We start from the raw sequence: 115,343 nt of genomic DNA, 5'->3' as shown, positions 1-115,343 counted from the left end.
GCGAAGACCTCGTTGATAAAATTCCCGGTGCCAAATTGGCGACAGAAGCAGACTGGTCAACCGAATATCTTGACGCCATTGTATCAATCAAAACAGTAGAGGGTGTTGAGGGTGCTATAGAGCACATCAACCGTTATTCATCCCACCATACGGAATCGATTATTGCGGAGGATAAAAAGACGGTTGAACTGTTTTTCAAGAGTCTTGATTCAGCTATACTTATGCACAATGCATCGACACAGTTTGCCGATGGTGGCGAGTTTGGTTTCGGTGGAGAAATCGGTATTGCAACGGGCAAAATGCATGCACGTGGTCCGATCGGTGTCGAACAATTGACGACATTCCAATATCATGTCAACGGTAACGGACAGATACGCCCTTGAATGACGTTTTCCGATATGAAAACAAAATGCCGCATTGTGAAAGCGGCAACCGGATAGGCCTGTTTGGCGGGTCATTCAATCCGCCACATGAAGGGCATTTGCTGGTTGCCAAAATTGCGCTTCGCCGGTTGAAACTTGATGAATTATGGTGGATGGTGACGCCCGGAAACCTTCTGAAAGACAGAAGCGGGCTTTTGCCACTTCATGAAAGAATGCGGTTAAGTGCCGAACTTGTCGACAACCCGCGGATAAAAATTACCGGCTTTGAACAGTCGATCAAATCCTACACTTCTGTTACAACGCTTTCCTATATACTTGCCCGCCATCGCAATATCCGCTTTGTCTGGGTCATGGGCGCCGACAGTCTTGCGACATTTCACCAATGGCAGGAATGGAAGAAAATCGTCAATACCATTCCGATCGCTATTATCGACCGCCCTTCAGCTTCGATGTCGGCGCTTTTTTCACCTATGGCGGAAACATTCCGGAAATTCCGTGTTAAAGAATATGATGTAGCCGCATTGCCGTATAAAAAACCTCCCGCATGGGGATATATCCATGGTCGACGCTCTTTTGCGTCTTCAACCGACCTGCGGCAAAAACAGTCATCCAAGGGCTGAGAGACAACGTCGAAACGCTTCGGAAAATGCCGATTTTCCTTGAAAAAAAACATTAAGTCTGTAACCATTATAAACGAAAAACAAGAATTCATATTCGGGTTCAAAAGGTGAATAATCTGAAAAAATCTCTAAAAACTTCAAAGATACAACAATCAGGAAAAGGCATTGGGGCGCAAGACAATGCAGGCAATGCCGATTCGGATTTGATTGTCGAGAATAATTTAAAGCGGGTCTTGACCAGTCTTGATGATACAAAGGCCGAAAATATTGTTACGATTGATCTGCGTGGCCGTTCTCCATTAGCCGATTACATGGTGATTGCTTCGGGCGGCTCACAACGTCACGTTTCGGCATTGGCCGACCATCTCCTTTATGCGGTCAAAGATTTCAATAATGGTCCAACCAAAGTAGAAGGCCTTAGCGAGTGTGATTGGGTGCTGATTGATCTTGGTGACATTATCGTTCACCTGTTTCGCCCCGAAACACGGGAATTCTACAATCTCGAAAAGATGTGGGGACAACCGGAAAATGATGACGCTGTCGCTTTGAGAATTGGAGAAAATTGACGTGCAAATTTCGGTATTTGCCGTTGGTCGTATGAAAAAAGGACCGGAAAGCGAACTCGCCAGCCGTTATTTCGACAGGTTTTCCAAATTGGCTCCATCTTTGGGGTTAAATTTTCACACTGTCCATGAAATTGTCGAAAGCCGATTACAAAATGCAAGCCAGAGAATGGAAGAAGAGGGTGAGAAACTCCTCGGCTCCTTGCAGGAAGGGGGACGGCTTATCGTTCTTGACGAACGCGGAAAATCGATGACATCGGTTCATTTTGCGAAAATGCTGGAAGATTTTCGTGACAGCGGAAGCAAACATTTGACCATTGCTTTAGGCGGTCCCGACGGACATTGCGAAAAAGTGCGACAGCGCGCGGATTTGCTATTATCCTTTGGTGCCATGACATGGCCGCATCAGATTGCCCGCATTTTGCTTAGCGAACAACTTTACCGCGCCGCAACAATTTTGAGCGGTCATCCTTATCATCGTATCTGAATATATAAAGCAGAATCAAAATCCGGTTCGTGTTAACATGATCTTAGGGTAAACAGTCTAGTTTTGTTGTTTTGGATTTGAGTGAACTTCTATAGGAAAAATGTCACGTTTTGTCATCGGAGATGGTGCGAAAATTATCCCGCGTCTATTGGCGGGGGCCATGGTTTTTTGTGCCTTGTTTTATCCGGCTTTCAAAGCTTTTGCAGATCAGGATGCAAATAAGGAAGCCGCCGGTAAAGCTTTGGATGACATACGTCAGACAATGACGATTTCGCGACAAAAAATGGCGGAACTCGCAAGTCAGGTTGACAATCTGAAAAAAGATCAACGAACCTTGACGGGCGAAATTGTCAAAGCGGCGAAGAACGAACGGGAGAGTTCACAAAAAATAGCCGATAGCGAAGTCAAGCTGAAAGAATTGCTTGATGAAAAGTCGAAGGTCAACCAGAACCTTGAAAGTCGACGGGCTGAATTTTCCGAAGTTCTGGCAGCCCTCGAACGGATGGGGCTTAATCCGCCTCCGGCTATTCTGGTCGAGCCTGATGACGCACTCAAGTCGGTGCGCAGTGCCTCACTTTTGGGAACACTCGTGCCGGAAATGCGAGAGAAAACGCTGGCACTTTCGGCAAGCCTGAAAGATTTGACCAAAGTGCAAAACGCCATACAGGCTGAACATGAGAAGATGAAGAGTGAGGTGCAATTGCAGGTCGAACAACAAAGGCGATTGGCCTTGTTGCTTGAAGAAAAAGCAAAATTGCAAAAGACTTCCGAAAGCGAGTTGACGACACAAAGAAAAACTGTTCAGGAACTTTCAGAAAAAGCGAAATCTCTTGAAGATTTGATAGCCGAACTTGACCGGCAATCGCGCCAGGCGACAACGGGTGGCGATACGACAGTTGAAAATGCCGGTTTGTTGCAAAATCTGGATTTCGAGGCAAAAAAGGGGAGCCTTATGTTGCCGGCTGCCGGTAAGCTCGTCCAGAAGTTCGGTGCAAATAACGGGGCAGCTCTCGGTGATACAGTTGAAACCCAACCCGGAGCAATCGTAACTGCACCGGCCGACGGAGTGGTTGCCTATGCAGGGCCTTTCCGTTCATATGGCGAGTTGGTTATTCTTGATACCGGACAAAATTATCATATATTGCTAGCTGGAATGGACAAGATTTATGTTGCCCAAGGGCAATTTTTGTTGTCAGGTGAGCCGGTAGGCACAATGGGGAGTCAACAAATTGCTAGTGCGGCTTCTTTGGATATAGGCAAAAGCACTCCGATGCTTTACATTGAATTCAGAAAACAAGGTAAACCTGTAAGTCCGGCACCGTGGTGGGTAGCTGGTAAGTCGGGAAGGAACCAGAATGATTCGTAAATTGACCGTTTTAGCCGCCGGTGCACTGCTTGGCGCAAGTTCAATGATTATGATGCAATCTTTTGCAGCTAATAGTGATGGCGACACCTACAAGCAGCTTGCTATTTTTGGCGATGTGTTCGAGCGTGTGCGGGCACAATATGTAACAGTGCCGGACGATAAAAAGCTCATTGAAAATGCAATCAACGGTATGTTGACCTCGCTTGATCCCCATTCATCCTATATGAATGCCGAAGAGGCAAAGGATATGCGGGTTTCCACCAAAGGTGAATTTGGTGGCTTGGGCATTGAAGTCACAATGGAAAATGATCTTATAAAGGTTGTTTCCCCAATGGATGATACGCCTGCCTCGAAAGCCGGGGTTTTGGCCGGAGACCTGATTTCAAAGATTGATGATGAACAGGTGCGCGGGCAGACTTTGAACGATGCCGTCAGCAAAATGCGCGGCGAAGTTGGCAAGCCGATCAAGTTGACAATCATTCGCAATGGCGTGGACAAACCTTTGGAAATCACTGTTATTCGCGATATTATCAAGGTCAAGGCCGTCAAATATCGTGTCGAGGGTGACATCGGTTATTTGCGTCTTATCCAGTTTACCGAACAAACTTACGATGACCTTCAAGCAGCCATTAAAGACATCCAGTCAAAAATTCCTGCCGACAAGCTCAAAGGCTATGTTCTGGATCTGCGTTTGAATCCGGGGGGCTTGCTCGATCAGGCTGTGAGTGTGTCGGATGCGTTCCTTGACAAAGGGGAAATTGTTTCAACGCGCGGGCGCGATCAGGCGGAAGTTATGCGCTTTGACGCCAAGCCCGGCGATATTTCCAACGGCAAACCTTTGATTGTGCTCATTAATGGTGGTTCGGCCAGTGCTTCCGAAATTGTTGCCGGTGCTTTGCAGGATCATCGCCGTGCGACAATTCTTGGCACACAATCTTTTGGCAAAGGTTCGGTGCAAACAATTATTCCGCTTGGCGATAACGGCGCTCTACGTTTGACAACAGCTCTTTACTATACGCCTTCAGGTTCCTCGATTCAGGGGAAGGGGATCACACCGGATATCAAGGTGGATCAACCATTGCCCGATGAATATAAAGGCTATGACGTAAACTTGGGTGAGTCCGAGTTGAAAGGACATATCAAGGGCAATCAGGAGGATGATAAGGGATCAGGCTCTGCCGCCTTTGTTCCGAAGGATCCGAAAGACGATATCCAGCTCAATGAAGCCTATAAATTGCTTCGTGGCGAGATGGCAAATGCCGCCTTTCCTCCGAACCCGCAAAAAGGCGTTCCCAATTGAACGGAATAAAAGCGCGTCCAACGCGCTTTTTATTTGCGCAAATGTGCCGTTAATATTACGCTTTGAATATTATCAATATTAGACGGGCAGAGGTAATTTCAAAAATATAAATTGATGTTGTTGGTTTTTTCGAAACCGTTATAGAGTTTATATAGAATCTCGGACGAACAATGCGGTTGGTAGGATATTGGTAGGATATTGGTAAGATAATGACAAAAAGTGATAGTGAGAAACAAAAAAAACCGATGGATTTGCCTTATCGTAAATGCGTCGGTATAGCCTTGTTCAACAAAAACGGCCAAGTCTGGGCGGGACGGCGTATTACAAACAGGTTAAGCGAGCTTAAAGGTGCTTCCAAAATCTGGCAAATGCCACAAGGAGGTATCGACAAGGGCGAAGAGCCGATTGATGCGGCCAAACGCGAACTTTACGAGGAAACCGGTGTTCACTCTATAGAGTTGATCGAGGAAACAGAGGGCTGGGTCACTTATGATTTGCCTGAAGAGCTTGTCGGTATTGCTTTAAAAGGGAAATATCGTGGCCAGACGCAAAAATGGTTTGCTTTCCGCTTTTTGGGTGATGACACGGAAATAGCAATCAATCCGCCGCCGGAAAACAATGCAGCAGAATTCGATCAATGGAAGTGGGTGGATCTCGAAGCTCTTCCGATGATGGTCGTGCCTTTTAAACAAGCTGTATATGAAAAAGTTGTTGCCCAGTTCAGGCATATTGTTTGTTAATATAGTAAGCTGGAAGAAAAATTGTCTGGTTTGAAAGACTGACATCCTTTATACGGGTAAACAGAATTTTAAATATTGGGTATAAATAATTCGGAAGAGAATATTCAAATGAAGGGTTTACTCTACTCCTTTTTTGCTGTCGGTCTGCTATTTTCCAGTTTTTCGGCTCAGGCCGCCAATGATAAGGAGGTCAAACCGGGTTCTGCTACATTGCCGAATGGTGCGTCGTCGCTTACTGAAACCTATGGTTTGTGGACTGTCAATTGCGCTGTGCAAAATGGTGAAAAAGCGTGTGCTCTTCTTCGTCAGGAAGTCAATAATCAGAACCAGCCGGTTATCAGCATGAATGTGTCGACCAATAATAACGGCGATGTATCCGGCGTTCTGGTTGTGCCTTTCGGTATTCTGGTTTCCAAACCGGTGAAGCTTCAGGTTGACGACACCAAGGTTGTGATTGAAACAAATGTTCGCACATGTATGCCGGTTGGCTGTATTGTGCCTGTTGCTTTTGACAAGACATCAATAGCCGGCTTGCGCAGTGGCAAACAACTGAACGTCAAAGCAACATCTGCCGGTAATGGAGAACAGGTTCTGGACAATCTCTTTGTTCAGCTTGACGGTTTCGGATCGGCACTTGATCGTTTGGGAGCACTTAAGAAATAAGCAGCAGACATTTGCCTGTTTAATCATTAACGCTTGAAAACGTATGAAAAATGGCTCTTGCGAGCCATTTTATTTTTTTGAATTACAACTTATTTTTTGAATAACAAAAGCCGTAATGCGTTGAGTGTGACGAGAACCGTTGCACCTGTATCTGCCATAACCGCAAGCCAAAGTCCTGTAATGCCGAAGATTGTTGTCAGCAGGAAGATCAACTTCAAGCCGAGCGCTATGGCAACATTTTCTTTAATATTCAACATTGTCGTGCGGGCTAGCGAAATCAGTGTGGGAATATCGCTCACACGGTTGCGCAATATTGCTGCATCGGCAGTTTCCAATGCCACATCGGTTCCCGATCCCATAGCAATGCCGACATTTGCGGCTGCAAGCGCTGGTGCATCATTGATACCATCGCCCACCATAGCAACGATATGATTTTTTCCAAGTTCGTTGATCGCTGCCACTTTCATTCCGGGCATCAATTCGGCTTTGACAGAAATTCCGAGTTTTCGTGCAATGGCTTCACCGGTCAATCTGTTGTCTCCGGTAAGCATGACTGTTTCGATTTTTAAACGATGCAGTTGATCCAAAGCATTCATGGCATCGTCTCTTGGTTCGTCACGCATTGCAATAACGCCGATTGCCTTGCCATCATGATGGACAACAATGACTGTTTTTCCCTCATTCTCGAATTTGTCGGCACTCGTTTGCAATGCTTCACCGATAATGCCGTAGTCGTGAGAAAATCTCGGCGCGCCAATGAAAACCGGTTTGCCGTTCCATTCAGCGGTAATGCCTTTACCGGCAACAGCTTTTACATCTTTTACCGGAACGGCTTCTATTTTACGCTTTCCGCTTTCTGTTATGATAGCAACAGCTAACGGGTGGCTCGATTCCCGTTCGAGGGCGACAGCAAGTTGCAATACCTCGTTTTCCGAATATTCGGTTGCGACAACATCAGTCACAATCGGCATGCCTTTTGTCAAAGTACCGGTTTTATCGAATGTGATGCAATCGACTTTCGATAAGGCCTCGACAACATTGCCACCCTTTACCAGAAGCCCTTGGCGGGTTCCTGCCGAAAGCCCCGATGCAATGGCTGCCGGCACAGAAATAACCAGCGCACAAGGACAACCGATCAGCAACAAAGCCAATGCGCGATATGTCCATTCCTTCCATTGCCCGTCAAAGAGCGGGGGAATAATGGCGACAAGGATCGCAATACCGACGATAATCGGCATATAAATTTTTGCAAAAGCGTCGATAAAGCGTTGTGTGGGGGCTTTTGCATCCTGCGCTTCTTCAACCAGAGAAATGATACGCGCGATCGTATTATCGGCGGGCCTGGTTTCGACGCGAATGCGCAAAGCGGATTCATTATTGATGGAACCGGCGAAAACTTTGCTATTGACCGTCTTTGTCACAGGAATGGATTCACCTGTAATCGGCGATTCATCGACACCCGATGTCCCATCGACAACAACACCATCCGCCGGTATACGGTCACCGGGGCGAGCAAGGACAATGTCGGCAATTTGAAGACTGTCAGCAGGGACTTCTTCAAGCTTCCCGTGAACTTCCTTCCATGCTGTCTTGGGGGTAAGTTTGCTTAATGACTTTATACCAGCGCGGGCATGGCCTGTTGCAACACCTTCAAGCACTTCGCCGACGCAAAACAGGAAAACAACGACAGCCGCTTCCTGTGTCGCATTGATAAAAATTGCACCGATTGCTGCAATTGTCATCAACATTTCGATGGTAAAAGGGCTACCGTTTTTCAATGCGGCAAATGCCCTTTTTGCGACAGGCAGAAGCGAGACGAGCGCAGCAATTGTGAAGAACCAGAATGTTAAGTCAGGTAAAAAAGTCGAGGCAATATAGGCCAATGCCAATAAGACACCGGAAAAAATAGCCACTTTACCTTTCTGTGTCTTATACCACGATTTTTCTTCATTGTGTTGGTGTGGCTGGTCACTATCAATTTTATAAAGACGATAGCCAAGCGAGCTTACTGTTTTTTCGATGTCTTCGGGGCTGACGCGGCTTTTATCCGCTTTCAAAGACAGTCTTTCTCTGGTGAGTGAAACATGGACATTCTCGACGCCGGACATGCGTTCCAAGGCGGTGGTAATTGTTCTGGCACAGGCCGCGCAATCCATGCCCTCGACGCGCCATAAAGAGTCATTTCCCGCCTCTAACCGCGGATCATCTTCGACGATTTTTTCATCCTCGTCATCATGGTCATGAGAATGGGAATGATTGTGGTGTTCATGGGAATGCTCGTGACAATGATCGCCACAACATTGATCGTCACTATGCTTATGGGAATCGTCATGACTGTGACCGGCGTGGGAGTGATGTTCATGATGGTGTTCCTCTTCCCCCACGGTCAACGACTTCTTTCCGGTGCGATGATGGTCGTTGTCGGCTGCGAGGGAGAGAATTTCATGGTGCTCTTTATTGTCGCTCACGGGATTATCCTTGCCGTGCTGTTGAGCGTGATTATGTGGAGCGGTTTTCTTTTCGACATCGGCCATAGGTCGTTTCTCCTCTTAAGGCTTTCCCGTCATGTATCAAAAATCCCAACACTGGAAATCGGAGAGCGATGGAGATAAATTTTTGAAATCCGGCTCTCGACATCCACGAACTGAAATTCCTTGAAAGGGCATTTCTGACTGTAGAAATCATTGTCGAATAATTATATAATTCCTGTAGTAACTACAGGTTCAAGAGGAAAAATGCAGAAAATTTATTTTTCAATTGGCGAATTATCAAAACATACGGGCTGCAATATCGAAACGATCCGTTATTATGGGAAAATTGGCCTCCTTGATGAGCCAGAGCGCACAGAAGGCAATCAACGCCGTTATGTCGAGGCGGATTACAAGCGCCTGTTATTCATTTTGCGAGCAAGAAATCTCGGATTTTCTATCGAAGCCATACGCCAGCTTATTGCATTATCCAAACATCCGGATGATCCATGCGGCGAAGCCGATACGATTGCGCACAAGCAACTTGCAGAAACACGTATGAAAATTGCACGATTGAAAATTCTCGAAAACGAACTGGAAAGAATAACAAAACCGTGCAGCGGTCATAAAATACACGAATGCAAGGTTATCGAAAGCCTTGCAGATACAAGCTCTCTTCAAGCTTGACCGCTTGAAGAGAGAAAAAAGCCCTTTTACAAAGCCTGAGGGGTATAGCCTTCTTCTTTTATAATCTCGGAGAGGCTCGCTTTATCCGTAACACCGCCAACCTTGACGAGGTGTTTGTCGAGCTCGATATTGACATCGGCAGACGGATATTTTTCTTTTATCGCATTGGTGATTGTTTTTACACAATGCCCGCATGTCATATCCTCTACCTTGAACAAGCTTGTGTTTTTCTCAGACATTTTTATATTCCTTTACCTATTGACTATTTACTATAATATGAGGGCTTCCTATAGGGTAAGGTCAAGGGTGGAGAATTGTTTATTTTGATAAAGCCCATAAAACAGGAAAAAGATGAAGTCTGCACGTAATTTGAATGGTGATGACATACGCACGCTGGGGCTGGCCTCTTTGGGGGGAGCGCTTGAATTTTATGACTTCATCATATTTGTATTTTTCACCGCCGAGATTTCGCATACGGTTTTGCCTGCGGAAATGTCGCCCTGGCTTGCCACAACATGGACTTACGGCATATTTGCTGCGGGTTATCTCATGCGCCCCATTGGCGGAATTGTCATGGCGCACCTTGGCGACAAGCTTGGACGAAAGCGGATTTTCACATTTTCAGTGCTTTTGATGTCACTTGCAACTCTGGGAATGGCGTTTGTGCCGACCTACAGTCATTTCGGGCTTGCGTCGCCACTCATTCTGTTATGCTGCCGGATGATGCAGGGGCTTGCTGTCGGGGGCGAAGTACCCGGTGCATGGACGTTTGTTGCAGAACATGTTCCCGAACGTCATGTCGGTTTGGCAACAGGTGTTCTGACTTCGGGTTTGTCACTCGGCATTTTGATCGGCTCGTTCATTGCATTTGCGATCAATCATATTGTTCATAACAATGTGTTGCCATGGCCTGAAAATGTAACAGATTTCTGGGGCTGGCGGGTTGCCTTTGTTATTGGCGGAATCTTCGGGCTTATCGCTGTCTGGCTCCGGCGTTTTTTGGAAGAAACGCCGATTTTCAAAGAGTTGAAAAGGAAGAAAGCCCTATCAAAAGACATTCCTTTGAAAGTGGTTTTGACACACTATTTGGGAAGCGTCAGCGTCGCTATATTGCTGACTTGGACATTATCGGCAACGGTCATGATTAGTACCTTGCTCACGCCGAATTATATGAAGGCAGCGCCTTATCATTATTCTGGCGATATTACACTTGCCGCCAATTCGATAACGAGTTTTTTCCTTATTCTTGGAACGCCGGTTGCCGGATTTCTTTGCGACCGTTTCGGGAGCGGCAAGTTCTTTACTTTTTCGGGAATTGCTTTTGCTATCGTTGTCTATATTTTTTATCACTGTGCAGGCTATTCGACGGGATTGTTTTTTGTGCTTTCCGCCTTTCTGGGCTTTTTCGCCGGTTATGTCGGTTCGGTCGCTTATGTGATTGTGCGCGGTTTTCCGGCAACTGTCAGGTTTTCGGGATTATCTTTTTCTTATAATATTGCTTATGCGATATTTGGCGGCTTGACACCGTGGGTCATCAATTTGATGCAACCGATCTTTCCGATGTTCCACATGTGGTATCTGATTGTTATTTCCCTGCTTGCAAGCCTTGTCGGGCTTTACTTCATTTTCTACGGAGAGAAAAAGCAAATGCCGATAGGAATTGAAGAACTGGAAACAGAGAATTTGTGATTATTGTTGACTGGAACGGAATTTGACCGGAATGGAATTGAGCCGGCAACTTTTAGCACTTCCGGCAGTTTTTAGGAAAAGCGTTAAAAGCCGGATAAAAAAGGCTTGCCCATTCTATGTCGGAATGGCAATTTCACTATCGACCGACGTTCAAAGGATTAGAGAATGATTTTTGCTTTACTATCTGTGATAGACCTTGTCTTTAGCGTTTATATCTTCATTCTCATTGCTGGCGCGGTATTTTCCTGGCTTTATGCATTCAACATTGTCAATCCGCACAATCCGCTGATTGCCGCAATCGGCAATTTCCTTTATCGTGCAACAGAACCTGTGCTTGCACCAATACGGCGCGTTTTGCCAAATCTCGGCTCAATCGACATATCGCCAATCGTTGTTTTCCTGATTATCTATTTTATCCGCATTTTTATGTGGCGCGCCTATTTCGGAGTCTTTTTCTGATATTTGAATATATCTGTCGATTGACAAATCAGCTAAAAAAATTGACAGTGGATGCGACCGACATCCCTTACTTACGCAATTGTTTAACTGCTTTTAGTGAACTTTTTTGTTCCGGCTTAAAAAGACTGCCCCCAAACACAGAATATTGGTGAAGATCAGATAGTAAGCCGGTGAGGCGGGATTACCTGTCAGTTTCAAAATCCACGTCACAACAATTTGCGCCGTTCCACCAAATAGAGAAATTCCCAACGCGTAGGAGATGGAAAAACCGGTTGCCCGCAATCTTTTCGGGAAACATTCACATAAAAATATGACAATTCCGGCACCACTAATATTTTGCAATGCCGTGAAAACGGTGATGACACCGAAAAAGACCCAAATATTATTATGCTGGTTGACGAGATAGAGGCCAGGCCAAAGGATAACAAGCAAAATAATACGCGGAATAACGATTGTTTCCCGCCGCCCGAACCTGTCGGCACAATAGCCGCCGATCAATGCAAAAATAACAACACCCACCCCCACAACAAAAGTGGCAAGCATGGCAAAATTCTCGCCATAGTGCAGCTCCGTCAAGGCATAGGTTGTTGTATAATTCAAGAAATATTGCGTGACGGTACTTCCGGAAAGAACGAATATTCCGATAAAAATCAAAGCACTGTGATGCTCGAATATTTCTTTCAGCAGTCCCTTTGTCGAGTTATTTTCGGATTTGTCTTCAAGTTGCAACGTTTCACCCAAATGGCGACGCATTAAAATTGCAATGGGTAGAATGCAAAGCCCAAGACCGAATGCAATCCGCCAGCCCCAATCGGTTTGTTGCTGGTGGCTTAAATCAAGGCTTAGAATATAACCGACCAAACCGGCGACTATGGCCGCGCTTCCTTGCGCTACAATTTGCCAACTTGCATAAAAAGCGCGTTTTCCCTGTGGGGCTGCTTCCATGATAAACGTTGTGGCAGGTCCTGCTTCGCCGCCCCATGCCAGTCCTTGTGCCAATCGCGCTACAACCAGTAATATTGGCGCAGCAATTCCGATTGTCTCGTAACCGGGCAGAAGAATAAGTCCGGCAGTGCCGATTGCCATCAACAACATTGTCAGGATCATTGCAGGTTTGCGTCCGACCTTGTCGGCATAGGTGCCGATGAGGATTGCCCCCAAGGGGCGGGCTATAAAACCTATGCCGAACGTAGAAACCGACAAAATCAGGCTTGAAAACGCATTATCAGACGGGAAAAAAGTTTTCCCGATCATGACTGCAAATGTTGTATAGACGATAAAATCATAGAATTCGACAGCATTGCCGACGGCAACCGCGGCAACATCACCTTTGGTGATGTGATGTTGTTTTTTAACTGTGTTTATACGGCCATCCATACATTAAAACCCTGTTGCGTCATTCTCGTCAGAATACAGGTTCGGCTTTTACCTGCATGTCTTGTTGAAGCTTCTACTTAAAAAAACGACCGGCAGCGACATGCTGTCGGAAGAATTTTTTGAAATATTTCCAATCACGAACCAGAAATATCAACCTGTTCAATCAGGCTAATGTTCTCGCCCGATTATTCCGGAATTGGCAAGAATTTAGGCATTGGACTTTTCCAAAGACAAATCAAATTGTCGTAAAAACACGTTTTCGTCTTGAATTTCTTTTTTCAAAACAACGGAAAAAATAAATACCGCAATTTAAAAAAGACTTTGATAAGTCGCAAAAAAATACGCCCGCCAAATTTGACGGGCGTTTTATGAAATAAGGCTTGAACTCAGAAAATTGACAGATGGCCTATCAATTATTTTTTAGCGCGCTTGATCGCTTTATTGATAAGTTCGCGGGCAAAATCCTCGTCTTCCCAACCACCGATCTTGACCCATTTTCCGGGTTCGAGATCTTTATAATGCTGGAAGAAATGTTCAACCTGTTTCAAAGTGATCTCGGGCATATCGGCATAATCGTGAACATCAACATAGCGTTGGGTCATTTTCGGAGTCGGAACAGCAATGATCTTTTCATCCTTGCCGCCGTCATCTTCCATAATCAAAGCACCGATCGGACGGCAATTGATTACACATCCCGGAACAAGCGGACGGGTGTTAAGAACGAGAACATCAATCGGGTCGCCATCTTCGGATAATGTGTGCGGAACAAAACCGTAATTCCCCGGATAGGTCATAGGTGTATAGAGGAAGCGGTCAACAAACAATGCACCGGATTTTTTATCCATTTCATATTTGATTGGCTGTCCGCCGACAGGAACTTCAATGATAACATTTACGTCTTCCGGCGGATTTTTGCCGATGGGGATCAAATCAATATTCATAGAGACATCCTTTCCAGAATAAAAAGAGCCGGATACCTTTTCGATATCCGGCGTAAATGGTCAAAAATCAGGCAGCACTATCGGATGGACGCGGCTTACCGTTTCTTTTACGATCAATCGGGTCGAGGTATAGCTTGCGCAAACGAATATTCTTTGGCGTAACCTCGACAAGCTCATCATCCTGAATCCACGATAAAGCACGTTCCAACGTCATTTTGATCGGAGGTGTCAGTTTCACCGCCTCATCCTTGCCTGCCGCACGGACATTGGTGAGTTTTTTACCCTTCAAGACATTCACATCCAAATCATTATCGCGTGAATGTATGCCGATAATCATTCCTTGATAGACCTTGACACCCGCATCAATAATCATCGGGCCACGATCTTCAAGATTGAACAGGGCATAGGCTACCGATTCACCATTATCGTTGGAAATCATGACACCGTTTGTGCGCCCTGCAATATCGCCCTTATAAGGTTCATAATCATGGAACAGACGGTTCATGACAGCCGTGCCACGTGTATCCGTCAACAATTCCGACTGGTAGCCGATAAGGCCGCGCGTCGGCGCATAAAAGACCATGCGGACACGGTTTCCACCCGAAGGCCGAAGCTCGATCATTTCGCCTTTACGTTCAGACATCTTCTGGACAACAATGCCCGAATATTCTTCATCGACGTCGATGACGACTTCTTCTACCGGTTCAAGCTTGTTTCCGTTCTCGTCTGTATGCATGACAACACGCGGGCGCGAAACCGAAAGCTCGAAACCTTCACGGCGCATATTTTCGATGAGTACAGCAAGCTGCAATTCGCCACGGCCGGAAACATAGAAGGAATCCTTGTCTTTTGACTCCTCGATTTTCAAGGCAACATTGCCTTCAGCCTCTTTGAGCAACCGGTCGCGAATAACACGGCTTGTAACCTTATCACCTTCTGTGCCGGCAAGCGGACTGTCGTTAACAAGGAAACTCATTGTCACCGTTGGCGGGTCAATAGGCTGGGCTTTTAACGGCTCGGTCACAGACGGGTCACAGAATGTGTCGGCAACTGTCCCTTTTTGCAAACCGGCAATTGCCACAATGTCACCGGCGTCACCTTCTTCGATCGGTTGGCGTTCAAGGCCACGAAAAGCAAGAATTTTTGAAATTCTGCCCGTTTCAACAAGATTGCCCTGTTGATCGAGAACTTTCACAGCCTGATTGGGTTTAACTTTTCCGGAGTGGATACGGCCGGTAATAATACGTCCCAGAAATGGATCGGCTTCAAGAATGGTTCCGATCATTGTGAATGGGCCGGGAGCAACTGTCGGAGCCGGAACATGGCGCACCACCATATCAAACAAAGGTGCCAAGCCCTGATCTTTCGGGCCTTCGGGGCTTTCAGCCATCCAGCCATCGCGCCCCGAACCATAAAGAATCGGAAAATCGAGCTGTTCGTCTGTCGCATCAAGTGCAGCAAACAGATCGAAAACTTCGTTGATAACTTCTTCAGGACGTGCATCAGGACGGTCGATTTTGTTAATCGCAACAATCGGACGCAGTCCGACTTTCAAGGCTTTGCCGACAACAAATTTTGTTTGTGGCATCGGGCCTTCTGCTGCATCGACGAGAACAATCGCACCATCCACCATATTGAGGATACGTTCAACTTCGCCGCCGAAATCGGCGTGTCCGGGAGTATCAACAATATTGATACGCGTATCTTTCCATACAACAGAGGTAACTTTGGCAAGGATGGTAATTCCACGTTCTTTTTCAATATCGTTGGAATCCATCATACGCTCGCCGGTGCGTTGATTTTGGCGGAAATTTCCTGATTGCTTTAATAGCCCGTCGACAAGCGTTGTTTTACCGTGGTCAACGTGGGCAATGATAGCAATATTGCGCAATTGCATGTAGATCTTCTTTTCGTTCACTGAAATTTCAAAATACGGTAACAAACAGAGCTACCGCATGGGGTTGCATGCCTCTTACAAGTTTTTTACAGTTTTTGGAAGAGGGGAAACTGTTTTTGACTAAGATAAACTCGTTCTCATCACTGCGAAACTTCGAGAGCATCGCCCTATTTATATGAGAATAGCGATCCGACCAATCAATAACCATGGCCGGATATATTCTTTTTTTTGGCAAATAATGGCGATTAATGACAATATGAATCAATAGTTTGCGTATTATCCTCTCAAGCACGGATATGCTGTTATTCTGCGATACTATGATTTCAGGCTGTTATCGGATTAAGTGGAACAGCAGCCTGAAATAATTTATTGGATTATGCGATTTTTATAGAAGTGTGCCACTCAGGATGAGTGCTGCAACGGAAAAATAGATCACAATACCTGTTACATCGACCAGTGTTGCCACAAAAGGCGCGGAAGCACTTGCCGGGTCAAATCCGAGACGGTTCAAGAGAAACGGAAGCATAGAACCGGTCAAACAACCGAACATAACAATGCCGATCAGGGCCGCACCTACAGTTATTGCAACCAGTACCCAATGCTCGCCATAATCATATATGCCGGTTTTTTGCCACACTATAATGCGTATGACACCAATCAATCCGAGCATTGCGCCCAAAGACACGCCTGCGGGTATTTCTCTTAAAGCGACTTTCCACCAATCTTTGAGGTCAAGCTCTCTTAATGCGAGTGCGCGAATGATAAGCGATGTTGCCTGTGAACCGGAATTACCGCCGGAACTCATGATAAGCGGAATAAAAAGAGTAAGAACAATGGCTTTTTCAAGTTCGACTTCAAAATGCTGCATGGCGCTCGCGGTCAACATTTCACCCAGAAACAGAACGGCAAGCCAGCCGCCGCGTTTTTTCATCATATCGAAAAAACCGATATCCATATAGGGTTTGTCGAGCGCTTCCATACCACCGAATTTGTAAGCATCTTCACTCATTTCTTCAGTCATGGCATCGAGCACGTCGTCAACTGTCACAATGCCGATGACGTGGTCTGTTTCGTCAACAACCGGAACCGAGAGCAAATCGTGACGCCGGAACAGGCGTGCAACTTCTTCCTGATCGGTCAAAGGACCGATTTTGATCGGTTCGCCATTGGTGGCAGCATTAAGAATAGTATCATCAGGATTTGCCAGAATAAGATTTCTGAGCGAAACCGCTTTGATAAGAACACTGGTTTCCGGATCAATGACATAACTTGCGTAAACCGTCTCGCGCGTACGTTCGACATCACGGATATGGTCAAGTGTTTGACGAACCGTCCAGGTGGAGGGAACCGCAATAAATTCTGTTGTCATTAACGCGCCGGCGCTGCCATCAGGATAACTCGACAGCTTTTTCATCTCGGCACGGGTGAGCGGCTTCAGGAGCGGGTAAAGTTTGGCGCGGGTTGCCTCTTCCATTTCCTGAAATACGTCCGCAGCCTGGTCGGCAGACATTCCGTCAAGAATTGTGACAGAACGTTCTGTGGGGAGCATTTCGAGAATCTGTCCGGGTTCGTCAAGCTCGGGCTTGTCAAACAGCTCTATCGCATATTCGATCGGCAAAAATTTGAACACATTGACACGTTCGACAATGTCGAGATCATTGATGACATCGACAGCGTCGGCAAAATGCAGACGGCTCAAGCGCTCGGCAAGCGCCTCAGCAGACAGCGTTTTGACATCGAATGCTGAAGTCTGGTTTTCAGTCATGATGGAGCTCCTTCAGAACAGTTCATTACGGACATTCAACCTGTCGGGTAACCTATAGGGCAGGTTTGACATCCCGACAGATCATATGTGGGGGGAGCATTTCCCTACGCAGATGTTTCAATTGTTATGTTTTAAACGAAAGTCAAGCACTGTTTGTCTATCAGTCACTTTTATTCTTTAAACAGCAAAAAACAGTGGAAACTTCGGGCGATATTTCGCCGCCTTTTGCTTCGTTTTGTCACAATTATAATCATTTGTTTTCGTTAAAGAACAAAAAATCGGACGGGCGTGAAAAACCGAAAATTTATAATTCAAATTTATTTGTTACTTTTATAGAGCAATAAAAAAACCGGATAATTGACGAAGCAGAAAAATTGAAAAAAATGATTGCTTTATCTCGTTCTGATAATAATCTTTCGTCATGGTATTGGATGTCAAATGCGCTATGTCAAATCATAAGAGCGAGCTGTCGCGGGCATGTGGCAGAACTGCTATGAGGTATTAAAAACACGGCGTATTGAACGAGATCGAGACAATAGTGAAACAGTTGACCGATTTTTCTGAAACAGACGGAAAGCGCAATTTATTGCTAGAGGCGATTATCGGCGCGGTATCGTTCTGTTTTTTTTGCATCTGTTCGATTGTCTTGGTCTGTTTCCCGTCGATGGCTTCTGAACTTAAAATTGCATTGCCGGACGACCCCGATAGTCTTGATCCGGTTTTATCGGGCACTTTTTCCGGACGTGTCGTCTACATGTCCATGTGCGACAAGCTTATCGACATTTCCCGCGAGGCCGATTTTATTCCGGAACTTGCAGAGGATTGGAATTTTTCAGACGATGGCAAGATTTTGAAATTGGACTTGCGAAAGGATGTCGTCTTTCATGATGGAACGCCATTCAACGCCGATGCCGCCGTCTATTCCTTGAAACGGGCTATGAGTTTTTCCCGATCTGTGCGGGATAACGAACTTGCTTCCGTTGCAAAAATCGAGGCAACAGGACCGTTTGAACTGACTATCAAATTGAAATATCCGGATGCTACGCTTTTATCGCATCTGGCCGACCGCGCCGGTGTCATGGTTTCACCCAAAGCTGCCCGTGAAATGGGAAGCGACTTTGGTCTTAAACCTGTTTGTGCAGGGCCTTTCCGCTTTGTCGAACATGTTCCCCGTGACAGAATTGTTCTGGAAAAATTCGATCGTTATTGGAATAGCAGGGAAATCAAACTTGACCGGTTGACCTTTCTAACAATTGAAGATCCTGCGGTTCGTTTTGCCAATTTGCGTGCGGGAATTGTCGATATGGTTGACAGGTTGTCGCCAAATGATTTTGACAAAGCAAAAAGAACATCGAGATTGCAAACCGATAGTGTTGCAAGCGAGGGCTATATTGCTCTCGTCATTAATATAGCAAATAGTAACAAGGCCGGTACACCTCTCGGTCAACAAAAATTGTTAAGGCAGGCCTTTTCGCTGGCTATTGATCGTGCATCTCTTAACGAACACGTCTATGGCGGGGCTATGGTTGTCGGCAATCAGCCCTGGGCGCCGGATACTGTCTGGTTCAATCCGGGTTTTCCTGTTTCCCCGCGTAATCTTGAAAAAGCGCGTCAATTGATCGAACAAGGAGGTTTTGCAAATCAGAAAATCGAAGTTCGGATTTCTCACAGCAATGACCCGACAGTTGTGCAAGCAATCGAGGCAATCCGGACAATGGTCAATGAAGCAGGCTTTCAGGTGAGCCTTCACCCGAAAGAAGACACAAAACTTGCGATTGACAATAGCGAGGGTAATTTCGAGGTATCTGCACAAAAATGGAGCGGGCGTATTGATCCGGATGGAAACGTTTACTGGTTCGTTACATGCGGCGGCGGAGACAATATCGGCAAATATTGCAACCCCGAACTGGATAAGAAATTGTCGCTCGCCCGTCAAACACTCGATCCGGCAGAACGGGTCGATCTTTATCATTATGCAGCTTCTGTTCTTCAGGAAGATATGCCCGTCATTTATCTGGGACACCCTGACAATATCTATGCCTACACCAGAAAACTTCATGGCTTTCAGCCTTATCCCGACGGGCTGATACGGTTATCCAACGTTTATAAGGATTGAAGTGTTGGCAAATTGCGCAAACCGTTCCGGACAAGCCTTGTTTTACCGTTATTTTCCGGTTTTGCCGAAGACGTGAAAAATTCCGAAAACGGGAATGTTTTGAAAGGGGCGTACCCCTAAATCACCACGTTTGCCTCACGCGTCAAAATGAAAAGAATTTATCCAAAATAGCCAAGGGAGTTTCATATCCCGCTTATTTCATATCACAGGCATTTCATATCACAGGCATTTTATGCATGAATCATTTTATGCCAGAATTATTTTATAGTCGTCCGCTTCGGCTTTCGCGGAAAGAAAGGGCGGTTTTCATGACGGCATAACAATTTCTTTGTTTAAAAGCTTTCCTGATAAGCTGGTATTCCCGCTTTTAATGATTACATGAATAGCGTATTGCCCGATGCAAATGAATTGCAATAAATTATTGGAGAAAAAATATGTCAAAAACGGCTTTGCTGGAGTGGTCCGGTTTTGAAGGTCTACCTGATTTTTCAAAAATCCATGATGAAGATTTCAAGCCTGCTTTTGAAGAAGCATTAAAAGACGCAGAAGCCGAAATTGAACAAATTGCCGCCTCGCCGGAACCTGCCACAATAGATGGATTTTTGCAGGCGTTTGAACTTGCCGGTCAGCCACTTGACCACGTATGTTCTGTTTTCTTTCTCCGTTCGGGTGCTTATAGCAATGAGCTGATCCAGCAATTGGAACAGGATTTTGTGCCCAAACTGTCTCGCTATTCCTCAAAATTGATGATGGATCCGCGGCTTTTTGCAAAAATTGATGCCCTCCATGAGGAAGCAAAAAAAGCAAAATTCGATGCCGAAACAACCCGTGTCATTGAACTCACATGGAAGGGTTTTGTGCGTAACGGTGCGCTTCTTGATGAAAAAGATAAAAAAAGACTGGCAGAGATAAACGAGAGATTGGCTCTGCTTGGCGCACAATTCGGCCAACATGTGTTGAATGATGAAGCCGAGTGGGTGCTTTATCTTGAAAAAAACGACCTCGCCGGACTTCCCGACGATCTTGTTGCAACAATGAAAGAGACGGCAAAGGAAAGGGGAAAACCGGATTCCTATGCACTGACACTTGCCCGTTCGATTGTCGAACCGTTTTTGACTTTTTCCGACCGGCGGGACTTGCGCCAGATTGCCTTTGAAGCATGGGCAAAACGTGGTGAAAACGGCAATAAAAATGACAATCGTGATGTTATCAAAGAAATTATCGCGTTGCGTGATGAAAAGGCAAAGCTTCTTGGTTTCAAATCTTTTGCTGCATTCAAACTTGATAATACAATGGCCAAAACGCCCGACAATGTCATGAAACTTTTAATGCCGGTCTGGAAGCGGGCAGTCGCAAAGGCTGAAAAAGAAGCCGACGCGTTGCAAAAACTGGCAGCACAAACGGGAAGCAATGACGAATTGGCAGCATGGGATTGGCGCTATTATGCCGAAAAGCTTCGCAGCAAATTGTTCTCCTTCGACGAAGCTTCGGTCAAAGTCTATTTTGAACTCGATAAAATGATCGAGGCAGCCTTTGCCACTGCAAAGAAGCTATTCGGTGTCTCTTTTGAAGAAAAGCGTGGAGTACCTTTGTGGCATGAAGATGCGCGGCTTTTCGAGGTAAAAAATCCGGATGGCAGCTTACGCGGGCTTTTCATTGGTGATTATTTTGCCCGCCCCAGCAAACGTTCGGGCGCCTGGATGAGCGAATTACAAACCGAACACCATTTGGGAAAAGGGCGCAAACCGATCATTTATAATATTTGTAATTTTGCCAAACCGCCCAAGGGAAAACCGGCACTTTTGTCACTGGATGATGCGCGAACCCTGTTCCATGAATTCGGACATGCACTCCACGGCTTGCTATCCGAAGTTAAATGGCCATCTGTTTCGGGAACATCTGTGGCAAGAGATTTTGTCGAACTTCCTTCGCAATTGTTCGAGCATTGGGTCACTGTTCCGGAAACTTTGAAAACTTATGCAAGGAACGTCAAAACCGGTGAACCCATGCCGCAGGAATTGCTCGACAAGGTTCTGGCCGCACGCACGTTCAATGGTGGTTTCGATGCCGTTGAATTTACGGCCTCGGCACTTGTTGACATGGCTTTTCATGAAGGTGGCAAAGTTGATGACCCGACAGAATTTGAAAAGAAAGAATTGAAAAAATTGGGTATGCCGAAGGCAATCATTATGCGCCACCGTCCGCCGCATTTTACCCATGTTTTCACCGGTGACGGTTATTCGGCGGGATATTATTCCTATATGTGGGCGGAAGTCCTCGATTCAGATGCGTTCGAGGCATTTGAAGAAACCGGTAATGCTTTTGATCCGGCCACGGCTGAAAAACTGAAAAAATATATTTATTCGGCTGGCGGCAGTCGCGATCCCGAAGAGCTATACAAGGCTTTCAGAGGACGGCTTCCTTCGCCTGATGCATTGATGAGAAAACGCGGCATATGAAGTGATAGGTGTCCAACGCTATTTTCTTCACCCAAGTGGAAGGAAAACTCTTTCCACTTGCGGTTTTGGATTTCTCCAGATACCGGTTTTCGCTTTAATGCATGACGATAAATCGGGTTTTCGGGAATTTGTCTGTGGGTGAAGCGAAAAATATGGTGCTGTCATTGAGCCGGATAGTTTTGAGGCGATCACGGAAATATAATAAAGCCTTCTATCTTGGTTTTGACAGCTCCTTCATGCAGTAGTAAGAACTATTGGAAAAACTCTAAAATTCGGATTTTGAAAAATGGAAAAGTTCACAACACTGACGGGTGTTGCAGCGCCAATGCCGGTTGTTAATATCGATACCGATATGATTATTCCGAAAAATTATTTGAAAACGATCAAGCGTACCGGTCTTGGTAAAGGGCTGTTTGCGGATATGCGCTATCTTGATGACGGGTCGGAAAATCCTGATTTCGTTTTGAATAAACCGGCTTACCGTCATGCCAAAATCATTGTTGCCGGAGATAATTTCGGTTGTGGTTCTTCGCGTGAACATGCGCCCTGGGCATTGGCCGATTTCGGCATACGTTGTGTTATTTCAACTTCATTTGCCGATATTTTTTATAACAATTGCTTCAAAAACGGTATTCTGCCAATTATTGTCAGTCCCGAAGATTTACAAAAACTGATGGAAGATGCAGAACGTGGTGCCAATGCAACCATGACCATCGACCTTGAAAAAAAGGAAATCCATGGGCCGGATGGTGGTACATTGCAATTCGATCTTGATGAATTTCGTCGCCATTGTCTGTTAAACGGGCTCGATGACATTGGTCTTACCATGCGCAAAGTCTCGGAAATAGATTCGTTTGAAAAAAAGAATGCAAAGGAACATCCTTGGGCTTGAATAAAGCGGATTTTGCTGAATAACATCAATTTGAAATTTGAATTGGCCGCTAACTTGCGTGTTTTATGTACCGCGTTTTAAAATAGCAGCAACGGAGCATGTAATTTATATGGCTAGACCAGACCGTAGTCATAATTGGGCTTCCCGCCTGTCTCCAAGTCTCAATGAACTCGACTCGATTGCTCGCAATTCTTTTGCGAATTTGCCGTCGAAGTTTCGGGTTCTTTGCGATGATCTTATTATATCGGTGACAGATTTTCCCGACGATCAAATGATGGATGACATGGGACTTGAATCCCCCTTCGAGCTTTTGGGATTGTTTGAAGGGCAGGGAATTAGTGAACGTTTTTCGCTCAATACAGGTAACGAGACGAACCGGATGACATTGTTTCGGCGGCCTATTCTTGATTATTGGTCGGAAAATGATGAAGCATTGGGTGACATTGTTACCCACGTCCTCATTCAGGAAATCGGCCGCAACTTCGGCCTATCCGATGATACGCTTGACGAGATAGAAGAGGCGGTCGAATAAGCGGAAGCAATCTTGTTGCGGTCGCTATCATCCGGTTTTCGGTTTGTTTAAAAGTCTTCACTCCGACTTCACCCTGTTCGATTTCGGGCTTTAGAAAAGCCTGTTAACCTTTGATTTTCCGAACACAAAAATCGGGTTTACGCCCCCCAAAAAAAACGCAATTTTACTGGACTGAAGAAAAGTTGTCGGCGCGTCCGGCCTCTTTGCCATTTTTGGGCTTCCAATGATCTTCGGCTTTGTCGGGTTTCGGTGTTTCTGTGTCTCCTAACAAACCATTGTTCTGGCCTGCCATATCATAAAAGCCGATGGGTGCAACGCGGTCGACATCACGGGGTAATATGGAAATAACAGGCCCGTTCGGATCAACCTTGACTTTGTCACCTTCATTGTCTCCATTGAGACTAATGAGATTTTCCAATGGTTTTTCGAGATAGAAGGCAAGCTTCTTCTTGCCTGCACTGGTAAAATTAATTCCATCATTGGCGCGGAGGCGTACCGTTTTCCCGTTAACGTCATAGCCGGAAAGTGCAAACTTTCCCTGTTCGTCTATAAAACCTTCCCAAACGTCAACGAAATGGCCACCGGCCGCTTCCATCTGTTGTTTGTAAAGTCTGTTGAGTGAAGAAATGGTCTGACTGAGCTGCGGGTCTTTGAACGACGGGTTCCCCAACCATAAAAATGGCTTCCCTGTCCCTTTCAGCGCGCCCGAAAGTGAAACTATTCTTTGGCGGTAATTATCGCTCCATTCCTTATCCTCGACATTAATGGTTTTTTCGCCCGTTTTGATAGGCTGATTATCATTGGCTCCAAGTGCCATGACAATAATGTCGGGTTTTTCCTTCGCTACCAGTTTTCCGATATTGTCCAGCCAATTATAATGGCTTTCATTGACAAGTCCCGAAGACAGGTTTGTCGAAGCAAGAATAACAACTTTCGGATTTTCCGCATAAAGCTGGTTCAATCCGTCTGCCACGGCATTGCCGACAAAGTCTCCCAGCACAAGAATGCGTTTTGCATCCGGTGCTTTCTGATTTGTTTTCTGCGGGGCAGGTGCTTTGATAATGCGTTTTTTCTTCACCGGCGGCGGTGGTGGCGGATAATCGGGCTGCGTCTGTTGCTTGCGGCCGAAAATGATATCAAAAAGATTGCGTGCATCTGCGTTTGAAGGTGCGAATGCCAGAATGCTTAAAGGCAAAATCAGTATGGTGATCCTCAAGATATTTTTCATCGAAAAATTTCCGGATTAGCGGCTACGCAAAATGGTCAACAGTTCCCGACTTGGATTTCCATCCGTTGGCAAGCCGTTACGGCTTTGGAACGCCTGAATGGCTTTTTTGGTTATTTCACCGTTTTTGCCATCAATATTGCCGTGATAATAACCCAATTTCGTTAATCGGGTTTGCAATTCCTGACGTTCCTGAATGGTAAGCGGGGTAAATGGACGGTTCCAATCTTTTACCAATCCGGGCCGCCCTGCGATCCTGTCGGACAGCAACCCAACCGCCAATGCGTAACGATCGGCACTGTTATACCGTTTGATAACAAAGAAATTTTTTGTCACCAGAAATACCGGCCCCTTGCGACCGTCCGGAAGTTTCAAAGTGGCTTTATCGGAAGGATAAGCAAACGGCTTTCCGTCGGCGCGCTTGACACCCATTTTTGCCCATTCGGCAAGAGTAAGCGAACCGGGCGGGAACTTGCCATTTTCAGGCAGAATGACTTCATATCCCCAGCCGCGGCCTTCCTGCCAGCCATTTTTCTTCAAAAGGTTGGCGGCAGTGGCGAGAGCGTCGGGAACCGATGTCCATATATCGCGCTTGCCATCGCCATCCATATCGACAGCATAAATAAGGTAACTCGTGGGAATGAATTGCGTATGCCCCAAAGCACCGGCCCAGGAACCTTGCAAATGAGCCCTGTCAATATCGCCCGATTGTAAAATCTTCAGTGCTGCAATCAGTTGTGTTTGTGCATATTTTGCCCGCCGCTTGTCACCATAGCCGAGAGTGGCAAGCGAGCGTATCGCGTCGCGCATTGCCGTGTCTCGATCCATGGCCTCGCCAAAATCGGATTCAATCGACCAGATAGCCAAAAGAATGTTGGGATCGACACCGAAACGCTTTTCAATTGCGTTGAGCCATTTTGCCCATTTTTTCCCATGCGCACGACCGAGTGCAATGGCATTGTCCTGCACACGATTGTCAAAATAATTCCACGTCGGATCCGTAAATTCGGGTTGATAGGCAGCTTTCTTCAGCACCTCCGGATCAGGAGAATCAACCCCCTTGAAAGCCAGATTGAAAGTTACCGATGTAATGCCGGCATTCAATGCAGTCTTTTTGAAATCGGCAATCCAGCGGCGGAACGCAATGTCCGAACCGAGCGCCATTGCAGGTACAGAACAGGTGAGGCCAACGAAACACACTCCGCCGAAAATTGCCAATCGTCTGGTTATCCGGTTTCCGGATTTCTCTTCGATATTATTGCTGTTCATTTTCATATGTGCTCCGCGCGTTAGAAATGTCAGCCTTTTGCAAAAATGCACCCTTCACAATAGTAATCCGTTTTTTATTTTTATGAACGGTTTATCGTAGGCTTCATGAGGAAAATAAATCGGGAAAATGACATTTTCATAGTGGCATTGATAATTTATTTAGCCTTTGGCTATTATAATGTCATCACTTAAGATTGCATCTTGCGAAAAAAGATGATGGCTGTGAACATGCTTTTTCCATCATCCACGTTATAGAATGCAACCGAGTCAATTTGTAAAGTCGATTATATCGGGAGAGCAGTTTGAAAAAAATCCGTAAAGCAGTCTTCCCCGTGGCGGGACTTGGAACACGTTTCTTACCGGCAACCAAAACAGTTCCGAAGGAAATGCTCACCGTCGTCGATAAGCCTGTTATTCAATATGTGGTTGACGAAGCACGTGAAGCCGGCATCGAGCACCTGATTTTTGTGACCGGTCGCAACAAAGCGGTTATCGAAGATTATTTCGATGCACAAGTCGAACTTTATACGACGCTTGCCGAACGTGGAAAAAAAGAAGAGTTGGCCCACCTTAAAGATTTACAACCGCAACCCGGCACAACATCTTTTACCCGTCAACAACAGCCTTTGGGATTAGGGCACGCGGTTTGGTGTGCTCGCGAGCTTGTTGGAAACGAACCTTTTGCTCTTCTCTTGCCTGATATGGTCATGCAAGCCGAAAAAGGGTGCCTTTCGGAAATGGTTCGCCTTTATGAAGCAACCGGCGGCAATATCGTTGCTGTTCAGGAATGTGATCCGGAAGAGGCACATAAATATGGTATTGTTGGCAAAGGTAAAGCGGTCGCCCACGGGTTTGAAATAACCCAGATGGTGGAAAAACCGGCAAAGGGCACAGCTCCTTCCAACCTCTATATTAACGGGCGATATATTTTGCAGCCGGAAATTTTCGATATTCTGTCGCGACAGGAAAAAGGTGCCGGCAACGAAATCCAGTTGACTGATGGTATGCGCTCACTTGCACAAGACCAGAATTTTTACGGGTATCGCTTTGAAGGGGCAACATTTGATTGCGGCTCCAAGACAGGATTTATCGAGGCGAACGTTGCTTTTGCGCTTTCGCGCTCTGATATGCGTGAAAAGGTTTTGGCACCTTTGACAGCATTGCTGAACACTACAAAAAAATAAAACTATAGTAGACGTCTGACCCGATTTGCTTTATCAAATCGGGTCATGATGACCGATAAAGACCTTCAATTTTCCGCTTCTGACGCAGTTCAATCTGCCAATCACACAATTTCTGTTGAAATGGCCGGACTTGCGGCTATTAAAAAGGCACTCGACGATGGTCTTTCCAAACCTTTCGCCGAAGCTGTTAAAAAAATTCTCCAATCCAGAGGACGCGTTATTGTAACGGGTCTTGGAAAAAGCGGGCATATCGGTACAAAAATTGCCGCAACCCTCGCTTCCACCGGTACTCCAGCATTTTTTGTCCATGCTGCGGAAGCTAACCACGGTGATCTGGGAATGATCGAAGTGGGGGATGTCATCCTTGCAATATCGTGGTCGGGTGAAACGGTCGAACTCGGCGGAATTTTGAATCATGCCGCGCGTTTTCGTATTCCCCTCATTGCTTTGACATCAGGTGCACATTCGGCTTTGGGGCAGGCTGCCGATATATTGTTGCTCTTGCCTAAAGTGGAAGAAGCTTGTCCGCATGGACTTGCTCCCACAACATCGACCACAATGCAGCTTGCAATGGGTGACGCACTGGCGGTTGCACTTCTCGAAATGCGCGGATTTACTGCCAGTGATTTCAAGATTTTTCATCCCGGTGGTTCACTTGGAGCAAATTTGAAATTTATCCGTGATATTATGCATCGTGGCGATCGTATCCCGATTGTCAAAAGTGGTACAGCGATGAAAGATGCCATGCAGGTGCTTACAGAAAAACATTTTGGTTGTGTTGCTGTTGTCGATAATGAAGGCAACCTCGAAGGCATTGTTACCGATGGTGATCTTGCCCGTAATATCAATCGCGACCTTTCAAAACTCACGGTCAATGATGTGATGACAAAAGACCCCAAAACGGTAACACCGGATATGATGGTTGGCGCGGCAACGGCCTTGATTAACGATCATAAAATTGGTGCTCTTCTGGTGGTGGAAAATAAAAAACCGGTTGGCCTTGTCCATTTCCATGATCTTCTAAGAATTGGCGCAATTTGACCGCCTCCGGTTACTTTCCATTATATTTAGCCGGTTAATTAAGTGGATTTTATTATTGAATGGAATGCGGGTTTAATATTTCTCTATAATTATTCTAAATAGAATAAAACGTGTTTTGATTTTTTTTCTTTTTAATAGCTATTTTCAGGAAAAATATTTCTCAAAATTGCATAATCTACGGATTTAGACTATTCTGTAATGCCTGTGTCAGAGTTTGACATAGGCATAATAAGTTAGAAATACGTGGAGGATTTTATGACACCTGAATTTAACTTTATTGACGGCAAGCTCGTCGATTGCAAAGGATGCAAGACGATCGCCGTTACCAATCCTTCAACTGACGAAGTGATCGGAGAAATCTACGACACTCCGAAGGCAGAAGTTGACAGGGCTGTTGCCGCAGCCAAAAAAGCACAGCCGGCATGGGAGAAATTACCGGCGATAGAACGCGCAAAATTTTTAAAGCAGATTGCCCAGAAGGTGCGCGAACATGCGGACGAGGTCGCAAACATTCTGGTCAGGGAACAAGGCAAAACCCAGGCACTTGCAAAGGTGGAAGCAAATTTTACGGCCGACTATATGGATTATATGGCCGGATGGGCACGTCGCATTGAAGGGGAAATTATACCTTCCGATCGCCCCGGAGAAACAATTTTGTTGATGCGGCAGGCGATTGGTGTTGTGGGCGGCATTTTGCCGTGGAATTTTCCTTTCTTTCTGATTGCCCGTAAAATGGCACCGGCACTTCTTGTCGGCAATACGATTGTCATCAAGCCAAGTGTCGAAACGCCGCTCAACGCTTCAATTTTCGCCAAGATCGTTGCCAATACGGATTTGCCAAAGGGCGTATTCAATATGGTTTTCGGGCGTGGTTCAACCACCGGCCAGAATATTTGCGAAAATCCGGATGTCGGGCTTGTAAGCTTTACCGGTTCTGTCGATACCGGCGTTCGTATTATGTCTGCTGCTGCAAAGAACATTACCAAAGTCAATCTGGAACTCGGCGGTAAAGCACCGGCAATTGTTGCCAAGGATGCCGATCTTGATCTCGCCGTGCGGGCAATTCTTGCTTCGCGCGTTATCAATACCGGTCAGGTCTGCAATTGTGCAGAACGTGTCTATGTCGACAAATCCATCGAGGCAGACTTTCTTGAAAGAATGAGCAAAGCCATGAAGGCCGTCCGCTATGGCGATCCGGAAAAAATGGCCGATGCCGATATGGGGCCGTTGATTAACAAGTCGGCTTTGTCTTCGGTTTCCGGCTTTGTCGAAAGGGCACTTAAAGAAGGTGCTGAATGCCTTGTTGGCGGTCAGCCTGCCGATATGAAACATGGTAATTTCTATGAGCCGACATTGCTTGCCCATTGCAAACAGAAAATGGAAATTGTGCAGAATGAAGTGTTCGGACCGGTTCTCCCGGTTGTTTCATTTGATACAATTGATGAAGCGATAGAAATGGCCAATGACACGATCTATGGTTTGACATCATCCATTTATACCAAAGATCTTTCGACTGCCATGCGTGCATCAAATGAACTCCGTTTCGGAGAAACCTACATCAACCGCGAGAATTTCGAGGCTATGCAAGGTTTCCACGCCGGTGTTAAAAAATCGGGCATCGGTGGTGCCGACGGCAAGCATGGAATTCTCGAATATACGCATACCCATGTTGTCTATATCCAGAATTGATTTGCAATTTAGAACATAATAGCATAGCTTTTCAGAGAGCACCTGACGAGGGTGCTTTCTGATTTTTTTAGAATAGATAAAATATATTATGTAATATATTTTATATTGTTTTTTATTCTTTAAATTTTGATTATATTTTAATAGTATAAATAAATAAACATTGCAAAAAATACTATTTCACTTTCACTTTAATTCCAGTATAATCAACTTCGTTGAAACGCTCTAGGATAAAAGCTGAAAGGGAGTGCTTTATGGCCAAAATGAAAGCAGCAGTATTTGTAGAAAAAAACCGGATTGTGCTGGAAGATAAGCCGGTTCCCGATATCGGGCCGATGGATGCATTGATCCGCATTACTACAACCACAATCTGTGGAACTGATATTCATATTCTCAAAGGCGAATATCCGGTAGAAAAAGGTTTGACAATTGGTCATGAACCGGTCGGAATTATCGAAAAACTCGGTTCCGAAGTCAAAGGTTTCCGTGAGGGGCAACGTGTGATTGCCGGTGCGATTACACCAAGCGGCATCTCCAATGCATGTATGTGTGGTTGTGGTTCGCAAGATGGCCCGCATACGAAACATGGTTTCGAGGCTATGGGCGGCTGGAAATTCGGCAATACGATTGACGGTGCCCAAGCCGAATTTTTGCGTGTCAATGACGCTGCGGCAAATCTATGTGCCATTCCTGACAATCTTACCGATGAACAGGTGTTGATGTGCCCTGATATTATGTCGACCGGTTTTTCCGGTGCCGAACGTGGCGGAGTAAAAATCGGTGATATTGTTGTTGTCTGGGCCTTGGGGCCGATCGGCTTGTGTGCTGTTGCGGGTGCAAAATTATGCGGCGCAACAACGATTATCGGTGTTGATACAGTGCCGGCTCGTATGGAAATGGCCAAAAAACTGGGTGCAACCCATGTGGTCGATTTCAAAGCCTGCAATGCTGTTGAAGAAATCATGCGCTTGACAGACGGGCGTGGCGTTGACGTTGCTATCGAGGCTTTGGGTACGCAGCCGACTTTCGAGTCTTGTCTGAATGTTCTTCGCCCCGGCGGTACATTGTCCAGTCTCGGAGTTTATTCTAATGATCTGAAAATACCGCTGGCAGGTTATCGCGCAGGTCTCGGAGATATTGATATTGTGAGTGGTCTTTGCCCCGGTGGTAAAGAACGTATGCGCCGTTTAATGAATGTTGTTGAAAATGGCAGCGTTGATTTACGTTCGCTCGTTACACATACTTATAAACTGGATGATATAGAAAAGGCTTATGATCTGTTTGCGCACCAACGCGACGGGGTCATGAAGATCGCTATCAAAACCGGCGCCTGAACAAGTTCGGGATAAGTTATAAAAAAGCGGGCTGAAAAGCCCGCTTTTTCAATGCATGGAAATTATTTGCTTTCTTTTTTACGTTTTATGGCAGCCCGTACGCCTGCGGCATAATCCGGATGGACTTTTTCAAAGTGTCCAAGCTGACGTTCGATAATAAAATCGGGAACGCCTTCCATTGCATCGGCAATGTTGGAGAACAACCGGTTTTTCTGGTCTTGATCGAACAGATTGAAAAGTGCTGTTACCTGACTGTAATCGTCATTGCCAGCCCGATGATCGTAACGATAAGCGTCGCCGGAAATTTTTAACGGCGGTTCCTGTGCCGATTTGTCTTCTACAGGGCCGTTGAACGAATTCGGTTCATAATAGGCGTCAACATTATTGGTCGAATGTCCGCCATATGTATTCATTTGCCCGTCACGATGATAATTATGAACAGGGCAAAGGGGTTTGTTGACCGGAATTTGTTCATAATGCGTGCCCAAACGATAACGGTGCGCATCGGCATAAGAGAAGATACGTGCCTGCAACATCTTGTCGGGCGAATAACCGATGCCCGGAACAATGTTGGAAGGCGAGAAAGCAGCCTCTTCGATTTCTGCAAAATAATCGTCCGGATTGCGGTTTAATTCCATAATACCGATATCCATTGGCGGATAATCTTTATGAGGCCAAACTTTTGTCAGATCGAACGGGTTATAAGGTGTCTTGTCAGCGTCTGCTTCGGGCATAATCTGAACCTGAACTTTCCAACGCGGAAAATTGCCACTTTCGATCGCATTGTAAAGTGCTTCCTGTGAACTTTCGCGCGTCGTGCCTACAAGTTCTTTAGCTTCTGCATTGGTGTAGAATTTATGTCCCTGCATTGTTTTGAAATGGAATTTAACCCAGAAACGTTCACCTTTTTCATTCCACAGTGAATAAGTGTGGGAGCCATAACCATTCATATGCATTGTATCGATCGGTAATCCGCGATCCGACATCAGAATTGTTACCTGATGCAGACTTTCAGGCGAAAGCGACCAGAAATCCCATTGAGCGGTGTTCGAGCGCAAATTGGTTCGCGGATGGCGCTTTTGCGTATGGATGAAATCAGGAAACTTATATGCATCACGAACAAAAAAGACCGGCGTATTGTTGCCAACCAGATCCCAGTTGCCCTCGGACGTGTAGAACTTCAATGCAAAACCGCGAACATCGCGTTCGGCATCGGCCGCTCCTCTTTCACCGGCAACAGTGGAAAAACGACCAAGCATCGGCGTTTCGGTTCCCGGTTTGAACACTGCAGCTTTCGTATAACGGGTAATATCACCGGTAATCTTCAGCACACCATGAGCGCCGACACCTTTGGCATGAACTGTCCGCTCCGGTATGCGTTCACGATTTTGATGCGCCAATTTTTCCAATAATTGATAATCTTGTATCAACACAGGACCACGTGGACCTGCAGTAATGGAGTTCTGATTATCAGGTACGGCAGCTCCCGCCGTTGTTGTCAATGTAATCCGCTCGCTCATGAGAGCCTCCAAATCTATTGTTTTCAAAACGTCACACCTAAAGAAGATAGAGCAAGTTTAAATTAATTCTAATTTTAAATTATTTAATTTCTCATTAGATAAGGTTATGGTGTGAGGATAAAATCCGGTTAAAGGCTTTCATCCGGCTCGGCACACCCTGCGGGTTCAATACCATATCGGCATGTGTCGCATATATTCCGATTGCAACGGTTGTAAGCGGGCTTGAGATTTTCACTTTAAGAACGAAGCAGTTTGCCGTCATATGGGTGGTTGTCCTTTTTATTCCGGAATTGCCGAAGCCAATTGAACGAACACTGGAATATGTCAGGGTTTGATAAGCAATCGCTCTATTTTAAAAATTGTTTCTGTTGGAAAATATTTTCCTGTTTTTCGGGTGATCCCGTTTTAAAAAATATATTGAAGCGTTCAAATGTGAAATTAGAACTATTATAGATATATATTCGAGTAAAGAATTATGTTTAGATTTGTTTTAAAAAAGTTTTAAAACAATTTATATAAAAAGTTTCAAAGATATTGAATGTAATTATTGTATAATGTATTATTTTTATAGAAAATAACAAACTAAATTAATATTTTAATTTTGAATCGCTAATGATAACGGCAAGACAGGGAATTACATGGAAGAACCAATACTTGCGCTCGTTGATTCCTCTTTATATTGGAAATCGGTTTGTGATCTCGCCATTTGGGCTTCAAAAGAGTTGAACGCACCAATCAGATTATTGAATGTTCTCGATAAAATGTCTGCGGATGTTGCGATTCCCGCAGATATTGCAAAAGATATTGATAAACGCTTCTATACGGATTTTCTGGGCGGGATCCATGATGATAATGCTTCTTATGCACGCCTGATGCAGGAATTGGGGCAGACAGTATTGGATAACGCGAAAGCCTATATCGAGAAGCATACAAAAAATGCAGTTGATACCAAGTTGCGTTATGACAGTCTGGACGAGGCTATAAGATTTTATGGTAAAAAGTCGTCATTGATTGTTATAGGCAAGCAGGGGCAAAAGACTGTCAATAAAACCCAACAATCGGAAGTTGGCGGTAATTTCGAGACTATTATACGCGCTTCCCCGAAACCGGTATTGGCTGCAACTATCAATGCAGGTCCGATTGATAAGGCACTTCTTATTTATGATGACGACTTTGAACTTGATCTGGCAATTCGCTATATACGGCAATATCCGCTTTTTACCAATAAAACCATATATATAGCGTTTTCAAAATATGCATTTAATGCGGTATCCGAAGATGTCGAGCAAATTATAAAACAGTTGGATGAAGAGGGAGTTCAGGCTTCCGCCTTGCTTCTGGAGGATGATCGCGACGGAGAAGGCATTAACAGGATTGTTGATGAAAATGAAGTCGATATGATTATTCTGAGTGCCTTCAACAAAGCAAAAATTAAAAAACTTATATTCGGTTCGTTTCATAAGACATTGATACAGAAAATAAAAGTTCCGGCACTTATTATAGGAAATCCAACGGATTAAAGGAAAGCCTAACGCAAGAGAGAACTTTGTTTGCCTTGTTTCGGAAAAACCAAGGCAAAAAAACACATGTTCTGATTTGTATGATGGTTTCTTTGTATCAAAAAAATATCAAGGAAAGGAGGCCGAAACATAGGGGGAATGTCCCGACCTCCTTACGGTCACCTGTTTTTTAACGATGACCTAACATTGAAGCGTTGACTGAAGAATATCTGTTACGGCCACAGATTGAGCGCTCGCCACATTCCAACCTGAAATTTTCCAAGTCGAAAAATAAATAGCAAGCTCTCAATCTCTGTAATAGGTAGAAAACCCTCCGGCAAGGTACTACCCCGTTCTTCTTCAGAACGGCTTGATAATATTCAATTAGCAAATAAAATCCAATTGATTTTTGTTTTAAATTATATAAGAAAAACTTATTATGTTCACTGTAAGACAGCTTCGCTATTTTCAAATTCTCGCCAATACCGGTCATTTCGGGGAGGCGTCCGAAAAGTTGGGTATATCGCAACCGGCGCTTTCCGTGCAAATTGCCGAAATGGAAAAGATAGCCGGTGCAGCGCTATTCGAGAGAACTTCCAAACGGATTATATTGACGCCGTTAGGGTGTAATTTTCTGCCGATAATCAATGATATTCTGGCTCGCCTATCTGTCCTGAGCGATATTGTTGCAGCCCATGAATCACCTTTGAGCTATCCGGTTAAACTGGGTATTATACCAACAGTTGCACCTTATATATTGCCGTCGGTGTTGCCGAAGGTGCGCCATTTATATCCATCTCTTTCGCTCCAGATACAAGAGGCGAAAACCGATCGTCTTGTCGAATTGTTACGCAACGGCGAGATTGATGCAGTTTTGGCTGCCACTCCGCTGGAGGATGGCGAATTTGTTTCGGAATTTCTATTTGACGATGAGTTTTATTATGCGTTGCCGCGTGACGACCCGCAGTCGATTTATAAAAACGTTCGTCAAGGGGATGTCGACACCGGTAAATTGTTGTTGTTGGAGGAAGGGCATTGCCTGCGCGACCAAACGCTTGAAGCCTGCCAAACAAAAAAATATCGCCACGACATTACCGCGTCTTCACTGACAACATTGATGCAGCTTGTTGCGAACGGCATTGGAATAACAATAATTCCGCAAATTGCTGTTTCGACAGAAGCACGGCTTGATAATATCAGCGTGGTCGCTTTTGAAGGAGAAACGCCTAAGCGCCATATTTGCCTGTTCTGGAGAAGACGTTCCCGCCGCTCGAAAGATTTCAAACTTCTGGCCGATTTGGTGAAGTCACTCGCTCTTCCCATTCTTGAACAGGCAAGGAACTTCATTGTTTGATTCCCGACTTCACGGGAGGGAACTGTGATTGCCGGATCGATACATATTCCAACCAATCCGGACGCGACAGTTATTCAGTTGTTATTCTGTCGGAAGGTTTTCATCGCATTTTGCAAATCGTTTTGCGGCAGATAAGATCTCCGGTTTTTCCTTGTCTATTTTTCGCCGTGTTGCGAGGATGTGATGGAAAGTACTGAATGCAAAAGGTGAATTCTGTCAGCACAGGCCGAATAGAATTGGGTACAAGCTGGAACGACTCCAGCGCGGCCTTCTTAAGGCTGTCAACAAAATTTCAAATTTTTGCGCGGGAATGTGCTTTCCAGCCATTTGAAATATAGGCCGAAAACGTTTGAAGCTTTTCACTGCATAAGGAATGGATTTTCTTGTTCGGCACAAAAAAGCCCTTGCCGCCATTTCCGGTCGACAAGGGCTATCCGGTTTACAAGATTGCACTTTACAAAACTGCACTTGGATAATTCGGGCTTTCTCTCGTGATCGACACATTGTGTGTGTGACTTTCGTTGAGACCCGCATTGGTGATGCGAACGAATGTTGCCTTGTTACGAAATTCCTCAAGGTTCGGCGCACCGAGATAGCCCATTGAAGCCCGCAAGCCACCTGCAAGTTGGTGCAGAACAGAGGCTGCCGGCCCCTTATATGCAACCTGACCTTCAATGCCTTCGGGAACAAGCTTCAATTCGTCATGGACATCTGCCTGAAAATAGCGGTCGGCAGAACCTCTCGCCATCGCGCCAACCGATCCCATGCCACGATAGGCTTTGAACGAACGACCTTTATAGAGATAAACTTCACCGGGGCTTTCTTCCGTTCCGGCAAGCAGTGAACCGATCATGACAGCTCGTGCGCCAGCAGCCAGAGCTTTGGCAAGGTCGCCTGAATATTTGATACCGCCGTCGGCAATAATCGGAATACCGGCTTTATCGGCAACTTCAACAGCTCCCATAATTGCAGAAAGCTGTGGCACACCAACACCTGCAACGATGCGTGTCGTACAAATGGAGCCGGGGCCAATCCCGACTTTTACAGCATCTGCACCACAATCAATGAGTGCTTGTGTTGCTTCGGGTGTTGCTACATTTCCTGCCATAACGGCAGTCGAACCTGCAATCTTTTTGATTTCCTTGACTGCATCCAGCACACGTTGCGAATGGCCATGGGCAGTATCAATGACCAGAATATCGACACCGGCATCAATAAGCCGTTCGGCGCGTTCCATGCCATCCTTACCAACGGTGCTTGCCGCCCCCACACGCAAACGCCCGTGTGCGTCTTTTGCAGCATTCGGATTGAGACGGGATTTTTCTATATCTTTTACGGTTATCAACCCGACGCAACGCCCTTCATTATCGACGACCAGCAGCTTTTCGATGCGATTTTGATGAAGCAGTTTCTTTGCTTCGTCATGTTGGACATTTTCACGAACGGTGACAAGGTTCTCGCGTGTCATCAATTCGTAGATTTTCTGTTTGGGATCAGAAGCAAAACGGACATCGCGGTTCGTCAGAATACCGACAAGACGCCCCGGACCTTTTTCGCCGTTTTCGACAACAGGGATACCGGAAATTCCATGTGCAGCCATGAGTGCCTTGGCTTCTTCCAATGTTGCTTCCGGTCCGATCGTAACCGGATTGACAACCATGCCGGACTCGAACTTCTTGACTTGGCGGACTTCCTCCGCCTGTTCGGATGGTGTCATATTGCGATGGATGACACCCATTCCGCCCGATTGTGCCATGGCAATCGCCAATCTGGATTCGGTTACTGTATCCATTGCCGCCGACAAGAGCGGTATGTTCAAAACGATGTCGGTTGCAACAGTCGTTTTAAGATCGACCTGTCCCGGCATAACTTCAGAATGGGCAGGCTGTAAAAGCACATCGTCAAATGTCAGTGCTTCTCTACCTGTTGCTGTTTCGATGATTTTTGCCATGTCCAATATTCCTTTAAAAACGAACGAACCGCTGGAACAAAGTACCGCGGCATATTCGTATTGCTTCTTATGGATTGGCGCTGGTTTGTAACACGCCGGAATAAAATTGGAAAGAGTAATTGTATTATTTTTTTAACGTATATTTATAAATTTCGAGAATTATATCGGCATCACCGGTAATTGTGAGTCACAAAATAAAGTTGTGATCTATCGGGATTTCCTTTCATTTTCAGTGCATCACTGGAATTAGCACGGAAATTGCGATTTCAGCAAAAATAACAAATGAGGAAAAATAACACATGAAGTTGCAAACTATATCATTCACGATTTTTCCCGATAAAAGCTATACATGCATTTTACAGAAGTTGGTCTATCAATAAATTGAAATGGATATTTTCAAGATATTTATAAGAAGATCCGTCTTTTTTTCGACATAGATTTTAATAGACAAACAAAGCACTTTTAAATTTCTTTTTGTTTTGCTTTTTATGAAGAAAACGCTTGCCCGCTCTTCATAGATGGAACAAGTCCTGATGCAGCATATTCTTGAATAGTCGGATTTCAAGCAAGATGAACGTGCCGTTTTCAAGCCTCGTTTGATAATCAAGAAATTTGGCGCACCGGTTATTTTCTTACAATTGGGACTGGATAGGCAACCAACTTATCAATTTTGCAAAAGCCCGCCGCCATATACGACTTTCCGGTTCACGTTTCGCAATACATGGCTTTTCATCTTCAACATATTTCCAATAAATGCGGCTTTTATGGTCGAGATGAAGATGATAGCTCATCTCTTTTGTTGTTTCTTCGGCAAAAAGCTTGTTCAGCCTGTCGGAGATCTGCGGGCATTCAAACAAAATACCCATTTCTGTGTTCAGTGAAGCCGATCGCGGGTCAAAATTGAAAGAACCGATAAAAGCTGTTTTGCCGTCAATCAGAAATGCTTTGGTATGAAGGCTTGCACGGCCGGAACCGAACAGGCGCAACCGGTGTGGCCCGCCATCGGGTTTTAGCTCGTAAAGTTTGGCTCCACCTTTAAGAAGCGGTTTTCGATAAGGGGCATAACCACCGTGAACAGCCGCAACATCGGTGGCTGCCAGCGAATTGGTGAGTATACGCACATCGGTACCATTTTTTGCAAGTGTACAAAGCCGTTCGGTTCCCGCTTTCCCTGGAACAAAATAGGGCGATGTAATTTGAAGTTCTGTTTTTGCACTGTCAATTAACGGCGAAAATACGGTCATCAGCCAGTTTTCCGGTCTGTGTCCCAGCGCTTTTTCGGGAGGGTCCGAAACGACATCCACCGCGACAACGGGAAAAAGCTTATGCTGCGGTTTGATAAAGTGCTCGAAGTTCATATGAGCCTGCACATAATCGAGATAAGGCTTGGCATTTCCGGAATCGTGGAATTGTGTCAGCTTGTTTTTCCAATAATTGATGTCGCGGGCTTTTTTGGGAACCGCAAGAGCATGGATTGGCAAAGCAACCGCACTATTCCAGAATGAATCGAAAATTGTTTCAACCTTTTTGACAGATGGCCCGACAAGCATCAAATCAAGGTCACGAAAATTGGACGCTTTGCCTGCACCAAAATAAGCATCGGCAATATTGCGCCCACCTACAAACGCTATGCGCCCGTCAACGATGAACGCTTTGTTGTGCATTCTGCGGGTGACTGTTAGTGCACGTAACATCATCTCAAGGCCACGCCTCAAGCCACCATTCCTTGCTCTTCCGGGGTTGAACATGCGTATTTCTATATTCGGGTGTTTATCCAGAGCCACATAGGCAGGGTCGCGCCCTTGCGCATTAATGTCATCAAGCAACATGCGCACACGTACACCGCGTTCGGCAGCGTCCATTACTTCTTTTAACAAAAGACGCCCTGTGAGATCATCATCCCATATATAATACATCAAATCGAGACTGCGGCCGGAAAGTTCCGTTGCAACCGCACGTCCGGCAAAGGCGTCGAGATTATTGATAAAGAGTGACAGCCCATCTTTTTCAATGCCGAGACCGTTTTCGCGTTTTGCCAAATCTTCTATCTTGCGGTCGAGCTCAGTCCGGCTTTCGTCAACTTTAAGAGCGTAAGAATTTTCACCACGTGCACTTTTTGCAAAGCGTCCATATGCATATACGGCCAGCATTGAAGCCAGCACAAACACCAAAATCAACAGGATGACAATTTGCAAAATAGTCAAAGAAAATGCTCTCGAAGTTTAGAAAACGACGTAATTTAATATAATCGTATCGTGCCGTCTATTCATTAACTTCATTTGCCTTTTTAAAAACCGTTTCATAATTTTTAAATTTATCACTTATCGGTTTATCAGGCATAAAATACGAGACGTTCATTTCATAAATGAAATCCGAAAGCGCGTTTTTCCCTTTTGCTTTTTTCGAGAAGCTAAACTTTGTCAGTGGCTCGAAAGCGGAATGAAACATATTTTTCTGCCAGTGAAGGCTAATGAATGCTAGTAAATGCGTGTGAATACCCGTGAATGCCTGTAAAAGCCGGTTGGCTGTTTTCTATTTCAAGAAACAATAAAAATGTCCGGTTGATACGCATGGCATTTTCATGGTGGGATAGGAACGATCGTAAACCCGATTGAAGAGCAGAAAAAAGTCGGGATCAGGCACTTTATTTTGAACAGCCCCTGATGAAATTCAACAGACAGGCCTGTATTAAAACAGATATATTACAGCGATGGAAGAGGTAGGGCAAAAGGAAATGGTCGGGCAAACTGAAGAAGTGTCACCTTATTGGCGACGAAATCTCGTTATATCGGCTTTCGGTGCTTTTACGACGATCGTCGGAATGACTGTGCTTCTTCCCTTTTTGCCACTTTTTGTTAAAGAAGTCGGAATTGATAATCCAAAAGCAATTTCACAATGGTCGGGCATTGCCTATGCCGCAACATTTTTTTCGGCGGCTCTTGTAGCACCACTATGGGGGCGTCTTGGTGACCGGTACGGACGTAAGCTCATGCTTGTACGAGCAAGTTTGGGGATGGCTATAGCAATCGGATTGATGGGCTTTGTTACAAGCATTACCCAATTGGTTTTATTGCGATTATTAACGGGGCTTGCGGGTGGCTATGCTTCCGGTGCGGCTATTCTGGCGGCCACCCAAACGCCGAAAGACAAGACCGGATGGGCGTTGGGCATTATTTCTTCCGGCGTTATGAGCGGCAATTTTATCGGCCCGTTGATTGGCGGTATCTTGCCCGATTATATTGGCCTTAGAACCTGCTTTGTTGCAGTTGGTATTTTAATATTTATCACTTTTATCGTTACGACATTCGCAATCCATGAAAATCATAATGTTTTTGTCGAACGTCGTCGTGATAAAGCCGAAGAAAGGCGGGTGCGCGGTCTTTTCAACCAAAGTGTTATTGTCATGTTGGCAACCGGAGCACTTTTGACTTTTGCCAATCTTTCAATAGAACCCATTATAACAATTTATGTCGAGACGCTCCAAAAAGGTGGGGCAAGCGTCACTTTCTGGGCGGGGCTGGTCATGTCCATGACCGCCTTGGGAAGTGCCCTGTCGGCAACCGAACTCGGTAGACTTGCCGACCATATCGGACATTGGAAAGTGCTGTTAGGTGCCATGGTTGTGGCGGTCATTCTGTTGCTGCCGCAAGCATTTGTAACCTCTGCCTGGGCACTTGTTGTTTTAAGGTTTTTGTTGGGGCTGGCGCTTGGCGGGTTAATTCCCTGTGTCACCGCTATTTTACGTCATCTCGTTCCCGATTATGCAGTGGGAACAATATTGGGACTCTTTGTTTCTTCACAATATGTGGGGCAGGTATTGGGGCCGGTTTGCGGTGGTTTTATCGGCGGATGGTTCGGTGTTCGTCCGGTCTTTTTTGTGACTGCATTGATCCTTCTGATAGCTGTTGGCCTTAACCTTGAACTTTACCGGAAAACCAAGCGAGAAGGTTGACGGGGTTTGTAAAACTTGCGTCACCATCAATAATCGGAAACGCCGTTAATCCGGTGACAAAAAAGAACAACCAACCAAAATGATAAAAAGGCAGTCTTTGACCGCCTTTTTTAAAAAATTATCCTATGCCCTGACATATCGGTTTTGAACTCTATAGCTACCGACCGGTTTAATGGTCGGATGCTACAGAGGCTCCAATACCGGTTTCGGAGCGGATTTGTTGGGCAGCAAAACCGGCACGGTCTTGCTGTGCACGGCTGCTGTTATCCGTTATCGAAAACAGCCATACGCCGCCAAAACCCAATATCATCGAAAAAAGAGCAGGCGAGGTATATGGAAACAAAACCGTATCCGGTGAAAAACCGAATGTCGAAACCCATACGGCAGGCGACACGATTGTAAGACCAACCGAAGAAATCAATCCGAGAAAGCCGCCAATGACTGCACCCCTTGTCGTACATTTTTTCCAAAAAATGGAAAGCAGAAGAACAGGGAAATTTGCCGATGCAGCAATAGCAAAAGCAAGCGCCACCATGAAGGCAACATTCTGTTGTTCAAAAACAATGCCGAGCAGGATTGCAATAATGCCGATAAGTGTCGTGGCAATACGCGATATACGCAATTCGACATCGCTGGTCGCTGTTCCTTTTTTAATGACCATATTGAAAATGTCATGGGAAATTGCGGTTGCACCGGAAAGCGTAAGCCCTGCAACGACGGCCAGAATGGTCGCAAATGCAACGGCCGATATGAAACCGTAAAACATATTACCGCCGACAGCTTTTCCCACCATAACAGCCGCCATATTGGCAGCACCTGCACCACTCGAAAGCGGGGCTGAAAGTTGTGGGTCGGAAAGAACCAATGCAATCGCGCCAAATCCGATGATGAAGATAACGATGTAGAAATATCCATTCCAGACAGTTGCCCATAAAACGGATTTTCTCGCTTCTTTTGCATTTGGCACAGTGAAAAATCGCATCAGAATATGTGGTAATCCGGCAGTTCCGAACATGAGTGCCATACCGAAAGAAATAGCCGAAACAGGATCCTTAATGAAGCCACCGGGCGCCATAATGGATTGTCCTGCCGCGATTGCTTCAGGTGAAGTCGGGTCAACCGAGTTTTTTTGGGCAAACAGGCTTGCTTTGACATTGACTGCAGCCTGAAAGAAATTTTCAAAGCTGAAATTGAACTTGAGCAATATCATGAACGCCATGAAAGTTACGCCGATAAGTAGCAAAACCGCTTTGATAATTTGTACCCATGTTGTTGCTGTCATGCCGCCGAACAGCACATAAATCATCATCAATACGCCAACCAGAATAACGGCATAAAGATAATCCAGTCCGAACAGGAGTTTGATAAGCTGGCCGGCACCGACCATCTGCGCGATAAGATAAAACGCCACAACGGCCAGCGTACCACAGGCGGCGAATATACGTACCGGTGCGGTGGCAAAACGGAAACCTGCGACATCGGCAAAATTGAACCGCCCCAAATTTCTCAGGCGTTCGGCAACGAGAAACATGACAATAGGCCATCCGACGAGAAAGCCGACAGCATAGATGAGGCCATCATAACCGACGCTCATCACCATGGCCGATATTCCCAGAAACGAAGCGGCCGACATAAAGTCACCGGCAATCGCCAAGCCGTTCTGGAAACCTGTTATACCGCCACCGGCTGTATAGAAATCAGCGCGTGATTTGGTCCGGTTGGCAGCCCATTTGGTAATCCACAAAGTCAAAGCAACAAATACGAAAAACATGATTATTGCTGACCAATTGGTGGCCTGTTTCGGAAGTTCGCCGCCAATAGCATCAGCTTTCGCGTTGATACTGGCGAGTAGTGCAAGGGCGGTTCCGAAAATAACGGGTTTTTTAAAAAAATAAAGGAGGCTCATTGTTTGACCTCCTTCTTGATTTCATCAATATAATTGTCGTAACTGCTATTGGCGATCAAAATGTAGATTGCAGTCAGCAGAACCATCAACACAATCACACCAATCCCGATCGGGATGGCTATCGTTGTAACGCCGGTTCCAATGCGTAAACTCAGAAATTGTTTGTCAAAGGCAATCAGTGCAATCCAACCGTAATAGACAACGAGTGCTATAAGTGTGAGAACGCCGCCCAGTCTGTTACGTTTTTTCCTTAACGTGATATAGGCCGGGTTCGCCTCAATTCGGGAAATGGTTTCTTTATCCATAACGGCTCCTCTTCCGTAACAGGAATAGTTTTCAATTTCAGGAGAATATTGTTACTTGTAATATGCTCTACAGAAGAACTTGCGCTTTACTTGTTAAAATACGAGTTTTCTCTGTTACAATTTGCGTTTCAGGCAAATTATATTCGTCTCGCATTTCCGGGAGACAGCATAATTCCAATAAAATTATTAGTTTTAGAAGTAACAAAAACTCCTGTTTTCACCTATAAAGTGAAATGAACTCAAGGCCTCCTCTTGCTCCTTTTCGTTCGATTAAAAGGATTATTCAAATTGACTGTTATGTCAATATCGACAGGAAGAAGTTTAAGCGTTTTATTAGTTATGGTCATTCAACTTTTCGTATATATACTATTAAATTATTGTTTTTATTAATTTATTATAAATAAAACAGCTTATAGTCCGGCAATGGGGTTTTTCACGACATGAAAAACTATATCAATAATAAATATATCAAGGTTTTTGCTGATAGGAATGAATAAAAATCTGGTGCGAATTGTGTGCGGCATTGTCTTTGAAAAATCGTAGCAAAAAATAATATGGATTTTATCATATTCGGATATTGATAAATTTCATGATAAGCTATTTCGAGCTAACGGATTTATCGCAAATTTGGATGAAAGCATTATGAAAATAACGATAAAAAGGGTTTATGAACCATATTCGGAAGATGACGGTTGGCGCGTATTGATTGACCGTCTCTGGCCGAGAGGGCTTTCACGCGAGAAAGCCCATCTTGACGATTGGCAAAAGGAATTCGCTCCGAGCAATGATTTACGTCACTGGTTCAACCACGATGTGAGCAAATGGGAAGAATTCAAAAGCCGTTATATTACCGAGCTTGATGGTCAATCCCAAGCAATCGGGCAATATCTTTCTTCCCTCGAAAAACACCCCCGTGTAACTTTGCTATATGCTGCTCATGATGAAAAGCACAACAACGCGGTGGTATTTCTCAATTATCTGGAAAACCGTATTTTCCGGGATTGAGAATATTGTCGGGGTCAAGTGCCTGTTTGATGGTCCACATAAAATCTACGGCTTTTCCCAATTCTATGCGCAAATATTTGGTTTTGCGCTGGCCAATGCCGTGCTCGCCGGTGCAAGTGCCGCCCATTGAAATTGCACGCTCCGACAGTCTTTGAGTAAATTCATAGATGCGTTTTTCTTCCGCTTCGTTATCTTTCGGGTAACCGACAAAAACATGGAAGTTGCCATCTCCGACGTGACCAATGATGGGGCCAATCAAATTGTGTTCCTTCAAGTCTTTTTGCGTTTCGGTAACGCAATCGGCAAGACGTGAAATAGGCACACAGGCATCTGTAGAAAAGACGTCGCATTCGGGTAAGCTTGCTTCGGCAGCCCATAATGCGCTATGACGGGCTTTCCAAAGTTGGGCACGTTTTTCCGGGTCGGTCGATTGCTGGAAATTGGTCGAACCATGGGCAGCAGCAATTTCACTGAAAGTGGCAGCCTGGCTTGCAACGCTTGCTTCGTCACCGTGAAATTCAACACAAAGCGTCGGCCGTGGCTCCAAAGTCAAACCGGAATAGGCGTTACACGCTTTGACCATAAATTCATCCATCAGTTCCACACGTGCAAAAGGTATAGCGCATTGGATAGATTCAATAACCGTATTGCATGCGTCTCCAATACTGGCAAAAGTACAAATACCGCTTGATACGACTTCCGGTATCGGATGCAGACGTATTGTCAATTCTGTAAAAAGACCGAGAGTGCCTTCCGAGCCGACGAGAAGACGGGTCAAATCATAACCCGCAGCAGATTTTTTTGCGCGACTTGCTGTGTGTATAAGGCTGCCATCAGCCATAACGGCTTCGGCGCTCAGAACGGCTTCCCTCATTGTCCCGTAACGCACTGCACTTGTACCTGATGCGCGTGTGGCCGCCATTCCTCCGATAGATGCATTCGCACCGGGGTCAATCGGGAAGAACAACCCGCTGTCGCGCAACCAGCTATTCAATGTTTCGCGCGTAATTCCCGGCTGTACAGTAATCGTCATATCTTCAGGCGAAAAAGACACAACTTGATCCATTTTTGAAAAATCGATGCTGATACCACCTACCGGAGCATTCAATTGCCCTTCAAGCGAGCTTCCCACACCAAAACCGATAATCGGCATTTTATGACGGGCGCAAATTTTCACCGTCTTGACAACATCATCTTTTGACAATGCATAAACAACGCCATCAGGCACTTCGTGCCGCAATTTTGTTTCATTGTGCGAGTGGGTATCACGAACTGAAAGATTGTTGCTGAAACGATTGCCAAAGGCCGTTTCCAATTCTTTACATACTTGATCTACGGTCTTTTGATCTAATCTAGCCATTCTCTACACTCCTCACCCCGTATTGGATAGCCATCCAGTAGGTTGATACGATTTTGCACTATTTTTCAATGAAAATCTTTTTGAAATAAAATTATTCCTAAAAATAATAGGTAAAACAGTGTGATTATATTTGTTTTTAAAAAGTCTTTGCGGATATGGCGATGTAGATATGACTTTGAAAAACAATCAATATCAATAAATTCGGAATGGCTTTTAATGGTCTTCTTGCAAGTTATGAAACCAGCACAAGTCGCTCGAACCTCAACAGGCTGTTATGAAATGAACTATTATGGAATGAAACAGGGAAGTGACAAACAAACGCGTCAGACAGCAAAGTTCGGTTCCATTGGTGGAAATAGCACTTTCAAAGCGGGCGCATGAACAGGCCGGTCGCATTCACAGGCCGGTCGCATCAACAGGCCGAGCGCATGAATGGAGAAAACGGGGATATTTGTTCATTCATTTTATTTTTAGCCGCAGATATATCGACTTTTCGTAATCGTAACCATAGGCGTTGAAAAGCCATGAAAAAAACGGAAATCCGAACAGTTTTTGACTGTCGGGATTTCCGGTTAAAGCAGATTGTTCAAAAAAGAAGAACGAAACCGGCTCTCATAAATAAATCGGCTGCATCACCAATATTCTAATTTTGAACCGGCTGTTCACTCTATTTTATCAGTTTTGTCGATCTCAATAATCTTCAAAGCCGTATTTACCGGGATTGAGTATATTATCCGGATCAAGAGCTTTCTTTATTGCCCACATGTAATCGACAGCGTTGCCAAGTTCGAGCCTGAGATATTTGGCTTTTCTCTGCCCGATACCATGTTCGCCGGTGCAGGTCCCGTCCATAGAAATTGCCCTTTCGGACAATCTTTCGGAAAATTCATAAACCTTCTTTTCTTCCTCTTTGTTGCCTTTATGGTATCCCAGCAGGACGTGGAAGTTACCGTCGCCGACATGCCCGACCATGGGGCCGATCAGGTGATGCTCTTGCAGATCTTTCTGTGTTTCACCAACACAATCGGCAAGTCGTGAAATCGGCACACATGCATCGGTCGAAAAAACATCGCAATCAGGAAGGCTTGCTTGCGCTGCCCAGAATGCTTCATGGCGCGCCTTCCACAATTCGGCACGTTTATCGGGGTCAGTGGAATGTTTGAAATCTTTCGAGCCGTGAGAGGCTGCAATCTCTCCGAAAAGGGCAACTTGCGCAGCCACACTTGTTTTATCACCGTGAAACTCGACACAAAGGGTGGGAAGCGGATCAAGTGTCAATCCCGAATAGGCATTGCAGGCTTTGGTCATAAATTCGTCAAGAAGTTCGACACGTGCAAACGGAATAGCGCATTGGATTGATTCAATCACCGCATTACATGCATCTGTTACCGTCGGAAAGGTGCAAGCTCCACACGAAACGACTTCCGGTATCGGATGAAGACGCACTGTAATTTCGGTAAAAATGCCGAGTGTTCCTTCAGAGCCAACGAGAAGACGTGTCAGGTCATAACCGGCAGCAGATTTCTTGGCACGGCTTGCCGTATGGATAATAGATCCGTCTGCCATAACAGCCTCGGCGCTCAAAACGGCCTCTCTCATTGTACCGTAGCGCACCGCATTTGTACCGGATGCGCGCGTTGAGGCCATGCCGCCAATGGAAGCATCTGCACCGGGGTCGATGGGGAAGAACAGCCCGCTATCGCGCAACCAGCTATTCAGCGTTTCGCGGGTAATGCCGGGCTGAACGGTTATTGTCATATCTTCCGGCGAGAAAGATACGACCTGATCCATTTTTGAAAAATCAATACTGATGCCACCTTTGGGAGCATTGAGCTGCCCTTCGATAGAACTGCCCGCACCAAAGGCGATAATCGGCATTTTATAATGCGCGCAAATCTTTACAATTTTTGCAACATCATCCTTGGATGTGGCATAAACAACGCCATCAGGACATTGTTGATAAAGAGCTGTTATGTTATGGGAATGCGCCTGACGAACAGAAAGATTGCTGCTGAACCGTTCTCCGAAAGCTGTTTTCAATTCTTCACAAACACGATCTCTTGTCGCTTCATCACAGTTTTTTGCCATTATTTTTACTCTCTCTATAGACGGGCAATTTTTCTTAGCCACTTTCGCGCCAGGCGTAAGAAATTGCAATGATATTTCCAAAAATCATATTGTCGATCGCCGACAGGCGACAACTTTTCCGATGGGCTAGATATTTGTTCTACCGGAAGGTTCAAATTCTTTTCGGGAACAAGCGGCGTTAACGGCTGAAAACATATGTCTTCGTAAAATCAAGGTTGACATTCTTTGTCTTGACTTTTCGTTATGGGCAATTTGAGCATCGTGAACGTAACTTTCCCGATATTTTGCATTCACGGTCAATGCGGTCGCAAAGCGTTGGCACGCGAACTGGCTGAGCCTTAACCGTTATGAGTGTCTCCGGCATTTTAACATTGCGCAATAAAATTGACCGGAAACGAAAGGTGATTGCTGGCCCGAAAATTACAATACCGGTTTGAAACCTCTCAAACGCAGCGCATTGGAAAGCACAAAGACACTTGATATTGCCATCGCCGCGGCTGACAGCATTGGCGATAATTGTACGCCCCAGACCGGATAAAAAATTCCGGCTGCAACAGGAATGAGCAGAACATTATAACCGAATGCCCAGAACAAATTCTGCTTGATGTTGCGGATTGTTGCTTTTGAAATGGCAATCGCATTGACAACACCTGTCGGATCGCCCGACATTAATACAACATCGGCACTTTCAATAGCAACATCGGCACCCGTACCAATAGCTATTCCGGTATCGGCAGCGGCAAGGGCAGGGGCATCATTAATGCCGTCACCGACAAAGGCAACACGGCGTTCGCCCCCACTTATTTTTTTCACGGCATCGACTTTTCCTGCCGGAAGCACTTCGGCAACGATTTCTGAAATACCGAGTTTTGAACCGATCGTCTTTGCCGTATTACGGTTATCTCCGGTGACAAGTGCTGTTGCAATTCCCATTTTTTCAAGTTCTGCAATGGTTTTTCCCGAATTCTGTTTAACGGGGTCTTCGACCGCGAAAATTGCAGCCGCCTTATTGTCTATTGCAGCATAAAAAGGTGTCATGCCTTGATCGCCGAAATGCCGCGCATCGTCGGCAAAAGGGGTAATATCAACTTTTATTTCCTTCATATAACGGTCGGCCCCGATAACGACTTCATGCCCGTTAACCTTGCCTGAAATACCGAATCCGGGTTTGGAGTTGAAATCTTCGACCGTCGAAAGAGTTATTCCTGCCTTTTTTGCGGCTTCATTCAAAGCTTCGCCAATCGGGTGTTCGGAACGTAATTCTACAGCGGCAACATCCGCCAATGTTTGTCTTTCATCAAATCCGTTTGCAGTGATGATTTTATTCAACACCGGTTTACCTACCGTCAGTGTACCGGTTTTATCGAAAGCGACGATGTCTGTATCACGCAAAGTTTGCAACGCGTCACCACGACGGAAGAGAATGCCGAGGGTGGCCGCGCGGCCTGTGCCCACCATAATGGATGTCGGGGTTGCAAGACCCATTGCGCATGGGCAGGCGATAATCAGTACCGATACACCGGCAATAAGGGCATGTGGAAATTGCGGAGCAGGGCCGACAAAAAACCAGATAAAAAACGTAACAATTGCGGCTGCAAAAACAGCGGGAACGAACCAGCCTGTTACTTTATCAACCAAAGCCTGAATGGGTAGTTTTGCAGTTTGTGCATCTTCAACCATTTTCTGGATTTGTGCAATGAGTGTATCGCCCCCGATCTTCTCTGCACGAAATGTCAAGGATCCATTACCGTTGACGGTTCCACCGTAAACCTTGTCACCTTCCTTCTTGGCAACAGGTAAAGGTTCACCTGTCATCATCGACTCGTCAACATTCGAGTTGCCGCTGATAACCGAGCCATCAACGGGAAATTTTTCTCCCGGTCGCATAACTATAATGTCCCCGACGGCAACATCATCAAGCGCAACATCTATTTCTTCATTGTTTCTTAAAACGCGTGCTGTTTTCGGTTTCAAACCGGCAAGCATACGTATGGCTTCACCGGTGCGACCACGCGCTCCCGCTTCAAGATAACGGCCAAGCAGAATCAAGGTAACAATAACGGCTGCCGCCTCGAAATAGACATTGTTGGTACCTTCCGGCATATAAGCACCGGCAAAAGTGGCAACAGTGGAATAGGACCAGGCCGCAAAGGAACCGACAGCCACAAGCGAATTCATATCCGGCGCGGCACGAAAAAGGTTTGGAATACCGGCTTTGAAAAACCGCCAACCGGGTCCGAACAGAACCAGCGTTGTCAAAATGAATTCGACGAGACGGGAAGGGAACATGCCAATCGTTGCCATCACAAAATGATGGAACCATGGGATAATATGCCCGCCCATTTCGAGAACAAAAACCGGAATAGTCAGAATAAGAGCTATAACCAGAGAGCGGCCAAGTTTATGCGCCTCGACAGCTTGTCTGTCGACTTGGTTATGATTATTGACCGGCTTTGCACCATAACCGGCTTTTTCGACCGCTTTTTCCAATGCATCGACTGTTGTCACATTTTTGAGCATTTCCACATGGGCGCGATTCGTTGCCAGATTGACAACAGCCGTCTTGACCCCGTCGACGGATTGTAGGGCTTTTTCAACGCGCCGCACACAAGAGGCACAACTCATTCCCTCAATATCAAGATCAACGGGCTGATAACCTACTTCGTAGCCGGCTTTTTCGACCGCGTTTACAAGTTCGCTGGTGGAAAGTTTCTTGCTGGCGGTAATATTGGCTTTTTCAGTTGCCAAATTGACGACCGCATTGTCTACGCCTTCAACTTTTTTCAGAGCCTTTTCAACGTGTCTTACGCAGGATGCACAGGTCATCCCTTCAATATCAAGCTCGATACGAAAATCGTCTTTTGCCGGTATTCGGTTATTTTCGTCTATATGTGAAATTGTTGTCATGACACGTGCCTTTCACACCAAGAGATAATGGTTCCCCTTATGGGAAGGTCAAGAGAAAAAGCAAAAGAAAAAGCCTTATCGGAAATTAGTTCCGATAAGGCTCTCACTAGCAAAATTTGAACTATTATTGCTGCGAAACAATCAATAGGTATCGTTGATACGCGCAACTGCATGGAAATCGATCGCGCGGCCTCTCAATTCAGCAACTCTCGATACTTCCTGTTTTTTCTCAAGACCGGAAACAAAGACCACATTGGGAACTTTGCGCAATTCTTCGTCGGGAGCAACAGTATTATTATCATCTTTGACGGCAATCGGTGCTCTGTTTTCAGCGATAATATCCTTCAAGTCGTCCTTGTCAGGCCGATCAACTTTCGGAGCTGTTTTAGGTGTCTCGGCAGCTTTTTCGGTCTTTAACTCTGCAACGGTTGTCTTGTCGGGAGATTGGGCTTCATCCGCATCGGCATAGTCGGCATCTTCTTCGTAGTCGTCATCAGGAACAGCTATGATCTCGTTTGCTTCGATAAGAGCTGTCAGATCATCACCTGGAACGTTATCGGTTGATTTGCCCGATCCTGCGCCATTGTTGGCAATGGTAAGCGCAACCTTGTCGGCTTCATCCTGACGCAAAGGCCTTGCTTCGGGGAGAGGAATATTTGCAACCTTGACTGCGCCTTCTTCCTCGTCGTCACCATCGTCAGGCTTGAATGTCGGAACCGGCACATTGGCATAGGCCATAACAGGTGCACTGCTCGTATTTTCTTCTTCGTCGGGAGCCGGTTTTGAACCATTGGCGCGCAATGGCGAAGATTCAGGAAGTGGTGCATCTTTCTTCGGTAAAGATACAACTGTCGTCTGTGGTTCCTCAACTACAGCCGGAGCCTTGGGTTGTACCCGCGACGGTTGAGAAGGAACCTGCTCATCAGAATTCTTGCGACCGAACAACGAGCTGAAGAAGCCGCGCTTCTGTGTCGAAGTTGTTGCACTGGCATAGACAACCGGTGCACCACGGCGAGCAAGCCATTCGGCTTTTGCCTGATCGTAACCGGCAAGCGGCTTGCCATCACTCGGAATATACATGGTTTTGCCATCGGGGAACAAAGCCATCAATTCGCTGCGGCTCATACGTGGCCAATGGCGGACATTGCCAACATCCATATGCACAAAAGGTGATCCCGAACGCGGATAATAGCCGACACCGCCAACCTGTTGTTTCAGCCCGATAGCCCGCAACTTGGCAAGATTGACATCCGGCAGATAGAAATCCATCGCGTGGCCAAGTGTGTGCTGGCTGTTTTTGGCAACGCCACTATCCGGCGAACGTGAACGTAACATGTTGTTGGTTGCAGGCGAGCGGTAGGCCGATACAACATTGATATATTCGCGCGAACCGCTGTTGCGATAAACCGACCAGATAAGATCGAACAGTCTTGGATCCATATTGGTTGGCTCGTTGCGTCTCCAGTCACGCAAGAATACATTAAGCCTCTTCAAACCGGCTTGATCGTATTTGCCATCGCGTTTGAAAACAATTTCGGCCTTCTCGCCTGTGTGGACATAATAGAGTTTCAAAGACCTTGTTTCAGCCTTTGCTGCCAAAGGCGTCAACAGAAAGGACAAAGTTGTAGCCATTGCCAAAAGGGCCAATGACAAACTACGAAATCTCCAAAATGATTTTCTCAAACCGTCAACCACCATTCGTAAAACCTGTCCTGTTACCCGCGGATGAGACGTTATAACCAAACACCCACGGTCCGGTTTAATCGCCTTCCGACCATCTGAAATCGGCTTTATAGTTAGTAAAGCGTAACCCAGAATGGTTAACAGCAGCTTTATAAGAACCGCAACTTTACGTTGCTTGTCAATTACGACTATACCATGGCAAAAATGCCACATAAGAGAACAAATATTAAAATCTCAGTAACAATTTGTTACAATGGTTAATTTTATCTTTTTGTTGACACATTCCCGCGCAGCATCCTTGCGCCTCTTCTTTCAATATTGGGATGAAAAGGCTTCAAAACAAGGTGGTAATATCGGGAGACGGATTTTCAACACAGCTTGTGTTGCTTTCTTTTACCTTGAGCGGGAAGACTGTCAGTGCGAGTGAGAACATAGCCGATTTGAGCGGGAAGAGCCGGAAGACTGGCAATTCGCGTGCGAACACCGGAAATTCGAGCAAGAACGCCGTTTTGTTAAAATTATCCAATCCTGTTTTCGTGACAAAGCAGGTCTGTTGCAGAAAACAAATGAATTTTCAAAAATTCGGATTTTTCCGTGAAAAGAAATTTCCGACCATTTTTTTAAAATTAAACGATAAACAGGGAATAAAATCGTAAAAATGTTCATCCGGCAAACTTGCGGACATCAATTGCACAAACCGGATTTCTTCATCGGCGCGCAACGTCCGGCGTGAAATGATTTGTATTGCAAGCGTTTTCAGAGACTAAAACGGATTTGGCATTTTGGCAGGGCTTTCCGCAAAAAGCGACAGGCTCTCCGATAAACGGTTTCCGGCTATGTTGGAGTTTCATTCTTCGGGATCAATTGCAGGCAAAAGCCTGATATGCATGTAAGCCGGATATAGTCTCTAATAGAGTATATGGGATAAATAAAAATAAGGTGGCAAACTTGAAATAGTCTGCCACCATTCTTGAAAAATCGGAGGGAAAAGGCTTCAAGAACCCTTTTAACTTGCTTGTCTCAGCATTTCCGATTCTTTCCGGTTTTCGGCATGATACTCGTCAAGCTTTCTATAAAGTGTTGACCGGCCAATACCAAGGCGGCGTGCTGCTTCACTCATCCGCCCGCGATAATGGTTCACCGTGCGTTCGATGATTTCACGTTCGAGTTCGTTATATGTTCTCACCTGACCATTTTCGTCGATCAGATGAACGATATAACGGTCGTTTCTCTCTGGCGTATCAACAGGCACATTGCTTCTGAAATCGGCAACCTGATTTCCCGTCAGTTGTGGAAAATCGCGGATTGTCAGCAGTGGCCCCTGACTGAGCAAGACAGCGCGGAAGAGCACATTTTCCAGTTCGCCGACATTCCCCGGCCAATCATGTTGTAACAAAAGCGACAATGCCGAGCCTGCCACACCATGTACATGTGGCTGACCGCTTTCAACGACAATATGTTCGATAGCGCGCTGGGCAATATCGGCAAAATCGTCACGCCGTTCGCGAAGCGGGGGAATAATTACGTGACATTCTCTCAACAGATCATAGAATTCCTTCAGAAACAGACCGTCTTCGACAAGCCCCTGAAGCCGTGAAGTTGAAATGGTTGTCAAACGGAACTTCGGTTCTCCGCCTTTTTCAGCTTCCTTGCGTTTCTTCAGAAAATCAACCCAGCGTTTCTGCTGATTGATTTCAAGACGATCAATCTCGCAAAGACAAATTGTTCCATGGTCAATCGAGTTGATATGCGGCAGAATCTTTGTTTCCCACTTTTTACCATCCTGTATAGGGTCGGATATGGGAATACACTGGATACGGACAAATTTACCTGTTGCGTAAGGACTCTCGTAGTGGATAACACGGGCAAGTGTCTCTCTGCCGGTTCCCTTTTCACCTTCGATGAGAAGATTTTTAGTCGATAACGCAGCTTGTTTTGCCCGTTCAAAAGGCTCTTTCATTGCTTCGCTATTTGCGTAAAGATCCGAAAACCGCAAGTGATTTTCCTGCTGGCGACGAATATAATGAACCTCGCGCTCATAGGTATTATTGATAGAAAGATTGCCCAGTGTCACACTCAGTCTAAGCGAAGTAATCGGATAGACGAGATAATCGACAGCACCTGCTTTCAGGCTTTTCTGAAGCAGTTCCTCATTTTCTACATCCGACATGACAACAAGCGGTGCGGCAAATCCGGTAACCCTGATTGTTGAAACGAGATCGGTTCCACCAAGGTCACTCATTGTCAGATCGACCAATGCAAATGAGATATTACGGCGCCTGCGCAAAAGATCGAGTGTGCGCAGTCCGTTTTCAGCTTCAATTACACGATAACCGAGGGCACGAAGTATGGAAGAAGTGTTGGCTCGTTTACCATAGTCTTCGGCTGCTACTAGTATAGGACCCATCATTGCTTTCATCATCTCCTTTGTGATGAAGAAAACGCGTTGACAGGAGTTTGGTTGCAAAACATAGGTTTACCTCGTTTGCCCCGCAAGCGTCAGACTACTATCAATCTGGTGATTACATGCAACAGAAAAGAGAATTTTTTCCAAAAAAAAAGCTTTTAGGTTGATTTCCGTCAAAAGCGACATATTGATAGAACCCTAACATGTGAACACAGTTATAGCTATTATCAGCTATTGTATTGTCGCTTGATATCGGTTTTTTGGAGCAAACCAGATGAAACGTATTGCGCCCACTCTTTGTCTGACTGCAATGGCCTTTACCCTTGCAGCTTGTAATCTTTCCCAGAATTATGGCCAGCGCCCTTCGGTGCAAAACATTCCGACAGGAATAGATGGCCAATGGGTTGATAAAAACGGTATTGTCTCATCGTTCAGAAACGGTATCTTCGAGACGCGTTCCTCCGATACAAGGGAAAAGCTTTCAGAAGGAAATTATCGCTTCAGCAATCCGCAACTCGTTGAAATCGAAATGCGTTCTATTGTTCGCGGAACAGTTTCACGCGTCAATTGCGCAATATCGAACAATTCGATGCAGCTCTTGTGCACATCGAGCAATGGTTCACAATTTTCTTTGAGCAGAAAAATTTAGACCTGAAATAGAAAATCCACAGATTGAGATTTAATGGAAAATAAAAAAAGTAAAATCGGCGTTCTCCTGATTAATCTGGGAACGCCGGAAGGTACCGATTCAAAAAATGTTCGCAAATATTTGCGTGAATTTTTGTCTGATCGACGGGTAATAGAATGGCCGCGCATTTTATGGTACCCGATTCTTTATGGAATTGTTCTCAACGTACGCCCGAAAAAATCCGGTGCGCTTTATAAGCGAATCTGGAATTATGAATTGAATGAGTCGCCTTTGCGCACCTATACGCGCGCGCAGGCTGAAAAGCTTGGCCCGCTCCTTGATGAGCCGGATGTCGATGTCTATTGGGCCATGCGCTATGGCAAGCCTTCAATTGACGAGGTGCTTGGCTCTATGATCGAAAAGGGCTGCGAGAAAGTTCTGTTTTTCCCCCTTTACCCTCAATATTCTGCAACAACAACGGCGACAGTACTCGACGCAGTATTCGCAAGCCTTGAAAAACGCCGTTATCAACCGGCTATACGCTCTGTTCCACCTTATAGCGATGATCCGGTTTATATTGATGCGCTCGCCCATTCTGTCGAAACACACTTGAAGGCACTTGATTTTGTTCCGGAAAAAATCATTGCGTCCTATCACGGTATCCCCCAATCTTACGCAAAAAGGGGTGACCCTTATCCGGAAGAGTGTGTGCGCACAACGGAAGCTTTGCGTAAACGGCTTGGAATGGATGAGGACAAACTCGTTATGGCCTTCCAATCACGCTTTGGCCCTGAAGAATGGTTGCAGCCTTATACAGCCGCGACCGTTGAAAAACTTGCGAAAGAAGGTATCAAGTCTATTGCAGTCTTCAATCCGGGTTTTGTCGTTGATTGTCTGGAAACTGTCGATGAAATGGGCCATGAAGCGCAAAAGACATTCAAAGAAAATGGCGGTGTCAATTTTTATCATATTCCCTGCCTGAATGACAGTGAAGACGGAATGAAAGTCATTGCCCATCTTGTAAAAAAAGAGCTTCAAGGCTGGATTTGAAGTGTTTCCCGCGATCAATAGCGATTCCGGTGTAATTCCGGTATAATAAAGCGTGGGAAACTATGCTATCAGGTGTTTTGCTGCTTTTCGCGGGCAAATAAAACTGTAACCATACATGCACTGATCTCGATATTTTCAAGGGAGAAGAATGTGTTCGGTTTTAATATCGCCTTATTGCTGTTGGTTGTGCTGGTTGTTGCAACATTGTTTGCGGGGATCAAGCAGGTTCCGCAGGGCTATCAATATACAGTTGAACGTTTTGGCCGCTATACCAAAACCTTGATGCCGGGACTTAATCTGATTGTTCCATATTTTGACCGCATAGGCGCGCGCGTCAATATGAAGGAGCAGGTGCTTGATATTCCCACGCAAGAAGTCATTACCCGCGATAACGCAACTGTTTCGGTCGACGCAGTGGCGTTTTTCCAAGTGCTGAATGCTGCCCAATCTGCCTATCAGGTATCGGATTTGAATTATGCGGTGTTAAACCTCAATATGACGAATATCCGGACGGTTGTCGGTTCGATGGATCTTGACGAGCTTTTATCCAACCGCAATACGATCAATGAAAAGCTTTTGCATGTGGTCGATGAAGCAGCCCATCCTTGGGGCTTGAAGATGACCCGAATTGAAATTAAAGACATCCAGCCGCCACGTGATCTGGTTGATGCTATGGCACGGCAGATGAAAGCCGAACGAGACAAGCGCGCGCAAGTTCTGGAAGCCGAAGGTGACCGGAACGCCAATATTTTGCGGGCTGAAGGTTTCAAACAGGCACAAATTCTTGAAGCAGAGGGAAAGCGTGAGGCCGCTTATCGGCAGGCAGAAGCGCGTGAACGGCTGGCAGAAGCCGAGGCAAAAGCAACATTGGTTTTGTCCGAAGCCATTGCCAAGGGAAATGTACAGGCAATCAATTATTTTGTTGCGCAAAAATATACCGATGCTCTTGCCTCTATCGGGACAGCCAACAACCAGAAGGTTGTGCTGATGCCAATGGAGGCTTCATCGCTTATCGGTTCGCTCGGTGGCATCGGTGCTATTGCAAAAGAAGTTTTCGGCTCGCCTTCGCAAAAGAAATAAAGTTTCATGCGAGAGCGGAAATTACGTTTCTATCATGGTTGATGAATACGGGTTAAAACAGGTGGTTTTGACCCGTCGGCATATGGTAAATCCTTACGGAGCTTCACCGCTTGTAAAAAATTGAATTTTTAAACAAGCTGCCAAGCTTCATATCGTGCGTATGACTTCATAGAGTAAGCGTTGAAACTTGCTGTTCAGAAGGAACAAGGATGTTTGATTTATTGATGACCTTGGGAGCATGGAACTGGGTTGTATTAGGATTTGTCCTGCTCCTTCTCGAACTCATATTTCCGGGCGTATTTTTTGTCTGGTTCGGTCTCGGTGCTCTGTTAACGGCACTTGTTTCTTTACTTTTTTATCACTTGCCATGGGTTGCATCCTGGGAAGTCGAAGTCATTTTTTTCCTGATATTTTCTATCATCATGGTGTTGATCGGTCGCAATTTTTTTCGCCGCGACCGCGAAACCGACGAACCTTTATTGAACAGGCGAACCGATCAGATCATTGGCAAAAGAGTTGTTCTTGAAGAACCCGTTCGCGATGGCAAAGGGCGCATTCGCGTTGACGATACGATATGGCGTATCAAAGGGCCTGATCTTCCTGAAGGTACGGAAGTCAAAGTGGTTGCCTTTGAGAACGGTGTTTTCACAATTGAAAAGGCCTGAATTCAAGGCCACACCATGATCGCGCAATTCTTCAATTGTGTTTTGTCGGTAAAACCTTGTCAATGCCGGACATTTTTTGATGTGCTTCATTTTCGACCGGTCAAGCTTCACTCTTTTCCGATTCCATAAAGCTTCCGGATTTCGTTTTTCCAAACTTTGATAAATAAAGGTATTAACGTGATCTTTTTTTTCATGAACGGTTTTCCTTTTATATAAATTCGTTTATTCCCTGTGCTGGAATATTAAGCAGGAATTGAAAAAACTATGCGACTGGGTGGGCGCCTTCAGGCGGCAATTGAAGTATTGCAGGATATCAAATCGCGTCGGCGTCCGGCTGCGGAAGCGCTTAAAGATTGGGGGCTTTCGCATAGATTTGCTGGCGCGGGTGACAGGGCTGCAATCGGCAATATTGTTTATGATGCCTTGCGGGAACGTTATTTGCTTGAATGGCGTATGGATAGTGATGATCCGCATGATGCTGCTTTTGGTGCATTGTTGGAAGATGGCGGGCTTTCGCTTGATGAACTTGCTCGTAGTCTCGATGGTGACCGTTTTGCACCGGAACCATTGAGTGAACACAGCCGCAATATGTGGCTCTCCAAAAATATCGACGAAGCGCCCGATTATATTCGCGGAAACCTGCCGCAATGGTGTGTACCTCTATTTCAGGATATTTTCGGCTCCCATTGGCTTGATGAAGCTGTCGCATTGGCAAAACGCCCACCACTTGATTTACGTGTGAACCGCTTGAAGGCAAAACCCGAAAAGATTGTGCGTGAACTTGCCGGAACAGGTGCAAAACCCGTCTCATGGTTCGACAGCGCTTTACGCATTCCACCGATCGAGAAATTGAAGCGGCACCCCAATGTGCAGGCAGAGCCGGCCTTCCAAAAAGGCTATTTTGAAGTGCAGGATCTCGGATCGCAAATTGTGGCAAGACTTGCCGGAGCAAAGGCCGGTATGCAAGTGCTCGATTATTGTGCCGGCGCTGGGGGAAAAACATTGGCTATGGCGGCAGATATGGAAAACCGCGGTCAAATTCACTGTTATGACGCGGAAAAAGCCCGTCTTGCTCCGATTTTTGAACGTCTGCGCCGCTCCGGTGTGCGCAATGTTCAACCGCACGTCAATATAAGTGAACTTGACGCATTAAAAGAGCAAATGGATATTGTCCTGCTTGATGCACCTTGTACAGGTACGGGAACATGGCGCCGCCGTCCGGATGCCAAATGGCGCTTGACAGACGGCCAGCTTGAACGCCGTATTGCTGAACAGAAAACCGTTTTGAATGCAACTTTACCTTATCTCAAAACTGGCGGTCATCTCGTTTATATTACATGTTCGCTACTTTCTTCCGAAAATGACAAACAGATAGCGGCTTTTCTCAAGGAAAATCCGCAATTCAAAGAAATCGACATGAAAAATTTGTGGCAGCAACATTTCGGGAAAGATGCGCCAAGGCCGGTTTTCCTTGAACATGGGCTGGTTTTATCTCCGGCAAGTACAGATACAGACGGCTTTTTTATATCGGTTCTTGAAAAACGTTCAACATAATGACGAGGTCAAGCATGTGGGGTGAAAAATCGGTTCTTTTTCTGATGGCAACCGAACTGGAATATGGCGAGCACCTCAAAAAGCTCATTAAACCGCACATTATCGGCGTGGGGCCGATCGAGGCCGCCATCAATACGACAAAAATTTTAAGTGCTATGAAAAACGAGAACCGCTTGCCCGATCTTGTTGTCTCGCTCGGTTCGAGTGGCTCGCAAAAGCTCAAACAAACAGAAGTTTATCAGGTGTCATCTGTGAGCTGGCGCGATATGGATGCGACGGTACTGGGTGTTGAAAAGGGGGTAACGCCTTTTGTTGATCTGCCCGCGACTGTGAAAATGCCGACATTGATACCCGATTTCCCGTCTGCAAGCCTATCGACCGGCGGCAATGTTGTTTCCGGTGATGGCTATAAAAATATAAAAACCGATATGGTTGATATGGAAACTTATGCAGTGTTGCGAAGCTGCCAGACATTCAATGTTCCTTTGTTCGGATTGCGCGGTATCTCCGATGGTCAAAAGGAGCTGGAACATGCAATGGATTGGCGCCAATATTTGCATATTGTTGATGAAAAACTGGCAAATGCGCTGAAGCTTCTTGATAAGGTACTGGAACAACCGGAAAAATGAAATTCCGGAAAGATGGAATTAAAGCCGGTAGTAAATAATCAGCCAATCATTTTTAGGTGGTTTATCGTTTAAAAACTGTTTTCTCATGTATCACCCGATTGCATTTATCAAAAAGACTCTTTAAAGGCTTTCTATGAGCACGATACATCCTGACACAATTCTGATTATAGATTTCGGTTCGCAAGTAACCCAGCTTATCGCACGCCGCGTGCGTGAAGCCGGTGTCTATTCCGAAATCGTACCGTTCCAGTCTGCCGCAGAAGCTTTCAAGCGTATCAAGCCGAAAGCAGTTATTCTCTCCGGTTCTCCCCATTCGACAGTTGACATAGGCTCGCCCAGAGCACCGCAAGAAATATTCGATGCGGGGATTCCTGTTCTTGGTATCTGTTATGGCGAACAGACAATGTGTGCGCAACTTGGCGGCAAAGTTGAAGCAGGGCATGAACGCGAGTTCGGGCGCGCAGATCTCACCGTTGAAGAAGATAGCGCTCTCTTTCAAGGCGTATGGAAAAAAGGAACCCATCATCAGGTCTGGATGAGCCATGGTGACAGGGTCACCGCTTTGCCGGAAGGCTTCAAGGTTATCGGCACCTCGAAAGGTGCGCCTTTTGCTGCAATTTCGGATGAAAAACGCCACTTTTATGCCGTGCAATTCCATCCGGAAGTTGTTCATACTTTGGATGGCGCCCGTCTTTTGCAGAATTTCGTCCACAATATCGCCGGTATCAAAGGCGACTGGTCTATGAAAACCTATCGCGAACAGGCCATTTCTGCCATTCGCCGGCAGGTGGGGAAGGGGCGCGTTATCTGTGGCCTTTCGGGCGGGGTTGATTCGTCCGTTGCAGCGGTGCTTATTCATGAAGCCATTGGCAATCAGTTGACATGCATTTTTGTCGATCATGGATTGATGCGCAAAAATGAAGCCGAAGAGGTCGTCTCGATGTTTCGCGAGACCTATAATATTCCGCTTGTTCATGTTGACGCATCCGATCTTTTTATCAATGCGCTTGAAGGGGTGAGTGACCCCGAAAAGAAGCGCAAGATTATCGGCCGCCTGTTTATCGAAGTTTTTGAAAAAGAAGCCAAAAAGCTTGGTGGTGCAGAATTTTTAGCACAGGGTACGCTTTATCCGGATGTGATCGAGAGTGTTTCATTCTCGGGTGGTCCTTCGGTTACCATTAAAAGCCACCACAATGTTGGCGGTTTGCCGGAACGCATGAATATGAAACTGGTCGAACCGTTACGCGAACTTTTCAAAGATGAAGTTCGCGCGTTAGGGCGTGAGCTTGGCTTGCCGGAAAAGTTTATCGGCCGTCATCCTTTCCCCGGTCCCGGCCTTGCTATTCGTTGCCCCGGCGGAGTGACGAGAGAGAAACTCGATATTTTGCGTGAGGCGGATGCGGTTTATCTTGATGAAATTCGCAAAGCCGGCCTTTATGATAAAATCTGGCAAGCTTTTGCTGTTCTCCTTCCTGTTCAAACGGTGGGTGTCATGGGCGACGGGCGAACATATGAATATGTTTGCGCACTAAGAGCTGTAACCTCGGTCGACGGAATGACAGCCGACTTTTATCGTTACGACATGGATTTTCTGGCACAAGCTGCAAACCGCATTATTAACGAGGTGCGCGGCATCAATCGCGTCGTCTATGATATTACGTCAAAACCACCGGGAACCATCGAGTGGGAATAAAATAAACCGAATATTCGAGAATATAATATTGTAAATGCCATTGAGGAACAGGTTTCCTCAATGGCATTTTCTTATCCCTCGTTCTGATAACAGTCAAACATCGTTTAATTTTATTATTTTACTATATCTAAGTTTTTAATCCCCTGGACAAATAAGCTAATCATTGCCGGCTAAGGAAATAACTTATTTCTCAGAGCTAATGACGATACAAATATTAAAAAGAAATTTCTGTTTGACCAATTTTCCAAGTAACATTATAAAAATTTCGAAGATTCCCATAATTTAAGATTGTTATTTTTATTCCGATTAAAGGTAAAATTATAAAATGTCTCGTTGGACAGATGAATTTAAAAATTTTCGTGAAAATAAAACTGATGGTTGGGCGCAATTAGAAACTTTAATTCCGGAATTGACAAATGTTTCTAGTGACGATCCATTTGCAAGTAGTTTAATGCGGTTAAAGAAAATTTTTTTTAAGCTAGATAGTATCGTAAAATCACTAGACGGTGATCTTTTGCCATCACAAAGTTATGACACACTTAAAAAGAATACCGTTTCGCTCATTAACATTCTAAACCAATTTAAAACAAATAGAACAGAACAAAATATTAATTATGCTAATGTTTTTATTGATAACATACTTTTATGTCTGATACCTTATGAAAAAATTTCAAAAATCTCTATTATATCTAATATGCAAAATGTAAAAAAATACAACGATCAAGTAACAACAATATTAGACGAAACTCTTTCAAAAAGCGGTGATTTAAAAGTTAAAATGAATACGTTGATAAAAGAAATCAACGAAAAGCAGGTTAAAATAACGGAATTTTTTAATGAGTTATTTACTGACAACGATGAGAGACAGTCGAAAAAGAAGCAAATAGACAAGTTATTGACTGACATAACCACGCAGAAAAACAATATCAACGGTTTTCATGATCTTATTTTTCGTGACGTAGATAATAAAAAATCACTAAAATCAGAACTAGAAGAACTTAAGACAAATTTTAATAATGACCTTTTGTCGTTAAACAAACAAATTGATGAAGAAAAAGCTTTCATCGAAAAAAATAATGAATTCATCAAAACTACCAATTCGGAATTAGGTTCTGAAATAAAAAATATAATTGAAAGCAGTAACGAAACAGTAAGCCATTTATCAGAATTTTATGACCGAATATTTGGTGTTCCGCAAGAAGATGGAATTCGTGCTGGAGGGCTTGAACAGGAAATTGAGATAAACAAGAAAAAATTGATAGATTTACGAACAACGCAAGAATCGGAATTTTCAGATGCACTTAAAAAAAATAAATCCGAATATGAAATTCTGAAGACTAATATTGAAAAATTGTTGCCAGGTGCGACGAGTGCTGGATTGGCTAGCGCGTTTTCGACCGCCAAAGAGGCTTACAAAAGTAAGATATGTTTGTTTACATGGGTGTTTTATGGGGCAGTCGGTGTTCTTTTAGTCCTTGGTTGTGTTTGGCTTTGGAATATAATTAGTGTAAACCCAGAGAATAACCAATCAATACTTGCGACGGCGACAACGGGCCAGCTAATCAATAGTTTAATAGTTAAATTGCCAATTATAATATCTCTAATTTGGCTCGCAACGTTTTCAGCAAAAAGAAGAAATGAGTACACACGTCTTCAAGAAGAATATGAACATAAGTGGGCTTTAACGTCATCCTATTTAGGGTTCAAACAACAAATTGACGAAATGCAAACAGATGATGACACGTTGACTAAATTATTGCTAAAGACAGCAATCGAAACTATTGGGTTCAATCCGTCTGTTACGTTGAGTAGTAAGCATGACGAAAAGGCACCCATTGTGGGGAACATTATCGACCTTTTGAAAAAGAAAGACAAAGAAAACAATTAGAAGTCTATTTTATGCGACCTTAAAGTCTATACATACCGCATCAATAAAGCATAATTCAATTGAACATCTTCAGGGATGGGAATGTAGACAATATGTCCATCACCGGGGGCTACAGTAATGTCTTCGTTCTTTTTATTTTTCAGTGATTTTATTGTAAAATTGATATTGCCATCCGGCGTCATCATTTCCACTTTATCATTCAATTCAAAGCGGTTTTTGACAGCGACTTCTGCAAGCCCGTTCACGCGTTTTCCCGTAAATTCGCCAACAAATTGCTGACGACCAGGCAGCGAGGAGCCGGTTGCATAATTCTGGTATTCTTTATGTTTATGGCGTTGCAAAAAGCCTTCGGTATAACCACGGTGGGCAAGGGATTCCAGAACCACCATCAAATTGTCGTCGAAGGGGCGGCCGGCCAGAGCATCATCAATCGCCTTGCGGTAAACCTGTGCGGTTCGGGCAACATAATAATGCGATTTCGTGCGCCCCTCTATTTTTAACGAATTGACACCGATGTTGATAAGTTTTTCGACATATTGAACGGCGCGAAGGTCTTTTGAATTCATGATATATGTACCATGTTCGTCTTCAAACGCGGTCATTTCGGCTTCCGGCCGATTTGCTTCATGAAGCACAAATACCTTGTCGGTGGTTGGACCTTCGCCAAGATCGGGCTGAATTTCCCCGCTTACTGTCTCTTCAACTTTGACAATTTCGCCCAGTTCATTCTCGACGCCTTCCTCGACACCATATTTCCAGCGGCAGGCATTCGTACATGTTCCCTGATTGGCATCGCGGTGGTTGATATAGCCTGAGAGAAGGCAACGCCCCGAATAAGCCATGCATAATGCACCATGAACAAAGACTTCCAGTTCGATGTCGGGAACATTTTCACGGATTTCTTCAATTTCCTTCAGTGACAATTCCCTTGAGAGAATGACGCGCGTCAATCCCATGCTTTTCCAGAATTTGACGGTTGCCCAATTGACTGCATTCGATTGTACCGAAAGGTGAATATCCACATCGGGGAAATTTTCCCGCACCATCATAATCAATCCCGGATCAGACATGATGAGAGCATCGGGTTTCATGTCGATAACAGGTTTTAATTCGCTCACAAAACTTTTAAGCTTGCTGTTGTGGGGGGCAATGTTGACAACAACATAGAATTTTTTGCCCTCGGAATGGGCTTCGTCAATGCCTATCTTCAAATTTTCTTCATGATTGAATTCATTATTGCGCACCCGCAAGCTGTAACGGGGCTGGCCTGCATAAACCGCATCCGCGCCATAGGCAAAAGCGTAACGCATAGATTTCAATGTGCCCGCAGGACTTAACAATTCGGTTTTATGAAGTTTTGACATTGATTGAAAGAGCCTTGAAAATTGAGCTGTTGTTTAGCAGAACTGGCCTATCCGTTCAACCTTTCAGGAAACATAATTTCAGAAGATCAATCTTCATTGCCACATCCGGTTTTACCGGAATTGAAGGTTGAAGCGGGAATAAACAGCGGGCAGAATTTTAAAAATGTAATTTAAAATAGGCGGTTAAAATTCATCGGTGAAACTGCGCGGTTAAAAAGCATGGGTAAAAATGCATGGGTAAAAATGCAGCGGTGAAACTGCGAAGGAAAAAATGCGCACGCAAAGAAAATATGCACTATAACGATCGAACTTTTTATTCATGCAAAAATTATCAATCTATGCCATAGACGATCAAAGCTTAGGTGGCCAAGTTGGTGGCCACGGCTTAGTTGGCCAAGTTGGTGGCCATGGCTTAGGTGGACAATTTGATCGAAGCGGGATGAAAGTAAACCTCAATCACAAAAATAGGCCCATTGCAAAAGTGCCTGACGCTGGCGCGGGCGACAGAAAAAATCACCGGGGTCACAATTTTTCCTAAGCTGCGCGAGATGGCGGCGCATCTGTTTCCAACGTTTGATCTGCCGCTCGTCTTCACCCTCGATACGGCGGCCCGAATAATAACGGCAATACCATTGGAACCAGCCGCGCGGGTCATCTTCATAAATCCAGCCTTTAGCCTTCCAATAGACAAGCGGTTTTCCGGCCAATACACCATAATAATTCAAGTCCGCCCGTTTGCCTTCCGGTGATAATTTTGCGTTTTGAAACCAGTTTGAAGGAAATTCGTTTCTGCAATCGGTCATATATTTTCCGCCGAAAACCCCCATTTCCAACATTTGCTTGGGGGTTAACTGCGGTTCAAAATCGGCTGAAAAGTTTTTTCCCTCTTCACACACGCGTTCATAGCGATAGCCATGCTGCATTTTATCGTTAACGTTTACCCACAAAGACACTGAATTTGTTCCTTTTCTTCAAAGAATAAACGAATAGTTATATCGGAAGATAAAAAGTCCAGTGTTTGGATAAGAAAAGAATGAACGCGGTCATTGCATTCAGGCTAATTGAGGTTTTCGGTTTTTCAACCGGAACGGGCTTGAGGGATTATTCCCCATCGCATGGATGAAGAACAATCCCTCCTCAAACTCAGAATTTAATTCTCAAACCTGCTGTGCCGCCAAAGCTGTAATTATCGCTGATATTTTTGAAAGCACCGCGTATATTTGCTTCACCATAGAGTGACCAATTATCGTTATTCCAATTATAACTGCCACCCAATCCAAGTCCGGCTTGAAAATCTTCATTTTCATTCCGGAAAGAAGTGCCGGAAACATTTACTTTCGTTCCATCAAGAAACTCGTAGTAAAGATTGCCTATGCCATATAGAAGTGTGCGACGCCGGTCTCCGCTATCGGATATCCACGCATTATCTCTGCTAAAAGCGAGGCCGACACGGCCTTCCAGACTGTCACCGTCTCTCAGAGATACTTTTGTATTCAAGCCATCGCGAAAACTGTCAAAATCTATCGACGAATAAGAAAGTTGGATTTGCGGCGTTATATCCCATGTTTCTGTCAACTTTAACCGATGACCGGCCTCTGCCGAAAGAGCGTAGCCGAAGCCTTTTTCGTTTTTGGTGTCCGAACGGGTATAATTCTTGGAATTGAAATCGGTTTCATACCAGGTGGCTTGTGATTGTAAATCGACATAGCTGCCATTGAAGCCATACCATGTAGCAGCACCCCCTATGCCATATCCGGTTGCCTCGACTTTGCCATGCCCGTCATCGGAACGGACAGACGCTTCCGCACGACCGAAATGACCGCTCAAAGATCCAATCAGGATTCCGTTGGCATTTTCGACGAGTGCACCATCAATCCCGCTTTGCATGCGCCAGAGATCAAGACCGTAATTTTCATCGGTCAGCGAGCGTGAGGGAGTTACTTTGCTTCTGCTTCCTTCCATGCGGCCCCAAAAGCCGCTGTGTTCAATAAGCGTCGAGGCTTGATCGGCGAGATGAACAGCATTTTCCGAATTATCGGTTCCATCCGTCCAAAAGCGGTTACCAATTCGTTGCTGCAACGTAGACAAACGATTGAGACTCGATAGCACTTGTGGATATGCTTCATAAAGCGGGACTGACGGGCCGTAATAAGGTTTCGCCGGTGTGGGTGGATGTTCCGGTCGGTCTGTACCACCTTGATTGCTTTCCCCGCCATGCGAGCTGTCACCGGAATTATTGTTTCCGCCGTCGCCGTTACCATTGTTATCGCCGGTATCGTTGTGATCGTCGTCGGAATTATTTGAATTATCTTGTCCGCTTCTAAGATACCAATCGTATGCGTATTCGGCATCGTTATAGGCGTCGCGATCGCGCGCTTTCTTTAGCGGACCACGGGCAAGTATATAGGCATAGGCAGTATCGGATCCGGCAACAGCCATCACACCGTCGTTGCGCCGGTAGCCACGTCCCCAGCCACTACCAATAACAAAGCTGTCTTCCGCAGTTGTTGCGCCATTTATTGCATCAACGACTTTTATTCCTTCATATTTTGTGATTTCACTTTTCGTGTTATCGAAGAAGAGATCGTCGATCAAAAGGGTCGTCGTACCGGAAACAGTCCCTCCATCAATAATAACCATATCGGATGGAGCTCCATCATCTCCAAGACTGCTATTGAGCCGGATAGAGCCATTATCACTATGGTAATTGCCTTTGATGACCAGTTTGTCGGTGATGCCGTCGCCGGTTTTGTTCCCCATATCAATGAGACCGTTATTTGTCAGTGTCAAAGTTCCGGCTTTTCGAGTGTCATCTGCCTCGCTATAGAGCGTTGGCGCTCCGCCCGCACCGCGATACTTGGTGTGGTCAACAATCAATGTACTTTGCTTGCCGATTTCAAAATCAAGATCGCCATTTGTAAAAACATTATCTGTCAAAGTTAAGCGGGCGCCGTCGGTAAGAGAAATTTTATTCCAATCCGTGCCAAAATTTACGCCTTTGGTTAAGTCATCCTGATTGAATGAACCACCGGCTATGGTTGTGTTTTGGAGTGTCAGTTGCTTGTTATTGCCTTGACCGGCCAATGCATGGCCGAACTTGCTTGTGTCGACAAGGCCGGAAATTGTTGCATTATCATTGTCTCCTTCTCCCATATCGAAGCCGCCTTCCCAACGTCCACCCGACCAGGTGAGGCTATCCGAACCTTTGCCGGCTTTAAGAAGTCCACGTATGTTTGAAGTGCTGTTTGTAAAAATGAAGGTGTCGCCAAGGACACTTCCCCGTACGGCAACAGAAGTGGCTGATTGGGCAGTCAATTGCCCCGTATTGATGAATGTCGTTCCGGAAGAAGCGTCGGTCGGCCTATTTGCGAGGTCTACCAAAAGACCTTTGTCACTCTTCGAGTCAAGGATGCCGTCATTTTGGACTTTGGAAGCTGTACCGGCAAGCCAGGCAGTGCCGGTAGCCCCTTCTTTTAACCAAACAGTTGACTGGTTGATGACTTCGCCGCTGGTATTGGTACGCAAACCAATCGCCTGATCCGATACATTTATTGTATAAGCCGGTCCGATTATGGCGTTCGACTGAAGAACCGGATCGGATAGGCTTGCATTTCTTAAATCATAGCCGACACCGTCGGCACCAACATTGATTGTGACGTTAGACTTTTGCAACACATTATTCTCATCCAGATAATGCGTAACAAGACCGACGGCTGTACGAATACCGGAACCGCTGCCCTCAACATTGATTATTGCTTGTTTAAAAGCGATTTCGGCAGCGAATTCAGGGTCATTTGAAACGATGTTATTTTCTACACCATTACCCTTTCCGCCAGCTGCAACAGTTATTTCATCAACGCCGAGAACAATTCCTTTTGCATCCGAATTCAGCAAAACGCCATGGGCGCTACCCGAAACTCTAATCTTGCCCTGACTTCCGGTCGCATTTAAAAAAGCATTCTTTTCCAGATAAATGCCGGCTTTTCCGTCATTTACTGTTATAGTGCTGGCATTTGCGACATTTGCGCGCGTATCGGTGCCTATGAGGCCCTCTATATGCAGTCCGACACCGTTCGAGACAGTAATATCACCATGATTTTCCAACCGCCCACCCTCAATGACATGGATGCCGGTGGCATTGTTAGTGTTTGTCATGGTGATAACGCCGTGATTGACAAGAAGACCACTATTGCGCGCAATGAATCCTGTTACATTTTGTGAATCGGTGTTGATTTTGGCGTAATTAACCAACTTGGTGTTCAGGTCTACTTCTTCGGTATAGGTCGTATCAATCCGGTGATAACGACCATCAACAATACCACCGATTGCACCATCTCCCGTGAGATAAATCTGGCGTTCTTTATTATCCTTATCGCTAATTTCTCCGTAAGCTCCGCCATTGATTAATACAGCAGCCGCACCTTTTCCGCTAACTGTGAGCTTTGCGTCCTTGGTAATTATTCGACTTGCAGTTCCGGAAGCGCTTCCTGCCCCCTCCAGAATGACGCTATTGTCACCGGAAGCTGTTAACTCTTCTCCTTGCCCCAAAAAGCTTGCTCCCCCGTCAATGCGGAAAAGATTTGAAGCAACCGTCGTCACATTCATCTTTTTTGTGCTGTTTACAATTTGACTTTGCGCACCGTAAACATAAAACCCGATCTGCTGTTTGCCGTTTACAAATTTCGGATTGGCTTTGCTCGTGACTTCTGCATAGCCACCATCCTTGACATAAACGCCGACCGCGCCGTCGCCTTCCAGTTCTATCGTTCCATCAATTATGGCACGAGCATAATGTGTGTCGTCGGGGCGGCCCTCCACCCAGACGCCGTAATTTCGTATCAATGGACCGTCCTGTTTCGGGCTGGAAATTTTGATGACACTGTTTTCGGTAAGCTTGACCAGAGCATCATTGGTATCAGTATCGGATTTTGCCAGAACATAGACGCCAACACCGTTATATCCATTAAGTTCGATAGTGCCGTTATTGCTAACTTCGTTATATATGCCATTATTAATCGCTCTAATACCGAAGTTACGGGCGCTATTTAAATTTGAATCGTTCTTGACAGCACCATTGATGATGATGCTTCCGTTATTTATCAGCTTGAAATTGGTAGATTTATCGGTAGAAGCAATTGGAACATCGGCAGCCATAGCTACAGCATTTTGCATTTTTGAACCGATGATGATCGAACCATTATTTATAGCTTCAGCATTGCCGGATGCCATGATGCCGTAAAATTGGGCATTATTACTATTGCTTGTATCATCCGTCTCTTCCGGCTTTTTTGTATTATATTGTGCAGCCCGTCCGATATAAATAACGCCGGCTTCGCCATTTGTAAATTTGGAAAGATAGCCCTCGATGGCGACGCCGACATAGCGACCGTTCAAGGGATTATTGTTGACGCCGATGTTTATAATACCATCGTTTGTTCCAGTGCCGACGCCATGCAGATAAAACCCGTTGCTATAAGCAAAGGTGGTTTCTGCTACGCGATTGCCTGCTACATTAATGATACCTTTATTCTCGATAGTTCCACCATAAAACGCTTCGACAGCCGTTCCGAAAGTATATTCCTGACTGTCTTTTGTGGTGTCATGTATACGGGATTCTCTGAACCCCGAATTGACCACACCGTTATTGGTACCAACAGTGTGGCCGTCATCTCCGTCTTGACCGAGAATAATTGTGGAATTTCGTCGTGACGAGACAATGGCACCGGACTCGACCTCGACAATGCCCCCGCGTTCTGCGACGAGTGTACCTGCCATTTTTCCTTGGTCGAACTCGGTATCGATCTGGCCGCCCGATTTGACAACTATCTTACCACCATTGCTGGCATACATTGCGCGCGTATCACCCGTAGGCGTAAATATTTCATCATCTTTAGGATAATCGCTTCCCGGACCTTTTATGTTTTTTGCGATATATTTCGGTATCGCTTTGCTAAAAGCATCAGTATAAGCCTGTTGGGTTTTAAAATCGGGATAATCCTTGTTTTGAAGTGCATCTATCAGTTCGTTGTTGTAAGCTTTCAGATCATCGATAGAATTAATGGTTCGCGCGTCACCCTTGTAATCGGTAAAATTGTGCGGAAATTCAGGGACATTGATCCTGTTGATAACGTCATTGTCCTCGAGGTAATAAGCTCGTGATTCAAACGAGTTCTTTGAATGCCATTCTACGACACTGCCTTTACCGTCTGCCCATGTCAAATTCGAGTTTTTCAAAGAAAGATATACAGTTCGGGAGTCACCGTACTTGTTGTTTCCCTTGAAATCATCAAATTTTACATCAATGTGACCGCCGTTTTCAGCTTTTCCAAATCCTGAATTTACATATTGCTGGTCGTTGACCGCTTCCGACACCAGAACTTTTTCTTTTCCCCAATCAGAAACTTTGAAAGAATCATTGTCATATACATTGACCGTAGAAGATTGACCGGCGCTATCGGTCACACGAACAGCTTTCGTTTCACCTAAATCGAATTTGGTCAGCCCGTTAGCGTCCGGATCGTATTTTCCCAGCTCTTCGAGATTACTAATACCGGATTTTCCGATATTGATATCCGAAAGATCACCATTGATTGTTAGCGTTTCACCTGATCCGGAAGCAAGAGCTGCCCCCCAATAATCGTCGCTATATTCCGGATTGAAGTTTTCTTTCGATACCGTACAGCTATTGTTTGTTGCAATCGTACCTGAAGACGAGCTGCCTTGCGTATTACAATAATTTTCAGCATAGACATTGCTTATCAAACTTCCTGCGAAGATGGCAGAAGAAGCAGCAAGCGTGGATAGTTTGCGTCTTAATCCCGATTTTGTGGAAAGAAAAATTCGACATCCTAGACCTTGATCGCAAAATTTTTTGTACGGTCTGGTAAACTTCGACATTATCGTCGGCTCCCTCAAATCTTGTGATTTTGCGTTCAAAATCATGGAATTATGGATTGGTCTTTGCGGTAAAACAAAAACCATCTCCTTTTTATTCTATTTTTACTCGATGATTATGACATAAAACAGTAATACCTGCTATATATAAATTTTCCTGTTAGACAACCTGTGGTTTAAAATAGAAACAAAGCGCGAATTGATATAAATCCTATGACATATTACTTGAAAAACATCAATAGGCATACAAATTGGTGTGTAACATCACTTTACTACCCAGTAGAACCTGTTGGTCAAATTGGTTTATTGTTGTACAAAATTATACAATTATAAGTTTAAATTTCGATTTTACAGAGTTGAAAATATGGAATTGAAAACGCGCTGCTCCTTTGAACTTGAAAGATGAAATTGTCTGGTGACAATTTTATTGTGATTGAACCGGGCGCCGCGTTTATCAGACTTTTCAGACGAAAGAAAAATCGACACGTTATAAGATACCGGCTTCAGTTTTCCGAACCTGCAAAGAGCGACAAGAAGGGGAGTGTAAAAGGGGCTAAGGAGGATAAGACGGGGGGCAGGAGAATAAGAGGGGGAAACGAAAACCTATTGATAAGAATTACGAGAAAAATCAGGATATATTACGAAAGAAATTGCTGAAAGAATTATTCATACATCGTATGATTTTTTCACAGGAACGAATAAGAATAGAACACTTTACAGCGGCGTATTCCAACGGCTCTCAATTTGAAATAATCTCTTGGCTGTCATTTTTCGATTTTATCTTCGGGGAAAGATTCCCGCCAGATATTGTTAGGCGGCAGCGGGAATTATAGCTATCAGTCACAGCTTGATTGTCACTTCAAAGCCTTGAGTGCTTCCCGAACGGGGAGATGAATAGTTGATTTCTATGGGCATCGTCTTTGTCAAAGCCTCGACTATGGATAGTCCCAGTCCCGATCCTTCCCTATGGTTGTCTCCGCGATAAAAACGTTGGCTCAGAAATTTTATTTTTGACGGGGGAACTACCGGGCAATCATTGGCTATAATGATTTTGTCCTGATTGATCGAAATATCCACCATTGAGCCTTCCAAACTATAGTTCAGTGCATTTTCTACGAGGTTGCGTATGATGACGCCGAATGCGTCACCATTAAGATGTTTTTCGAGAGCTGTTACAAAATAGGTGGTAACAATACGGCCTTTTGTCATATTGGCGCGATTGAAATCCTCGATAACAGCCTCGATAAACGGAATAAGATCAACAGGTTTTTCACTTGTACCGAGTTGGGCATCCGCGCGGGCAAGTTGCAGAAGTTTTTCACTCAATCGGCGTAGACGCTGCAAAGCATTTTCAACTTCTTTGGCTCGCGGGTGATAACGTTGGGGGGTTTCTTCAATAAAAACCTGCGTGTGTGCCAATGCCGCGGCAATAGGCGTTCTTATTTCATGCGCACTATTGGACGTGAAAGATCGCTCCGCTTCCAGTGCGGCCTTGAGCTTTGCCAGCAGGCTGTTGACGGAACCGATGATCGGCTGGAATTCGTCCGGCATAGATTGCGATTGAATGGCTTGCATATTGCCGGTGTCTTTCTTGGCAATTGTTTCGCTCAATTTTTTAATAGGGCGCAATTGGTTACGAACAATAAAACCGATCGCAAGCATACTGAGCGGAATAATAAGCACTGCGGGAATGAGCATTGCCGTCATAGCCTCGCGTGCGGCTTCACGCCGCTCTGAAAGCCTGTCGGCAACTTGTATGAGATAATCGCCATCCTGACTGACAAGCGAGTAAACACGCCATTTTCTGGTTTTGAAAAAACCTGTTTTCAATGGAACGCCATACGGGTTGGAAGGCGCATCTTCCGAGCGCATGACCATTTTCCCGTTACGGTCCAGAACCTGATAGGTTGTATATTCTGCCGGTGTAGAGTGGTTATCCGTTCTAACCAGAAGATCGGAATCATTGTCATTGTCGCGAACATCTTCGAGAGCAAGCGGCAGCAGCCGTTCAGCAGTGACCTGTAGCGTGCCATCGAAGGATTCACCATATTCCTCATACATGACGAATGCAGCCATGAGACAGGCGATAACCCAAAAAACCAGATTGGCACAAGTAGCCGAAACAATAACACGACGTGTGAGGCTATTTCCCTGATGCCTGAAGCTCAACATAAGCTATACCCGCGACCATGATGGGTTTTGATGCGATCTTTACCTATTTTTTTACGTAAACGGCTAATATAAACTTCAACGGTATTGCTTTCAACTTCCGAACCGAATGCATAGATTGTGTCTTCAATCTGCGATTTGGTAATCAGCATATTGGGATGGGATGCCATATGTTCGATAATGGCCCATTCACGCGAACTCAATTCAACTTCTTTATCATCAATGAACAGCCGTTTATTTTCCATGTCCAAAGTCATGGAACCGATTTTTATTTCCGATTTTGCAAGACCGTTTGTCCTTCGTGCGACGGCAGCTATTCTGGCCGTTAATTCATAAAGGTCGAAAGGTTTGACGATATAATCGTCAGCACCGCTATTCAAACCTTCAATTCTTTCGCTAATCTGGTCATGGGCCGTGAGTATCACGACCGGTGAAGGCAGATTTTTTGAACGGATATTTTTAAGAAAATCCAGACCACTTCCGTCAGGAAGCCGCAAATCCAGCAATATAAAGTCATAGTGGGTGGTCGAAACAGCAGCATAAGCATCTTCGAGGGTTTCAGCCCAATCAACAGCGTTATTCTGGTTAATCAGATGGTCGCGCACAGCACGACCAAGCGATTTATCGTCTTCAATCAGCAATACACGCATTGTTTATTTTTCCATGGCTATCTGACTGGCTTGACAAGATTTAAAAATATCAAGTCGATCATCCTTAAGAGTTGTTTTTACATTCATCATGGTCAGGACGGAAGGGAAAAGATTGTCGTGCGACATCTGTTTTGCTTCTGCGTCTTTCTTTACACAATCGAGATCAAGTTTCATCGAGCGGGCAAAGCCTGCCGATACCCATAAAACAAAGGGAATATGCGTCTGTTCTTCAGGCGCTACGGAATAGGGCATTCCATGGAGGTAAAGACCATTCTCGCCTAAAGACTCTCCGTGATCGGACATATACACCATGGCGGAATCGAATTTTCCTTTCCGCCCGTCAAGTGCGTCGATAATCGAACTCAGGAAATAGTCCGTGTAGAGTATGGTATTGTCATAAGCATTGCGAATTTCTTCGGGCTTGCATTCGCTGAAAACAGTATTCCGGCAATCGGGACGAAAACGCCTGAATGTTTCCGGATAACGCTCGAAATAGGCGGGGCCATGGCTGCCGAGCTGATGAATGAACAACACGCTGTCATGGTCGATATGATCGAGCCATTCTGTTAATTGTTCAAGCATGATGCCGTCCTGACATTCACCATCTATACAATATGCAGGGTCTTTCCTTCCATAGAAGGAAACGGTTTTTACGCGATCTGCTACACCTTTGCTACCCGTGTTATTATCCCACCACTCGACATTCACTCCGGCATTTTGCAAAATATCGGGAAGACTATTTGTTGATATTGCGCGTGCAACCGTGAATTCTTTTCGTGGAAAGGGCGAAAACATACAAGGAAGCGACTGGGCTGTGGCTGTTCCGCATGAGGTTGTGTTTGGAAAATAGACAATATCCCGTTTTTTCAATTCGGGGTTTGTTTCTTTATCATAACCTTGCAGCGAAAAATTATCCGCGCGTGCTGTTTCACCGGCAACAACAACCATCACGCGCGGACGATGGTTTTGTGGCTCGTACGGCACAACCTTGGCATCAAGCCCCACTTGTTTGAAAATACGCGTTTTTGCATGTTCTCTGCGAACCACATATTTGACAGCATTGCCTATCGGAAGAACCGGGTTGACAATGCGCACAATTTCATTGTGTTCGCGTAATGTTGAGATGAGTTGGCGCGACGTAATCAAGGTACAGAATACCGCAATCAGCAAGCAGGGGACAATAACAGAAAGATTAAGCAGCACTTTCTTTATAATGGGAAAATGTTTTACCTTAACCCATAATATCAACAAGCATGGAAATATGCCGGTCAAAAACAGGTGGAAGAAAAACAAAGGTGAAAGAAGGTCGGAAGCTTCTGCCGTGGTTGTCTCTACAGCATTGGCGATCATATCGCGGTCGATAATTGTTCCGAATTGATCGGTAAACCAGCTTGCGACACTGCCTGAAAGAATGAAAATGATAAAAACCGGTTTTATGAAATATTTGGCTGAAAATGTAACGGTCAATGCGATGAAGAGACAGGCAACACCAACACCAATTGCGATAATGGGCGCATAATCATAATTGAATGCTTGCACCACATGTTGCCAAAAAGTGCGGTTAAATGCGACCAGCATATAAAGCGCAACGATGATTGACAGTGTCACACTACCGATAGCGGGGCGATATTTCAAAACAGCGCGAACCATAAATCACCTCAAAACATTGGAGCGAAATTCTTGCGATAAAGACGTTTCGATGGAAAACGGTTTGACATATTCGGCCGGAAATTTTTCGCATTGCCTGTTTGTTTCAGGCAGTTTTTCCAGCTTTTCCATCTCACTTCGTGCAGCCGACAGATCTTTTTGAAAAGCCGGAAGCTTTTTCAGCCGGTCAACAAGTTTTTCCGAATAATCCTCGTCGACTTCAACGGCACTTACACTATGAACACCGCAAATAACGCGGCTTTCAGCTATGCTGCGGGCATGAGCAAAAATTGCAGCGCGATGTTCGGGGAAAAACTCGACCAATAATCGTGCTGCTGTCCATCCTTCCATGGCATGACCGGACGGATAATCATATCCTGAAGGCTTTGTACAAGAAACACCGCCATAGGCAACATAAGGACGGGTAACCTCGAATAGCTTTTTGGATTTTCTTACGAGCTTTTCGGAGTCTTCACTCATTTTTGCAAAAAGCTTGAAAAAATCCGGCATGTTTTCAGAAGTTAGCCGGCGAGCCGTTGCACAACTGAACCCCTGGACAAGCTCGGCCGGTGTTGCTCGTGCGTCACTTATCGCCTGTTTCCAGCGGGCACTATCTTTATAGGAACGGGTGTGCAAAAAAACTTTTTCATCGCGTTTCTGTTCGACACTTCCAGCAGGGGGAGGGGTAATGTCGAGCAACATACGTTGTTCGCCATAACGGTTGAGATAACCGCCTCCGCTCATATAGTAGCCGCTGCAAAACAATATTGAACAGCCAATAACCGTTAAAGTGAGTTTTCCAGTTTTGCGCATTCACAGAGTCCTTTTCGATTTCCTCTCTAAGTGCGAAAACTGACAGTATCCTGAACAAGAAAAATAAACTTCGGGTTGATCTAAAAAATCGGATGTCCGATTTTCAAAAAAAATCTCTATTACCGGTTTTTCGGGCGAGGACGGCTTGCCAAATATCTAATTTATCCGGAACGCGTGAGGGGCAGTTCAGTCTCTCGAACTCGTAAATCCGGCCATGTAACTCAAGTATTTCTATCGTAACTTCCGGAAAAATAGTGATTTCGGATGAGAAAAAATATTAAAAAGAGAAGCCGAAGTTTTTCTGTCAAAACACGAGAGCGGCACAGCCGAATAATAGGGTTCGCATGTTATCAAAATAGAACACTATCATTATTCTGTTATAATCGGACAATCGGTTTCTTTATTTCTTGAATAATCATTGTCTTTTGCCTAACACATTGGAGTTGTTGCGGCGCAGAGGTTAAAAAATGCAGAACAGCTCGTTAAAACAGGGCCTGAACAAGCGGCATGTTTTTTTTATAGCCCTCGGTTCAGCTATTGGAACGGGATTATTTTATGGGTCGGCCGGAGCTATCAAAGTTGCCGGTCCCAGTGTTTTACTGGCTTATTGCATTTCCGGCGTCATGGCATTTATGGTTATGCGCGCGCTCGGAGAAATGGTTCTCCATAATCCGCTTCCCGGTTCGTTTGGCCGCTATGCCTCGAATTATATGAGCCCGTTTTCCGGTTTTTTGACCGGTTGGACTTATGTTTTTGAAATGGTGCTGGTTTGTCTTGCCGATATTACCGCTTTTGCAACTTATATGGGGTTCTGGTTTCCTGAAGTTTCCCCCTGGTTGTGGACGCTTGGAATTACGCTTGTCATAACGGGTCTGAATTTGACGGCTGTAAAAATCTATGGCGAAATGGAATTCTGGCTTTCGGTCGTAAAAATTGCCGCCATTATAGCAATGATTATTGCCGGCTTCGGTATTATGTTGTTCGGCTTTGGAACTGCCACCCATCACGCTACCGGCATTCACAATCTCTGGAGCAATGGCGGCTTTATGCCGAATGGGTGGGAAGGTTTTATCGCTTCTTTCAGTGTTGTGGTTTTTGCGTTTGGCGGCATTGAAATTATCGGCCTTATGGCTGTTGAAGTCAAAGATGCCGACCGCAATATCCCGAAAGCAATCAATGCTATTCCGTTCCGTATTTTGTTTTTCTATGTCGCAACTCTTGCGATTTTGATGTCACTTTATCCATGGAATAAAATCGGTCTTGAAGGCAGCCCGTTTGTGACAATCTTTGAAAGCCTCGGCATTAAATATGCGGCCAACATTCTCAACATTGTTGTCATTACCGCTGCAATCTCGGCAATTAACAGTGATTTATACGGTGCAGGCCGTATGTTGCACGGCCTTGCAGAAGATGGACACGCCCCCAAAAAATTGAATTTTGTTTCCAAAAAGGGAATTCCGGTTTTGTCGGTTCTGGCGATGTTCTGTGTGCTGGTCGTGGGAGTGGTGCTCAATTATTTTATCCATGACAAACTGTTTTTCCTGATCGCTGCCATGGCAACATTTGCAACCGTTTTTGTCTGGCTGATGATTTTGCTCTCGCAGGTTTGTATGCGGTTGAGACTTCCGAAAGCCGAACAAAAACGCTTACGTTATCAAATTCCGTTCTGGCCGGTCGGTTCGATTGTTGCAATCCTTTTTATGGTTTTCATCATCGTATTGTTGGGTTTCTTCGAGGATACAGCAGCCGCTTTGATTGTTGGTATTATCTGGGTTGTGCTGATGTCTGTCATCTATCTTTTCATGAAGAAGACAGGTAAAAATACCGGAATAAAGGCTCATTAATCAGGATAAAAATTGCCGATAGAGATGATGCAGATAGCAGAGAAAGATCTATATCTGCATCGGCTATAGCCTATAGTCATGTGTTTTCAATTCTTGACTTTGTCTAATCCTCGATTTTTGCCGGATATTCCGGCTTTGCAAGCGGCTTTGCGATTGTCTTGGCAGTGCGGGCAAGTTTGTCTATAAAAGAAACTCCGGTTGGTTTGCCTCTTGGAGGGACAATGCGGGCCTTGAGGTTTCTTTCAAAAAATGTCTGCGGGAACCGGTCAGGAACACAGCTCCTGTTCGGCAACGGGTTCCTGTCTCTCCGGCAGGACAGCAGGAGTGGAACGCTGCTCCATTGTCTTCACTCTTCTCACCTTTACAGAATAAGGCAAACCGGCTTTCCAATGTAATCTCTGATTTGATCCGGATTTGGGGTGAAACCGGCCTTTGTGCGCCGGCCGAGGTGGGAATATTCCCGTTTTCAACAGGTTTGTTCTTTGAAAATGCGCTTCGGGGTCGGTTCTATCAGTCATAATGTATTGAAACCTTGCGGCCTTACGGAGCAGGCAAAATCTTTGGAAAAAGTTTCACAGTAGAACAATTGTGAGAGATATATTTTTATATGTTTGCGTTAGAGGCGAAAAATACAAAAACAAGTGATTAGATATTCAAAGTGATAATAATATAATGAATATTTATATAACTTTGTAAGGAGGAAGACACCAACATCAAGGCGATATATTTTTAATTTTATTTCCGATAACCAATGTCAGGGAGGATAAAATGGCATTGATTAACTATTTGACAAGAATACAGTTCGGTTATGGTTCACTTGAAACTTTGAACGAGGAAATGGCACTTGCCGGAATAAAAAATCCTTTGCTTGTGACGGATAAGGGAGTGAGGCAACTTGGTATCATCGACAAGATAGAAAAGATTATCGGCAAAAAATTTGCTGCTATTTATGACGAAACACCGGGCAATCCGACTGAAGCGGCAGTCCGTGACGCCGAGCAACTGTTTAAAAAAATCAATGCCGACGGGATAATTGCTGTTGGTGGTGGATCTGCGATAGATTTGGCCAAAGGTGTTGCAATTCTTGCATCCCATTCACGTCCTCTGAAGGATTTTTCACCGCTTCGTGGTGGCAGTGCAACGATTACATCCAAGAATTACCCGCTCATTGCCATTCCTACAACAGCTGGGACCGGAAGCGAGGTGGGGCGCGGCGCGGTTATCATTCTTGATGATGGCAGCAAAACTGCCTTGGTATCTCCCTTTATCATTCCAAAAGCGGCTATTTGTGATCCCGAACTGACGTTAAGTCTGCCAGCCCGCCTTACCGCAGCGACAGGGATGGATGCGATTTCACATTGCATAGAAACATTTCTGGCCTCCGCGTTTAACCCTCCCGCAGACGGAATTGCTTTGGAAGGATTAAGAAGAGCATGGAAGAATATCAGGATTGCAACCAGAGAGCCGGAAAACAGAGAGGCAAGACTCAATATGTTGATTGCTTCGACTATGGGGGCAATGACGTTTCAAAAAGGCCTGGGCTGTGTCCATAGTTTGAGTCATTCCTTGGGTGGGCTTAATCCCAAACTACATCATGGAACACTCAATGCGATTTTCCTTCCAGCGGTTCTCACCTTCAACCGGTCTGCGGAAAGTGTCAAAGAGGAAAACAAGTTCGATCGTCTGGCCGAGGCTATGGGAATTTCTTCAGGTAAAATGGTTGAAGATGCAATCGTCGAGTTGCGTGAAGACCTCGGTTTGCCGGACAATCTTTCCAGTCTTGGTGTCGAACGCAGTCTTTTTCCCGCTGTTATCAAAGGCGCGTTGAAAGATTCCTGTCATCCAACCAATCCGAAAACGGCAACGGCGGAAGACTATAACAACATGCTGGAAAGTTCATACTGACCGATTTTGAACAAATGTTCCAACCCGTTCAGTGAGTGATTTACGAACGGGTTGGGGGCACGAGTTCGACAATCGCCCTTTCAATTCCGGTTTGTTGATCCCGCCACATGGCAGGACAAATATGTTTTCTATTATTTTTCGATGAAACGGAAAGAAAACGAAAAGAGTGGTTTCAATCAACGTTCTTAAGGTTGCAAATATTATAATGCGATATTGTTTGCTTCTGCGTATTTTATGAGCCATGGACGCAACGTCGATGTTGTGGTCTTGTCAAGCTCGGCAAGGAGCGCATTTTGTAAGTCGCCAATATCAAGCCTCAGCAACATGGCTTTGATAGGTCCTATTGCCGATGGTGTCATTGAAATGCGGCTGAAACCAAGTCCTAAAAGTGCCAAGGCAAGCAATGGCTTACCAGCCATTTCGCCGCATAATGTTACCGGTGTGTTATTGCGTTCTCCCGCTTCGATTATCTTGCGTAAAGCACGCAGGAACGGGGCAGAAAGCTGGTCGAAACGGTGGGCAATTTCCGAATTTCCACGGTCGATTGCCATCATGAATTGGAAGAGATCATTGGAGCCGACCGATACAAAGTCGACAACATGCATGAGTTCGTCAAGCTGGAACAGGAGAGCCGGAACTTCCACCATTGCTCCCAGTTTCAACTTTGTCGGCATTTTATGACCAAAACGGGTAAGATATTTCACTTCGCGGTCGATCAATTTTCGTGTGTGATAGATTTCACCGACCTCGGTTACCATGGGCAGCATCACACGTAATTCCCGCCCGCCGGAAGCTTTGAGCAAAGCGCGCAATTGTGTTCTCATCAGTGCCGGTTTGTCGAGTGTCAGGCGGATTGCACGCCAACCGAGAGCCGGATTTTCTTCTTTCCCTTTACTGCGGAAATAGGGCAAAACCTTATCACCGCCAATATCCAGAGTCCGGAAGGTGACAGGCTTTTCACCAATTTCCTGATAGACCTTGCGGTACAGTTTTTCCTGTTCATGAGCACGGGGAAATGTCGAAGCAATCATGAATTGCAATTCCGTGCGGAATAAACCGATGCCTTCAGCGCCCGATTCATCAAGCTGTGGCAAATCGACAAGCAAACCGGCATTGATTAAAAGAGTAATATGCCGGCCATCTTTGGTATCGGCCGGTACATCGCGCAAATTACGATAGATTTTTTGTTTACGTGCACGAAAACGGGCTTTTTCGACAAAAGCGCTTTCAACATCGGCCACAGGGCGCAGGTAAACTTTGCCATCATCGCCGTCGATTATGACAGGGTCACCATTTTCCGATAGAGACACGACCCCTTTAACCTGTCCAACAACCGGTATCGACATGGCACGCGCAACAATAGCAACATGGCTTGTTGTTGCGCCATCTTCCAAAACCAGACCACGAATGCGCTCGCGTGGATAATCAAGCAATTCGGCCGCCCCCATCGAACGGGCAACAATAATTGAATCCGTCGGCAAATCGGCATTGATTGTTTCGCGGGTTCGCCCCATCAATTGGTAGAGCAGGCGGTTTGCCAGATCATCGAAATCCGATAGCCGTTCACGCAAATAGGGATCAGTCAGGTGTGCCATGCGTGCACGCGTGTCACTCTGGACTTTTTCAACGGCCGCTTCGGCAGTCAAGCCGTTTTTGATCGCTTCTTCAAGGCGCCTTATCCAGCCACGATCATTGGCAAACATACGATAAGTTTCAAGGATTTCACGATGTTCGCCTTCGCTGGCGACATCACTTCTCGAAAGCATATCATCAATTGAAAGACGCAACGAATTGATTGCTTTGGTAAGCTTTTCTGTTTCGGCACTGCTATTTTCGTTGAATAGATTGGTAACGACCAGACGCGGTTCGTGAAGAACAATATGCCCAAGGCCGATACCTTCATTGAGCGACTGGCCGACAAGTGTGAACGCACGGCGCATATCCACATCGACATTGGGGCGGGTGAGCCGCGGCAAGTCGCCCGCAGCAATCATTTCTGCGAGCACCATAGCAACAGTTTCAAGTGCTTCCACTTCTTCATCGCTATAGCCGCGTTTGTTGCGATTTTGCACAACAAGAACACCTAATGTGCGACCTGCGCGCAGGATAGGAACACCGAGAAATGATGAATAGATTTCTTCGCCCGTTTCAGGAAGATAGGCGAAAGCCGGATGTTTTCTTGCATCTGTCAGATTGAGCGGACGGGCAGTGGCTGCAATGGTTCCCACCAAACCTTGCCCCAAACGCAATTCCGAAAGGTGAACAGCGCCAGGATTAAGACCTTCTGTGGCATAGAGTTCCAACATATTGTCGGAACGCAAAACATAGAACGAACAAACCTCGGCGTCCATATTGCGAGCGATTTCGCGGACGATGAGGTCAAGTCGTTCTTGTGAGTCCATGGCGCGTGCCATGAACTCGCGTAGTCGCTTCAGGATAACTTTGGGGCCTACATGGGTCTCCCGCATGATTTATCATATCTCCCATTATGATAGTTAAGTCTTATGCTCATGCTTTCAAAGGTCAACCCGCATTATTTCTTTAGAAGGATAAAGTCCAGAACTTAACCTTCAACCTTTATCCAATCCATAAACAGTATGTAATGTTCTTACTGCCAGTTCGGTATAGGCATTATCAATCAAAATTGAAATTTTGATTTCGGAAGTCGTAATTGCACGAATATTGATGCCTTTTTCGGCCAATGCTTTGAAAGCGGTAGCCGCTACACCGGCATGGCTGCGCATTCCGATACCGATAATCGAAACCTTTGCCAAATCTGTTTCAGACTGGATAACATCAAAGCCGATTTCTTTTTTGTTGGCCTCAAGGGTTGCTACGGCTTTATCAATATCGGTTGCCGGTACAGTAAAGGTCATATCGGTTTTGGAGCCATCTTCCGATATATTTTGTACAATCATGTCGACATTGACATGTTCCTCTGCCAAAGGCCCGAATATAGCTGCGGAAATTCCGGGGCGATCAGCCAAACGGCGTAGCGAAATTTGTGCCTCTTCTTTGGCAAATGCAATGCCTGTGACAACCTGTTGTTCCACGATTTCATCCTCGTCGCAAATAAGTGTTCCGGGTGGATTGATAGGGTCACCCATGCCCGGAGCATCAGGATCCTCGAAACTTGAACGCACGAATGTGCGCACTTTGTGAACCATTGCAAGTTCGACCGAGCGCACTTGCAAAACTTTAGCACCAAGAGAGGCCATCTCCAGCATTTCTTCAAATGCTACTTTTGGCAGACGGCGCGCCTTCGGGTCAATGCGCGGATCGGTGGTATAGACACCATCAACATCGGTGTAGATATCGCAGCGGTCGGCTTTGACGGCTGCTGCAACGGCAACAGCACTTGTATCGGATCCGCCACGGCCGAGCGTTGTGATGCGTTTATCCGGTCCAATTCCCTGAAAACCGGCGATAACAGCAACTTGCCCTTCTTTGAAACGCTGGATCAATTGTGAACCGTCAATTTTTGTAATGCGCGCAGCACCGTGGGCATTATCGGTCTCGATAGGAATTTGCCAGCCGAGCCATGAACGCGCATTGATTCCCATGGATTGCAAAACGATTGCCAGAAGACCTGCTGTTACCTGTTCTCCGGATGCGACAACCACATCATATTCGCGCGCGTCGTGCATGGGAGAAGCTTCACGTGTCCAGCCGACAAGCTCGTTGGTTTTACCGGCCATTGCAGAAACCACAACGGCAACCTCGTTTCCGGCATCGACCTCGCGTTTGACATGGCGCGCAACATTTTTGATGCGCTCGATATTGGCGACAGAAGTCCCACCGAATTTCATTACTATGCGCGCCATTTAAACAACTCTTGCCTCTAATATTTAAAATTGTTCCAAAGCCGGGCCTTGAAGGCATCGTGGCTATGCTGACATAGCCAATATTGAGAATTTAAGCAAGACTGACATATTTACTTGTTTGTCTCTTGACTTTGCCCCATTTAAGACAGAACTCATAAACGTAATATTTTAGGAGAGCCCCATGGCAGAAGCCCCGCGTACCACGATAGATCAGGCCGAAGTAGACCATTTTTCGCGCATTGCCGCAGAATGGTGGAACCCGCAAGGAAAATTTCGCCCTCTCCACAAATTCAATCCTGCACGACTTTCCTATATCAAGGAAAAAGTTTGCGAGGCTTTTGACCGCGATCCGAAGGGGGCCCAACCTTTCAAAGGAATAAGGTTTCTTGACATCGGTTGCGGTGGTGGACTTCTTTGCGAGCCGATGGCGCGTCTTGGTGCTGAAGTGGTGGGGGCCGATGCATCAACAACCAATATCGAAGTGGCGAAAATTCACGCGACTCAATCCGGATTGAATATTGATTACCGTGCAACAACGGCCGAAGATTTGGCAAAAGCTGGCGAAAAATTCGACGTTGTCCTGAACATGGAAGTGGTCGAACATGTTTCGGATGTCGATCTCTTCATGTCCGAAAGTGCCAGAATGGTAAAACCCCAGGGATTGATGTTTGTTGCCACACTGAACCGTACTTTGAAGTGTTGGGGTTTGGCAATTATTGGTGCGGAATATATTTTGCGGTGGTTACCGAAAGGAACGCACGATTATAACAAGTTTTTAACGCCTGAAGAAATAACCGAAAAGCTCAATGGCGCAGGCCTCACAGTGATAGACAAATTGGGAATCACCTATAATCCTTTCAAAGATAGCTGGAACCGGTCAAAGGATATGGATGTCAATTATATGTTGCTTGCCCGCCGCTTGAAATAACGAGCCGAATTTTGTCCAAAAAGTCGGAATTGTTATGCCGGAAGGTCAGTTTTCATCTTCCGGCAAGGTTGCAAGCGGCATAACAGGAATCCCGTCCTCGACAAGTGAAGAAACATCTTCCCCTGTCGCCTCGCCATAAATGGGGCGTTGTTTGACTTCTTTGAAATGAATCCGCCTTGCTTCTTCGGCAAAACGGTCGCCCACATATTCGGCATTTTTGCGCACCTGTCTTGTAAGTTTGCGCATTTCCTCAATCATTCTTTTTTGCTCCGGGTCTAATCCCATTCCCACCTGTTCGTGTTTTTTAGATGTGGAAATAGCCGGAGCCATCAATGTTTTTTCAATATTTGTTGAATCGCAAACAGGACAGCGGATAAGTCCGGAATTTTTCTGATTTGAAAAATCATCATTATTGCGGAACCAGCCGTCAAATTCATGCGCCTTATCACAATGAAGCGAAAAACGGATCATTATTTTTTGCCAAAAAGAAGTGTATCAAGCTCGCCTTTTTCATCAAGCTCGTAAAGATCATCACAGCCGCCGATATGTTTGTCACCGATAAATATTTGCGGAAATGTATTGCGTCCGTTTGCACGTTTTACCATTTCCGGCCGCTTTTGTCCGGAGGCGTCGATTTCTTCAAACGGAACGCCTTTGGAATTAAACAATTCCATAGCACTTTCGCAATAAGGGCAACCCGGACGTGTGTAAATTGTTACATGCGGCATTTTTCTCTCCATTCCCGCTATATAAGTGCCTTTCATTTTTTCCTCAAGAGGCGAGATCTTCGTACAAATCGGGTATGACCCGCGAAAAGGTGAGCACATCGACACTTTCCGCTCCGCCTCGCAACAAAGCTTTTGTTGCCGAGCGGAGGGTAGCACCCGTCGTAAAGACATCATCAATAAGCAGAATATGTTTGTCTCTTATTTTTTCCTTTTGTTTTTCGGGAACACGAAATGCACCGATCATGTTGCGTTGACGGGCTTTTTTAACGAGGCCAACCTGTTGACGGGTGTTTTTCCTGCGCATAAGAACCAGAGGTTCCAAAGGTTTTCCGGTTCTGTTGGCGATGTGTCGGGAAAGCTCGGTTGCCTGATTATATTTCCGTTTTAAAAATCGCCGGTAATGGAGCGGAACCGGTACAATCATATCGGCACTGTCAATAAGTTCTTTTCCTGCCGTCACCATCCATTCGGCCATGGATGGGGCAAGATCGGTGCGGTCGCCATATTTGAGCCGTGCTACCAGAGTGCGGGCAAGGCCGAAATGGGCAACAACCGAACGCGCCCGCCCGAATGGGGGTGGTGATTGGATAGCCTCTCCACTGAAAAAAACGTCACCAGGGTCATAAGTAAATGGAGTTCCCATAATCGGGCAATAGGGTTTGGTTATGAAATGCAGCTTTTGCCAGCATTCAGGGCATATCGTGCCATTCTTGTCGACAAAACACCCGCAACCGGGACACGTTGGCGGAAACAGCAGATTCATGGCCGGTTCGCCAATTCTCTCCTTAAATTCCTTTCCAAGACAACGTATGATTGACAAAATTTTGACCCTTTTCGATCACTGTCTGCATCCGGAATGTGCCGGAATATGATTGCATTCGACAAGAAAATTTCGGGATATTGTGTAACTATAGGCTTTCGGTCTATTCTATCGGTGACCGGAGATATTCCAACCGGTCAGATCTATTCCAACAATGAGTTGAGATTAACCGATTGTAGCTAAAATACAATATATTGAATGATGACAGACCCACGGATTTTTGACCAGAAGAGAATTGAGCAGTTTCGCAATCGCGCTTTTATCCGCTACGGCAATAAGGGCGATTTTTTGCTCAATCATATCGTTGAGGAATTGCTGGATAGATTGCAAACAGTCGATCGTAAATTCGCTCGCGCCGTTGATCTTTTTGGACATACAGGCGCCGGTGCCGAGGCACTCGTCAAATCGGGAAAAGTTGCTGTAGTCGACATTGTTGAAAGCGATAAGCGATATACGAGCGGTTCACACAAATTCTTGCAGCGTGGGAGGGAATTTCTCGACTTGCCCGCCCACTCTTATGATCTGGCTATTTCACTTTTGTCGTTAAGCATGACCAATGATGTTCCGGGAGTGCTTAGCCAAATTCGCAGAATTTTAAAACCCGACGGTCTTTTTCTTGGTGTGATGGCTGGAACAGGAACTCTCGGCGAATTGCGTGAAAGCTTGTTGGAGGCAGAAACCGAACTTTATGGAGGAGTGAGTCCGAGGGTCTATCCTTTCGCCGATATTCGTGACGCTGGCGGTTTGTTGCAAAGAGCCGGTTTCGCTATGCCCGTCAGTGATGTCGAAAATCTCACAGTTCGTTACGATACAGCTTTCCACCTCATTGACGACTTGCGTGCTATGGGAATGCAAAACGCATTGATTGGACGGTCGCGCCGTCCTGTAGGTAGAAAATTCTTCCAACGTGTTGCAGAAATCTATGCCGAACGTTTCAGTGATCGGGACGGGCGTATCAGGGCGAGCTTCTCGTTTATCTGGCTTTCAGGCTGGGCACCGGACGAAAGCCAGCAAAAGCCTGCTCGTCCGGGAAGCGCAACAATTTCGCTTGTCGATGTTCTGGGCGATAAATCGGCTCATTGATAGCGCGTAATAGTTCGATAAACTTTCATTTATCTTTGAAAGCCGGATTAAGCGTTTTCCGGCTTTTTCGCAGGCAATAAAGAGGAATTCGGGCGCAACCGTTTTATGACGGGTGGATTTTCCTTCAAGTGTTGGTGAGTTCCTTGTCATTGTCCGATTCAAAAATCGTTTTATCGGTTTCATGTAAAATTTGGCTGGTGATTGTTGCTGCTGTCATTGATCCGTTCACATTCAAGGCCGTACGTCCCATGTCGATCAATGGTTCAATCGAGATCAGCAATGCAACCAATGTTACCGGCAATCCCATGGTTGGCAGAACAATCAGTGCTGCAAATGTTGCACCGCCGCCGACACCTGCCACGCCGATCGAGCTTAATGTCACGATGCCAACGAGTGTTGCAATCCATACAGGGTCAAGCGGATTGATGCCAACGGTCGGGGCTACCATTGTGGCAAGCATTGCCGGATAAAGACCGGCGCAACCATTTTGACCGATTGTGGCGCCGAAGGAGGCAGCAAAACTTGCAATTGATTGGGGAACACCGATGCGTTCGGTCAGGGCTTCGATATTTAAAGGAATGCTCGCGGCACTCGACCGGCTGGTGAAAGCGAATGTGAGAACCGGCATCACTTTTGAAAAGAAACGCAAGGGATTGATTCCGGAAAGTCCGAGCAAAAGTCCGTGGACGCAAAACATGATTGCAAGTCCCAGATAGGATGCAACGATAAAGGCCAATAATTTCAGAATATCTTCTGCATTGGACGTTGCTGAAACCTTGGTCATAAGGGCAAAAACACCATAAGGCGTGAGTAAAATGACAAGGCGAACCAGTTTCATGACCCAGGCTTGCAATGTGTCTATTGCCGAAATCACGCCTTTGCCTTTTTCCGGATTGTCTTTCATTAAACGTATCGCGGCAGCGCCCAGAAAAGCAGCGAAAATAACCACGCTGATGATCGAGGTCGGATTGGCGCCTGTAAGATCGGCAAACGGATTTTTCGGGATGAACGAAAGGATAAGTTGCGGCACACTCATATCGGCAACTTTTGACATGTAATTGGTTTGAATAGCACTCAGTCGGGCAGTTTCTGCGGTTCCCTGAACCAGTCCTTCAGCCGAAAGGCCAAAAAGATTGACCATCATGACGCCGACAAAAGCCGCAATCAACGTAGTGAACAACAAAATACCAATCGTGATCGTGCTGATTTTACCGAGCGACGACGCCGAATGAAGACGTGCAACGGCCGAAAGAATCGACGCGAATACCAGTGGCATGACAATCATTTGCAAAAGCAGAACATAACCATTGCCAACGATATTGAACCATTCGATCGACTTTTTCAGCCCGGCATTACCAAGTCCGTAGACGAATTGTAAAACAATCCCGAAAATGACACCGATAACAAGTCCGATCAGAACACGGCGGGAGAGGCTCCAACCGGTTCTGGACATCCTTGCGATAGCGATGAGTAGAAGAATGAATATGACGAGATTGGCGATAAAACCGATTATCATGAAAATCTGTCCCTTATGCCGGCATAACAGCACGTTTATATAAAATTATTTCCTAACACAGGATATAGGAGGCAGTTTCGTCGATCTCAAAGAAAGATATTTCAATAAATAAAGATAGTGAGCAAATTTATGCTATTAAAAATGTGGTTATTGAGAATCTTTTACCGTGGTGACTTGCGGGATCGGAGATTGTTTCACAGCACCGGTCATTGTTGTATAATCGACTTTATTCTGGAAAATCGATTGCGTGAATTCTGCATCCTTGCGATCACCCAACATCGGAACGAGAATGAGACCGAGTGCGACGGCAACGGATCCAAAAAGTAATACTATTCGCAAAACACCAGTTCCTGCCGATTGGGTTATGTCGTTACGGTTTGTTTTTGAAAACTCTTGGTGATGCATGATAATTCTCCAGAGTAATTATGAACTATGGTAAAAGTCACCTGTTAATAACCGCTTAACACAAAGCCGGCGTGACAAATTCACGTAAAACAAAGTAAACGATCAGTTAATATAGAATATCTTTCAGAATAGGTATTAACGGTTTATCGGCCGGTGGCATTGGATAGTGATCGAGATCTGCGGCCGAAATCCATTTGATATTTTGCCCTTCGGCTCCCTTTGCTATTCCTTGATAACGTCTGCATATATAGAGTGGCATAAGGAGATGGAATTTTTCATAAGAATAACTGGCAAAAGTGAGCGGTGAATGGCATTCTTCTTTTACAGTAATTGCCAATTCTTCATAAAGCTCCCGAATAAGAGCCTCTTCAGGTGTTTCCCCGGCTTCCAATTTTCCTCCGGGAAATTCCCATAATCCCGCCAATGATTTTCCTTGTGGGCGTTGAGCGAGCAGTACCCGATTATCTGTGTCGATCAATGCACAGGCAACAACTATGAGAATTGGTTTTGAGATTGTCAAACGCCCGGTCTCCAATATTGATAATGGTAGATTGTTTTGAAACCGGCCGCGGTATAGAGGCGCCATGCTGCACTGTTCAAAGTTTCAACCTGTAACCAGAGCCGTTCGATCGGTACGTCCACGGATTTACGCCTGATTGTACTCATCAGGCTTTGCAGAGCAAGACCACCCAATCCACGACCGCGTAGATCCGGCACGATTGCAAAATCGATAAGGCCTACCTGCCCGAAATCGTTCACAGTAATGATATTGCCGATCACACGGTCATCCCGTTGCAGCTCGTAAAATGTCGGTTTTCCCTTGATGCGTTTTAAAAGCTTGAAATAGATTTCGGCATATCGGTTTTCATGCGTGTGGTTACGCACGGTGAGTTTGCAATAGTCTTCAATTCCGATGGCTGTGAGTTTTACATCCGACCCTGAAATATGGGGGAGCGGCTCCAGAGCCATCACCGCTACATCTTTGAAATTTGCCCATCCGTTTTGCTTCAGCTCGTCGAATAGTTCGATCGGGGCAAGCGGTGTCAAACGCAATGGCCGCCTGTAAACGCCATCTTCAAAACAGAGGCGCTTGACCCGTTCTTCGAGATTTTTATTATCATCAGGATCAAGCGGGGTAACCGAATTCACACGTGCCGAGGGAAAATCCGGCGTAGAGCGACAAGCCCAAACGCCATCATAAAATTCTTTTTCCGTAGGCCAGGCACGTGTGGAAAGTGCTTCGAGCCTGCGTATTTCGGCCAGAGTTGTACTCCGGCGTTCTCTATTATCAACTTCTGTAGTCACCATTAATCTCGACATATTCTTTGGTCAAATCGCATGACCATATCGTTGCAGAGCCATTGCCCAAGCCGATATCGGCTTTAATGACGATGTGGGAGCCTTTCATGTAGTTCGAGGCTTCCTCTTCACTATAATGGGGATCACGTTCACCATCAACCGCAAGACGGTGAGGCCCGAACCAGATCGACAACCGGTCACGATCAGCCTCCACACCGGCTTTGCCAACGGCCATAACCACACGCCCCCAATTGGCATCTTCACCAGCCACTGCGGTTTTTACCAATGGCGAATTGGCTATCGAACGTGCAATAATTTTTGCAGCTTCATTTGTTGTTGCACCTTCAACCCTGACTTCAATCAGATGGTGTGCGCCTTCACCGTCGGTGACAACTTGCAAAGAAAGCTCGTGTAAAATTTCATAAACCGCATCGGCAAGAATCGTGTAACGCGGGTCATTTTTTTGGGTAAGCGGTTTGATTTTTTCGTCGGCTGTACCAGTCGCAAATAAAAGCAGCGTATCCGATGTTGACGTATCACTGTCGACCGTAATGGCGTTGAAAGTATCACGAACCTTATCTGATAATATTTCCTGCAGGACGAGCGAATCGACTGGCGCATCGGTTACGATAAACGAGAGCATTGTTCCCATATCAGGGGCGATCATGCCGGCACCTTTGGCAATGCCATTGATGATGACAGGATGACCATCAAAATCGACAGTGCGTGTTGCAAGTTTGGGAAACGTGTCGGTTGTCATAATGGCTTTGACAGCCTCAAGCCATTTGTCTTCTTCAGCATTTTTTGCCATTTCGGGCAAGAGGCCGGTAAAGCGTGATGCGTCCATCGGTTCACCGATGACGCCGGTGGATGCAAGATAGATTTCTTCCGGAGTTGCGCCCAAAGCTTCGGCGGCCGCTTTTGCGGTAGCATTTGTTGTTGCAATGCCTTTTTTGCCGGTAAATGCATTGGCATTGCCTGAATTGATGACAACGCCGCGCGCAATTTTATGAGAGAGAATTTTTCTGCAATGGTCAACAGGAGCAGACGGGCATTTTGAACGTGTGAACACGCCGGCAACGCTTGCATTTTTATCAAAGACAATGAGAAGAAGGTCGGTGCGGCCTTTATATTTTATGTGTGCTTCTCGTGTGTCAAGACGGACACCTTTGATAATCGGCATTCGGGGATAAGTCTTTGGTGCAAGCGGAGAAATTTTACCAGCCATAGCAACCTCATTTAAAAAAGCGGAAATCTGAAAAACAATAATGCCGGACAAAGCTTTTGAAAAGGCAATTGTCCGGCATTTCAAAAATAAAGCCAAGTTTTATTGATCTTCTTCGTCGGATTGTTCACCGGGAAGGTCACCCGTATCGCTATCCGGTTGCTGCATCAATTTGGCAACGTTTTCGTCAGGATATTTGACATCCATTTTACCACGCAATTCGCCTATCAATTTGACGTAGCGTTCCCGTGCTATCATATTGCGAATACCGTCTTTGACATCGGCAAATGCAGGTGGCTGTTTCTCGCGACGGTCTTCAACCTTGATAACGTGCCAGCCGAACGGGCTTTCAACCGGTGTCTTTGTATATTCACCCACTTTCAAAGCAAAAGCGGCATCTTCAAACGGCTTGACCATTTGTCCGCGGCTGAAGTAACCGACATCGCCACCTGTTGTAGCAGCCGATTTTTCGCTCGATTTGGCCTTGGCAAGGTCATCGAATTTTGCGCCTTTATTCAGGCTTTTGATAATGTCTTCAGCTTCTTTTTTCGTCTTTACCAGAATATGGCGGGCGCGCACTTCCTGTTCTTTGGGAAGACCGGCGATTTCTTTTTCGTAACGCGCTTTGACATCATCATCGGTAATTTTATCGACAATGGAATTTTTGAAATAAAGCTGCTGAAGAACGTTATCACGCATAATAGCCATGCGTTTTTCGTATTCAGGTGTTTTGTCGAGACCATCCTTCAATGCTGAATCGGATAAAGTCTTCATATCGACATAAATTTTCAGAACGGTAATCCGGCGTTGCTGGTCGGGCAAACGGGCAAGTCCCGGATCAATGTCATTGGCCATAGCGTCAAGGTCGCCTGCGGTTACGTCTTTCCCGTCGACAACAGCCATTACATGCGAAGGATCAACAGGCTTTTCGGCTTGTGCAGCAGGCGCAGATAACGGTTCCGGCAATTTCGGTTGGGCAGCAGGAGCCGCAGCATTCGGCGTATCCGGTTGAGGCGTGTTCTGTGCTAGCGAACTCAAGCTTGTGCCAAGCAATAGAGCTGACGATAGCAACAGGGTAGTTGGAATGAATTTCATAAACGGTCTCCTTGTGAACGGACAAGCGTTCTGGACTGAAATTTTGGTTAAATTCGGGACAGTCATATCATGTTGTTCAGAAAGTTGATAAAAATGTTATGGGTTTTTAAGGAAAATTCACATCTTTTCTGTGGCTATTGTGTAAACGGGGTGTTGTTGCAATTTCCAAAATATGTGCAAAGTCTGTAGAAAGGGGTGCGAAGTCTGGAAAACAGGCGGGTTTTTACCCATATTTTCTATAGGCATAAACTTTGGTCTCAATGTTGACAGAAAAAGACTCCACACCTATCTGTGTCGTGAATATTGGGTAAACTTTAAGTTTTAAGATTTTATCGGCATTGGTGCACTCACAAGCGGTTGCACGCACTGCCGTTGAAGGTTAAAGCGTGTACGTCACTCAACAGGCGTTATAAAACGCCAGCAACTAACATCGGAAAGGACCAGAAATGGTCAGTTTAGGCGGCCTTGCGCGCAAATTATTCGGTTCAGCTTTTGAACGTCGCGTTAAATCTCTTCGACCAAAGGTTGCGGAGATCAACGCACTTGAAGAAAAATTCAAGAATTTGAGCGATAGCGAATTGCGGCAGAAGACCGATGAATATCGTAAAAGATTGCAGGAAGGGGAAACGCTTGATTCTCTCTTGCCGGAAGCTTTTGCAACAGCAAGAGAGGCTTCCAAACGCGTTTTCGGTTTGCGACCCTTCGATGTCCAGCTTATTGGCGGCATTGTTTTGAACAATCGCGGCATTGCGGAAATGCGTACCGGTGAAGGTAAAACCCTGATGGCGACATTACCGGTCTACCTCAATGCTCTGGAAGGCAAAGGGGTGCATGTCGTCACCGTCAATGACTATCTGGCAAAACGTGATGCCGAGACGATGGGCAAGCTCTATGGCTTTCTTGGCCTGACCACAGGCGTTATCGTTCATGATCTTGATAATGACCAGCGTCGCGCTGCCTATGCCTGCGATATTACTTACGGCACAAATAATGAACTCGGTTTCGACTATTTGCGTGACAATATGACATTCGACCGTAGCCAGATGGTGCAACGTGGCCATCATTACGCGATTGTCGACGAAGTTGATTCTATCCTTATTGACGAAGCAAGAACACCGCTTATCATTTCCGGACCGCTGGAAGATCGTACCGATTTTTATAAACAGATCGATACGTTTATTCCGCCGCTCAAACCGGAAGATTATGAAATCGACGAAAAGCAGAAGACGGCAACTTTCACCGAAGTCGGTACGGAAAAAGTTGAAAAAATGCTTGCCGAGGCAGGCCTGTTGAAAGGCCATGGCCTTTATGACATCGAAAATGTCAAGATTGTGCATCACATCAACAATGCATTGAAAGCCCATAAACTGTTTACGCGCGATAAAGACTATATTGTGCGTAATGGCGAGGTCATGATTATTGACGAATTTACCGGCCGTATGATGCCGGGGCGTCGCTATTCGGAAGGGCTTCATCAGGCTTTGGAAGCCAAGGAACATGTTGCTATCCAGCCGGAAAACCAGACGCTTGCCTCGATCACCTTCCAGAATTATTTCCGTATGTATGATAAATTGGCCGGTATGACAGGTACTGCGGCAACCGAAGCGGAAGAATTCGGAAATATTTATGGTCTTGAGGTGATTGAGATCCCGACCAATTTGCCGGTCAAACGTATCGACGAGAATGACGAGGTCTATCGGACTGTCGAAGAAAAATATCAGGCAATTGTTCGCGATATTCGTGCCTCGCATGAACGCGGGCAGCCTATTCTGGTCGGTACAACGTCAATCGAGAAATCGGAACATCTGGCTGATCGCCTGCGGAAAGATGGTATTACCGGTTTTAACGTATTGAATGCCCGTTATCACGAACAGGAAGCCTATATTGTCGCACAAGCGGGTGTGCCGGGAGCAATTACGATTGCTACCAATATGGCAGGTCGTGGTACCGATATCCAGCTTGGTGGCAATGTCGAAATGCGCGTTGAACAGGAATTGAAAGATGTTCCCGAAGGTCCTGAACGCGATGCGAAAATTGCAGCAATCAAAGAAGATGTTGCAAAATTGAAAGAAAAGGCGCTCGCTGCCGGTGGCCTTTACGTTCTGGCAACAGAACGCCACGAAAGCCGGCGTATTGATAATCAGCTACGCGGTCGTTCCGGTCGTCAAGGCGATCCCGGACGGTCGAAATTCTATCTGTCATTGCAAGATGATCTGATGCGCATTTTCGGTTCCAATCGTATGGATGGAATGTTGCAGAAACTCGGCCTGAAAGAAGGCGAGGCGATTACCCACCCGTGGATTAACAAAGCACTCGAAAAAGCACAGAAAAAGGTCGAAGCACGAAACTACGAAATCCGTAAAAATCTTCTCAAATACGACGATGTCATGAATGACCAACGCAAGGTTATTTTTGAACAGAGAATGGAGGTTATGGATTCCAAAGACCTGACCGATATGATCGCGGAAATGCGCGATGAAGTTATAGAGGATCTCGTTGAAAAATACGTGCCACACGGCACTTATTCGGAACAATGGGATGCTATCGGACTTCGCGACAAATTGCGCGAATTGTTCAATCTTGATTTACCGGTCGAGGATTGGGCAAAGGAAGAAGGGATCGCCGAAGAGCAAATATTGGAACGCGTCAAGAACGCCATGGAAGAACGGGCAAAAGAACGTGCAGAACGCTTCGGTCCGGAAGTTATGGCCTATTTCCGCAAAGCCATGTTGCTTGAGAGCATTGATACATTGTGGCGCGAACACTTGGTCAATCTTGACCATTTGCGTTCGGTCGTCGGGTTCCGCGGTTATGGCCAGCGCGACCCGCTTAATGAATACAAGACCGAATCTTTCGAGCTGTTTCAGGCGATGCTTTCCAATCTGCGGCGCGATGTGGTTTCCAAACTCATGCGATTTGAAATCGTCGAGCAGCCGAGCGAACCGGCACCACTTCCTGAAATGCATGCCGATCATCCTGAATTTAACGGTCAGGATGATGCGGAAGGCCTGATTTCGGTAGCTACTGAAAATGATACCGTTGTTGCTCCCTCAAAACGGGATCCGAAAGACCCGACAACATGGGGAAAGGTCGGACGGAACGAACTTTGCCCTTGTGGGTCGGGCAAAAAATACAAACATTGCCACGGTTCGTTTGTTTGAACCGGAAATGATAGTGCCCTTCCGGTCAGGTGTTGATAGGCAGCAAAAATTCCGGTGTTGAAAACCGGAATTTTGCTTATCTGAAAGTCCGGAATTTTGAATTGATGCGCAAAGTGCGCTCGTTTATGTCAGGCATGTTTGTTGTGGTTGAAAAATATGATAAATATTTATAAGTCGAATTTGTAAGATAAGATTTTTCTTTAAAATACAGTATAAGCTTGTCCGATCTGTTTTTTTAAAGATAATGTGCGGGGTAGAAGTTTGAACAAGAGTCCCGTTTCCTTTTACATGTAATGAAATTAACGGTTCTGAAGCTATCATGGAAGATAAACCCGATTATGAAAAAGAATTACGCAAAAGTGGCCTTAGGATAACAAGGCAACGACGTATTATTCTTGATCTTCTTAATAATAATCTGGATCACCCGAACGCGTTCGAGCTGTTCAAGCGGGCTAGCGAAAAGGACCCGACAATTTCATTGTCGACCGTTTATCGTACGATGAAAGCTCTGGAGGAAGTCGGGGCAATTGAACGGCACGAATTTGAAGGCGGACCATCGCGTTTTGAACAGAAAAACCGCGAGCATCACGACCATCTGATTGATATTGATACCGGCGATGTTATCGAATTTCGCTCCGATCTTATTGAAAAATTGCAAGAGGAAATTGCCCATTCGCTGGGCTATGACATTATCCATCACCGGTTCGAGCTTTATGGGAAAAAACGCAAACGTTAATGCCGCGTTTTGCGAGGAACACATGTTCTCGTGTTGACATGAATAATTCCAAATCATGACTTGTCGGGCATATTCCTGTTTTAGAAATGTCGTTTTGGCATTGGCAATCAGCATTTGCTGCATTATCACAGATTTGACCGGTCACAGCATATGACCATAAAAATAATGACCCATATCAACAAACAGGCCTTTTAAACATGGTTTCACTACCGCAAGAGCGCATGAATCAACTCGAAAAACATTTCGAGATGATTGAAAGCGAAATGGCTAATAATCCGGATGCCGAGACCTATGTAAAACTTGCTTCGGAATATTCCGAATTGCAACCGGTTGTGGGGTTGATACGGGAACTCAATAAAGCGCAGCATGAAGCCGATGATCTTGAGGCGATGCTGAAGGATCATTCAACCGATCCGGAAATGCGCAGCCTTGCGGAGGAAGAACTCCCAAGCATCAGGGATAAAATTGGCAAACTGGAACATGATGTCCAGATCGAGCTGTTACCGAAAGATGCGGCCGACGAAAAGAGTGCAATTCTGGAAATAAGAGCCGGCACGGGCGGCTCGGAAGCAGCACTTTTTGCTGGCGATCTTTTCCGCATGTATGAACGTTATGCGAGTTTGCACGGATGGAAAGTCGAAGTTGTTTCGGCAAGCGAAGGTGATGTTGGCGGATATAAGGAAATTATCGCTTCTGTCACAGGCAAGGGCGTGTTTTCGCGGCTGAAATTCGAGTCCGGTGTCCATCGTGTGCAACGCGTTCCGGAAACGGAAGCGGGCGGGCGTATCCATACTTCGGCAGCAACCGTTGCGGTTTTACCGGAAGCCGAAGAGATTGATGTTGAAATCAGGCCGGAAGATATAAGGATTGATACAATGCGTGCTTCCGGCGCTGGCGGTCAGCACGTCAACACAACAGATTCGGCTGTGCGCATCACCCATCTTCCAACAGGCATAATGGTTGTGCAGGCCGAAAAATCCCAACATCAGAACCGTGCGCGTGCCATGCAGATTTTGCGTGCCCGACTTTATGACATGGAACGGCAAAAAGCCGATACAGAACGGTCGGCTTCGCGTAAAAGTCAGGTTGGTTCCGGTGACCGCTCGGAGCGCATAAGAACCTATAACTTTCCGCAAGGTCGTGTGACCGACCACCGTATCAATCTTACACTCTATAAGCTTGATAGGGTCATGGAAGGCGAACTTGACGAGCTGATTGACGCACTGATTGCCGATCATCAGGCATCACTTCTTGCAGAACTTGGCAATAATGGCTGATAATGGCAAGCCTTTCTGAAGTTTTAAAAAAAACACGAAAACTGTTTCGCGACAAAAAGCTGGACAATGCCGATCTTGATGCACGTCTTCTGGTCGAGTTTATTACATCGACAACGCGAAAGGATGAAATTCTCAATCCCGATCTTCCCGTTTCGGGGAAAGCTTTGCAACGACTTGATGAAGCAATTATCGAAAGGCTGAAGGGAAAACCTGTCTATCGCATTATCGGAAAACGGGAATTTTATGGAATAGAGTTTCATTTATCTGTCGATACGCTGGAGCCGAGAGACGATACAGAGGCTCTCGTCGATCTGGTGTTGCCGGAAATTCGCGCAATCGTTTTGCGAAAGGGACAAGCCGAAATTGTCGATATGGGGACCGGAACAGGCGCTATTGCAATTGCTCTTCTTGCAAATGTAGACGGCTTGAAGGCAACTGCCGTCGATATAGCCGATGATGCTTTGGCAACGGCAACGTTGAATGCTGAAAATGCAGGTGTATCGGATCGTTTCACGTGTTTGAAAAGCGATTGGTTTTTAAGCCTTTCAGGCCGTTTCGATATGATTATATCGAATCCGCCTTATATTCCGGAAAGCCAAATTTCTTCACTTGCGATCGAAGTGAAGGAATATGATCCGTTACGAGCCTTGGCGGGAGGTCAAGACGGCCTTGATTTTTATCGGAAGCTCGCAGAAGGAAGCCGGCCATTTTTGCATCCTGATGGAAAAGTTGCGGTCGAGATCGGCAGAGATCAGGAAAAAGATGTGATCGCAATTTTTCGGCAAAACGGCTTTGAATTTATCAAAGCGCGCAAAGATTTGAACGGTATTTTGCGCGCCTTGTTGTTTTCGGTTTGTTAAAACCTTGCTCTAGCCTTCCGGACATTGATTATCCGGCGACAGCAACTTCTATTCTGTTTCACGCCGCCTCAAGAGATAGCAGAATACAAATTCGAGGATGACGAGCGAGCCGGTGAAAGCGATAACCATGTTCCAGCCGCCGTGGAACCAGAACCAGCCGCCAAATGCACCGATAAAGCTCGAACCGAGATAATAGAACAAAAGGTATAGCGCTGTTGCATGTCCTTTTGCTCCTATAGCTATGCGTCCCACCCAACTGCTCGCTACAGCATGGGCAGAGAAAAAGCCTATGGTGATACAGATAATACCGGCAACAAACCAGAAGAGGCTATTGGTCATGGTTAGAAGCAATCCGACCGCGAGGATGATAACCGAGATGAACAGTAATGAACTCCGCCGGTATTTATTGGTCAGGTTTCCGGCAATCGGTGAAACAATAATACCTGAAATATAGCTCAGGAAGATGAAGCCGATCTCGGTCGGACTAAGAAAGAACGGTGCTCCGCTCATACGAAAGCCCGTATAGTTCAAAATCGCAACAAAATCACCGAATACCAGAGCAATAAACAAATAGATGTAAAGCAACCGTACCGAACCGATATGGCCAATCCAGGCTCTCACATGGTGATGGATATTGATGCCGTGTACGGGAACAAAATATTTCGACGGTGGCAATAGAAAATAGAAAGCGATAGCTGCGACAAGGTCGATAATACCGATAATGGCCAATGCCCATTGCCAATTGAACCATTCGATCAGGCTTCCCATGCCAACCCGCCCCATCATGCCACCGAACGCCGTACCGCCGACATAAAGCCCCATAATTTTTCCAAATCCTCGCGGTGCGATTTCTTCGGCAAGATAGGCCATAGCAACCGCCGGCACGCCTCCTAAGAGAATGCCTTCCAAAGCACGAGCAACAAGCAGCCAATGCCAATTTGTTGCAAAGGCCGCGACAATGTTCAGAATAGAAGCACCGATCATTGATACGGTCATCAAACCGCGGCGGCCAAGCGCTTCTGAAAAGGCACTTGAAAGGAGAATGGAAAAAGCCAGAAAGCCGGTTGATATTGAAAGAGCCAGCGAACTGTTCGCTGGCGTTATGTGATAGTGGTTTGCCAAGGATGGCAGCAACGGTTGGACACAATAAAGAAGAGAGAAGGTGGCAAAACCGGCAAAAAACATTGCCACACTTATACGTTTATATTGAGCGGTTCCGCTTTGCACACCAGGTTCAGCCCCGTTGGCTGTTGAGGTAGTCATTTTAAACTCCGAATATCTACCTCCCCCCGATTTTTCCGCTATTATGGTGGAAAGCAATAATGCAAAATCGTTGAAAGTTAAATTCAATTCCAAGGACTGAAGCGTCAAAAATAAGTGACTGTCTAAAACGCAATTCTGCCTGATTTTTCTGCAAAAATCCAGACGGGCAAAATCAAAAAATTGCGCGTTATTTTTAAAATATATTGACGTAAATTTTATGTCGGATACTATATCTAGTGTTCGAGGTTCTCCTTGATTCGAGTTTGAATGAAGGAGCTAAGAGGGAATTCGGTCATTCTTCAAAAAGCCGAAGCTGCCCCCGCAACTGTAAATGGTGTGTCGAAACCGTATGCCACTGGGGTTTTACCTTGGGAAGGTGGTTTTGACGTTGCAAGCCATAAGCCAGGAGACCTGCCTTGGATTGAATGTCAACAGACGGGGTGTTCTGGTAATGGCCTTTCCGGACAAAATTTTCCGGTATTTTGGCTTAGCCATATGCCCCCTATTACTTCGGGAAGGAAGTTTTATGTCCAAGATTCGTAAACATTTTTCTTGATCCGGTAAAGTCTGCCTTATCCGCGCAATTAATCAACATGCCCTTTGTGCTGCTTTTTGTCCACAGAAAGCAGGCGGGGTTCTATGACCAAAATCAAGAAAGAAAATCATGAAAATTACAATTTATAGCAAACCGTCTTGCGTGCAATGCAAAGCAACTTACAAGGCTTTGGATAATAAACATATTTCCTACGATATTGTCGATCTTTCCAAAGATGCGGAAGCTTTATCCTATATTGAGAGTCTGGGATATAAAATGTTGCCAGTGGTTATTGCCGGAAACAATCACTGGGCCGGTTTCCAACCTGATAAAATAAACGGGCTCGAATGATATGGCACTCCTTGTTTATTATTCGAGTGCGACCGGCAATACCGATTATTTTGTGCAACAAATCGGTGAGCCATCTTTAAGACTTTTCAAAAAAACTGCAATTCCGAAAGTGCTTGAACCCTATGTTCTTGTAGTACCGACTTACGCCGGTGCCAAAGGCGACGGGGCAGTGCCCAAAACGGTCATCAATTTTCTCAATGACAGTGAAAACCGGCAATTTCTTAAAGGTGTTATTGCCGGTGGAAATCGTAATTTCGGCTGGGCTTATGCACTTGCCGGAAAAGTCATTTCTCAAAAGTGTCGTGTGCCCTGGCTTTATAGTTTCGAGCTCAGGGGGACAACAGAAGATGTGAACCTTGTCAGACAAGGATTAGGAAAATTATGGAAACAGATAGCGCAGAAAAAACAGACACTTTAGATAGTGACAAAGATTATCATTCTCAAAATTATCATTCCCAAGATTATCATTCCCAAGATTATCATTCATTGAATGCAATGCTCAATCTTTTTGACGATAACGGCCTCATCCAGTTCGATAAGGATCGTGAAGCCGTACGGCAATATTTTTTGCAGCACGTCAATCAGAATACGGTGTTTTTTCATGATCTTGAAGAAAAGATCGATTATCTCGTGCGTGAAGGATATTACGAGAAAACCGTTCTCGACCGTTATGACTTTGCTTTTATCAAAAAAGCTTTCAAACGTGCTTATGCGTTCAAATTCCGTTTCCCTACATTTCTTGGCGCCTTCAAATATTATACGAGCTACACGCTCAAGACTTTCGACGGGAAAAGATATCTCGAACGTTACGAAGATCGTGTCGTTATGGTAGCGTTGACACTTGCTACAGGCGACAAAAAATTCTGCGAAAGGCTTGTCGACGAAATGATGACCGGTCGCTTTCAACCGGCAACACCAACGTTTCTTAATGCCGGTAAAAAACAACGCGGCGAACTTGTTTCCTGTTTTCTTCTGCGTGTTGAAGACAATATGGAATCGATCGGTCGGGCAATCAATTCTTCTTTGCAACTTTCAAAGCGCGGTGGTGGGGTTGCTTTGTGTCTCACCAATATCAGGGAGCAAGGCGCACCGATCAAGCAAATACAAAATCAGTCGTCCGGCATTGTGCCGGTCATGAAACTTCTTGAAGACGCGTTTTCTTACGCCAATCAATTGGGCGCAAGGCAGGGGGCAGGGGCAGTTTATTTAAGCGCCCATCACCCCGATATTATGCGTTTTCTGGATACCAAGCGGGAAAATGCCGACGAAAAAATCCGCATCAAAACGCTCTCGCTTGGAGTGGTCATACCCGATATTACTTTCGAGCTTGCACGCAATAACGAGGATATGTACCTTTTTTCACCTTATGATGTAGAGAGAGTCACGGGTAAAGCCTTATCCGACATATGTTTGAGCGAATACTATCGCAAATTCGTTGACGACCCGCGCATAACCAAGAAAAAAATCAATGCCCGCGATTTTTTCCAAACTCTGGCCGAAATCCAGTTTGAATCGGGTTATCCCTATATTGTGTTTGAAGATGCGGTCAATCGCGCCAACCCCATTGCCGGACGCATCAATATGAGCAATCTTTGCTCCGAAATTCTTCAAGTCAATGAGCCAAGCACATTGAATGCCGATTTGAGCTATCGTCACATTGGTAACGATATTTCATGCAATCTGGGTTCGCTTAATATCGCCAAAGCCTTCCAGTCCGACGATTTCGGCAAAACAGTTGAAACAGCAGTTCGTGCCTTAACAGCGGTTTCCGAAATGAGCGACATTGTTTGTGTGCCATCAATTGAAAAAGGCAATCGCGAGGCGCACGCTATCGGCCTCGGTCAAATGAACTTGCATGGTTTTCTTGCCAAAGAGCATATTTATTATGGGTCTCCGGAAGCACTCGATTTTACCAATCTCTATTTTTATACAGTTGCTTTCCATGCGTTGAGAAGCTCGAACCTTATTGCCAAAGAAAAGGGCAAAACATTTCAAGGTTTTGAACAATCAGCCTATGCCGATGGGCGTGCGTTTAAAAAATATCTTACTCAAAAGTTCGAGCCGGAAACACAACGCATCAAAAAGCTTTTTGCCGATCGCCATTTCATAATTCCCACTGTGAAAGACTGGCAGGAGCTTGAGCAATCGGTAAAAAAATGGGGGCTTTACAACCGTTATTTACAGGCGGTTCCGCCCACCGGCTCGATTTCCTATATCAATAATGCCACAGCATCCATTCACCCGATTGTTGCAAAAATAGAAATACGCAAAGAAGGCAAGATCGGTCGTGTCTATTATCCGGCCCCTTATATGACCAATGATAATCTTGAATATTATCAGGATGCTTATGAAATAGGACCGGAAAAGATCATTGATACTTATGCCGCAGCCGGTCAGCATGTCGATCAAGGCTTGTCATTAACACTGTTTTTCCCAGATACAGCCACTACGCGCGACATTAATAAAGCGCAAATCTACGCCTGGAAGAAAAAACTCAAAACCATCTATTATGTGCGGCTACGCCAAAAGGCATTGAGCGGAACCGAAGTTGAAACCTGTGTTTCCTGTAGCCTTTAAGGATAATTTCCGATGCTAACAAACCATTTGAAAACCATTCCAGCGATCAACTGGAATAAAATTGAAGATGAAAAAGACCTTGAAGTCTGGAACAGATTGACAGGAAATTTCTGGCTTCCGGAAAAAGTCCCACTTTCCAATGATGTCCCGTCATGGGCAAGTTTGACACCGGCAGAACAGCAATTGACCATCCGCGTATTCACCGGACTCACTCTGCTTGACACCATGCAGAATTTTGTAGGCGCAATTTCGCTTTTGCCGGATGCGATCACTCCCCATGAGGAAGCGGTGCTTACCAATATTGCTTTTATGGAAGCAGTCCACGCCCGTTCCTATTCGTCGATATTTTCAACCCTTTGTCTGACAAAAGATGTCGATGAAGCCTATTGCTGGTCGGAAGACAATGCTTTTCTTCAAAAAAAAGCGGAACTCGTTCTTGATTATTATAACGGTAATGATGCTTTGAAGCGAAAAATTGCCTCGGTTTTTCTGGAAAGTTTTTTGTTTTATTCCGGCTTTTATTTGCCGATGTATTGGTCAAGTCGGGCAAAACTCACCAATACTGCCGATCTTATCAGGCTTATCATTCGTGACGAAGCAGTGCACGGTTACTATATCGGTTACAAGTTTCAAATCGGCTTTAACAAGCTTCTTCAAAGCGGGCAGAATGAAATGAAAGATTTTGCCTATGGGCTTTTGATGGAGCTTTACGACATAGAAACAAAATATACCGAACAGCTCTATGACGGGGTGGGATTAAGCGAAGAAGTGAAGGTGTTTTTGCATTATAACGCGAATAAGGCATTGATGAATCTGGGATTCGAGCCTTTGTTTCCTCCCGATATTTGCAAGGTCAATCCGGCTATTCTTTCAGCTCTCTCACCAAATGCAGATGAAAACCATGATTTCTTTTCAGGCTCCGGATCATCTTATGTGATCGGTAAAGCGGTAGCGACAGAAGACGCTGATTGGGACTTCTGATAAAATATTTCATAAAAAAGGAGAGAATGCTTCTCTCCTCTTTTTCAACAGCGGTAAAACAAAAACGATTATCAAATAAAATAAAATATAAAAATTCGTATTGGCGAAATGTAACGCGTTTGAATGTCAACTATGTTAATAGTCCCCGTTGAATAAAAGCTATGCTGATAGCGAATGCAAACGGCAAGCTAAAATAACCAATTGCTATGAGAGAACAATCACGGAATTATTCTCTCATAATGGCAGGATTGCCGTTCATGCAAACAGCTATGTTCAACTTCACGAACGGGCTATTGGAAAACGCGATAGGGTGATGACGCACGATTCGATGACTTCCTGCTTGTACCGGTAGAGTTTGGCAGGTCTGCCGCCGGTTTGTGTCTCGCGCTCACCGACTTCTTCGATAATGCCCTGATGTTCCGTCAAGCGCCGGAAATTAGGTTTATGAAGGCGTCTGCCGATGATGGCTTCGACCGTTTTTTGTAACTGTAACAGAGTAAATTTTTCCGGAAGCAGCTCAAAAATAACAGCTCTATATTTGATTTTCCGTCTTAATCTTGCGATAGCGGTTGCAAGAATACGTCGGTCATCGGCAAACATCGGCGTGCCGGCATATAACGTTCCGCCCGCTTCGGCGATCAAACCGGCTTCGTAAAGAAGCTCATATCTTTGAAGGATGAAATCTTCGTTCCACGAAAAACCGTCACATCCGAAAAGAAAAGAAATTCTGCGCTTCTTGAATTCACAATTTGTCTTGTCTTTATCGGCCCATTGATAGAGTGCGGCAATAATTTCATCAACGCATGGATGTTTTCCGTTACGGCAATCGTCCCAGGGAAAGTGCTCATACCAATTATGCCATTCGACTTTCGGTAAAATTCTTTCGTGTTCGCGAACCAACCCCAGATAACTTACAGACAATGTATTGGGGTATTCATCCGACGATAAGCGGTCGCGATTGGTAAATGTATAAAGTTGCTCAAGAAAATCGACCGGATAATCTGTCCGGGTTTTGACCCAATCGCGAATAGTCGATTGTAAACTTTTGTGATCGGATTCGAGTGGCCCAGAGGGAAGTTTCTGTTCCGGTCCCACGGTAATGACTTTGGGCTGTCCATCAGTAACGGCAACAATAACGGCGATAAGCTCAATCTTGGAGAGCGCTGTGTGTGTGGTTTGAATTGTCATTTTTCAAAAATTTTGCTGTGGTTTAAAGTTTAAGGAAATATAAGTCGAGGGAATTCGCCGATTTTACATTTCTTCATGGAAAAACTCCCTTCCAGTGTAAGAAGGGAATTTTTTTCGCATATAGAGCGCCGATTTGACTCGCCAAGACTACTCTGGAACAAAAAACAATTTATTGCCGAATTTGACCGCAAAAACGCAACAGATGTTAGAAAATTGATGTTGTATAGAATTTTGTATTTTGTTTTTTGGATTTTACGGAAAATTTTTTATGTGCGTAAAAGCATCTGCAAGCAATTCTAATCCGGTTGATAACCGAAAATAGGAAAAAACCGGACATTGCTTGTCTGAAAATTATAATAGAGGTTTTCAACATCATTAACTGACAAGTAAATGCGGAATTAATTTTTTCTCGCGAAACCCGAAATGGTGAAAAGTTACAGACTATTTAAAAGTCTGGAGGCTGTTGACAGAGTGTAAAACGATCAGGGAAAAAGTGAAACCGTTTGAAAGAGAGTGGAACCGTTTGATAGTGTGTGAATTGTGCAAGCAGTTGTTTTAAAACTTAATCAGTCATTTATAACAAAACCGGCTCGAAAGCCGGTTTTTGCAGTTACAGATTCCATTTTTTCGTTTAACGATGATTTACAGGTGAACCATCGCCGAAATGCGCCTCTGTTGCCGAAACGCCATGGGCGGCTTCGCCGGATTTCGGTGCGTGGCCAATCACATAACTGTCTTCAAGCGAACCGTCGCCAAAACCGTTGGCGCGGGTATAGGCACGCGAATTGCCGGTATAACCATGGTTGACACCAGATTGGGCTGATGCCCCGATAACATATGTATTGACTGGCGAACCATCGTCAAAAGCATAACCACTGGCATAGGCGCTGCTAACACCACATAAACTTGCAAGCGCAATAAACATCAATTTTTTCATTTTATTCACCGTCTTTTTGAGCCCTTAGCTGCGGCTAACGGCTTTCATTAAATTCTATAGAGCTGGACTTATTTTCCATGCTTTCTAATGCCTATATCTTCATTGCGAGGAACAATCTCAAATCACTTTAAAATGTCGCGATCACGTAAACGTGATATTTAAAAAGGGGTTATAAAACAGTGTGTTAATATGTCCGGATTATCAACCTTGCGAAATATTAGCCGAATTATATCACAAGCTTTGTGAAGTGGCTTCAAGCGGCTTTTATCCGGTCGTGATCGAGGCCCGCCAAAAGTTCATTTTTGCAGTTTATTTTTTGAGTTCATTTTTTGGAAGCGTGTTTTTCAGGGCTGTTTTTTGTCTCACAAGCCGCAAGCTTTGTTCAAATTTTTCTATTTCCTGTTTCCTCGACTGTTCGGAAATAATCCGCAGTAAATACGAGGGGTGAACAGTTGCAAGAACGGGTATGTTTTCTTCAGTTGAAATGAGTCTGCCTGCAAATCGGGTTATAGGTGCGATTAATCCCGTTAGTGAAAACAGGGCCGTGCTCCCCATTGCAACAATGAGCTTCGGTTTGACGATTTCGATTTCTTTCATCAGCCACCAACGGCAATGTTCGATTTCGGTGCGATGGGCTTTTTTATGAAGGCGTTTGCGCCCTTTAAGTTCATATTTGAAGTGTTTGACAGCGTTGGTCATGTAAACTTCATCCCGTTTTAGCCCCACCTTGCGGGCAGCCTGGTCAAATACTTGTCCTGCCGGCCCCACAAACGGTCGGCCAACAAGATCTTCACGGTCGCCCGGTTGCTCTCCGACAATCATAAGAGAAGCATTTTCAGGGCCTTCACCACAGACAGCCTGCGTCGCCGAACAATGTAGGGGACAGCGCTTACATTGTCTGATGCCTTCATCGAGAATATCCAATGTTTCCGGTATTGTGGCAGATTGAAAATTTGTTTGAAGGCTATTTTGCCCAAACTTTCCGCTCAAGCGGGAATGGAAGCGGGGCGGTGATAGAATTGGTTGTTGCTCCATGTCCCTGATACGCCTTTCGGCATTGCCGACGAGACTATCAATCATTTGCGCTTCCGGAAGATTGCCCCAATATTTTTTAGGCATATGGCTTTGCATAGTTTTCACTTTCAGCCTTGCCGGATTGAAAATGCTGGCAAAATAGGTTTTCCAGAGGTCTTCGAGTTCATCTTTGCTTTCCGGTTTTTTAAGAACCGGTTCGCCTATCAAAAATGTGCCATTACAATAATATGCACTGCCTTTCGGCGTTAGAATTTGCCAATCCATGTCGCCAAAACGTTTACAAAAGAAAGGGGTAGCTTCTGAAACAATGAAATGTTGCGGTTCATACCATGCCGTAAAACATCGCCTGAAGCTATCGGGATTGATGTTTCCAATTTCATTGAAGCGTAAAAACGCATGCATATGGTGAATATCGTGGCAAACAGCTTTTTGCCGCGATAAAGCGGTTGCAATATCACTCTCGTAAATTTTTTCGAGAACTGTCTTGTCCTGCTGCAAGCGATAGAGAAGGCGATATAACAATGCCGCCGAATCTTCGCTTTCATGGCAGATGACGTTTTTTGCAAGATTAAGGAATTGTTTCGGTACAAAAAACTTTTGCGTTTTTTGGCGTGTGTCGGGATTTTTTGCCGAAGGCGAAAAGTTATCTGTTTCGTCGAATAAAGCCGGTTTTGACTTATAGCGCCAAAAAATATTTTCCGGACATACTTGTTCCTGCAATAGCAGGCGCGCCTGTTTTCGCCATTCGTCAAAATTTCCCTGATTTTCGAGAACAACAGTTTTCATGTCGAAAAAAGATCAAGTTGGGTGGGGCGCGCACGAAAGCGCTCGACAAGGTGGGAACTGTCGAGAAGGTGTTTCGGTGTCCAGCGTTCGGCAATGACAAAAGGTTTTATTTTTTCAAGGCTGATATGGAATGTTTTCAAATCGGAAAAATCAAGCCGCTTGAATCGTCGTGCCGCCAATATCCTTTTGACATTACGTACCCCAAGACCGGGTACTCGCAACAGCATTTCCTTGTCTGCCTTGTTGATGTCGACCGGAAACCGGTGGCGGTTTTGTAATGCCCAGGCGAGTTTAGGGTCGAATTCGAGTTCGAGCATGCCGTCATTTGCTTTCGTGGTTAGCTCTTCCATTGAAAAACCGTAAAAACGATAGAGCCAATCAGCTTGATAAAGCCTGTGTTCTCTTAAAAGCGGCGGGCGTTTGACGGGAAGCAGGTTTGAAGCATCCGGAATAGGGCTGAATGCCGAATAATAAACACGTTTTAGCCGGTATCCCGAATAAAGCTCGGCGCTTGATTTCAGGATTGTGGCATCATTGGCATCGTCGGCACCGATAATCATTTGCGTGGACTGTCCCGCAGGCGCAAAACGTTGCGTTTTTTTAGTCTGCAAAGTCGCATCCTTCGAGGCTTCTATACCAATTCTCACATGAGCCATGGCTTGTTTGATTGTCAGAATCTTTTTTTGCGGTGCAAAGCGGTTGATGCTTTTTTCTGTTGGCAATTCGACATTGATTGAGAGGCGATCTGCATAACGCCCCGCTTCCTTGATGAGTGCATCCGAAGCATCCGGAATCGTTTTCAAATGGATATAGCCGCCAAAATGGTGAATGGTGCGCAAATCGCGCGCAACTTTAACCAGTTCTTCCATAGTCTGGTCTGCCGATCGGATAATGCCGGACGACAGAAACAAACCTTCGATATAATTTCTACGATAAAATTCGAGTGTCAAAAACACCACTTCGTCGGTGGTAAATCGCGCCCGCTCGACATTGCTTGACGACCGGTTGACACAATAGGCACAATCAAAAATGCAAAAATTGGTGAGCAGAATTTTTAACAGCGAAACACAACGGCCGTCAGGAGTAAAGGAATGACAAATTCCCGCATTCGCGGTTGACCCCAAACTGTTTTTTTGGGGCGACGGGCGCGTGGAACCGCTAGACGCACAAGAAGCATCATATTTGGCAGCATCAGCCAGAATTGCCAATTTCTGTTTAAGCGTTTTGACCATTTATGTTCACTATTTGTTCTTTTTTATCAATATAGATGTGAAAAGCGGGAAGTAAAGGAAAAACGGCAAGTCACGACGAGCGGACATCAATAATTCGCCGTAATATCCGCATCAGGCCGGATAAAGCCGGTTCAATCCGTCAAATTGTTCCCCATTCTGTTCCAGTTTGTAACGTTACCGCTGTGAATGATTTGAGCGAACGTTAATAATAAGCCCTGAATGAACAATCTATCGAATAAAAATGCTGTCGCCTGAACTTCCATAAAACAAATAGTTTTGTGATAATTCGGGTGAGGAGATTTCATAAGGTTTTGCGTGGTTTATGTGTTGCGCGCCATTTTTGCGATAAGCCGTAAGCCAGTCCGAAAACCGCCGACACCAGAGACCCGCCAAGGATTGCGAGTTTCGCCGCTTCCAATTGTTCCGCGTTGGAAAATGCCAGAGTTGCGGTAAAAATGGACATGGTAAAGCCAATTCCTCCCAATAATCCGACGAGAGCCATTCCATGCCAATTTATTCCTGCCGGAAGGCGGCAAAGGCCAAAACGCACGGCAATGAAACTGAAAAGTACAATGCCGAGCGGTTTACCTATAAGGAGACCAAGCCCTATACCAATCATAATGATAAAGGAAGAATGATTGTCAAAATCGACATCGGAAATATTGATACCCGCATTGGCAAGCGCAAAGAGGGGCATAATGAGAAATGAAACCCAAGGATTGAACGCGTGAACAAGCCTTGATACCGGCGCATCAATTGCTGCCAAACTCTTGCCTATTTCAAGAAGAGCAAAACGGCGCTTTAAAGCGCTGTCTTGGGGGTTTTCATTTTTCAATATCTCCAAAGCGTAAGACATTCGGTTGACAGGCGCAATCAGTGAACGGGGGGCAAGTGCCGGTGTCAATAATCCCGCTATGACACCTGACAGGGAAGGGTGGATTCCGCATATCATCAGTGCGAGCCAGAGGAGACCGACGGGAAGAACATAAATCAGTGCCGAATTTATTCCTATCCATTGCAAAAAAACAATGATGATAATTGCAAGACATGCAAATGGCAGACCTGCGAGACCAAAACTGCCGGAATAAAAAATTGCGATAATCAAAATAGCGATAATGTCGTCAATCGTGGCGAGCGCAAGCAAAACGATTCTTAAATTGTTTGGAACCGATTTTCCCAAAAGCGCCAGAATGCCGATCGCAAAGGCTATGTCGGTTGCAGTGGGCACAGCCCAACCATGGCTCGTTGGTGGCATAGGATTGGTAGAAAAATAAATGATCGCCGGTATTATAACGCCGCCAATAGCCGCAACGATGGGCAATAAAGCCTGACGAAATTCGCTCAAGGCCCCTTCATGAATTTCCCGCCTTATTTCCATGCCTGCAACAAGGAAAAAAAGCGTCATGAAACCGTCATTCACCAGAAAGTGCAGGTCTTTGGAGAAGGAAAATCCGAAAGCTTCTATCGAAATTTTTTGTTGCCAGAATTTCTGATATGCGGTCGCATAAGTCGAATTGGCAAGCAAAAGAGCGACAAATGTTGCTATAACGAGAACAACGCCCGCCATCGCTTCAATATGAAAAAAATTGCGACAGGCTGAAAATATTTTTTCGGCAATAGCAGAGGCACGGTTAGGCAGGCGGCGGGATATATTATTCATGGCAAGTTCCTATGTGCTGGCGGCCCGACCAGCTTGAAACCTGCCCGAAACAATTTATCGGACACCCGTTGGCAACTATATAAAAATGACAGAAAACTACAATAACAATCTTCTATTTTTTATTGTCCGACATTTGTCAGAACAGAATAAAATTCCGGTTATCAATCTTTGAACGATTTATTGAAGTATATTATAATGAATTGTTTTATATAAATAAAATTTATAAAATTTTAAAAATAAACAAAAATAAAATAACGGAGGGTATTTATTAAATATAGAATAATATTATTGGATGAAATTATTATAAAGGGGATATGATCCCCTTTATAAAACGGAATTTAGGTCTTTCAGTTTTCGTTTTTTACCGTAAGGTTTACTTTGTTGAGCGCAGTTGCAAGATCGTTTTGCAAGGCTGTTTCAAGATCGGTAGCCGTTAGCCCTTTATTATCCTTGGCTTCAAGCGATATTTTAAGCGTTCCGGGTTTTTTAGCGAAAGCACCGAAAGCAGATGAAATTTTTTGTGCTTCATCATGATCTTTCAAAAGCATTGCCGGACTCTTGGTCATAACGACATAAAAGTCTTCATAAAGTTCCTGCTTGAGATCGTGTTTATTGTCATTCAAATTCTGGGCAAGATAGGTAAACAATTTGTCGATGAAGCCGAAATCGGAATAACGCATATCAGCTTTGGTGATGCCAATCCGGTTTGCGGCGTCAAGGGACGCATCCTTATCACCGGAAAACAATGCGGGTTCGGCATTGATGATTGTTGCCGACATCTGCCCCGAACCGATGCAGTTAGCAGTGAAAGAAAGATCGTTCAAAGCAAGCGTTTTGCCTCTGGAATTATAGGAAAAATCAATTTTTCCAGAAAGATCCAGTGTTTTGAAGCCCATATTTCTCAAAATTTCAAAATCTTTTTGCGGCATTTCGGATGTGTTGAGCGAAAGGCCGTTGAGCGACACAAGCAGACTTTCGGGAACCGGCTGATTCCATTCGCGTGGTAGAAGTTGAAATGAATTGAGGCTTGCTTTGATTTTCGGCAAATCAATATCAGCTTTTTCAACTTCAGCATCAATGGCAGTTATTGCCGAAACAAGTGTTACAAGCAGTGCGTTTCTTGCCGCCTTTTCATTTTTTTCATCCCCGCTCTTCTTGGCTTCAAGATAGGTTCTGGCCAGAGTTTCCGGTACGTCCTGCATCGGGTGCATCTTCAAGCCGTTGGTTTTAAACTTGTCGAGTGAAAAATGCGCATTGCGGTTTGTGCCTTCATACACATCAATTGCAATATCGCCTAATTCGACAGGACCGAAGACCGTCCGCCCCACCTTGTCGGGTTTGATCTTTCCGGCGAGGATCGAATAGGCGTAACCGACATCAATGTCATCGGCCCGCATGGCATTGCTTTTGCCGATAAGGCGAAGACCGTCGGCGCTATTTGTATCGGAATTTTTCAAACCGACATTGGTGCTCATGCCGTCAATGCCGACAGAGCCGATATTGCCTGCCTTCAAATTTGAAAGCCAGAAGCCCTTAATGTCCAGTTTTTCTGTCTCGCCGTTGGGATTGGCAAGAGATACTTCTATGTTCGGCGCGTTAACGGATGATACATCAACCCTCTTCAGGGCTTGTAAAACATGGGATTCGATTGATGTATCCTTGTCTTTAAGGGTTATGCCACTGAGAGTCACTTCCGGAATTTCGACGTGAATATTCTCTCGTTTCAAGTCGATATTGTAGATCGTGAATGAACCGGGGACAAAGCCAACCGGCGGACGACCGGAAATGGCACCGATTTTAAGCGTAACGCCTTCAGGCACCGGAAGTGTCACATTTTTGAGGTTGACATTACCGGCAACTGTCACTTCCGATTGATCGGCCTTGACACCATGTTTTACCATCTCGTCTTTGACAAAGCTGTTGAGGTAAGGAGCTGCCATATAAAAAGCGCCGACAGCCAATATGGCCAGAATGACCACGCCTCCGATAATATAAATTAACCAGCGTTTGAGTGTTGCTATCAACCAGCCACCGAAATTGGCCATTCTTTTCTTCCAGTCTTAATGTTGTACGTCTGCGCTCAAGTCGATCTTGTCGAACAGGCTCAACGGCGCAATTCGAGCCGCTAAAAAGTCTGCCAATCCGACACCTTGTCCGGATTTTGCTTTAGCATGGATATTCAAAGTTCCACCGCTTTCTAAAAAGTTTTGCACTGCTTCGCCAAATTTTTGTGAATTTTCCGCACCGAGGAAAATTGCAACAGCCAACCTGGTTTTGACAGCCGCCTC

89 protein-coding genes, 1 pseudogene and 1 riboswitch (2 of these 91 running past the window's edge) are annotated in these 115,343 nt (G+C 45.3%); of the genes and pseudogenes, 43 read left to right on the top strand and 47 right to left on the bottom strand.

The genetic code is table 11. From position 1 onward, the window contains the following. The 8 genes from H3S94_RS01210 to H3S94_RS01175 all read left to right on the top strand — a co-directional run. On the top strand, positions 1 to 383 hold the end of the coding sequence (locus tag H3S94_RS01210) for a glutamate-5-semialdehyde dehydrogenase (RefSeq protein ID WP_198240058.1). Its footprint begins 877 nt before the window's first position; 383 of the gene's 1,260 nt are visible here — the last part of the coding sequence; its start codon lies beyond the left edge, outside the window; it ends in the stop codon at positions 381 to 383. Between the two features lie 26 nt (positions 384 to 409). Then, a complete protein-coding gene (locus H3S94_RS01205) occupies positions 410 to 1,003 on the top strand; it encodes a nicotinate-nucleotide adenylyltransferase (protein WP_077994452.1) in 594 nt (197 codons plus the stop codon). Positions 1,004 to 1,110: 107 nt separating this feature from the next. Beyond that, positions 1,111 to 1,569, top strand: coding sequence for a ribosome silencing factor (rsfS, locus tag H3S94_RS01200; protein ID WP_369805681.1), 459 nt, complete (start codon positions 1,111 to 1,113; stop codon positions 1,567 to 1,569). A 1-nt stretch (position 1,570) separates the two neighbouring features. Then, complete coding sequence (gene rlmH / locus H3S94_RS01195; protein WP_198240057.1) at positions 1,571 to 2,053, top strand: 23S rRNA (pseudouridine(1915)-N(3))-methyltransferase RlmH; 483 nt, start codon at positions 1,571 to 1,573, stop codon at positions 2,051 to 2,053. A gap of 100 nt (positions 2,054 to 2,153) precedes the next feature. Beyond that, entirely contained in the window at positions 2,154 to 3,419 is a 1,266-nt protein-coding gene (locus tag H3S94_RS01190; RefSeq protein WP_246786386.1) for a murein hydrolase activator EnvC, read from the top strand. Beyond that, positions 3,409 to 4,719: a S41 family peptidase gene (locus H3S94_RS01185; protein ID WP_077991129.1), complete on the top strand. Its 1,311-nt coding sequence runs from the start codon at positions 3,409 to 3,411 to the stop codon at positions 4,717 to 4,719. The genes H3S94_RS01190 and H3S94_RS01185 overlap by 11 nt, the downstream gene beginning before the upstream one ends. Before the next feature lie 209 nt (positions 4,720 to 4,928). Further along, positions 4,929 to 5,459: an RNA pyrophosphohydrolase gene (locus tag H3S94_RS01180; protein WP_198240056.1), complete on the top strand. Its 531-nt coding sequence runs from the start codon at positions 4,929 to 4,931 to the stop codon at positions 5,457 to 5,459. Positions 5,460 to 5,567: 108 nt separating this feature from the next. Further along, positions 5,568 to 6,122 (top strand): invasion associated locus B family protein, encoded by a 555-nt coding sequence (locus H3S94_RS01175; RefSeq protein ID WP_077991133.1) that lies wholly within the window; start codon positions 5,568 to 5,570, stop codon positions 6,120 to 6,122. An 89-nt stretch (positions 6,123 to 6,211) separates the two neighbouring features. On the opposite strand, the gene H3S94_RS01170 is transcribed toward H3S94_RS01175, so the two are convergent. Then, positions 6,212 to 8,656: a heavy metal translocating P-type ATPase gene (locus H3S94_RS01170; protein WP_198240055.1), complete on the bottom strand. Its 2,445-nt coding sequence runs from the start codon at positions 8,654 to 8,656 to the stop codon at positions 6,212 to 6,214. A 201-nt stretch (positions 8,657 to 8,857) separates the two neighbouring features. On the opposite strand from H3S94_RS01170, the gene H3S94_RS01165 reads away from it, so the two are divergent. Further along, positions 8,858 to 9,277, top strand: a complete 420-nt coding sequence (locus H3S94_RS01165) for a helix-turn-helix domain-containing protein (protein WP_198240054.1) — start codon at positions 8,858 to 8,860, stop codon at positions 9,275 to 9,277. A 26-nt stretch (positions 9,278 to 9,303) separates the two neighbouring features. Here the strand turns inward: H3S94_RS01165 and H3S94_RS01160 are convergent, their stop codons facing one another. Then, entirely contained in the window at positions 9,304 to 9,516 is a 213-nt protein-coding gene (locus H3S94_RS01160; protein WP_077991139.1) for a heavy-metal-associated domain-containing protein, read from the bottom strand. A 112-nt stretch (positions 9,517 to 9,628) separates the two neighbouring features. Between H3S94_RS01160 and H3S94_RS01155 the strand changes: the two genes are divergently transcribed. Both H3S94_RS01155 and H3S94_RS01150 read left to right on the top strand, forming a co-directional pair. Beyond that, on the top strand, positions 9,629 to 10,966 hold the full coding sequence (locus tag H3S94_RS01155; protein WP_198240053.1) for an MFS transporter: 1,338 nt from the start codon (positions 9,629 to 9,631) through the stop codon (positions 10,964 to 10,966). A gap of 165 nt (positions 10,967 to 11,131) precedes the next feature. After that, positions 11,132 to 11,425, top strand: coding sequence for a YggT family protein (locus H3S94_RS01150; protein WP_077991146.1), 294 nt, complete (start codon positions 11,132 to 11,134; stop codon positions 11,423 to 11,425). 93 nt (positions 11,426 to 11,518) lie between these two features. On the opposite strand, the gene H3S94_RS01145 is transcribed toward H3S94_RS01150, so the two are convergent. The 4 genes from H3S94_RS01145 to mgtE form a co-directional block, all read right to left on the bottom strand. After that, the gene (locus H3S94_RS01145) at positions 11,519 to 12,802 is read right to left on the bottom strand and encodes an MFS transporter (protein ID WP_198240052.1); all 1,284 of its coding nucleotides are present in this window, start codon (positions 12,800 to 12,802) and stop codon (positions 11,519 to 11,521) included. A gap of 413 nt (positions 12,803 to 13,215) precedes the next feature. Then, on the bottom strand, positions 13,216 to 13,743 hold the full coding sequence (ppa, locus tag H3S94_RS01140; RefSeq protein ID WP_077970583.1) for an inorganic diphosphatase: 528 nt from the start codon (positions 13,741 to 13,743) through the stop codon (positions 13,216 to 13,218). A 67-nt stretch (positions 13,744 to 13,810) separates the two neighbouring features. Next, positions 13,811 to 15,640 (bottom strand): translational GTPase TypA, encoded by a 1,830-nt coding sequence (typA, locus tag H3S94_RS01135; protein WP_077991160.1) that lies wholly within the window; start codon positions 15,638 to 15,640, stop codon positions 13,811 to 13,813. A 385-nt stretch (positions 15,641 to 16,025) separates the two neighbouring features. Next, positions 16,026 to 17,405: a magnesium transporter gene (gene mgtE, locus H3S94_RS01130; RefSeq protein WP_077991162.1), complete on the bottom strand. Its 1,380-nt coding sequence runs from the start codon at positions 17,403 to 17,405 to the stop codon at positions 16,026 to 16,028. Positions 17,406 to 18,069: 664 nt separating this feature from the next. On the opposite strand from mgtE, the gene H3S94_RS01125 reads away from it, so the two are divergent. The 4 genes from H3S94_RS01125 to H3S94_RS01110 all read left to right on the top strand — a co-directional run bounded on the left by H3S94_RS01125 (position 18,070) and on the right by H3S94_RS01110 (position 23,404). Further along, entirely contained in the window at positions 18,070 to 19,521 is a 1,452-nt protein-coding gene (locus tag H3S94_RS01125) for an ABC transporter substrate-binding protein (protein WP_198240051.1), read from the top strand. Between the two features lie 434 nt (positions 19,522 to 19,955). Then, positions 19,956 to 21,980, top strand: a complete 2,025-nt coding sequence (locus tag H3S94_RS01120; RefSeq protein ID WP_198240050.1) for a M3 family metallopeptidase — start codon at positions 19,956 to 19,958, stop codon at positions 21,978 to 21,980. 286 nt (positions 21,981 to 22,266) lie between these two features. Beyond that, entirely contained in the window at positions 22,267 to 22,872 is a 606-nt protein-coding gene (gene leuD / locus H3S94_RS01115; protein WP_198240049.1) for a 3-isopropylmalate dehydratase small subunit, read from the top strand. A gap of 109 nt (positions 22,873 to 22,981) precedes the next feature. Then, a complete protein-coding gene (locus H3S94_RS01110; protein ID WP_198230708.1) occupies positions 22,982 to 23,404 on the top strand; it encodes a metallopeptidase family protein in 423 nt (140 codons plus the stop codon). 163 nt (positions 23,405 to 23,567) lie between these two features. Here H3S94_RS01110 and H3S94_RS01105 read toward each other — a convergent pair whose 3' ends face one another. Continuing rightward, complete coding sequence (locus H3S94_RS01105; RefSeq protein WP_198240048.1) at positions 23,568 to 24,632, bottom strand: SGNH family hydrolase; 1,065 nt, start codon at positions 24,630 to 24,632, stop codon at positions 23,568 to 23,570. A gap of 15 nt (positions 24,633 to 24,647) precedes the next feature. After that, entirely contained in the window at positions 24,648 to 25,898 is a 1,251-nt protein-coding gene (locus H3S94_RS01100) for a lytic murein transglycosylase (RefSeq protein WP_369805701.1), read from the bottom strand. 302 nt (positions 25,899 to 26,200) lie between these two features. Here H3S94_RS01100 and galU point away from each other — a divergent pair, with 302 nt between their 5' ends. The 4 genes from galU to H3S94_RS01080 all read left to right on the top strand — a co-directional run bounded on the left by galU (position 26,201) and on the right by H3S94_RS01080 (position 31,143). Next, entirely contained in the window at positions 26,201 to 27,082 is an 882-nt protein-coding gene (galU, locus tag H3S94_RS01095; RefSeq protein WP_198230710.1) for a UTP--glucose-1-phosphate uridylyltransferase GalU, read from the top strand. Positions 27,083 to 27,130: 48 nt separating this feature from the next. After that, positions 27,131 to 28,123 carry an SIS domain-containing protein gene (locus H3S94_RS01090; RefSeq protein WP_198240462.1) on the top strand — a complete coding sequence of 331 codons (993 nt, stop codon included), beginning with the start codon at positions 27,131 to 27,133 and terminating at the stop codon, positions 28,121 to 28,123. A gap of 255 nt (positions 28,124 to 28,378) precedes the next feature. After that, on the top strand, positions 28,379 to 29,812 hold the full coding sequence (aldA, locus tag H3S94_RS01085; protein WP_077991172.1) for an aldehyde dehydrogenase: 1,434 nt from the start codon (positions 28,379 to 28,381) through the stop codon (positions 29,810 to 29,812). A gap of 251 nt (positions 29,813 to 30,063) precedes the next feature. Continuing rightward, on the top strand, positions 30,064 to 31,143 hold the full coding sequence (locus tag H3S94_RS01080; protein WP_077991173.1) for an NAD(P)-dependent alcohol dehydrogenase: 1,080 nt from the start codon (positions 30,064 to 30,066) through the stop codon (positions 31,141 to 31,143). A 62-nt stretch (positions 31,144 to 31,205) separates the two neighbouring features. On the opposite strand, the gene H3S94_RS01075 is transcribed toward H3S94_RS01080, so the two are convergent. Together H3S94_RS01075 and H3S94_RS01070 are read right to left on the bottom strand one after the other, a co-directional pair. Next, positions 31,206 to 32,663, bottom strand: a complete 1,458-nt coding sequence (locus H3S94_RS01075; RefSeq protein ID WP_077991174.1) for a catalase — start codon at positions 32,661 to 32,663, stop codon at positions 31,206 to 31,208. A gap of 94 nt (positions 32,664 to 32,757) precedes the next feature. Then, complete coding sequence (locus H3S94_RS01070) at positions 32,758 to 32,925, bottom strand: hypothetical protein (RefSeq protein ID WP_198240046.1); 168 nt, start codon at positions 32,923 to 32,925, stop codon at positions 32,758 to 32,760. Between the two features lie 376 nt (positions 32,926 to 33,301). On the opposite strand from H3S94_RS01070, the gene H3S94_RS01065 reads away from it, so the two are divergent. Together H3S94_RS01065 and H3S94_RS01060 are read left to right on the top strand one after the other, a co-directional pair. Beyond that, positions 33,302 to 34,183, top strand: a complete 882-nt coding sequence (locus H3S94_RS01065; RefSeq protein WP_198240045.1) for a universal stress protein — start codon at positions 33,302 to 33,304, stop codon at positions 34,181 to 34,183. A 418-nt stretch (positions 34,184 to 34,601) separates the two neighbouring features. Beyond that, positions 34,602 to 35,516 carry a hydrogen peroxide-inducible genes activator gene (locus tag H3S94_RS01060; protein WP_198240044.1) on the top strand — a complete coding sequence of 305 codons (915 nt, stop codon included), beginning with the start codon at positions 34,602 to 34,604 and terminating at the stop codon, positions 35,514 to 35,516. Between the two features lie 454 nt (positions 35,517 to 35,970). Here the strand turns inward: H3S94_RS01060 and guaB are convergent, their stop codons facing one another. Further along, the gene (gene guaB, locus H3S94_RS01055; protein WP_077991184.1) at positions 35,971 to 37,467 is read right to left on the bottom strand and encodes an IMP dehydrogenase; all 1,497 of its coding nucleotides are present in this window, start codon (positions 37,465 to 37,467) and stop codon (positions 35,971 to 35,973) included. Between the two features lie 632 nt (positions 37,468 to 38,099). Continuing rightward, positions 38,100 to 39,671, bottom strand: a complete 1,572-nt coding sequence (locus H3S94_RS01050; protein WP_198230714.1) for a phospholipase D family protein — start codon at positions 39,669 to 39,671, stop codon at positions 38,100 to 38,102. Between the two features lie 530 nt (positions 39,672 to 40,201). Between H3S94_RS01050 and H3S94_RS01045 the strand changes: the two genes are divergently transcribed. Next, a complete protein-coding gene (locus H3S94_RS01045) occupies positions 40,202 to 41,419 on the top strand; it encodes an MFS transporter (protein ID WP_198240043.1) in 1,218 nt (405 codons plus the stop codon). 169 nt (positions 41,420 to 41,588) lie between these two features. Here H3S94_RS01045 and H3S94_RS01040 read toward each other — a convergent pair whose 3' ends face one another. Together H3S94_RS01040 and H3S94_RS01035 are read right to left on the bottom strand one after the other, a co-directional pair. Further along, complete coding sequence (locus H3S94_RS01040) at positions 41,589 to 43,325, bottom strand: cation acetate symporter (protein WP_198240042.1); 1,737 nt, start codon at positions 43,323 to 43,325, stop codon at positions 41,589 to 41,591. Next, entirely contained in the window at positions 43,322 to 43,630 is a 309-nt protein-coding gene (locus H3S94_RS01035) for a DUF485 domain-containing protein (protein WP_077991196.1), read from the bottom strand. Before H3S94_RS01035 ends, H3S94_RS01040 begins: the two co-directional genes overlap by 4 nt. 642 nt (positions 43,631 to 44,272) lie before the next feature. On the opposite strand from H3S94_RS01035, the gene H3S94_RS01030 reads away from it, so the two are divergent. Continuing rightward, entirely contained in the window at positions 44,273 to 44,635 is a 363-nt protein-coding gene (locus H3S94_RS01030; protein WP_077994457.1) for a DUF488 domain-containing protein, read from the top strand. On the opposite strand, the gene H3S94_RS01025 is transcribed toward H3S94_RS01030, so the two are convergent. The 6 genes from H3S94_RS01025 to H3S94_RS01000 all read right to left on the bottom strand — a co-directional run bounded on the left by H3S94_RS01025 (position 44,601) and on the right by H3S94_RS01000 (position 55,083). After that, complete coding sequence (locus tag H3S94_RS01025; RefSeq protein WP_077991201.1) at positions 44,601 to 45,995, bottom strand: FAD-binding oxidoreductase; 1,395 nt, start codon at positions 45,993 to 45,995, stop codon at positions 44,601 to 44,603. The genes H3S94_RS01030 and H3S94_RS01025 overlap by 35 nt on opposite strands. Positions 45,996 to 46,685: 690 nt before the next feature. Beyond that, positions 46,686 to 48,083 (bottom strand): FAD-binding oxidoreductase, encoded by a 1,398-nt coding sequence (locus H3S94_RS01020; protein WP_077991203.1) that lies wholly within the window; start codon positions 48,081 to 48,083, stop codon positions 46,686 to 46,688. A 420-nt stretch (positions 48,084 to 48,503) separates the two neighbouring features. After that, positions 48,504 to 50,990: a heavy metal translocating P-type ATPase gene (locus H3S94_RS01015; protein WP_198240041.1), complete on the bottom strand. Its 2,487-nt coding sequence runs from the start codon at positions 50,988 to 50,990 to the stop codon at positions 48,504 to 48,506. Between the two features lie 141 nt (positions 50,991 to 51,131). Then, entirely contained in the window at positions 51,132 to 52,622 is a 1,491-nt protein-coding gene (locus H3S94_RS01010) for a DUF882 domain-containing protein (protein WP_246786413.1), read from the bottom strand. Between the two features lie 385 nt (positions 52,623 to 53,007). Then, on the bottom strand, positions 53,008 to 53,199 hold the full coding sequence (locus H3S94_RS01005) for a hypothetical protein (protein ID WP_198240040.1): 192 nt from the start codon (positions 53,197 to 53,199) through the stop codon (positions 53,008 to 53,010). 480 nt (positions 53,200 to 53,679) lie between these two features. Continuing rightward, positions 53,680 to 55,083 (bottom strand): sigma-54 dependent transcriptional regulator, encoded by a 1,404-nt coding sequence (locus H3S94_RS01000; protein WP_077994458.1) that lies wholly within the window; start codon positions 55,081 to 55,083, stop codon positions 53,680 to 53,682. A gap of 271 nt (positions 55,084 to 55,354) precedes the next feature. On the opposite strand from H3S94_RS01000, the gene H3S94_RS00995 reads away from it, so the two are divergent. The 8 genes and pseudogenes from H3S94_RS00995 to H3S94_RS00960 all read left to right on the top strand — a co-directional run bounded on the left by H3S94_RS00995 (position 55,355) and on the right by H3S94_RS00960 (position 64,267). Continuing rightward, positions 55,355 to 55,729 (top strand): hypothetical protein, encoded by a 375-nt coding sequence (locus H3S94_RS00995; protein ID WP_077991210.1) that lies wholly within the window; start codon positions 55,355 to 55,357, stop codon positions 55,727 to 55,729. A gap of 33 nt (positions 55,730 to 55,762) precedes the next feature. After that, positions 55,763 to 56,758 (top strand): ferrochelatase, encoded by a 996-nt coding sequence (hemH, locus tag H3S94_RS00990; RefSeq protein WP_198240039.1) that lies wholly within the window; start codon positions 55,763 to 55,765, stop codon positions 56,756 to 56,758. Between the two features lie 150 nt (positions 56,759 to 56,908). Next, positions 56,909 to 57,829, top strand: a pseudogene (locus H3S94_RS00985) (SPFH domain-containing protein); the annotation flags it as partial. Between the two features lie 218 nt (positions 57,830 to 58,047). Continuing rightward, positions 58,048 to 58,503 carry an NfeD family protein gene (locus H3S94_RS00980; RefSeq protein WP_198240038.1) on the top strand — a complete coding sequence of 152 codons (456 nt, stop codon included), beginning with the start codon at positions 58,048 to 58,050 and terminating at the stop codon, positions 58,501 to 58,503. Positions 58,504 to 58,767: 264 nt separating this feature from the next. After that, the gene (locus tag H3S94_RS00975) at positions 58,768 to 60,057 is read left to right on the top strand and encodes an RsmB/NOP family class I SAM-dependent RNA methyltransferase (protein ID WP_198240037.1); all 1,290 of its coding nucleotides are present in this window, start codon (positions 58,768 to 58,770) and stop codon (positions 60,055 to 60,057) included. Beyond that, the gene (locus tag H3S94_RS00970) at positions 60,057 to 60,686 is read left to right on the top strand and encodes a 5'-methylthioadenosine/S-adenosylhomocysteine nucleosidase (RefSeq protein WP_246786385.1); all 630 of its coding nucleotides are present in this window, start codon (positions 60,057 to 60,059) and stop codon (positions 60,684 to 60,686) included. The genes H3S94_RS00975 and H3S94_RS00970 overlap by 1 nt, the downstream gene beginning before the upstream one ends. Before the next feature lie 133 nt (positions 60,687 to 60,819). Beyond that, entirely contained in the window at positions 60,820 to 62,379 is a 1,560-nt protein-coding gene (guaA, locus tag H3S94_RS00965) for a glutamine-hydrolyzing GMP synthase (RefSeq protein WP_198230723.1), read from the top strand. 325 nt (positions 62,380 to 62,704) lie between these two features. Next, a complete protein-coding gene (locus tag H3S94_RS00960) occupies positions 62,705 to 64,267 on the top strand; it encodes a hypothetical protein (protein WP_198240036.1) in 1,563 nt (520 codons plus the stop codon). Positions 64,268 to 64,293: 26 nt separating this feature from the next. Here the strand turns inward: H3S94_RS00960 and yegQ are convergent, their stop codons facing one another. The 7 genes from yegQ to H3S94_RS00925 form a co-directional block, all read right to left on the bottom strand. Beyond that, entirely contained in the window at positions 64,294 to 65,631 is a 1,338-nt protein-coding gene (yegQ, locus tag H3S94_RS00955) for a tRNA 5-hydroxyuridine modification protein YegQ (RefSeq protein WP_198240035.1), read from the bottom strand. Positions 65,632 to 66,083: 452 nt separating this feature from the next. Next, on the bottom strand, positions 66,084 to 66,554 hold the full coding sequence (locus tag H3S94_RS00950; RefSeq protein ID WP_198240459.1) for a hypothetical protein: 471 nt from the start codon (positions 66,552 to 66,554) through the stop codon (positions 66,084 to 66,086). Positions 66,555 to 66,774: 220 nt separating this feature from the next. Continuing rightward, the gene (locus H3S94_RS00945; RefSeq protein ID WP_198240034.1) at positions 66,775 to 72,528 is read right to left on the bottom strand and encodes an autotransporter outer membrane beta-barrel domain-containing protein; all 5,754 of its coding nucleotides are present in this window, start codon (positions 72,526 to 72,528) and stop codon (positions 66,775 to 66,777) included. 837 nt (positions 72,529 to 73,365) lie between these two features. Further along, on the bottom strand, positions 73,366 to 74,697 hold the full coding sequence (locus H3S94_RS00940; protein WP_077991239.1) for an ATP-binding protein: 1,332 nt from the start codon (positions 74,695 to 74,697) through the stop codon (positions 73,366 to 73,368). Beyond that, positions 74,691 to 75,344 (bottom strand): response regulator transcription factor, encoded by a 654-nt coding sequence (locus tag H3S94_RS00935; RefSeq protein WP_077991240.1) that lies wholly within the window; start codon positions 75,342 to 75,344, stop codon positions 74,691 to 74,693. The genes H3S94_RS00940 and H3S94_RS00935 overlap by 7 nt, the downstream gene beginning before the upstream one ends. 3 nt (positions 75,345 to 75,347) lie before the next feature. Continuing rightward, positions 75,348 to 76,994 carry a phosphoethanolamine transferase gene (locus H3S94_RS00930; RefSeq protein WP_198240033.1) on the bottom strand — a complete coding sequence of 549 codons (1,647 nt, stop codon included), beginning with the start codon at positions 76,992 to 76,994 and terminating at the stop codon, positions 75,348 to 75,350. Positions 76,995 to 76,997: 3 nt separating this feature from the next. Then, entirely contained in the window at positions 76,998 to 77,804 is an 807-nt protein-coding gene (locus H3S94_RS00925; RefSeq protein WP_198240032.1) for a phosphatase PAP2 family protein, read from the bottom strand. Between the two features lie 467 nt (positions 77,805 to 78,271). Here H3S94_RS00925 and H3S94_RS00920 point away from each other — a divergent pair, with 467 nt between their 5' ends. Next, positions 78,272 to 79,648, top strand: coding sequence for an amino acid permease (locus tag H3S94_RS00920; protein WP_198240031.1), 1,377 nt, complete (start codon positions 78,272 to 78,274; stop codon positions 79,646 to 79,648). Between the two features lie 103 nt (positions 79,649 to 79,751). On the opposite strand, the gene H3S94_RS00915 is transcribed toward H3S94_RS00920, so the two are convergent. Next, positions 79,752 to 79,940: a hypothetical protein gene (locus H3S94_RS00915; RefSeq protein WP_198240030.1), complete on the bottom strand. Its 189-nt coding sequence runs from the start codon at positions 79,938 to 79,940 to the stop codon at positions 79,752 to 79,754. A gap of 476 nt (positions 79,941 to 80,416) precedes the next feature. Between H3S94_RS00915 and H3S94_RS00910 the strand changes: the two genes are divergently transcribed. Next, the gene (locus tag H3S94_RS00910) at positions 80,417 to 81,553 is read left to right on the top strand and encodes an iron-containing alcohol dehydrogenase (protein WP_198240029.1); all 1,137 of its coding nucleotides are present in this window, start codon (positions 80,417 to 80,419) and stop codon (positions 81,551 to 81,553) included. Between the two features lie 200 nt (positions 81,554 to 81,753). Here H3S94_RS00910 and ptsP read toward each other — a convergent pair whose 3' ends face one another. Continuing rightward, positions 81,754 to 84,021: a phosphoenolpyruvate--protein phosphotransferase gene (gene ptsP, locus H3S94_RS00905; RefSeq protein ID WP_077991262.1), complete on the bottom strand. Its 2,268-nt coding sequence runs from the start codon at positions 84,019 to 84,021 to the stop codon at positions 81,754 to 81,756. A 102-nt stretch (positions 84,022 to 84,123) separates the two neighbouring features. Further along, complete coding sequence (locus H3S94_RS00900) at positions 84,124 to 85,377, bottom strand: aspartate kinase (RefSeq protein WP_077991265.1); 1,254 nt, start codon at positions 85,375 to 85,377, stop codon at positions 84,124 to 84,126. A gap of 181 nt (positions 85,378 to 85,558) precedes the next feature. On the opposite strand from H3S94_RS00900, the gene ubiG reads away from it, so the two are divergent. Continuing rightward, positions 85,559 to 86,305, top strand: a complete 747-nt coding sequence (gene ubiG, locus H3S94_RS00895; RefSeq protein ID WP_077991267.1) for a bifunctional 2-polyprenyl-6-hydroxyphenol methylase/3-demethylubiquinol 3-O-methyltransferase UbiG — start codon at positions 85,559 to 85,561, stop codon at positions 86,303 to 86,305. A gap of 45 nt (positions 86,306 to 86,350) precedes the next feature. Here ubiG and H3S94_RS00890 read toward each other — a convergent pair whose 3' ends face one another. Genes H3S94_RS00890 through H3S94_RS00880 form a run of 3 tightly spaced genes read right to left on the bottom strand, consistent with a single transcriptional unit; the run spans position 86,351 to position 87,796 of the window. After that, positions 86,351 to 86,776, bottom strand: a complete 426-nt coding sequence (locus tag H3S94_RS00890) for a DUF1178 family protein (protein WP_077991269.1) — start codon at positions 86,774 to 86,776, stop codon at positions 86,351 to 86,353. Then, entirely contained in the window at positions 86,776 to 87,033 is a 258-nt protein-coding gene (gene grxC / locus H3S94_RS00885; protein ID WP_198240458.1) for a glutaredoxin 3, read from the bottom strand. The genes H3S94_RS00890 and grxC overlap by 1 nt, the downstream gene beginning before the upstream one ends. A 43-nt stretch (positions 87,034 to 87,076) precedes the next feature. Then, positions 87,077 to 87,796, bottom strand: coding sequence for a ComF family protein (locus H3S94_RS00880; RefSeq protein ID WP_198240028.1), 720 nt, complete (start codon positions 87,794 to 87,796; stop codon positions 87,077 to 87,079). Between the two features lie 258 nt (positions 87,797 to 88,054). Between H3S94_RS00880 and H3S94_RS00875 the strand changes: the two genes are divergently transcribed. After that, positions 88,055 to 88,936 carry a methyltransferase domain-containing protein gene (locus H3S94_RS00875; protein ID WP_077994460.1) on the top strand — a complete coding sequence of 294 codons (882 nt, stop codon included), beginning with the start codon at positions 88,055 to 88,057 and terminating at the stop codon, positions 88,934 to 88,936. Positions 88,937 to 89,060: 124 nt separating this feature from the next. Here the strand turns inward: H3S94_RS00875 and H3S94_RS00870 are convergent, their stop codons facing one another. The 6 genes from H3S94_RS00870 to H3S94_RS00845 form a co-directional block, all read right to left on the bottom strand. After that, positions 89,061 to 90,452, bottom strand: a complete 1,392-nt coding sequence (locus H3S94_RS00870; RefSeq protein ID WP_077991275.1) for an L-cystine transporter — start codon at positions 90,450 to 90,452, stop codon at positions 89,061 to 89,063. 147 nt (positions 90,453 to 90,599) lie between these two features. Continuing rightward, the gene (locus H3S94_RS00865) at positions 90,600 to 90,857 is read right to left on the bottom strand and encodes a hypothetical protein (RefSeq protein ID WP_077991277.1); all 258 of its coding nucleotides are present in this window, start codon (positions 90,855 to 90,857) and stop codon (positions 90,600 to 90,602) included. A 106-nt stretch (positions 90,858 to 90,963) separates the two neighbouring features. Continuing rightward, positions 90,964 to 91,377: an 8-oxo-dGTP diphosphatase MutT gene (mutT, locus tag H3S94_RS00860; RefSeq protein ID WP_255520142.1), complete on the bottom strand. Its 414-nt coding sequence runs from the start codon at positions 91,375 to 91,377 to the stop codon at positions 90,964 to 90,966. Further along, positions 91,374 to 92,165: a GNAT family N-acetyltransferase gene (locus tag H3S94_RS00855; protein ID WP_198240026.1), complete on the bottom strand. Its 792-nt coding sequence runs from the start codon at positions 92,163 to 92,165 to the stop codon at positions 91,374 to 91,376. Before H3S94_RS00855 ends, mutT begins: the two co-directional genes overlap by 4 nt. Further along, positions 92,146 to 93,384, bottom strand: coding sequence for a bifunctional glutamate N-acetyltransferase/amino-acid acetyltransferase ArgJ (gene argJ, locus H3S94_RS00850; protein ID WP_198240025.1), 1,239 nt, complete (start codon positions 93,382 to 93,384; stop codon positions 92,146 to 92,148). The genes H3S94_RS00855 and argJ overlap by 20 nt, the downstream gene beginning before the upstream one ends. 99 nt (positions 93,385 to 93,483) lie before the next feature. Continuing rightward, complete coding sequence (locus tag H3S94_RS00845; protein ID WP_198240024.1) at positions 93,484 to 94,476, bottom strand: peptidylprolyl isomerase; 993 nt, start codon at positions 94,474 to 94,476, stop codon at positions 93,484 to 93,486. Positions 94,477 to 94,922: 446 nt separating this feature from the next. Here H3S94_RS00845 and secA point away from each other — a divergent pair, with 446 nt between their 5' ends. The 4 genes from secA to prmC all read left to right on the top strand — a co-directional run bounded on the left by secA (position 94,923) and on the right by prmC (position 100,510). Then, entirely contained in the window at positions 94,923 to 97,637 is a 2,715-nt protein-coding gene (gene secA / locus H3S94_RS00840; protein WP_077991292.1) for a preprotein translocase subunit SecA, read from the top strand. Positions 97,638 to 97,956: 319 nt separating this feature from the next. Beyond that, positions 97,957 to 98,373, top strand: a complete 417-nt coding sequence (locus H3S94_RS00835; protein WP_077991294.1) for a Fur family transcriptional regulator — start codon at positions 97,957 to 97,959, stop codon at positions 98,371 to 98,373. Between the two features lie 197 nt (positions 98,374 to 98,570). Beyond that, complete coding sequence (prfA, locus tag H3S94_RS00830) at positions 98,571 to 99,650, top strand: peptide chain release factor 1 (protein ID WP_077991296.1); 1,080 nt, start codon at positions 98,571 to 98,573, stop codon at positions 99,648 to 99,650. A gap of 2 nt (positions 99,651 to 99,652) precedes the next feature. Continuing rightward, complete coding sequence (gene prmC, locus H3S94_RS00825; RefSeq protein ID WP_369805680.1) at positions 99,653 to 100,510, top strand: peptide chain release factor N(5)-glutamine methyltransferase; 858 nt, start codon at positions 99,653 to 99,655, stop codon at positions 100,508 to 100,510. 48 nt (positions 100,511 to 100,558) lie between these two features. Here prmC and H3S94_RS00820 read toward each other — a convergent pair whose 3' ends face one another. Further along, entirely contained in the window at positions 100,559 to 101,773 is a 1,215-nt protein-coding gene (locus tag H3S94_RS00820; protein ID WP_198240023.1) for an MFS transporter, read from the bottom strand. Between the two features lie 226 nt (positions 101,774 to 101,999). Further along, a riboswitch (cobalamin riboswitch) is annotated at positions 102,000 to 102,207 on the top strand. Positions 102,208 to 102,437: 230 nt separating this feature from the next. Between H3S94_RS00820 and nrdH the strand changes: the two genes are divergently transcribed. The 4 genes from nrdH to nrdF all read left to right on the top strand — a co-directional run bounded on the left by nrdH (position 102,438) and on the right by nrdF (position 106,217). Beyond that, positions 102,438 to 102,659 (top strand): glutaredoxin-like protein NrdH, encoded by a 222-nt coding sequence (gene nrdH / locus H3S94_RS00815; RefSeq protein ID WP_198230738.1) that lies wholly within the window; start codon positions 102,438 to 102,440, stop codon positions 102,657 to 102,659. A gap of 1 nt (position 102,660) precedes the next feature. After that, complete coding sequence (gene nrdI, locus H3S94_RS00810; protein WP_198230739.1) at positions 102,661 to 103,077, top strand: class Ib ribonucleoside-diphosphate reductase assembly flavoprotein NrdI; 417 nt, start codon at positions 102,661 to 102,663, stop codon at positions 103,075 to 103,077. A gap of 77 nt (positions 103,078 to 103,154) precedes the next feature. After that, a complete protein-coding gene (gene nrdE, locus H3S94_RS00805; RefSeq protein ID WP_236823810.1) occupies positions 103,155 to 105,236 on the top strand; it encodes a class 1b ribonucleoside-diphosphate reductase subunit alpha in 2,082 nt (693 codons plus the stop codon). Between the two features lie 12 nt (positions 105,237 to 105,248). Then, on the top strand, positions 105,249 to 106,217 hold the full coding sequence (gene nrdF, locus H3S94_RS00800) for a class 1b ribonucleoside-diphosphate reductase subunit beta (RefSeq protein ID WP_198240021.1): 969 nt from the start codon (positions 105,249 to 105,251) through the stop codon (positions 106,215 to 106,217). 279 nt (positions 106,218 to 106,496) lie between these two features. Here nrdF and H3S94_RS00795 read toward each other — a convergent pair whose 3' ends face one another. The 7 genes from H3S94_RS00795 to H3S94_RS00765 form a co-directional block, all read right to left on the bottom strand. Continuing rightward, positions 106,497 to 107,405 (bottom strand): hypothetical protein, encoded by a 909-nt coding sequence (locus H3S94_RS00795; protein WP_198240020.1) that lies wholly within the window; start codon positions 107,403 to 107,405, stop codon positions 106,497 to 106,499. A 631-nt stretch (positions 107,406 to 108,036) separates the two neighbouring features. Further along, entirely contained in the window at positions 108,037 to 108,342 is a 306-nt protein-coding gene (locus H3S94_RS00790) for a hypothetical protein (protein ID WP_077991314.1), read from the bottom strand. Positions 108,343 to 108,651: 309 nt separating this feature from the next. Further along, the gene (locus tag H3S94_RS00785; RefSeq protein WP_198240019.1) at positions 108,652 to 110,163 is read right to left on the bottom strand and encodes a UdgX family uracil-DNA binding protein; all 1,512 of its coding nucleotides are present in this window, start codon (positions 110,161 to 110,163) and stop codon (positions 108,652 to 108,654) included. Continuing rightward, positions 110,160 to 111,395 (bottom strand): putative DNA modification/repair radical SAM protein, encoded by a 1,236-nt coding sequence (locus tag H3S94_RS00780; RefSeq protein ID WP_198240018.1) that lies wholly within the window; start codon positions 111,393 to 111,395, stop codon positions 110,160 to 110,162. Before H3S94_RS00780 ends, H3S94_RS00785 begins: the two co-directional genes overlap by 4 nt. A 301-nt stretch (positions 111,396 to 111,696) precedes the next feature. Beyond that, complete coding sequence (gene nhaA / locus H3S94_RS00775; protein ID WP_198240017.1) at positions 111,697 to 113,055, bottom strand: Na+/H+ antiporter NhaA; 1,359 nt, start codon at positions 113,053 to 113,055, stop codon at positions 111,697 to 111,699. Positions 113,056 to 113,402: 347 nt separating this feature from the next. Further along, complete coding sequence (locus H3S94_RS00770) at positions 113,403 to 115,100, bottom strand: hypothetical protein (RefSeq protein WP_198240016.1); 1,698 nt, start codon at positions 115,098 to 115,100, stop codon at positions 113,403 to 113,405. Between the two features lie 15 nt (positions 115,101 to 115,115). Then, positions 115,116 to 115,343: the final stretch of a hypothetical protein gene (locus H3S94_RS00765; protein WP_198240015.1), read on the bottom strand. It continues 1,821 nt past the right edge of the window; only the last 228 of its 2,049 coding nucleotides appear in the window; its start codon lies off the right edge, out of view; it ends in the stop codon at positions 115,116 to 115,118.

Source organism: Bartonella sp. B10834G3 (assembly GCF_016102505.1).
GTDB classification, from domain to species: domain Bacteria; phylum Pseudomonadota; class Alphaproteobacteria; order Rhizobiales; family Rhizobiaceae; genus Bartonella; species Bartonella choladocola.
Note: the sequence above shows the minus strand (reverse complement) of the source record. Positions and strands in the feature narration are given on the sequence as shown.

What these genes read in the sequence shown, in the direction of transcription:
- H3S94_RS01205 (WP_077994452.1), top strand. Translation starts at nt 410, where the DNA reads ATGCCGCATTGTGAAAGCGGCAACCGGATAGGCCTGTTTGGCGGGTCA.
- H3S94_RS01190 (WP_246786386.1), top strand. Translation starts at nt 2,154, where the DNA reads ATGTCACGTTTTGTCATCGGAGATGGTGCGAAAATTATCCCGCGTCTA.
- H3S94_RS01185 (WP_077991129.1), top strand. Translation starts at nt 3,409, where the DNA reads ATGATTCGTAAATTGACCGTTTTAGCCGCCGGTGCACTGCTTGGCGCA.
- H3S94_RS01180 (WP_198240056.1), top strand. Translation starts at nt 4,929, where the DNA reads ATGACAAAAAGTGATAGTGAGAAACAAAAAAAACCGATGGATTTGCCT.
- H3S94_RS01175 (WP_077991133.1), top strand. Translation starts at nt 5,568, where the DNA reads ATGAAGGGTTTACTCTACTCCTTTTTTGCTGTCGGTCTGCTATTTTCC.
- H3S94_RS01170 (WP_198240055.1), bottom strand. Translation starts at nt 8,656, where the DNA reads ATGGCCGATGTCGAAAAGAAAACCGCTCCACATAATCACGCTCAACAG.
- H3S94_RS01165 (WP_198240054.1), top strand. Translation starts at nt 8,858, where the DNA reads ATGCAGAAAATTTATTTTTCAATTGGCGAATTATCAAAACATACGGGC.
- H3S94_RS01160 (WP_077991139.1), bottom strand. Translation starts at nt 9,516, where the DNA reads ATGTCTGAGAAAAACACAAGCTTGTTCAAGGTAGAGGATATGACATGC.
- H3S94_RS01155 (WP_198240053.1), top strand. Translation starts at nt 9,629, where the DNA reads ATGAAGTCTGCACGTAATTTGAATGGTGATGACATACGCACGCTGGGG.
- H3S94_RS01150 (WP_077991146.1), top strand. Translation starts at nt 11,132, where the DNA reads ATGATTTTTGCTTTACTATCTGTGATAGACCTTGTCTTTAGCGTTTAT.
- H3S94_RS01145 (WP_198240052.1), bottom strand. Translation starts at nt 12,802, where the DNA reads ATGGATGGCCGTATAAACACAGTTAAAAAACAACATCACATCACCAAA.
- ppa (WP_077970583.1), bottom strand. Translation starts at nt 13,743, where the DNA reads ATGAATATTGATTTGATCCCCATCGGCAAAAATCCGCCGGAAGACGTA.
- typA (WP_077991160.1), bottom strand. Translation starts at nt 15,640, where the DNA reads ATGCAATTGCGCAATATTGCTATCATTGCCCACGTTGACCACGGTAAA.
- mgtE (WP_077991162.1), bottom strand. Translation starts at nt 17,405, where the DNA reads ATGACTGAAAACCAGACTTCAGCATTCGATGTCAAAACGCTGTCTGCT.
- H3S94_RS01125 (WP_198240051.1), top strand. Translation starts at nt 18,070, where the DNA reads ATGGCTTCTGAACTTAAAATTGCATTGCCGGACGACCCCGATAGTCTT.
- H3S94_RS01120 (WP_198240050.1), top strand. Translation starts at nt 19,956, where the DNA reads ATGTCAAAAACGGCTTTGCTGGAGTGGTCCGGTTTTGAAGGTCTACCT.
- leuD (WP_198240049.1), top strand. Translation starts at nt 22,267, where the DNA reads ATGGAAAAGTTCACAACACTGACGGGTGTTGCAGCGCCAATGCCGGTT.
- H3S94_RS01110 (WP_198230708.1), top strand. Translation starts at nt 22,982, where the DNA reads ATGGCTAGACCAGACCGTAGTCATAATTGGGCTTCCCGCCTGTCTCCA.
- H3S94_RS01105 (WP_198240048.1), bottom strand. Translation starts at nt 24,632, where the DNA reads ATGAAAAATATCTTGAGGATCACCATACTGATTTTGCCTTTAAGCATT.
- H3S94_RS01100 (WP_369805701.1), bottom strand. Translation starts at nt 25,898, where the DNA reads ATGAACAGCAATAATATCGAAGAGAAATCCGGAAACCGGATAACCAGA.
- H3S94_RS01090 (WP_198240462.1), top strand. Translation starts at nt 27,131, where the DNA reads ATGACCGATAAAGACCTTCAATTTTCCGCTTCTGACGCAGTTCAATCT.
- aldA (WP_077991172.1), top strand. Translation starts at nt 28,379, where the DNA reads ATGACACCTGAATTTAACTTTATTGACGGCAAGCTCGTCGATTGCAAA.
- H3S94_RS01080 (WP_077991173.1), top strand. Translation starts at nt 30,064, where the DNA reads ATGGCCAAAATGAAAGCAGCAGTATTTGTAGAAAAAAACCGGATTGTG.
- H3S94_RS01075 (WP_077991174.1), bottom strand. Translation starts at nt 32,663, where the DNA reads ATGAGCGAGCGGATTACATTGACAACAACGGCGGGAGCTGCCGTACCT.
- H3S94_RS01070 (WP_198240046.1), bottom strand. Translation starts at nt 32,925, where the DNA reads ATGACGGCAAACTGCTTCGTTCTTAAAGTGAAAATCTCAAGCCCGCTT.
- H3S94_RS01065 (WP_198240045.1), top strand. Translation starts at nt 33,302, where the DNA reads ATGGAAGAACCAATACTTGCGCTCGTTGATTCCTCTTTATATTGGAAA.
- H3S94_RS01060 (WP_198240044.1), top strand. Translation starts at nt 34,602, where the DNA reads ATGTTCACTGTAAGACAGCTTCGCTATTTTCAAATTCTCGCCAATACC.
- guaB (WP_077991184.1), bottom strand. Translation starts at nt 37,467, where the DNA reads ATGGCAAAAATCATCGAAACAGCAACAGGTAGAGAAGCACTGACATTT.
- H3S94_RS01045 (WP_198240043.1), top strand. Translation starts at nt 40,202, where the DNA reads ATGGTCGGGCAAACTGAAGAAGTGTCACCTTATTGGCGACGAAATCTC.
- H3S94_RS01040 (WP_198240042.1), bottom strand. Translation starts at nt 43,325, where the DNA reads ATGAGCCTCCTTTATTTTTTTAAAAAACCCGTTATTTTCGGAACCGCC.
- H3S94_RS01035 (WP_077991196.1), bottom strand. Translation starts at nt 43,630, where the DNA reads ATGGATAAAGAAACCATTTCCCGAATTGAGGCGAACCCGGCCTATATC.
- H3S94_RS01030 (WP_077994457.1), top strand. Translation starts at nt 44,273, where the DNA reads ATGAAAATAACGATAAAAAGGGTTTATGAACCATATTCGGAAGATGAC.
- H3S94_RS01025 (WP_077991201.1), bottom strand. Translation starts at nt 45,995, where the DNA reads ATGGCTAGATTAGATCAAAAGACCGTAGATCAAGTATGTAAAGAATTG.
- H3S94_RS01020 (WP_077991203.1), bottom strand. Translation starts at nt 48,083, where the DNA reads ATGGCAAAAAACTGTGATGAAGCGACAAGAGATCGTGTTTGTGAAGAA.
- H3S94_RS01015 (WP_198240041.1), bottom strand. Translation starts at nt 50,990, where the DNA reads ATGACAACAATTTCACATATAGACGAAAATAACCGAATACCGGCAAAA.
- H3S94_RS01010 (WP_246786413.1), bottom strand. Translation starts at nt 52,622, where the DNA reads ATGGCTACAACTTTGTCCTTTCTGTTGACGCCTTTGGCAGCAAAGGCT.
- H3S94_RS01000 (WP_077994458.1), bottom strand. Translation starts at nt 55,083, where the DNA reads ATGATGGGTCCTATACTAGTAGCAGCCGAAGACTATGGTAAACGAGCC.
- H3S94_RS00995 (WP_077991210.1), top strand. Translation starts at nt 55,355, where the DNA reads ATGAAACGTATTGCGCCCACTCTTTGTCTGACTGCAATGGCCTTTACC.
- hemH (WP_198240039.1), top strand. Translation starts at nt 55,763, where the DNA reads ATGGAAAATAAAAAAAGTAAAATCGGCGTTCTCCTGATTAATCTGGGA.
- H3S94_RS00980 (WP_198240038.1), top strand. Translation starts at nt 58,048, where the DNA reads ATGTTTGATTTATTGATGACCTTGGGAGCATGGAACTGGGTTGTATTA.
- H3S94_RS00975 (WP_198240037.1), top strand. Translation starts at nt 58,768, where the DNA reads ATGCGACTGGGTGGGCGCCTTCAGGCGGCAATTGAAGTATTGCAGGAT.
- H3S94_RS00970 (WP_246786385.1), top strand. Translation starts at nt 60,057, where the DNA reads ATGACGAGGTCAAGCATGTGGGGTGAAAAATCGGTTCTTTTTCTGATG.
- guaA (WP_198230723.1), top strand. Translation starts at nt 60,820, where the DNA reads ATGAGCACGATACATCCTGACACAATTCTGATTATAGATTTCGGTTCG.
- H3S94_RS00960 (WP_198240036.1), top strand. Translation starts at nt 62,705, where the DNA reads ATGTCTCGTTGGACAGATGAATTTAAAAATTTTCGTGAAAATAAAACT.
- yegQ (WP_198240035.1), bottom strand. Translation starts at nt 65,631, where the DNA reads ATGTCAAAACTTCATAAAACCGAATTGTTAAGTCCTGCGGGCACATTG.
- H3S94_RS00950 (WP_198240459.1), bottom strand. Translation starts at nt 66,554, where the DNA reads ATGCAGCATGGCTATCGCTATGAACGCGTGTGTGAAGAGGGAAAAAAC.
- H3S94_RS00945 (WP_198240034.1), bottom strand. Translation starts at nt 72,528, where the DNA reads ATGTCGAAGTTTACCAGACCGTACAAAAAATTTTGCGATCAAGGTCTA.
- H3S94_RS00940 (WP_077991239.1), bottom strand. Translation starts at nt 74,697, where the DNA reads ATGTTGAGCTTCAGGCATCAGGGAAATAGCCTCACACGTCGTGTTATT.
- H3S94_RS00935 (WP_077991240.1), bottom strand. Translation starts at nt 75,344, where the DNA reads ATGCGTGTATTGCTGATTGAAGACGATAAATCGCTTGGTCGTGCTGTG.
- H3S94_RS00930 (WP_198240033.1), bottom strand. Translation starts at nt 76,994, where the DNA reads ATGGTTCGCGCTGTTTTGAAATATCGCCCCGCTATCGGTAGTGTGACA.
- H3S94_RS00925 (WP_198240032.1), bottom strand. Translation starts at nt 77,804, where the DNA reads ATGCGCAAAACTGGAAAACTCACTTTAACGGTTATTGGCTGTTCAATA.
- H3S94_RS00920 (WP_198240031.1), top strand. Translation starts at nt 78,272, where the DNA reads ATGCAGAACAGCTCGTTAAAACAGGGCCTGAACAAGCGGCATGTTTTT.
- H3S94_RS00910 (WP_198240029.1), top strand. Translation starts at nt 80,417, where the DNA reads ATGGCATTGATTAACTATTTGACAAGAATACAGTTCGGTTATGGTTCA.
- ptsP (WP_077991262.1), bottom strand. Translation starts at nt 84,021, where the DNA reads ATGCGGGAGACCCATGTAGGCCCCAAAGTTATCCTGAAGCGACTACGC.
- H3S94_RS00900 (WP_077991265.1), bottom strand. Translation starts at nt 85,377, where the DNA reads ATGGCGCGCATAGTAATGAAATTCGGTGGGACTTCTGTCGCCAATATC.
- ubiG (WP_077991267.1), top strand. Translation starts at nt 85,559, where the DNA reads ATGGCAGAAGCCCCGCGTACCACGATAGATCAGGCCGAAGTAGACCAT.
- H3S94_RS00890 (WP_077991269.1), bottom strand. Translation starts at nt 86,776, where the DNA reads ATGATCCGTTTTTCGCTTCATTGTGATAAGGCGCATGAATTTGACGGC.
- grxC (WP_198240458.1), bottom strand. Translation starts at nt 87,033, where the DNA reads ATGCCGCATGTAACAATTTACACACGTCCGGGTTGCCCTTATTGCGAA.
- H3S94_RS00880 (WP_198240028.1), bottom strand. Translation starts at nt 87,796, where the DNA reads ATGAATCTGCTGTTTCCGCCAACGTGTCCCGGTTGCGGGTGTTTTGTC.
- H3S94_RS00875 (WP_077994460.1), top strand. Translation starts at nt 88,055, where the DNA reads ATGACAGACCCACGGATTTTTGACCAGAAGAGAATTGAGCAGTTTCGC.
- H3S94_RS00870 (WP_077991275.1), bottom strand. Translation starts at nt 90,452, where the DNA reads ATGATAATCGGTTTTATCGCCAATCTCGTCATATTCATTCTTCTACTC.
- H3S94_RS00865 (WP_077991277.1), bottom strand. Translation starts at nt 90,857, where the DNA reads ATGCATCACCAAGAGTTTTCAAAAACAAACCGTAACGACATAACCCAA.
- H3S94_RS00855 (WP_198240026.1), bottom strand. Translation starts at nt 92,165, where the DNA reads ATGGTGACTACAGAAGTTGATAATAGAGAACGCCGGAGTACAACTCTG.
- argJ (WP_198240025.1), bottom strand. Translation starts at nt 93,384, where the DNA reads ATGGCTGGTAAAATTTCTCCGCTTGCACCAAAGACTTATCCCCGAATG.
- H3S94_RS00845 (WP_198240024.1), bottom strand. Translation starts at nt 94,476, where the DNA reads ATGAAATTCATTCCAACTACCCTGTTGCTATCGTCAGCTCTATTGCTT.
- secA (WP_077991292.1), top strand. Translation starts at nt 94,923, where the DNA reads ATGGTCAGTTTAGGCGGCCTTGCGCGCAAATTATTCGGTTCAGCTTTT.
- H3S94_RS00835 (WP_077991294.1), top strand. Translation starts at nt 97,957, where the DNA reads ATGGAAGATAAACCCGATTATGAAAAAGAATTACGCAAAAGTGGCCTT.
- prfA (WP_077991296.1), top strand. Translation starts at nt 98,571, where the DNA reads ATGGTTTCACTACCGCAAGAGCGCATGAATCAACTCGAAAAACATTTC.
- prmC (WP_369805680.1), top strand. Translation starts at nt 99,653, where the DNA reads ATGGCAAGCCTTTCTGAAGTTTTAAAAAAAACACGAAAACTGTTTCGC.
- H3S94_RS00820 (WP_198240023.1), bottom strand. Translation starts at nt 101,773, where the DNA reads ATGACTACCTCAACAGCCAACGGGGCTGAACCTGGTGTGCAAAGCGGA.
- nrdH (WP_198230738.1), top strand. Translation starts at nt 102,438, where the DNA reads ATGAAAATTACAATTTATAGCAAACCGTCTTGCGTGCAATGCAAAGCA.
- nrdI (WP_198230739.1), top strand. Translation starts at nt 102,661, where the DNA reads ATGGCACTCCTTGTTTATTATTCGAGTGCGACCGGCAATACCGATTAT.
- nrdE (WP_236823810.1), top strand. Translation starts at nt 103,155, where the DNA reads ATGCTCAATCTTTTTGACGATAACGGCCTCATCCAGTTCGATAAGGAT.
- nrdF (WP_198240021.1), top strand. Translation starts at nt 105,249, where the DNA reads ATGCTAACAAACCATTTGAAAACCATTCCAGCGATCAACTGGAATAAA.
- H3S94_RS00795 (WP_198240020.1), bottom strand. Translation starts at nt 107,405, where the DNA reads ATGACAATTCAAACCACACACACAGCGCTCTCCAAGATTGAGCTTATC.
- H3S94_RS00790 (WP_077991314.1), bottom strand. Translation starts at nt 108,342, where the DNA reads ATGAAAAAATTGATGTTTATTGCGCTTGCAAGTTTATGTGGTGTTAGC.
- H3S94_RS00785 (WP_198240019.1), bottom strand. Translation starts at nt 110,163, where the DNA reads ATGAAAACTGTTGTTCTCGAAAATCAGGGAAATTTTGACGAATGGCGA.
- H3S94_RS00780 (WP_198240018.1), bottom strand. Translation starts at nt 111,395, where the DNA reads ATGGTCAAAACGCTTAAACAGAAATTGGCAATTCTGGCTGATGCTGCC.
- nhaA (WP_198240017.1), bottom strand. Translation starts at nt 113,055, where the DNA reads ATGAATAATATATCCCGCCGCCTGCCTAACCGTGCCTCTGCTATTGCC.
- H3S94_RS00770 (WP_198240016.1), bottom strand. Translation starts at nt 115,100, where the DNA reads ATGGCCAATTTCGGTGGCTGGTTGATAGCAACACTCAAACGCTGGTTA.